The sequence below is a fragment of the Pseudomonas kielensis genome (genome assembly GCF_030505375.1).
GTDB classification, from domain to species: Bacteria; Pseudomonadota; Gammaproteobacteria; order Pseudomonadales; family Pseudomonadaceae; genus Aquipseudomonas; species Aquipseudomonas kielensis.
The window spans coordinates 2932053-3044160 of the sequence record NZ_CP130043.1 but is presented as its reverse complement, the minus strand read 5'-3'; the positions used below and the strand labels follow the sequence as shown (position 1 = coordinate 3044160).

Annotated in this window: 107 protein-coding genes and 3 pseudogenes (2 of these 110 only partly in view); 48 read left to right on the top strand and 62 right to left on the bottom strand. The window is 61.8% G+C overall.

The genetic code is table 11. The features are described 5' to 3' along the window. From clpB to rluD, 3 genes are all read right to left on the bottom strand, one after another. Positions 1 to 943, bottom strand: the 5' end (the start) of a protein-coding gene (gene clpB, locus Q1W70_RS14190) for an ATP-dependent chaperone ClpB (protein ID WP_166593097.1). Its footprint begins 1622 nt before the window's first position; the window shows 943 of its 2565 coding nt (coding positions 1–943); it begins with the start codon at positions 941 to 943; its stop codon lies off the left edge, out of view. A 130-nt stretch (positions 944 to 1073) separates the two neighbouring features. After that, on the bottom strand, positions 1074 to 1799 hold the full coding sequence (gene pgeF / locus Q1W70_RS14185; protein ID WP_166593096.1) for a peptidoglycan editing factor PgeF: 726 nt from the start codon (positions 1797 to 1799) through the stop codon (positions 1074 to 1076). After that, positions 1796 to 2758: a 23S rRNA pseudouridine(1911/1915/1917) synthase RluD gene (rluD, locus tag Q1W70_RS14180; RefSeq protein WP_095166517.1), complete on the bottom strand. Its 963-nt coding sequence runs from the start codon at positions 2756 to 2758 to the stop codon at positions 1796 to 1798. The genes pgeF and rluD overlap by 4 nt, the downstream gene beginning before the upstream one ends. A 151-nt stretch (positions 2759 to 2909) precedes the next feature. On the opposite strand from rluD, the gene Q1W70_RS14175 reads away from it, so the two are divergent. The 3 genes and pseudogenes from Q1W70_RS14175 to Q1W70_RS14165 all read left to right on the top strand — a co-directional run. After that, a complete protein-coding gene (locus Q1W70_RS14175) occupies positions 2910 to 3926 on the top strand; it encodes an outer membrane protein assembly factor BamD (RefSeq protein ID WP_095166515.1) in 1017 nt (338 codons plus the stop codon). A gap of 124 nt (positions 3927 to 4050) precedes the next feature. Next, the gene (locus Q1W70_RS14170; protein ID WP_182342385.1) at positions 4051 to 4287 is read left to right on the top strand and encodes a PP0621 family protein; all 237 of its coding nucleotides are present in this window, start codon (positions 4051 to 4053) and stop codon (positions 4285 to 4287) included. A gap of 103 nt (positions 4288 to 4390) precedes the next feature. After that, positions 4391 to 5332: pseudogene (locus Q1W70_RS14165) on the top strand (sigma-54 interaction domain-containing protein); the annotation flags it as partial. 9 nt (positions 5333 to 5341) lie between these two features. Here the strand turns inward: Q1W70_RS14165 and thiO are convergent. The 5 genes and pseudogenes from thiO to pilV all read right to left on the bottom strand — a co-directional run bounded on the left by thiO (position 5342) and on the right by pilV (position 8678). Next, on the bottom strand, positions 5342 to 6442 hold the full coding sequence (thiO, locus tag Q1W70_RS14160) for a glycine oxidase ThiO (protein ID WP_302097459.1): 1101 nt from the start codon (positions 6440 to 6442) through the stop codon (positions 5342 to 5344). Positions 6443 to 6498: 56 nt separating this feature from the next. Beyond that, positions 6499 to 6900 (bottom strand): type IV pilin protein, encoded by a 402-nt coding sequence (locus tag Q1W70_RS14155; protein WP_182342388.1) that lies wholly within the window; start codon positions 6898 to 6900, stop codon positions 6499 to 6501. 153 nt (positions 6901 to 7053) lie between these two features. Further along, a pseudogene (locus Q1W70_RS14150) lies at positions 7054 to 7524 on the bottom strand (pilus assembly PilX family protein); the annotation flags it as partial. A 9-nt stretch (positions 7525 to 7533) separates the two neighbouring features. Next, complete coding sequence (locus Q1W70_RS14145; protein ID WP_265536802.1) at positions 7534 to 8238, bottom strand: prepilin-type N-terminal cleavage/methylation domain-containing protein; 705 nt, start codon at positions 8236 to 8238, stop codon at positions 7534 to 7536. After that, on the bottom strand, positions 8235 to 8678 hold the full coding sequence (gene pilV / locus Q1W70_RS14140) for a type IV pilus modification protein PilV (protein ID WP_265538333.1): 444 nt from the start codon (positions 8676 to 8678) through the stop codon (positions 8235 to 8237). The genes Q1W70_RS14145 and pilV overlap by 4 nt, the downstream gene beginning before the upstream one ends. Positions 8679 to 8895: 217 nt before the next feature. Between pilV and Q1W70_RS14135 the strand changes: the two genes are divergently transcribed. Continuing rightward, a complete protein-coding gene (locus tag Q1W70_RS14135; protein WP_166591496.1) occupies positions 8896 to 9435 on the top strand; it encodes a GspH/FimT family pseudopilin in 540 nt (179 codons plus the stop codon). On the opposite strand, the gene ispH is transcribed toward Q1W70_RS14135, so the two are convergent. From ispH to murJ, 6 genes are all read right to left on the bottom strand, one after another. Continuing rightward, positions 9412 to 10359 carry a 4-hydroxy-3-methylbut-2-enyl diphosphate reductase gene (ispH, locus tag Q1W70_RS14130; protein ID WP_166591497.1) on the bottom strand — a complete coding sequence of 316 codons (948 nt, stop codon included), beginning with the start codon at positions 10357 to 10359 and terminating at the stop codon, positions 9412 to 9414. The two genes, Q1W70_RS14135 and ispH, sit on opposite strands and share 24 nt — an antisense overlap. Before the next feature lie 144 nt (positions 10360 to 10503). Beyond that, complete coding sequence (fkpB, locus tag Q1W70_RS14125) at positions 10504 to 10941, bottom strand: FKBP-type peptidyl-prolyl cis-trans isomerase (RefSeq protein ID WP_178117410.1); 438 nt, start codon at positions 10939 to 10941, stop codon at positions 10504 to 10506. Positions 10942 to 10948: 7 nt separating this feature from the next. Further along, positions 10949 to 11461, bottom strand: coding sequence for a signal peptidase II (lspA, locus tag Q1W70_RS14120; RefSeq protein WP_095166502.1), 513 nt, complete (start codon positions 11459 to 11461; stop codon positions 10949 to 10951). Continuing rightward, positions 11454 to 14285: an isoleucine--tRNA ligase gene (ileS, locus tag Q1W70_RS14115; RefSeq protein ID WP_182342398.1), complete on the bottom strand. Its 2832-nt coding sequence runs from the start codon at positions 14283 to 14285 to the stop codon at positions 11454 to 11456. The genes lspA and ileS overlap by 8 nt, the downstream gene beginning before the upstream one ends. Before the next feature lie 13 nt (positions 14286 to 14298). Next, positions 14299 to 15237, bottom strand: coding sequence for a bifunctional riboflavin kinase/FAD synthetase (gene ribF, locus Q1W70_RS14110; protein ID WP_166591500.1), 939 nt, complete (start codon positions 15235 to 15237; stop codon positions 14299 to 14301). A 129-nt stretch (positions 15238 to 15366) separates the two neighbouring features. Continuing rightward, on the bottom strand, positions 15367 to 16905 hold the full coding sequence (gene murJ, locus Q1W70_RS14105) for a murein biosynthesis integral membrane protein MurJ (protein WP_166591501.1): 1539 nt from the start codon (positions 16903 to 16905) through the stop codon (positions 15367 to 15369). Positions 16906 to 17157: 252 nt separating this feature from the next. Here murJ and rpsT point away from each other — a divergent pair, with 252 nt between their 5' ends. Then, positions 17158 to 17436, top strand: coding sequence for a 30S ribosomal protein S20 (rpsT, locus tag Q1W70_RS14100; protein ID WP_003185593.1), 279 nt, complete (start codon positions 17158 to 17160; stop codon positions 17434 to 17436). Positions 17437 to 17552: 116 nt separating this feature from the next. On the opposite strand, the gene Q1W70_RS14095 is transcribed toward rpsT, so the two are convergent. The 5 genes from Q1W70_RS14095 to rplU all read right to left on the bottom strand — a co-directional run bounded on the left by Q1W70_RS14095 (position 17553) and on the right by rplU (position 21314). Further along, positions 17553 to 18014: a CreA family protein gene (locus Q1W70_RS14095; RefSeq protein ID WP_166591502.1), complete on the bottom strand. Its 462-nt coding sequence runs from the start codon at positions 18012 to 18014 to the stop codon at positions 17553 to 17555. A 15-nt stretch (positions 18015 to 18029) separates the two neighbouring features. Next, positions 18030 to 19148: a glutamate 5-kinase gene (gene proB / locus Q1W70_RS14090; RefSeq protein WP_166591503.1), complete on the bottom strand. Its 1119-nt coding sequence runs from the start codon at positions 19146 to 19148 to the stop codon at positions 18030 to 18032. 123 nt (positions 19149 to 19271) lie between these two features. Continuing rightward, positions 19272 to 20495 (bottom strand): Obg family GTPase CgtA, encoded by a 1224-nt coding sequence (gene cgtA / locus Q1W70_RS14085; RefSeq protein ID WP_166591504.1) that lies wholly within the window; start codon positions 20493 to 20495, stop codon positions 19272 to 19274. 193 nt (positions 20496 to 20688) lie between these two features. Continuing rightward, positions 20689 to 20964 carry a 50S ribosomal protein L27 gene (gene rpmA, locus Q1W70_RS14080; RefSeq protein WP_093419745.1) on the bottom strand — a complete coding sequence of 92 codons (276 nt, stop codon included), beginning with the start codon at positions 20962 to 20964 and terminating at the stop codon, positions 20689 to 20691. 35 nt (positions 20965 to 20999) lie between these two features. Next, positions 21000 to 21314: a 50S ribosomal protein L21 gene (rplU, locus tag Q1W70_RS14075; protein WP_003176051.1), complete on the bottom strand. Its 315-nt coding sequence runs from the start codon at positions 21312 to 21314 to the stop codon at positions 21000 to 21002. 240 nt (positions 21315 to 21554) lie between these two features. Here rplU and Q1W70_RS14070 point away from each other — a divergent pair, with 240 nt between their 5' ends. The 3 genes from Q1W70_RS14070 (at position 21555) to Q1W70_RS14060 (ending at position 23438) form a co-directional block, all read left to right on the top strand. Further along, positions 21555 to 22523 carry a polyprenyl synthetase family protein gene (locus Q1W70_RS14070; protein WP_166591505.1) on the top strand — a complete coding sequence of 323 codons (969 nt, stop codon included), beginning with the start codon at positions 21555 to 21557 and terminating at the stop codon, positions 22521 to 22523. Positions 22524 to 22634: 111 nt separating this feature from the next. Further along, positions 22635 to 22976 (top strand): zinc ribbon domain-containing protein YjdM, encoded by a 342-nt coding sequence (locus tag Q1W70_RS14065; protein ID WP_166591506.1) that lies wholly within the window; start codon positions 22635 to 22637, stop codon positions 22974 to 22976. A gap of 204 nt (positions 22977 to 23180) precedes the next feature. Then, entirely contained in the window at positions 23181 to 23438 is a 258-nt protein-coding gene (locus Q1W70_RS14060; RefSeq protein ID WP_166591507.1) for a PA4570 family protein, read from the top strand. Positions 23439 to 23550: 112 nt separating this feature from the next. Here the strand turns inward: Q1W70_RS14060 and bamJ are convergent, their stop codons facing one another. The 3 genes from bamJ to Q1W70_RS14045 all read right to left on the bottom strand — a co-directional run bounded on the left by bamJ (position 23551) and on the right by Q1W70_RS14045 (position 25199). After that, on the bottom strand, positions 23551 to 24168 hold the full coding sequence (gene bamJ, locus Q1W70_RS14055) for a BamJ family beta-barrel-assembly machinery protein (protein WP_166591508.1): 618 nt from the start codon (positions 24166 to 24168) through the stop codon (positions 23551 to 23553). Positions 24169 to 24297: 129 nt separating this feature from the next. Then, on the bottom strand, positions 24298 to 24600 hold the full coding sequence (locus tag Q1W70_RS14050; RefSeq protein WP_166591509.1) for a DUF6482 family protein: 303 nt from the start codon (positions 24598 to 24600) through the stop codon (positions 24298 to 24300). Between the two features lie 110 nt (positions 24601 to 24710). Beyond that, positions 24711 to 25199: a TIGR00645 family protein gene (locus tag Q1W70_RS14045; protein WP_020296439.1), complete on the bottom strand. Its 489-nt coding sequence runs from the start codon at positions 25197 to 25199 to the stop codon at positions 24711 to 24713. A 157-nt stretch (positions 25200 to 25356) separates the two neighbouring features. Between Q1W70_RS14045 and Q1W70_RS14040 the strand changes: the two genes are divergently transcribed. After that, a complete protein-coding gene (locus Q1W70_RS14040) occupies positions 25357 to 27186 on the top strand; it encodes a hypothetical protein (RefSeq protein WP_166591510.1) in 1830 nt (609 codons plus the stop codon). Between the two features lie 2 nt (positions 27187 to 27188). Here the strand turns inward: Q1W70_RS14040 and Q1W70_RS14035 are convergent, their stop codons facing one another. Beyond that, positions 27189 to 27530: a PA4575 family protein gene (locus Q1W70_RS14035; protein ID WP_166591511.1), complete on the bottom strand. Its 342-nt coding sequence runs from the start codon at positions 27528 to 27530 to the stop codon at positions 27189 to 27191. A 237-nt stretch (positions 27531 to 27767) separates the two neighbouring features. Beyond that, positions 27768 to 30206, bottom strand: a complete 2439-nt coding sequence (locus tag Q1W70_RS14030) for a Lon protease family protein (RefSeq protein ID WP_166591512.1) — start codon at positions 30204 to 30206, stop codon at positions 27768 to 27770. 277 nt (positions 30207 to 30483) lie between these two features. On the opposite strand from Q1W70_RS14030, the gene Q1W70_RS14025 reads away from it, so the two are divergent. The 5 genes from Q1W70_RS14025 (at position 30484) to Q1W70_RS14005 (ending at position 34276) form a co-directional block, all read left to right on the top strand. Continuing rightward, the gene (locus Q1W70_RS14025; RefSeq protein ID WP_166591513.1) at positions 30484 to 30972 is read left to right on the top strand and encodes a DUF3015 domain-containing protein; all 489 of its coding nucleotides are present in this window, start codon (positions 30484 to 30486) and stop codon (positions 30970 to 30972) included. A 92-nt stretch (positions 30973 to 31064) separates the two neighbouring features. After that, positions 31065 to 32918 (top strand): Lnb N-terminal periplasmic domain-containing protein, encoded by a 1854-nt coding sequence (locus Q1W70_RS14020; RefSeq protein ID WP_166591514.1) that lies wholly within the window; start codon positions 31065 to 31067, stop codon positions 32916 to 32918. A 59-nt stretch (positions 32919 to 32977) separates the two neighbouring features. Further along, positions 32978 to 33283 (top strand): chorismate mutase, encoded by a 306-nt coding sequence (locus tag Q1W70_RS14015; protein WP_166591515.1) that lies wholly within the window; start codon positions 32978 to 32980, stop codon positions 33281 to 33283. 82 nt (positions 33284 to 33365) lie between these two features. Then, positions 33366 to 33710, top strand: a complete 345-nt coding sequence (locus Q1W70_RS14010) for a hypothetical protein (protein WP_166591516.1) — start codon at positions 33366 to 33368, stop codon at positions 33708 to 33710. A gap of 71 nt (positions 33711 to 33781) precedes the next feature. Then, entirely contained in the window at positions 33782 to 34276 is a 495-nt protein-coding gene (locus tag Q1W70_RS14005; protein ID WP_166591517.1) for a GreA/GreB family elongation factor, read from the top strand. Here the strand turns inward: Q1W70_RS14005 and gdhA are convergent. Together gdhA and ettA are read right to left on the bottom strand one after the other, a co-directional pair. Continuing rightward, positions 34273 to 35610, bottom strand: a complete 1338-nt coding sequence (gene gdhA / locus Q1W70_RS14000) for an NADP-specific glutamate dehydrogenase (RefSeq protein WP_166591518.1) — start codon at positions 35608 to 35610, stop codon at positions 34273 to 34275. The genes Q1W70_RS14005 and gdhA overlap by 4 nt on opposite strands. A gap of 264 nt (positions 35611 to 35874) precedes the next feature. Continuing rightward, positions 35875 to 37539, bottom strand: a complete 1665-nt coding sequence (ettA, locus tag Q1W70_RS13995) for an energy-dependent translational throttle protein EttA (RefSeq protein WP_182342416.1) — start codon at positions 37537 to 37539, stop codon at positions 35875 to 35877. Between the two features lie 284 nt (positions 37540 to 37823). Here ettA and Q1W70_RS13990 point away from each other — a divergent pair, with 284 nt between their 5' ends. Together Q1W70_RS13990 and glyA are read left to right on the top strand one after the other, a co-directional pair. After that, a complete protein-coding gene (locus tag Q1W70_RS13990; protein WP_182342419.1) occupies positions 37824 to 41669 on the top strand; it encodes a sensor domain-containing protein in 3846 nt (1281 codons plus the stop codon). A 250-nt stretch (positions 41670 to 41919) separates the two neighbouring features. Continuing rightward, positions 41920 to 43173 carry a serine hydroxymethyltransferase gene (glyA, locus tag Q1W70_RS13985; protein WP_095166449.1) on the top strand — a complete coding sequence of 418 codons (1254 nt, stop codon included), beginning with the start codon at positions 41920 to 41922 and terminating at the stop codon, positions 43171 to 43173. Positions 43174 to 43382: 209 nt separating this feature from the next. Here the strand turns inward: glyA and yjiA are convergent, their stop codons facing one another. The 3 genes from yjiA to Q1W70_RS13970 all read right to left on the bottom strand — a co-directional run bounded on the left by yjiA (position 43383) and on the right by Q1W70_RS13970 (position 46758). Further along, positions 43383 to 44354 carry a GTPase gene (yjiA, locus tag Q1W70_RS13980; protein WP_182342421.1) on the bottom strand — a complete coding sequence of 324 codons (972 nt, stop codon included), beginning with the start codon at positions 44352 to 44354 and terminating at the stop codon, positions 43383 to 43385. A gap of 124 nt (positions 44355 to 44478) precedes the next feature. Continuing rightward, on the bottom strand, positions 44479 to 44676 hold the full coding sequence (locus Q1W70_RS13975) for a YbdD/YjiX family protein (protein ID WP_028620750.1): 198 nt from the start codon (positions 44674 to 44676) through the stop codon (positions 44479 to 44481). A gap of 15 nt (positions 44677 to 44691) precedes the next feature. Beyond that, positions 44692 to 46758, bottom strand: a complete 2067-nt coding sequence (locus Q1W70_RS13970) for a carbon starvation CstA family protein (RefSeq protein WP_166591522.1) — start codon at positions 46756 to 46758, stop codon at positions 44692 to 44694. 159 nt (positions 46759 to 46917) lie between these two features. Between Q1W70_RS13970 and Q1W70_RS13965 the strand changes: the two genes are divergently transcribed. Beyond that, complete coding sequence (locus Q1W70_RS13965; RefSeq protein ID WP_166591523.1) at positions 46918 to 47286, top strand: PilZ domain-containing protein; 369 nt, start codon at positions 46918 to 46920, stop codon at positions 47284 to 47286. Between the two features lie 9 nt (positions 47287 to 47295). Here the strand turns inward: Q1W70_RS13965 and radA are convergent, their stop codons facing one another. After that, positions 47296 to 48663: a DNA repair protein RadA gene (radA, locus tag Q1W70_RS13960; RefSeq protein ID WP_095166434.1), complete on the bottom strand. Its 1368-nt coding sequence runs from the start codon at positions 48661 to 48663 to the stop codon at positions 47296 to 47298. Between the two features lie 632 nt (positions 48664 to 49295). On the opposite strand from radA, the gene mscL reads away from it, so the two are divergent. Continuing rightward, a complete protein-coding gene (mscL, locus tag Q1W70_RS13955) occupies positions 49296 to 49709 on the top strand; it encodes a large-conductance mechanosensitive channel protein MscL (RefSeq protein WP_166591524.1) in 414 nt (137 codons plus the stop codon). A gap of 45 nt (positions 49710 to 49754) precedes the next feature. On the opposite strand, the gene Q1W70_RS13950 is transcribed toward mscL, so the two are convergent. Continuing rightward, on the bottom strand, positions 49755 to 50531 hold the full coding sequence (locus tag Q1W70_RS13950; protein WP_166591525.1) for a ferredoxin--NADP reductase: 777 nt from the start codon (positions 50529 to 50531) through the stop codon (positions 49755 to 49757). Positions 50532 to 50903: 372 nt separating this feature from the next. Between Q1W70_RS13950 and Q1W70_RS13945 the strand changes: the two genes are divergently transcribed. Then, the gene (locus tag Q1W70_RS13945) at positions 50904 to 51620 is read left to right on the top strand and encodes a helix-turn-helix transcriptional regulator (protein WP_166591526.1); all 717 of its coding nucleotides are present in this window, start codon (positions 50904 to 50906) and stop codon (positions 51618 to 51620) included. Between the two features lie 201 nt (positions 51621 to 51821). Further along, complete coding sequence (locus Q1W70_RS13940) at positions 51822 to 52946, top strand: methyltransferase (RefSeq protein WP_182342425.1); 1125 nt, start codon at positions 51822 to 51824, stop codon at positions 52944 to 52946. Between the two features lie 73 nt (positions 52947 to 53019). On the opposite strand, the gene Q1W70_RS13935 is transcribed toward Q1W70_RS13940, so the two are convergent. From Q1W70_RS13935 to Q1W70_RS13925, 3 genes are read right to left on the bottom strand one after another with little or no spacing between them, the layout of a single operon-like run. Then, a complete protein-coding gene (locus tag Q1W70_RS13935; protein ID WP_166591528.1) occupies positions 53020 to 53187 on the bottom strand; it encodes a DUF2474 domain-containing protein in 168 nt (55 codons plus the stop codon). A 52-nt stretch (positions 53188 to 53239) separates the two neighbouring features. Continuing rightward, complete coding sequence (gene cydB / locus Q1W70_RS13930; RefSeq protein ID WP_166591529.1) at positions 53240 to 54247, bottom strand: cytochrome d ubiquinol oxidase subunit II; 1008 nt, start codon at positions 54245 to 54247, stop codon at positions 53240 to 53242. A gap of 3 nt (positions 54248 to 54250) precedes the next feature. After that, positions 54251 to 55690: a cytochrome ubiquinol oxidase subunit I gene (locus Q1W70_RS13925; protein WP_166591530.1), complete on the bottom strand. Its 1440-nt coding sequence runs from the start codon at positions 55688 to 55690 to the stop codon at positions 54251 to 54253. Between the two features lie 337 nt (positions 55691 to 56027). Here Q1W70_RS13925 and Q1W70_RS13920 point away from each other — a divergent pair, with 337 nt between their 5' ends. Continuing rightward, a complete protein-coding gene (locus Q1W70_RS13920) occupies positions 56028 to 57311 on the top strand; it encodes an MFS transporter (protein WP_166591531.1) in 1284 nt (427 codons plus the stop codon). Here Q1W70_RS13920 and Q1W70_RS13915 read toward each other — a convergent pair. Together Q1W70_RS13915 and Q1W70_RS13910 are read right to left on the bottom strand one after the other, a co-directional pair. Then, complete coding sequence (locus Q1W70_RS13915; protein ID WP_166591532.1) at positions 57277 to 57828, bottom strand: DJ-1 family glyoxalase III; 552 nt, start codon at positions 57826 to 57828, stop codon at positions 57277 to 57279. The two genes, Q1W70_RS13920 and Q1W70_RS13915, sit on opposite strands and share 35 nt — an antisense overlap. Positions 57829 to 57909: 81 nt before the next feature. Further along, positions 57910 to 58368, bottom strand: coding sequence for a DUF4879 domain-containing protein (locus Q1W70_RS13910; protein WP_166591533.1), 459 nt, complete (start codon positions 58366 to 58368; stop codon positions 57910 to 57912). A gap of 204 nt (positions 58369 to 58572) precedes the next feature. Here Q1W70_RS13910 and Q1W70_RS13905 point away from each other — a divergent pair, with 204 nt between their 5' ends. Both Q1W70_RS13905 and trmA read left to right on the top strand, forming a co-directional pair. Then, a complete protein-coding gene (locus Q1W70_RS13905; RefSeq protein WP_166591534.1) occupies positions 58573 to 59868 on the top strand; it encodes an NCS2 family permease in 1296 nt (431 codons plus the stop codon). Continuing rightward, complete coding sequence (trmA, locus tag Q1W70_RS13900) at positions 59865 to 60944, top strand: tRNA (uridine(54)-C5)-methyltransferase TrmA (protein WP_166591535.1); 1080 nt, start codon at positions 59865 to 59867, stop codon at positions 60942 to 60944. Before Q1W70_RS13905 ends, trmA begins: the two co-directional genes overlap by 4 nt. A 79-nt stretch (positions 60945 to 61023) precedes the next feature. Here the strand turns inward: trmA and Q1W70_RS13895 are convergent, their stop codons facing one another. After that, entirely contained in the window at positions 61024 to 61701 is a 678-nt protein-coding gene (locus Q1W70_RS13895) for a TetR/AcrR family transcriptional regulator (RefSeq protein ID WP_166591536.1), read from the bottom strand. Between the two features lie 233 nt (positions 61702 to 61934). On the opposite strand from Q1W70_RS13895, the gene ypfJ (Q1W70_RS13890) reads away from it, so the two are divergent. Next, a complete protein-coding gene (ypfJ, locus tag Q1W70_RS13890; protein WP_302097458.1) occupies positions 61935 to 62786 on the top strand; it encodes a KPN_02809 family neutral zinc metallopeptidase in 852 nt (283 codons plus the stop codon). A gap of 121 nt (positions 62787 to 62907) precedes the next feature. Further along, on the top strand, positions 62908 to 63795 hold the full coding sequence (gene ypfJ, locus Q1W70_RS13885) for a KPN_02809 family neutral zinc metallopeptidase (RefSeq protein ID WP_166593161.1): 888 nt from the start codon (positions 62908 to 62910) through the stop codon (positions 63793 to 63795). 84 nt (positions 63796 to 63879) lie between these two features. On the opposite strand, the gene Q1W70_RS13880 is transcribed toward ypfJ (Q1W70_RS13885), so the two are convergent. The 3 genes from Q1W70_RS13880 to Q1W70_RS13870 form a co-directional block, all read right to left on the bottom strand. Continuing rightward, positions 63880 to 64482 (bottom strand): HAD family hydrolase, encoded by a 603-nt coding sequence (locus Q1W70_RS13880; RefSeq protein ID WP_166593160.1) that lies wholly within the window; start codon positions 64480 to 64482, stop codon positions 63880 to 63882. Continuing rightward, on the bottom strand, positions 64479 to 65348 hold the full coding sequence (gene tesB / locus Q1W70_RS13875) for an acyl-CoA thioesterase II (protein ID WP_166593159.1): 870 nt from the start codon (positions 65346 to 65348) through the stop codon (positions 64479 to 64481). The genes Q1W70_RS13880 and tesB overlap by 4 nt, the downstream gene beginning before the upstream one ends. Before the next feature lie 106 nt (positions 65349 to 65454). Further along, on the bottom strand, positions 65455 to 66024 hold the full coding sequence (locus Q1W70_RS13870; protein ID WP_166593158.1) for a GNAT family N-acetyltransferase: 570 nt from the start codon (positions 66022 to 66024) through the stop codon (positions 65455 to 65457). Between the two features lie 86 nt (positions 66025 to 66110). On the opposite strand from Q1W70_RS13870, the gene Q1W70_RS13865 reads away from it, so the two are divergent. Next, positions 66111 to 67031, top strand: coding sequence for a histone deacetylase family protein (locus tag Q1W70_RS13865; protein ID WP_166593157.1), 921 nt, complete (start codon positions 66111 to 66113; stop codon positions 67029 to 67031). Positions 67032 to 67262: 231 nt separating this feature from the next. Next, complete coding sequence (locus Q1W70_RS13860; protein ID WP_302097457.1) at positions 67263 to 68501, top strand: TIGR03862 family flavoprotein; 1239 nt, start codon at positions 67263 to 67265, stop codon at positions 68499 to 68501. A gap of 36 nt (positions 68502 to 68537) precedes the next feature. Here Q1W70_RS13860 and rhlE1 read toward each other — a convergent pair whose 3' ends face one another. Together rhlE1 and yedA are read right to left on the bottom strand one after the other, a co-directional pair. After that, complete coding sequence (gene rhlE1 / locus Q1W70_RS13855) at positions 68538 to 69866, bottom strand: RNA helicase RhlE1 (RefSeq protein ID WP_166590408.1); 1329 nt, start codon at positions 69864 to 69866, stop codon at positions 68538 to 68540. 58 nt (positions 69867 to 69924) lie between these two features. Continuing rightward, entirely contained in the window at positions 69925 to 70815 is an 891-nt protein-coding gene (gene yedA, locus Q1W70_RS13850) for a drug/metabolite exporter YedA (protein ID WP_166590409.1), read from the bottom strand. A 160-nt stretch (positions 70816 to 70975) separates the two neighbouring features. On the opposite strand from yedA, the gene Q1W70_RS13845 reads away from it, so the two are divergent. Further along, on the top strand, positions 70976 to 71437 hold the full coding sequence (locus Q1W70_RS13845) for an Lrp/AsnC family transcriptional regulator (RefSeq protein WP_166590410.1): 462 nt from the start codon (positions 70976 to 70978) through the stop codon (positions 71435 to 71437). 30 nt (positions 71438 to 71467) lie between these two features. Here the strand turns inward: Q1W70_RS13845 and Q1W70_RS13840 are convergent, their stop codons facing one another. The 3 genes from Q1W70_RS13840 to Q1W70_RS13830 form a co-directional block, all read right to left on the bottom strand. Then, positions 71468 to 72079 (bottom strand): 3'-5' exonuclease, encoded by a 612-nt coding sequence (locus Q1W70_RS13840; protein ID WP_166590411.1) that lies wholly within the window; start codon positions 72077 to 72079, stop codon positions 71468 to 71470. 22 nt (positions 72080 to 72101) lie between these two features. Beyond that, a complete protein-coding gene (locus tag Q1W70_RS13835) occupies positions 72102 to 72581 on the bottom strand; it encodes a LabA-like NYN domain-containing protein (RefSeq protein WP_166590412.1) in 480 nt (159 codons plus the stop codon). Between the two features lie 138 nt (positions 72582 to 72719). Further along, the gene (locus Q1W70_RS13830) at positions 72720 to 73484 is read right to left on the bottom strand and encodes a DUF2076 domain-containing protein (RefSeq protein ID WP_166590413.1); all 765 of its coding nucleotides are present in this window, start codon (positions 73482 to 73484) and stop codon (positions 72720 to 72722) included. A gap of 178 nt (positions 73485 to 73662) precedes the next feature. Between Q1W70_RS13830 and Q1W70_RS13825 the strand changes: the two genes are divergently transcribed. Then, positions 73663 to 74337: a YciC family protein gene (locus Q1W70_RS13825; RefSeq protein WP_166590414.1), complete on the top strand. Its 675-nt coding sequence runs from the start codon at positions 73663 to 73665 to the stop codon at positions 74335 to 74337. Between the two features lie 74 nt (positions 74338 to 74411). Further along, positions 74412 to 75491, top strand: coding sequence for an endonuclease/exonuclease/phosphatase family protein (locus tag Q1W70_RS13820; protein ID WP_166590415.1), 1080 nt, complete (start codon positions 74412 to 74414; stop codon positions 75489 to 75491). 168 nt (positions 75492 to 75659) lie between these two features. Here the strand turns inward: Q1W70_RS13820 and hrpB are convergent, their stop codons facing one another. Then, complete coding sequence (gene hrpB / locus Q1W70_RS13815; protein WP_166590416.1) at positions 75660 to 78194, bottom strand: ATP-dependent helicase HrpB; 2535 nt, start codon at positions 78192 to 78194, stop codon at positions 75660 to 75662. A 109-nt stretch (positions 78195 to 78303) separates the two neighbouring features. Between hrpB and pmcY the strand changes: the two genes are divergently transcribed. Both pmcY and Q1W70_RS13805 read left to right on the top strand, forming a co-directional pair. After that, complete coding sequence (gene pmcY, locus Q1W70_RS13810; RefSeq protein ID WP_095166375.1) at positions 78304 to 78723, top strand: periplasmic Zn2+ metallochaperone PmcY; 420 nt, start codon at positions 78304 to 78306, stop codon at positions 78721 to 78723. 28 nt (positions 78724 to 78751) lie between these two features. Beyond that, positions 78752 to 79648, top strand: coding sequence for a cation diffusion facilitator family transporter (locus Q1W70_RS13805; RefSeq protein ID WP_166590417.1), 897 nt, complete (start codon positions 78752 to 78754; stop codon positions 79646 to 79648). Here the strand turns inward: Q1W70_RS13805 and Q1W70_RS13800 are convergent. Then, the gene (locus Q1W70_RS13800) at positions 79642 to 80454 is read right to left on the bottom strand and encodes a DUF6515 family protein (RefSeq protein WP_182342438.1); all 813 of its coding nucleotides are present in this window, start codon (positions 80452 to 80454) and stop codon (positions 79642 to 79644) included. The two genes, Q1W70_RS13805 and Q1W70_RS13800, sit on opposite strands and share 7 nt — an antisense overlap. A gap of 415 nt (positions 80455 to 80869) precedes the next feature. Here Q1W70_RS13800 and Q1W70_RS13795 point away from each other — a divergent pair, with 415 nt between their 5' ends. Together Q1W70_RS13795 and Q1W70_RS13790 are read left to right on the top strand one after the other, a co-directional pair. Next, the gene (locus Q1W70_RS13795) at positions 80870 to 81349 is read left to right on the top strand and encodes an Lrp/AsnC family transcriptional regulator (protein WP_095166364.1); all 480 of its coding nucleotides are present in this window, start codon (positions 80870 to 80872) and stop codon (positions 81347 to 81349) included. A 151-nt stretch (positions 81350 to 81500) separates the two neighbouring features. Continuing rightward, positions 81501 to 81710, top strand: coding sequence for a DUF2788 domain-containing protein (locus Q1W70_RS13790; RefSeq protein WP_166590419.1), 210 nt, complete (start codon positions 81501 to 81503; stop codon positions 81708 to 81710). Here Q1W70_RS13790 and Q1W70_RS13785 read toward each other — a convergent pair. From Q1W70_RS13785 to Q1W70_RS13770, 4 genes and pseudogenes are all read right to left on the bottom strand, one after another. Then, a complete protein-coding gene (locus Q1W70_RS13785) occupies positions 81705 to 82271 on the bottom strand; it encodes a pseudouridine synthase (protein ID WP_182344815.1) in 567 nt (188 codons plus the stop codon). The genes Q1W70_RS13790 and Q1W70_RS13785 overlap by 6 nt on opposite strands. A gap of 131 nt (positions 82272 to 82402) precedes the next feature. After that, positions 82403 to 83903 (bottom strand): annotated as a pseudogene (amn, locus tag Q1W70_RS13780) (AMP nucleosidase). A 51-nt stretch (positions 83904 to 83954) separates the two neighbouring features. Beyond that, the gene (locus tag Q1W70_RS13775) at positions 83955 to 85604 is read right to left on the bottom strand and encodes an acyl-CoA dehydrogenase family protein (protein WP_302097456.1); all 1650 of its coding nucleotides are present in this window, start codon (positions 85602 to 85604) and stop codon (positions 83955 to 83957) included. Between the two features lie 73 nt (positions 85605 to 85677). Beyond that, positions 85678 to 88059: a hybrid sensor histidine kinase/response regulator gene (locus Q1W70_RS13770; protein WP_166590423.1), complete on the bottom strand. Its 2382-nt coding sequence runs from the start codon at positions 88057 to 88059 to the stop codon at positions 85678 to 85680. A gap of 324 nt (positions 88060 to 88383) precedes the next feature. Here Q1W70_RS13770 and Q1W70_RS13765 point away from each other — a divergent pair, with 324 nt between their 5' ends. The 4 genes from Q1W70_RS13765 (at position 88384) to Q1W70_RS13750 (ending at position 91904) form a co-directional block, all read left to right on the top strand. After that, a complete protein-coding gene (locus Q1W70_RS13765) occupies positions 88384 to 89181 on the top strand; it encodes a hydroxymethylpyrimidine/phosphomethylpyrimidine kinase (RefSeq protein WP_182342442.1) in 798 nt (265 codons plus the stop codon). Positions 89182 to 89199: 18 nt separating this feature from the next. Further along, a complete protein-coding gene (thiE, locus tag Q1W70_RS13760; protein WP_182342444.1) occupies positions 89200 to 89823 on the top strand; it encodes a thiamine phosphate synthase in 624 nt (207 codons plus the stop codon). Positions 89824 to 89841: 18 nt separating this feature from the next. Next, the gene (hemL, locus tag Q1W70_RS13755; protein WP_166590426.1) at positions 89842 to 91125 is read left to right on the top strand and encodes a glutamate-1-semialdehyde 2,1-aminomutase; all 1284 of its coding nucleotides are present in this window, start codon (positions 89842 to 89844) and stop codon (positions 91123 to 91125) included. Positions 91126 to 91349: 224 nt separating this feature from the next. Then, positions 91350 to 91904, top strand: a complete 555-nt coding sequence (locus Q1W70_RS13750) for a tetratricopeptide repeat protein (protein WP_166590427.1) — start codon at positions 91350 to 91352, stop codon at positions 91902 to 91904. A 66-nt stretch (positions 91905 to 91970) separates the two neighbouring features. On the opposite strand, the gene Q1W70_RS13745 is transcribed toward Q1W70_RS13750, so the two are convergent. Continuing rightward, complete coding sequence (locus tag Q1W70_RS13745; RefSeq protein ID WP_003185742.1) at positions 91971 to 92300, bottom strand: DUF1820 family protein; 330 nt, start codon at positions 92298 to 92300, stop codon at positions 91971 to 91973. A gap of 135 nt (positions 92301 to 92435) precedes the next feature. Between Q1W70_RS13745 and miaB the strand changes: the two genes are divergently transcribed. From miaB to lnt, 5 genes are all read left to right on the top strand, one after another. Further along, positions 92436 to 93764 carry a tRNA (N6-isopentenyl adenosine(37)-C2)-methylthiotransferase MiaB gene (gene miaB / locus Q1W70_RS13740; protein WP_166590428.1) on the top strand — a complete coding sequence of 443 codons (1329 nt, stop codon included), beginning with the start codon at positions 92436 to 92438 and terminating at the stop codon, positions 93762 to 93764. Positions 93765 to 93969: 205 nt separating this feature from the next. Next, complete coding sequence (locus tag Q1W70_RS13735) at positions 93970 to 94974, top strand: PhoH family protein (RefSeq protein WP_166590429.1); 1005 nt, start codon at positions 93970 to 93972, stop codon at positions 94972 to 94974. Continuing rightward, positions 94967 to 95461, top strand: coding sequence for an rRNA maturation RNase YbeY (gene ybeY / locus Q1W70_RS13730; protein ID WP_166590430.1), 495 nt, complete (start codon positions 94967 to 94969; stop codon positions 95459 to 95461). The genes Q1W70_RS13735 and ybeY overlap by 8 nt, the downstream gene beginning before the upstream one ends. 5 nt (positions 95462 to 95466) lie before the next feature. Then, complete coding sequence (locus Q1W70_RS13725) at positions 95467 to 96306, top strand: CorC family transporter (RefSeq protein WP_016773041.1); 840 nt, start codon at positions 95467 to 95469, stop codon at positions 96304 to 96306. A gap of 15 nt (positions 96307 to 96321) precedes the next feature. Then, positions 96322 to 97845: an apolipoprotein N-acyltransferase gene (lnt, locus tag Q1W70_RS13720; protein ID WP_166590431.1), complete on the top strand. Its 1524-nt coding sequence runs from the start codon at positions 96322 to 96324 to the stop codon at positions 97843 to 97845. A 55-nt stretch (positions 97846 to 97900) separates the two neighbouring features. Here the strand turns inward: lnt and Q1W70_RS13715 are convergent, their stop codons facing one another. Both Q1W70_RS13715 and Q1W70_RS13710 read right to left on the bottom strand, forming a co-directional pair. Then, complete coding sequence (locus tag Q1W70_RS13715) at positions 97901 to 98668, bottom strand: YdcF family protein (RefSeq protein WP_166590432.1); 768 nt, start codon at positions 98666 to 98668, stop codon at positions 97901 to 97903. A 137-nt stretch (positions 98669 to 98805) separates the two neighbouring features. Then, positions 98806 to 99126, bottom strand: a complete 321-nt coding sequence (locus tag Q1W70_RS13710; RefSeq protein WP_166590433.1) for a hypothetical protein — start codon at positions 99124 to 99126, stop codon at positions 98806 to 98808. Positions 99127 to 99397: 271 nt separating this feature from the next. On the opposite strand from Q1W70_RS13710, the gene leuS reads away from it, so the two are divergent. The 5 genes from leuS to Q1W70_RS13685 all read left to right on the top strand — a co-directional run bounded on the left by leuS (position 99398) and on the right by Q1W70_RS13685 (position 105427). Next, complete coding sequence (leuS, locus tag Q1W70_RS13705) at positions 99398 to 102004, top strand: leucine--tRNA ligase (protein WP_166590434.1); 2607 nt, start codon at positions 99398 to 99400, stop codon at positions 102002 to 102004. 87 nt (positions 102005 to 102091) lie between these two features. Beyond that, a complete protein-coding gene (locus Q1W70_RS13700) occupies positions 102092 to 102697 on the top strand; it encodes an LPS-assembly lipoprotein LptE (RefSeq protein WP_166590435.1) in 606 nt (201 codons plus the stop codon). Positions 102698 to 102736: 39 nt separating this feature from the next. Further along, positions 102737 to 103774 (top strand): DNA polymerase III subunit delta, encoded by a 1038-nt coding sequence (gene holA, locus Q1W70_RS13695; protein WP_166590436.1) that lies wholly within the window; start codon positions 102737 to 102739, stop codon positions 103772 to 103774. Between the two features lie 113 nt (positions 103775 to 103887). Beyond that, a complete protein-coding gene (gene arfA / locus Q1W70_RS13690) occupies positions 103888 to 104043 on the top strand; it encodes an alternative ribosome rescue factor ArfA (RefSeq protein ID WP_095166318.1) in 156 nt (51 codons plus the stop codon). Positions 104044 to 104104: 61 nt separating this feature from the next. Next, a complete protein-coding gene (locus Q1W70_RS13685; RefSeq protein WP_166590437.1) occupies positions 104105 to 105427 on the top strand; it encodes a lytic murein transglycosylase in 1323 nt (440 codons plus the stop codon). Positions 105428 to 105520: 93 nt separating this feature from the next. On the opposite strand, the gene Q1W70_RS13680 is transcribed toward Q1W70_RS13685, so the two are convergent. The 8 genes from Q1W70_RS13680 to rodA form a co-directional block, all read right to left on the bottom strand. Continuing rightward, positions 105521 to 106471 carry a S66 peptidase family protein gene (locus Q1W70_RS13680; RefSeq protein ID WP_166590438.1) on the bottom strand — a complete coding sequence of 317 codons (951 nt, stop codon included), beginning with the start codon at positions 106469 to 106471 and terminating at the stop codon, positions 105521 to 105523. Positions 106472 to 106552: 81 nt separating this feature from the next. After that, positions 106553 to 107575 (bottom strand): lipoyl synthase, encoded by a 1023-nt coding sequence (gene lipA, locus Q1W70_RS13675; protein ID WP_371927842.1) that lies wholly within the window; start codon positions 107573 to 107575, stop codon positions 106553 to 106555. Between the two features lies 1 nt (position 107576). After that, on the bottom strand, positions 107577 to 108224 hold the full coding sequence (lipB, locus tag Q1W70_RS13670) for a lipoyl(octanoyl) transferase LipB (protein ID WP_166590439.1): 648 nt from the start codon (positions 108222 to 108224) through the stop codon (positions 107577 to 107579). Further along, complete coding sequence (locus tag Q1W70_RS13665) at positions 108224 to 108499, bottom strand: DUF493 domain-containing protein (protein ID WP_008152827.1); 276 nt, start codon at positions 108497 to 108499, stop codon at positions 108224 to 108226. Before Q1W70_RS13665 ends, lipB begins: the two co-directional genes overlap by 1 nt. 80 nt (positions 108500 to 108579) lie before the next feature. Beyond that, positions 108580 to 109737, bottom strand: coding sequence for a D-alanyl-D-alanine carboxypeptidase family protein (locus tag Q1W70_RS13660; RefSeq protein WP_166590440.1), 1158 nt, complete (start codon positions 109735 to 109737; stop codon positions 108580 to 108582). Positions 109738 to 109932: 195 nt separating this feature from the next. Further along, positions 109933 to 110889, bottom strand: a complete 957-nt coding sequence (locus tag Q1W70_RS13655; protein WP_371927845.1) for a septal ring lytic transglycosylase RlpA family protein — start codon at positions 110887 to 110889, stop codon at positions 109933 to 109935. Positions 110890 to 110945: 56 nt separating this feature from the next. Continuing rightward, positions 110946 to 111956 (bottom strand): lytic murein transglycosylase B, encoded by a 1011-nt coding sequence (gene mltB / locus Q1W70_RS13650; protein ID WP_302097455.1) that lies wholly within the window; start codon positions 111954 to 111956, stop codon positions 110946 to 110948. Between the two features lie 17 nt (positions 111957 to 111973). Then, on the bottom strand, positions 111974 to 112108 hold the end of the coding sequence (gene rodA / locus Q1W70_RS13645; protein ID WP_166590487.1) for a rod shape-determining protein RodA. Its footprint extends 969 nt past the window's final position; only the last 135 of its 1104 coding nucleotides appear in the window; its start codon lies off the right edge, out of view — the gene reads right to left on this strand; its stop codon occupies positions 111974 to 111976.

Below are 112108 nucleotides of genomic sequence, written 5' to 3'. Positions count from 1 at the left end.
TGGTCGCGCCGACGCAGTGCAACTCACCCCGAGCCAGGGCCGGCTTGAGCATGTTACCGGCATCCATCGAGCCTTCGCCTTTACCGGCACCGACCATGGTGTGCAGTTCGTCGATGAACAGAATGATCTGCCCTTCCTGCTTCGACAGTTCGTTGAGCAGGCCTTTGAGGCGCTCTTCAAACTCGCCACGGTACTTGGCACCGGCAATCAGCGCGCCCATATCCAGGGACAGCAGGCGCTTGCCACGCAGGCCGTCCGGCACTTCACCATTGATGATGCGCTGGGCCAGGCCTTCGGCGATCGCGGTTTTACCCACACCTGGCTCACCGATCAGCACCGGGTTGTTTTTGGTCCGGCGCTGCAGGACCTGGATGGTCCGGCGAATTTCGTCGTCACGGCCGATCACCGGGTCGAGCTTGCCTTCTTCGGCGCGCTTGGTCAGGTCGACCGTGTACTTATCCAGCGCCTGGCGCGACTCCTCGGCATTCGGGTCGTTCACCGCTTCACCGCCACGCAGGTTGGTGATCGCGTTCTCCAGGGCTTTCTTGCTCACGCCCTGGCCGAGCAGCAACTTGCCGAGCTTGCTGTTCTCGTCCATGGCGGCGAGCAGCACAAGCTCGCTGGAGATGAACTGGTCACCTTTCTGCTGGGCCAGGCGATCGGCCTGGTTGAGCAGGCGTGCGAGGTCCTGCGACATGTTCACGTCGCCCGTCGGATTCTGGATTTTTGGCAATTGGTCGAGCTCTTTGCTCAACGCGCTGCGCAGGCTGTTGACGTCGAAGCCCACTTGCATCAGCAGCGGCTTGATTGAGCCACCTTGCTGTTCAAGCAGTGCTTGCATCAGGTGCGCAGGCTCGATGCCCGGATGATCGAGGCCAACGGCCAGGGATTGGGCATCGGATAAGGCTAACTGCAATTTGCTGGTTAAACGGTCTATACGCATTGGTCACCTTCCTTTTGAGCAGGCCGGAGCGATGGACACACCTAAATAGAGAAACCTGCCAGATACCCCACTAGATGCGGTCGATTCTGGAAGATTCAAGCGTCGTGCAGTTGATGCAGATCAGGAAAGTCTAGCGCTCGAGCCAGATCAGGGAGGCAAACCGGCCGGTGCGTGGCGCACGGCGGTAGGAAAAGAAGCGTGGATCGGTCACGGTACACCAGCCGCCACCGTACACGGCGCTGACGCCGCGGGCTTTGAGGCGCAAGCGCGCGAGCAGGTAGATGTCGGCCAGGTACTTGCCGGCATTGTGGCTGGGCACAAACGCCTGATGTGTTTCTGCAAGTTGCGCGATGAATACGTCGCGAACTTCCGGGCCGACTTCAAAGGCTTTGGGGCCAATGGCCGGGCCGAGCCAGACCAGCACTTGCGCCGGATCCACGGCCAGGCTGTCGAGCGTCGCCTCCAGCACGCCCGCGGCCAACCCGCGCCAACCGGCGTGAGCCGCCGCAACCCGGCTCCCGGCACGGTCGCAGAACAACACAGGCAGGCAATCGGCCGTCATCACCGTGCAGGCAATACCGGGCGTGGCTGTCCAACTGGCGTCCGCGGTCGCGACCTGGGCCGGGTCAGCGTGAGCCACGGCAACGCCGTGCACCTGCTGTAACCAGGCTGGCTGTATCGCAAAGTGATCCGTCAGGCGCCGGCGATTCTCGGCCACCGCCATAGGGCTATCATCGACATGATCGCCCAGGTTGAGGCTGTCGAACGGCGCCAGGCTGACGCCGCCCGCACGGGTGGTGACGCAGGCTTTGACTCCGGCCGGCGCGGGCCAGTCGGGAATCAGCCAGTCACTCATCCGATGAACGCCTCACGGTCCTGCTTGAGCAGCGTCAGCAACCAGACGAAATCTTCCGGAAGAGGCGACTCCCAGCTCATGCGCTTGCCGGTGGTCGGGTGATCCAGTTCCAGGAAACGCGCATGCAGCGCCTGACGCGGGAAGTGTTTCAGCGACTCGACCATGGTCACACTGGCTGCCGGCGGGATACGGAAGCGACCGCCGTAGGCAGGGTCTCCGACCAACGGGAAGTTGATGTGGGCCATGTGCACGCGAATCTGGTGGGTTCGACCGGTTTCCAGCTTGACCCGCACGTGGGTGTGGGAGCGGAAACGCTCGAGCACGCGGTAGTGGCTGACCGCCTGCTTGCCGCCCTCCATCACCGCCATGCGCTGGCGCTGCTGGCCGTGACGACCGATCGGCGCGTTGATCTTGCCGCCGGCGGTGACCACACCAATAACGATGCACTCGTAGATCCGGCTGACACTGCGGCTCTGCAACTGTGTAACCAGTTGCGTCTGCGCTTGAATGGTCTTGGCCACCACCATCAAACCGGTGGTGTCCTTGTCCAGACGGTGCACGATACCGGCGCGCGGAACATTGATGATGTCCGGCACGTGGTGCAGCAAGGCGTTGAGCAATGTACCGTCGGCGTGACCGGCGGCAGGATGCACCACCAGCCCGGCAGGTTTGTTGATCACCAGGATGTCGTCATCTTCATAGACGATGTCCAGGGCGATGTCTTGAGCGATCCATTCGCCCTGAGCTTCCTGCTCGGCGGTCAACTCAAGGATGGCGCCACCATGGACAATGTCTCGCGGGCGGATAACCGCCCCATCCACAGTCAGGCGGCCGTCTTTGATCCAGGCGGAAAGGCGCGAGCGCGAGTGCTCAGCGAATAATTGTGCGGCGACTTGATCGAGGCGTTGGCCGCCCAATTCGGACGGCACCTCTGCGCGAAGTTCAATTTTATCGGACATGCTCAGACTAGGCGTCGGCACAGCCTTTGGTTTCGGCTGCGCGCTTGTGGTTAAATACGGCGTCTTTTGCCCCGAGGCTTTTCAACGGGGCACTCATCATAACAGGACGGCCCCGCCCAAGACAGCGGCCGTCATAGGGACGCAAGCCGCCATGCAAGTGAAACACCTGCTGCTGATCGCCATCCTCGCATTGACCGCTGCTTGCTCGTCGAAGGAAGTCGTAGACGAAAACCTCAGCGAAGTCGAGCTGTACCAGCAGGCTCAGACCGATCTGGACAACAACAGCTACACCGCGGCCACAGCCAAGCTGAAGGCCCTGGAGTCGCGTTATCCGTTCGGTCGCTATGCGGACCAGGCTCAACTCGAACTGATTTATGCGAACTACAAGAACGCCGAGCCCGAGGCTGCCAAGTCGGCTGCCGAGCGCTTCATCCGCCTGCATCCTCAGCACCCGAACGTCGACTACGCCTATTACCTCAAGGGCCTGACCTCGTTTGACCAGGACGTTGGACTGCTGGCGCGCTTCCTGCCGCTGGACATGACCAAGCGTGACCCAGGTGCAGCCCGCGACTCCTACAACGAATTCGCCCAGCTCACCAGCCGCTACCCCAACAGCCGCTACGCGCCGGACGCCAAGCAGCGCATGATCTACCTGCGCAACCTGCTGGCCTCCTACGAAATCCACGTTGCCGACTACTACCTGACCCGTCAGGCCTATGTCGCAGCGGCCAACCGTGGTCGTTACGTGGTGGAAAACTTCCAGGAAACACCGTCGGTCGGTGATGGCCTGGCCGTGATGGTCGAAGCCTACCAGCGCCTGCACCTGGACGAGTTGGCCAACACCAGCCTGGAAACCCTGAAACTGAACTACCCGAATCACTCAAGCCTGGTGGACGGTCAGTTCGTGCCACGGGTTGCCGAAGCCGACAACCGTTCGTGGGCCAGCAAAGCCACCCTGGGCCTGATCGAGTCCCGTCCGCCGCTGCCGCCGGGTGAAACCCGCGCCAACCAGGACATCATGAAGCAGTACCAGGATGCCAAGGACTCCATCCCGGCCGAGCTCAAGCCACAAGACGGCGATGCTGTTGAAGAAGAGCAGCACGAAGCGGAAGGCAGCAACGACGACCGCTCCTGGTTCAGCTACATGACCTTCGGCGTGTTCGACTGATACCCGCCAGGTACACAAAAGGAGACTTTCGAGTCTCCTTTTTTATTTCCGGGTTTTATAGCGCTGTGCGCTGGATGAGACCTTGGCTAAACTGCCCAATCATCCTCCCAAAAAGCCACTGACCATGCTTCGTTTACTGTTCTGGATTGCCCTGATTGCTGCTGCGGTATGGTTCTGGCGCAAATTCAAGCGTCCCGCCGACGCCTCCCGCCCTACCCCCAGCGAGCAAAATGCCCCACCCATGGTCCGTTGCGCCCACTGCGGTGTCCACCTGCCCCGCGACCGCGCCCTGAGCCTGCAGCAACAGTGGTATTGCAGCCAGGGCCACCTTGAGCAAGGCCCAGGCTCGCAGGATCGTTAAAGCTTTACCTGCCGCTACTCGAGTAGCGGCAGCAAACGTTAGCCCACGGACGGACACGACGTTGAAGACTTTCCAGCACAATTCGGCTCCCCCCTGCCGACTCCGGCGCCTGCTGGGTGATTCGCTGCCCATCCGTAGCCTGCGCCAGCAGATCGACAAACTGGCCCACAGCCAGGCTGCGGTGTACATCAGCGGCGAATCCGGCAGTGGCAAAGAGCTGGTTGCTCGACTGATTCACGATCAAGGCCCACGCGCCCGCCAGCCTTTCGTGCCCGTCAATTGCGGGGCCATCCCGACGGATCTGATGGAAAGCGAATTTTTCGGTCACCGCAAAGGCAGTTTCAGCGGCGCCATCGAAGACAAGCCCGGGTTGTTCCAGGCAGCGAATGCAGGGACCCTGTTCCTGGATGAAGTCGCCGACCTCCCCCTGAGCATGCAGGTCAAACTGCTCAGGGCCATTCAGGAAAAGGCCGTGCGCGGCATCGGTCAGTTGCACGAAAGCCGGATTGATACGCGAATACTCTGTGCCACGCACAAGAACCTGGACGCGGAAGTGAGCGCCGGACGTTTTCGTCAGGATCTGTACTATCGACTGAACGTGATCGAGCTGCGCGTGCCGCCATTACGCGAGTGCCGCGATGACATAGAGCTGCTGGCCACCCAGATGCTCAAACGCCTTGCCGCCGACACTGGCGCCCCCGTCGCACGCCTGCTGCCACAAGCCCTGGAGGCCCTCAAGGTCTATCGTTTCCCGGGTAACGTCCGCGAACTGGAAAACATGCTTGAGCGCGCCCATACGCTGTGCGAGAACCAGCAGATAGGCACCAGCGACCTGCGGTTGACCCAAGCCAACAGTAATGAGGACTCCCCTCTTTCCGATCTGAAGCAGGTCGACAACCTCCAGCATTACCTGGAGGAAATCGAGCGCCGGGTAATTCTCAAGGCCCTGGAGCAAACCCGCTGGAATCGCACGGCAGCCGCCCAGCGCTTGAGCCTGTCGTTTCGCTCACTGCGTTACCGGTTGAAAAAGCTCGGCCTGGAGTGAGGCGCCGCCTCAGATCCGGCCAGCCGGCGCATAGGGGGCCGGATCGATCACCGGCTCGCGTCCCAGCAATACATCGGCAAACAACTGGCAGGAAGCAGGTGCGAGTACCAGGCCATTGCGGTAATGCCCACAGTTGAGCCACAACCCGCCTACCCCCGGCACCGCGCCAATGTAGGGAATGCCTTCCGGCGAACCGGGACGCAGGCCCGCCCAATGCCCGACCACTTCGGCGTCCGCGAGCGCCGGAATCAACTCCACTGCCGAGGCCTTGAGACTTTCCAGCGCATTCTCGGTCGGTGTCTTGTCGAACCCTTCGTGCTCCAGGGTGCTGCCGATCAGGATGTGGCCGTCGCGACGCGGGATGGCGTAACGGCCCTTGGCCAGAACCATGCTCGAGAGAAAGTCCGCTTCACACTTGTAGAGAATCATCTGGCCTTTCACTGGCTCCACCGGCAACGTCAGGCCCAGGGTATTGAGCAGATCGCCACTCCAGGCACCTGCGGTCAGCACCACCTGATCACCCAGGATCGGGCCACTGGCACTCTCGACCCCCAGCACCCGCTCACCCTGCCGAATGAAGCCACTGACCTCGCACTGCTCGTGAATCGTCACGTTGGGCAGCGCCAGCAATGCCGCCTTGAGGGATTTGACCAGGCGCGGATTACGCACGTTGGCCACATCAGCCATGTAGATCGCACGAGAAAAACCCGGCCCCAACACCGGCACGTGGTCATGGGCGGCCGAGATATCCACAGCACTGAGCGGGCGGTTTTCCCGCTGAGCCCAGGCCAGCGCCTCGGCTTCGTCCTCCAGGTCCAGCCAGTACAAGCCCGTGGTGTGGACTTCAGGGTCGACGCCAGTGGCGGCGAACAGGCGCTCGGCCAACTGTGGATAAAAGTCCTGGGACCAGTGAGCCAAGGCCGTGACTGCCGGACTGTAGCGCCATGGGTAGAGCGGCGAAACGATACCGCCGCCCGCCCAGGAAGACTCCTGGCCAAGGCTGGAACGATCCAGCAGGATCACCCGCTCGACATGGGGCGCCAGATTAAACGCCGTCAGCAGGCCGATCACCCCACCGCCGACAATCAACACTTGCTCTTGCTTGGCCATCATCTGATCCAACAGTAAAAAGACAGGGGGTGCACGACGCACCCCGAAAAAGCGACTCAACGCCCCCAGCAATCTTTGCTGGTCATCTCGGCTGCCGCATTGTTCATGCCCATCACACCGGTGTTGCTCAGCGTGAGATCACCACATTTGTCGCCGGCCATGCTGGCGTCGGATTTACGCACGGCTGTCAGCAGGAAGCTCTGATCCGCCAGGGTCGGAACGATGCTGTAGTACTCATTACCGGCACTCAGGCCCGTGGCATTGCTGTAGACCTTGTTTTGGGAATGGAACCGCTCAAGCAGTTGCGCCTGTTCGGACAGCAGCCCGGCGATCTCGCTACGGTGGGTCTTTTTCACGTACTCGGTGAGCAGCGGAGCGGATATGGTCACCACAATGCCGATGATCGCGATCACAATCATGATTTCGATCAGGGTAAAGCCTTGGTTGAATCTACGCATTGCCTCAAGTCTCACTTACTGTATTTGTCGCCACATGATTCGACGGCTGCCGCCATCGCTATTTTCATCCGCGCAGGACCTGCCGTCGCCGAGAGCCTCCCCAGCCAAGCAGGTGCCGAGCATCTTACCGCCGATCGCAGCGGCTTCGCTCTCGAACTTGGCATAAATACTCTCCAGCACCGTGCGTGAAAGGCCATCCAGTCCAACTGCGCTGACCCGATACAACGTTACCCTGGTACCCGCCGGGACCTGCACCGCCCCGGAAACACCGCCCAGGTTCTGCACCCCATAAACACCATTGGCGGCGGCGATCCAGGTCACCCCGGATGTGGCGTTGAACCCCGCGTTGGTGACCACCGAGGATTCGGCCGGCGGCCCACAGCGAATGCCTGCGGCGCACTCCGGCAATGTGTAGTGGCTGCGCTGCACGGCACTCTCGCCAATGCGCAAGACGGCCTCTGCCCCCTGGAATGACTGATTGCGTGCGGCCAGGCTTGCCGCGAGTTTTTCCTGGAGTGTGGCGTTCTGCATCGCAGCAACCCCGATCAACGACAGCAGCGACAGGAATACCAGGCTCAGCAACAGCGCCATGCCCGACTGGGCACTTGCCTTGAAAGACCTCATCAGCGCCTCCTAAGGCAAACGGTTACGCAAGCTGGCCACAACATTGAAGGTTTGATCGCGCACGCGCCGGTTGGGGTCTGCCAGGGTCAGGCTCAAACGCACACTGCGGATCCGCGCCGGGTCGCCGGGGTTGGAGCTGTAACTGGAAACCGCAGTACCGCTGGCACTGTCGGCCAGGCCGAAACTCACGGCAAAGGCCTTGACGTTGCTGACCAGGGCCGCCGTTCTGCCACCTGCCGTCAGCAGGATCTGGTCATCACGCAGGCGGTAATCCAGGCGGCGAATCGGTATGGCGAGCTCACCCGCTGCCGGGCTGTGACGCTGGCTGTAGGCCGTGGCCCGGGCGCGACAGTCCGACACCACCGTCCAGGTCGGCACGCCACCGTTGCCGCCGACGTCCGTGGTGACCAGGCTGAGTTTCTTCAAGGCGTTGTCCCATTTGATCGGTGCGTTCCGAGCGGCCCTGAAGTCCCCGCTGGCACTGGCATCGGTGATGTCTTGCAGGCAGCCGAACACACCGACCATGCGAATCTCCTGAAGCAGCTTGCTCAAGACAAAACGCGCATCTTCCTGCATGCCAGCTGACGCACTCTGCGCGCGGTAGGTGCTGTTCGCCGCCATGAAGATCTGCGTCACGCCCAGCACCAACGCCAGGCTGATGGCTAACGCCAGTAGCAGCTCGATCAGGCTGAACCCCCGGCACCTGCCGTTCATGGCGTCCCCTGCGGTTCGACCGCGACACGGCTGCTCAAGACCAGGCTGCGCTGGGCATCTGCAGTACCGGCGGCCCGCGCGTCATCCCAGGTAATGGTGATGCTGTACAGCCCCTGGGCGTGGCTGATACTGCCGCGGGCACTGGGGCCACCGAACTGGCGGATATGGTCGTTGAAATCAGCCAGGTCCTGATTGCGCGCTGAGACTTGAAGGCCCGAGGTCGGCGCAGAAAGACTGTAATCAGCCGCCACGTTCGCGCGAATCCGGTCCAGCATGTCGTAGGCAATAAAACTGGCCTGGCTGCTCATCAGCGAGCTGTCGGTGTATTTCAAGGCATTGAGCTGAACCGCCGCCGCCCCTAGCAGCCCCGCGGTCAGAATCAGCAAGGCCACCAGCACTTCAATCAGGGTCATACCGCCCTGTGCACCCGCAACCGTCATCCGCACGGTTTTTACCTCCCTGTGATCGATCCTGATCAGCCGAAAGGTTAGCGCTGGTGTCGCCTGGCTGCTCGCCGCCGGAACAAGGCGCAATACATTCGCGACTGCACCAGTGCGCCCCTACGCCGCGAAACCTTTTGCACAATGATTGGCCGCCGCCCTGTGCCGCCAACAGCTACACCTAGGGATACGTCGCAACGCCAGGGAAGGAGCCGTCATGGATCAAAAAGGCCTGGGCCTGATCGAGTTGCTGGTGGGCCTGGCCATTGCCGCCATTGCGCTGCACCTCACCGTGCCGGCGCTCAGCGGATACGCGCAGTCAGTGCGCCGGGAAAGCGCGGCCCTGAGCCTTGCCAGCGGCCTGCGCAATGCACGCAGCGAGGCCCTGCTGCGCAATCAGGCGGTGGTGGTGCATGGTTTGAACGATGACTGGAGCCAGGGCTGGCGAGTCATCCTGGACCTCAGTGGCCGCGGTCAGGAAGACAGCAGTAACCCGCTGCTGCGCCAGCACCAGACGGGCGCACCGCTGCTGATCGTCGGCAATCAGTCGGTCAGGCGATATGTAAGATTCAGCAGCCTGGGCGAGCCGTTGTTGCCCACAGGCGCTTTTCAGGCAGGGACGTTGCACATCTGCGCGAGCCGCCAGTCGATCAGTCACCATCAGGTGGTGCTGTCCAGAAGCGGCCGCGTCAGCCTGCGCCACGACAAGGCCGAGCAGGCCTTGTGCGCAGGATCAAAGCAGGGAGCGAACCCGTAGTTCTTTGGGCATGGAGAAGGTGATGTTCTCCTCGCGACCAGCCAGTTCATCGGCACCGGTGGCACCCCAGGCGTGCAGTTGCTGGATCACGCCCCGTACCAGCACTTCCGGTGCCGAAGCTCCGGCGGTGATGCCGATCCGCTCGACGCCATCGAACCAACTGCGCTGCAGGTCTTCGGCGCCGTCGATCAGGTAGGCCGGAGTAGCCATGCGCTCGGCCAGTTCACGCAGGCGGTTGGAGTTGGAGCTGTTGGGGCTGCCCACCACCAACACCACGTCGCATTCGTCGGCCAGTTGCTTGACCGCATCCTGACGGTTTTGCGTGGCGTAGCAGATGTCGTCCTTGCGTGGACCGCCAATGGCCGGGAAGCGCGTGCGCAAGGCGTCGATCACCCGACTGGTGTCATCCATCGACAAGGTGGTCTGGGTGACGAAGGCGAGCTTGTCCGGGTTATGCACCTGCAAGGCGGCAACATCTTTTTCGTCTTCGACGAGGTAGATCGCGCCACCGTTGCTGCCATCGTACTGGCCCATGGTGCCTTCGACTTCCGGGTGTCCGGCATGCCCAATCAGGATGCACTCACGCCCGTCGCGGCTATAGCGTGCCACTTCGATATGCACCTTGGTCACCAGCGGGCAGGTCGCGTCGAATACCTTCAGGCCGCGGCCGGCGGCTTCGCTGCGAACGGCCTGGGAAACCCCGTGGGCACTGAAAATCACGATGACGTCATCCGGCACCTGATCCAGCTCCTCGACGAAAATCGCCCCGCGTGCACGCAGGTCTTCAACCACGAACTTGTTATGGACCACTTCGTGGCGCACATAGATCGGCGGCCCGAAGACTTCCAGGGCGCGGTTGACGATTTCGATCGCCCGGTCCACACCGGCGCAGAAGCCACGGGGATTGGCGAGTTTGATTTGCATGCTGTGCCTCGTGTCTTGCGCGCAAGAAATAGCGAAAACATAAAAAACGTACCATGGGAGCGAGCCTGCTCGCGATGGCGGCGTGCCAGACAACATCTACGTGGATGTCAGGCACTCATCGCGAGCAGGCTCGCTCCCACAATATCAAAGCGCTTTGACGGAAAAAATTTCCACGTCAAAGGTCAAGGTCTTGCCCGCCAGCGGGTGGTTGAAGTCGATGGTCACTTGCGCGTCATCGAACTCCTTGACCACACCCGGCAGCTCAGTGTTCGCCGCATCGTTGAAGATCACCAGCAAACCCGGGGACAACTCCATGTCCTGGAACTGCGAGCGCGGGATGATCTGTACGTTCTGCGGGTTGGGCTGGCCAAACGCACGCTCTGGCTCGATGCTCAGCGTGCGCTTGTCACCCGCCTTGAAGCCGAACAAGGCGGCTTCGAAACCTGGCAGCAGGTTGCCATCGCCGACCTTGAAGGTCGCAGGGGCTTTGTCGAAAGTGCTGTCGACGGTGTCGCCGTTCTCCAGGCGCAATGCGAAATGCAAAGTGACTTCCGTGTTCTGACCGATGCGTTGCTCAGCCAATACCTGTTCAGTCATGAACGGTTTCTCCGGTTTTCTTGCTTTTGAACATATCCAGCGCAAGCATCACGGCGCCGACACTGATGGCGCTATCGGCAAAATTGAACGCTGGGAAATACCAGCGGTTCTGCCAATGCACCAGAATGAAGTCGATCACATGGCCCAGGGCGATGCGATCGTACAGGTTGCCCAACGCCCCACCCAGCACCAGCGCCAGGGCGACGGCCAGCCAGGTGTCGTTGCGGCCCAGGCGCTTGAGCCAGACCACCAGCACGCCACTGACCACGATAGCGATCAAGGCGAACAGCCAGCGCTGCCAGCCACCGCCGTCAGCCAGAAAGCTGAAAGCGGCGCCAGTGTTGTAGGCCAGGGTCCAGCTGAAGTAATCGGGGATGACCACGATCTGCTGGTACATCGTCAGCGAACCTTCGAAGTAGAACTTGCTGGCCTGGTCGATGACCAGGACCAGCAGGCTCAACCACAGCCAGCTCAACCGTCCGAAACGGCTAGCAGCATCAGGCATAGTGACGAACCTCGCCTGCGCCGCTGATGTTGTCGACGCAACGACCGCAGATTTCCGGATGCTCCGGATTCACTCCGACGTCCTCGCGGCAGTGCCAGCAACGGGCGCACTTGGCGAAGCCCGACTTGACCACCTTGAGTTTCAGGCCGCTGACTTCGGTCGCGACTGCGTCGGCCGGTGCCTGCACGAATGGGGCAATGCTCGCGGTCGAGGTGATCAGGACGAAGCGCAGTTCGTTGCTCAGCTTGGCCAGGTCGGCGCTCAGCGCCTCTTCGGCGAACAGCGTCACTTCGGCTTGCAGGTTGCCACCCACCGCCTTGGCTGCGCGCTGGATTTCCATTTCCTTGTTGACCGCCACCTTGACCGCCATGATCCGCTCCCAATAGGCGCGGTCCAGTTCGAAGCCTTCCGGCAGTTCGCTGAGGCCTTCGTACCAGGTGTTGAGCATCACCGATTCGTTACGCTCGCCCGGCAGGTACTGCCACAGCTCGTCGGCGGTGAAGGCCAGGATCGGCGCGATCCAGCGCACCAGCGCTTCGCTGATGTGGTACAGCGCGGTTTGCGCCGAACGGCGGGCCTTGCTGTTGGCGCCGGTGGTGTACTGGCGATCCTTGATGATGTCCAGGTAGAAACCGCCCAGCTCCTGCACGCAGAAGTTGTGGATCTTGGAGTAGACGTTCCAGAAGCGGTATTCACCGTAGTGCTCTTGCAACTCGCGTTGCAGCAGCAGGGTGCGGTCCACGGCCCAACGGTCCAGGGCAAGCATTTCGTCGGCCGGCAGGATGTCGGTGGCCGGGTTGAAACCGCTCAGGTTGGAAAGCAGGAAGCGCGCGGTGTTACGGATCCGCCGGTAGGCGTCCGCACTGCGTTGCAGGATCTGCTCGGAAACCGCCATTTCACCCGAATAATCGGTGGAAGCCACCCACAGACGCATGATGTCGGCGCCCAGGGTGTCGTTGACCTTTTGCGGCGCAATCACGTTGCCCAGGGACTTGGACATCTTGCGGCCGGACTCATCGACAGTGAAGCCGTGGGTCAACAGCTCGCGATACGGCGCGTGGTTGTCGATGGCGCAACCGGTCAACAGGGACGAATGGAACCAGCCACGGTGCTGGTCCGAACCTTCCAGGTACAGGTCGGCACGCGGGCCGCTTTCGTGGCCCATCGGGTGCGAACCGCGCAGGACGTGCCAGTGCGTGGTACCCGAGTCGAACCAGACGTCGAGGGTGTCGCTGATCTTGTCGTACTGTGGCGCTTCATCGCCCAGCAACTCGGCAGCGTCCATCTTGAACCAGGCTTCGATGCCTTCGACTTCGACGCGCTGGGCCACGAGCTCCATCAGCTCAACGGTACGCGGGTGCAGTTCGCCGCTTTCCTTGTTCAGGAAGAACGGGATCGGCACACCCCAGTTGCGCTGGCGGGAGATGCACCAGTCAGGACGGTTGGCGATCATCGAGTGCAGGCGCGCCTGGCCCCAGGCCGGAACGAACTTGGTCTCTTCGATGGCTTTGATTGCACGCTGGCGCAGGGTGTCGCCAGTTGCCGGCTCTTTGTCCATGCCGATGAACCACTGCGCGGTGGCGCGGTAGATCAACGGGGTCTTGTGACGCCAGCAGTGCATGTAGCTGTGTTCGATGATGGTGGTGTGCAGCAGCGCACCCACTTCAGTCAGCTTGTCGACGATGGCCGGATTGGCCTTCCAGATGAACTGGCCGCCGAAGAACTCCAGCGAAGTCGCATACACGCCGTTGCTTTGCACGGGGTTGAGGATGTCATCGTTGACCATGCCGTACTTCTTGCAGGTCACGAAGTCGTCCACGCCGTAGGCCGGGGCGGAGTGAACCACACCGGTGCCAGCGCCCAGTTCGACGTAGTCCGCCAGGTAAACCGGCGACAGGCGATCGTAGAACGGGTGACGGAAGTTGATCAGCTCCAGCTCTTTACCGGTGGTGGTCGCAATGACCGAGCCTTCCAGGCTGTAGCGGGCCAGGCACGACTCCACCAGCTCTTCGGCCAGCACCAGCAGTTGGTCGCCGACGTCGACCAGGGCGTAGTTGAATTCCGGGTGAACGTTGAGTGCCTGGTTGGCCGGGATGGTCCACGGGGTGGTGGTCCAGATCACGATCGAAGCCGGTTTGCTCAGCGAAGCCAGGCCGAAAGCGCCTGCCAGTCTGGCTTCATCGGCGATCGGGAAGGCAACGTCGATGGTCGAGGACTTCTTGTTCTCGTACTCGACTTCCGCTTCGGCCAGGGCCGAACCGCAATCGAAGCACCAGTTCACGGGCTTGAGGCCCTTGAACACGAAACCACCCTTGACGATTTCAGCCAGGGCGCGGATTTCGCCGGCCTCGTTCTTGAAATCCATGGTCTTGTACGGGTTGGCGAAGTCGCCCAGTACGCCCAGGCGAATGAACTCGGACTTCTGCCCTTCGATCTGCTCGGTGGCGTAGGCACGGCACAGTTCGCGGGTCTTGTCCGCGCCCAGGTTCTTGCCGTGGGTCACTTCGACTTTGTGCTCGATCGGCAGGCCGTGGCAGTCCCAGCCCGGAACATAAGGCGCGTCGAAGCCCGACAGGGTCTTCGAACGAATGATCATGTCCTTGAGAATCTTGTTGAGCGCGTGACCGATATGAATGGTGCCGTTGGCGTACGGAGGACCGTCGTGCAGCACGAACTTCGGACGATCCTTACCAATCTCACGCAACTTCTGGTACAGGCCAATGCTGTCCCAGCGCTGCAGAATCTGCGGTTCGCGCTGAGGCAGGCCGGCCTTCATTGGGAAGGCGGTGTCCGGAAGGTTTAGCGTGGCTTTATAGTCGGTCATTTAAGGCTCTTCATTAGCGATTGGCGCTAGGTGCGGCATAGGCACGGGCGGCGGCGACATCCGCATTGATCGCCGTCTTAAGCGCCTCCAGAGAGGCGAAACGCTGCTCATCACGCAGCTTGTGGTGGAAAACCACCGTCAAACGCCGGTCATACAGATCGCCGGCAAAATCGAGAACATGGACTTCAAGGTGGGCTTTGCCGTCACCTGCGACCGTTGGCCGGACACCGATATTGGCGACGCCTGGCCAGGTCTTGCCGTCGAGGTCGACACTCACCAGGTACACCCCGGTCAGCGGCACGCGACGGCGCTTGAGTTGTACGTTGGCCGTTGGCGTGCCCAACTGGCGCGCCAGCTTTTGCCCATGCAGGACGCGCCCGGCAATCCGGAACGGCCGCCCGAGCAAACGCTCAGCCAACTCGAAATCAGCGGCGGCCAGGGCGTTTCGCACCTGGGTGCTGCTGACCCGCAGACCGTCCAGCTCGACCGTCTGCGCCGCTTCCACGGTAAACCCCTGGACAATACCCGCCTGCTGCAGGAAATCGAAATCCCCTACCCGGTCACAGCCGAAGCGGAAATCGTCACCGACCTCCAGATGCTGGACGCCCAGGCCATCGACCAGGATGGTGTCGACGAATTCGGCGGCACTGAGCTTGCTCAGGCGCTGGTTGAACGCCAGGCACAACACCCGGTCAACGCCCGCCTCGGCCAGCAGTTGCAGCTTGTCACGCAGGCGCGCAAGACGCGCTGGCGCGGTGTCGGGTGCAAAAAACTCACGGGGCTGCGGCTCGAAAATCACCACGCAGCTGGGTACGCCCAACTCAAGCGCACGTTCACGCAGCCGACCCAGGATAGCCTGGTGACCACGGTGAACACCGTCAAAGTTGCCAATAGTGGCGACGCAGCCCCGATGCTGGGGGCGCAGATTGTGGAGGCCTCGAACCAGCTGCATAACGCGCTTCTTGCTCATAAAGTGGTCGATTATAACCACACCCGGCGGCCGACGACAGGCAACACCGTAACCCAAAGTGATCGAACCGACAAAACCGACGCCTGGCTCGCGATTATTCCAGCATTCCCGTCAGCTCAACGCCTTGCGATTGAAGTCCCGCAGACGGAAGCCCAGCAGTGCCAGCATGCCGAAATACGTGACCACCCCAGCACCGACCAGCATGCCCAGGCGCAGGAAACGCTCCAGCATATGACCGTCACTCCAGGCCGGCATGAAATGCATGATCCCCAGCAGCACCGCGGACATCACCGCCACCGCCAGCAACAGCTTGAGGGCAAACGTGCCCCAGCCCGGCTGCGGTTGATACATCTTCTGCTTGCGCAGTTGATAGAACAACAGACCGGCGTTCAGGCAAGCGCCACCGCTGATGGCCAGCGCCAGGCCCGCGTGCTTCAGCGGGCCGATCAAGGCCAGGTTGAACAGCTGGGTGACGACCAGGGTGAAAATTGCGATTTTTACCGGGGTGCGAATGTTCTGTTGCGCATAAAAGCCTGGAGCCAGCACCTTGATCACGATAATCCCCAGCAACCCGACCGAATACGCCACCAGCGCTCGCTGGGTCATCGACGCATCAAAGGCACTGAACTGACCGTACTGGAACAGTGACACCGTCAACGGCTCCGCGAGGATCCCCAGGGCCAGCGCACAGGGCAGCACCAGCACGAAGCACAGGCGCAGGCCCCAGTCGAGGATGCGCGAGTATTCGTGGCGGTCCTGGCTGGCATAGGTCTTGGCCAGTGTCGGCAGGAGAATGGTGCCCAGGGCCACACCCAGCACCCCTGATGGCAACTCCATCAGTCGATCGGCGTAGTACATCCAGGACACGGAGCCGGCCACCAGGAAGGAGGCAAAAATGGTGTTGATAATCAGCGAAATCTGACTGACCGAGACCCCGAGGATAGCCGGCAGCATTTGCTTCATCACGCGCCAGACCCCGTTATCACGCAGGTTCAGGCGTGGCAGCACCAGCATGCCGATTTTCTTCAGGTGCGGCAGTTGATAGAGCAACTGCGCCAGGCCACCGGCCAAAACCGCCCAGCCCAGCGCCATCACCGGCGGATCGAAGTAGGGGGTGAGGAACAGCGCGAAGATGATCATGCTGACGTTGAGCAGTGTCGGCACGAACGCCGGCACCGAGAACCGGTTGTAGGTATTGAGAATCGCCCCGGCCAGCGACGACAGCGAGATCAGCAATATATAAGGGAACGTGACCCGCAGCAGGCTTGCGGTCAGCTCGAACTTTTCCGGCGTATCGGTAAAGCCCGGGGCCGTGGCCCAGATCACCCAGGGCGCAAAAATCATCCCCAGGATCGTCACCAGCGCCAGCACCAGCGTCAGCAAACCCGAAACATAAGCCACGAAGGTGCGGGTCGCCTCCTCGCCCTGCTGACTTTTGTATTCCGCCAGGATCGGTACGAATGCCTGGGAAAACGCACCTTCGGCAAAGATCCGCCGCAACAGGTTGGGCAGCTTGAAAGCGATGAAGAAGGCGTCCGTGGCCATGCCGGCGCCAAATATACGGGCGACGAGGGTGTCACGCACGAACCCCAGAACCCGGGAGATCATCGTGATAGAGCTGACGGCGGCCAAGGATTTAAGCAGGTTCATGGAAGAGTTTTTTGCCTGTCGATAAACAGCAGGCGAACAATGCGCCCACTTATGCGATACTCCGCGCCGCAACAGCACAGAGCCAAAGCTCGCGAGTTTACAGGTCGTACGCCGGAATGAAATATCCCGGTGCTTTATACCTACCACTTAGCGGAACGTCTCAACCGCCCTTGACAAGACTTCAACTCATCGGCATGATTCGCGGCCTATTTTGTTTGCTATTTCCCAAAAAGTCTTTCGAGGAGCTCGACGGTGGCCAACACACCTTCCGCCAAAAAACGTGCAAAACAGGCTGAGAAGCGTCGCAGCCACAACGCCAGCCTGCGTTCCATGGTTCGTACCTACATCAAGAATGTAGTTAAAGCCATCGACGCAAAAGACGCTGAAAAAGCGCAAGCTGCTTACGTTCTGGCCGTGCCAGTTATCGACCGTATGGCCGATAAAGGCATCATCCACAAGAACAAAGCTGCTCGCCATAAGAGCCGCCTGAATGGCCACGTAAAGGCTCTGAACGTTGCCGCTGCTGCCTAAGCGACACGCTCATTAAAAAACCGACCTCAGGGTCGGTTTTTTATTGCCTGCGATTTGATCAAGCCCACACCAAAACCTGCAGGGACGGGTGCCGCCCCCACAGGACTCGAATCAAATCAATGCTGAGCCCACGGCAAGATCGGAATCGCCGTCACCGCATTCTGCGGACTGCCTTCGATCAGACGGTCGCTGTAGACCAGGTACACCAGGGTATTGCGCTTCTTATCGAGGAATCGCACCACCTGCATAGTCTTGAACACCAGGGACGTACGCTCCTTGAACACCTCATCGCCATCCTTGAGCTCGCCCCTGAAGCTGATCGGCCCGACCTGACGACAGGCGATGGACGCCTCGGCGCGATCCTCGGCCAACCCCAGGCCACCTTTCACGCCACCGGTCTTGGCGCGCGACAGGTAGCAGGTCACTCCCTCAACCTTGGGATCATCAAAGGCCTCGACCACAATGCGATCATTGGGCCCGACAAACTTGAACACGGTCGATACCTGACCAATCTCTTCGGCCGAAGCCAAAAGCGGCATCGCCAGCAACAACCCCAACAAGCCCTTTGCCATGCGCATGCGTGTTTCCTTCACTTAAACCAGAATCAGGTTATCGCGGTGAACCAGTTCCGGCTCCGCCATGTAACCCAGCAAACCGACAATCGCCTCGGACGATTGACCGATGATTTTTTGCGCCTCCAAGGCACTGTAGTTGGCCAGGCCACGGGCAATCTCGCGACCGTCCGGCGCCACGCACACCACCATTTCACCACGACGGAAACTGCCCTGGACCAGCTTGACGCCAACCGGCAGCAAACTCTTGTTGCCCTGGGACAAGGCCGAGACCGCGCCCGCATCCAGCACCAGCGTGCCGCGCGTCTGCAAGTGCCCAGCCAGCCACTGCTTGCGCGCCGCCAGCAGGCCACGCTCAGGCGACAGCAAGGTGCCGATACGCTCGCCCGCCTTCAGGCGATCCAGCACCCGCTCCAGGCGCCCACCCACGATGATCGTGTGCGCCCCGGAACGCGCGGCCAGCCGCGCAGCCCGCAACTTGGTCTGCATGCCACCACGCCCCAGCGCGCCGCCCGTACCGCCAGCCACCGCGTCCAGCGCAGGGTCATCGGCACGCGCTTCGTAAATCAACTGGGCATCGGGATTGTTCCGCGGATCAGCATCGAACATGCCGTCACGGTCCGTGAGAATCACCAACAGGTCAGCCTCGACCAGGTTGGCCACCAGCGCCGCCAGCGTATCGTTGTCGCCGAAGCGAATTTCGTCGGTGACCACCGTATCGTTCTCGTTGATCACCGGGATGACCTTGAGCTCGACCAGCGCGCGCAGAGTGCTGCGGGCATTGAGGTAACGCTTGCGATCGGACAAGTCATCGTGAGTCAGCAGGATCTGCGCAGTGTGCCGGCCATGCTCGGCAAAGCTCGACTCCCAAGCCTGCACCAGGCCCATCTGACCAATGGCCGCCGCTGCCTGCAACTCATGCATTGCACTGGGTCGTGCAGTCCAGCCCAGGCGACTCATGCCCGCCGCCACCGCGCCCGAGGACACCAGCACCAACTCGACACCCGCCTCGTGCAGCGCCACCATCTGCTCAACCCAGACGCCCATTGCCGCGCGATCCAGACCCTTGCCGTCAGCCGTCAGCAAAGCGCTGCCGATCTTCACGACCCAACGCTGCGCACCTGTCACCTTGCTCCGCATGATCTTCAACCTTAGCTTGAGGACAGCACGACCCAGCGCTGCCCATAACGTTATTCGTGACTACCGATTTCCAGATACTAAAACGCCGCTCCAGGGAGCGGCGCTTAAGTTTATCGCAACGAATCAGTCACGCACGTAAATGATTTCCGGACCATCTTCATCATCCACATCTTCTTCGTCCCAGTCATCGTCACCGATGTCATGGACCGACTTCACGCCGCTGCGGCGCAGGGCACGCTGGTCATCCAGGGCCTGCAGCTGGGCACGCGCTTCATCCTCGATGCGCTGATCAAGATCGGCCAGCTCTTCGCGGTACGCCGGATCATTGGCCAGGCGATCAGCACGATCCTCCAGGTAACGCATGATGTCGCGAGTCAGGCGCTCGGTGCCTTCTTTGGCGATGGCCGAGATGACATAGACCGGACCAGTCCATTCCAGGCGATCAACGATCTCCTTGACGCGCTCTTCGTGCTCCTCCTCAAGGATCTGGTCGCACTTGTTCAGCACCAGCCAACGATCACGCTCAGCCAGGGACGGGCTGAACTTGGTCAGTTCGCTGACGATCACTTCGGCGGCATCGGCCGCACTGGTTTCATCCAGTGGCGCCATGTCGACGAGGTGCAACAGCAGGCGGGTACGCGACAAGTGCTTGAGGAAACGAATCCCCAGGCCAGCGCCATCCGAAGCACCCTCGATCAGACCCGGAATGTCGGCAATGACGAAGCTTTTCCAGCGATCGACACTGACCACACCCAGGTTTGGCACCAGGGTGGTGAACGGGTAATCGGCAACTTTCGGCTTGGCAGCCGACACCGAACGGATAAAGGTACTCTTACCGGCGTTGGGCAAGCCCAGCAGACCGACGTCCGCCAACACCTTCATTTCCAGCTTGAGGTCACGCTGCTCGCCCGGCTTGCCCGGCGTAGTCTGGCGTGGCGCCCGGTTGGTACTGGATTTGAAACGGGTGTTACCCAGACCGTGCCAGCCACCATGCGCCACCAACAGCCGCTGACCGGCCTTGGTCAGGTCGCCAATGACTTCCTGGGTAGCCGAATCGATCACCGTGGTGCCGACCGGAACCCGCAATACCAGCTCTTCGCCCTTCTTGCCGGTGCAGTCGGTGCTGCCGCCGTTGGCGCCACGCTCGGCATCGAAGTGCCGGGTGTAACGGTAGTCCACCAGGGTGTTGAGGTTCTCATCGGCGACCATGTAGACCGAGCCGCCATCACCCCCATCACCACCGTTCGGACCACCGTTTTCGATGAATTTTTCCCGACGGAAGCTCATGCAGCCATTGCCGCCATCGCCAGCTTTTACTCGAATCGATACTTCATCAACAAACTTCATAACAAAACGCCTCTCGCCATACGGACGAGCCGAAAAAACCAAGACATAAGACTCTTGCAAAAATGAGCGCAGCGACCTCAAGCAACGACCGCAAATCCACTGCTTTCGCCCATTACAAACAGCTTTGCAAGAGACTCACCCCACAAACGAAAAAGCCCCGTCGCAAGACAGGGCTTTTCCAGCAACTACGTAATTATGCCGCGACGACTGGAGTCTTCGGGACAATGCTCACGTAACGGCGGTTGAAAGCGCCTTTTACTTCGAACTTGATCACGCCGTCGATTTTAGCGAACAGAGTGTGATCTTTGCCCATGCCAACGCCGTAGCCAGCGTGGAATTGGGTGCCGCGCTGACGCACGATGATGTTGCCCGGAATGATAACCTGGCCGCCATACATCTTCACGCCAAGGCGTTTGGCTTCTGAGTCGCGACCGTTACGGGTACTACCACCAGCTTTTTTGTGTGCCATGAGTTCAATTCTCCTAGTGAGGAATTAGGCTGAAATTAAGCCTGAATACCGGTGATTTTGATCTCGGTGTACCACTGGCGGTGGCCCATACGCTTCATGTGGTGCTTACGGCGACGGAACTTGATGATGCGGACTTTATCGTGACGACCTTGGGAGATCACTTCAGCCACAACGGTAGCGCCAGCAACAACTGGAGCGCCGATATTCACGTCGTCGCCATTGGCAACCAACAGAACGCGATCAAAAGTAACGGATTCGCCGGTAGCGATTTCCAGTTTTTCGATCTTCAGGTATTCACCTGGAGCAACTTTGTACTGCTTGCCACCAGTAACGATTACTGCATAAGACATGGTATTTCTCCGATAATCCTGCTCACCCAGCTCTTTATAAGAAGAGGTATTGGCTGGCATGGCTGCATAAGGCTGGAAGGCCGGTTTGCAATTGCGTAAGGCAGGTGCTGCCCAGGAAGTTCAGGGTGCGCGATTGTACGCAAGCCACGAGCGCGTTGCAAGGGGCCGTCCATCGCGCCTTGACACCCGCAGGCGTGGGTCCTAGCATGCCGCGCAACCCTTATGGAGCACCTGTCGCTGATGCAACCCCAAGCTTTCTACCGCGCGGTGGCGGACGATTTTAGCGCCGTCGACGGCATCATCAAGAAGCAGCTGACTTCCCGAGTGCCGCTGGTATCGAAAATCGGCGACTACATCACCTCGGCTGGCGGCAAACGCCTGCGTCCTTTATTAGTGTTGCTGTGTGGCAAGGCCCTGGGTCGCGAAGGCGACGACATGCGCCTGCTGGCGGCCACTATCGAGTTCCTGCACACCGCCACCCTGCTGCACGACGACGTGGTCGACATGTCCGGCATGCGCCGTGGTCGCTCGACTGCCAACGCCATGTGGGGCAATGCCCCGAGCGTGCTGGTCGGCGACTTCCTGTACTCGCGTTCGTTCGAGATGATGGTTGAACTGGGCTCCATGCCAGTGATGAAAATCCTCTCCCAGGCCACGCGGATCATCGCCGAGGGCGAAGTCCTGCAGCTGTCCAAGGTGCGCGACGCCAGCACCACCGAAGAAACCTACATGGAAGTCATCCGCGGCAAGACCGCGATGCTCTTCGAAGCCTCGACCCACAGCGCTGCTGCCCTGGCGGGTGCAACCCCGGAACAGAGCGAAGCCCTGCGCACCTTTGGTGATCACTTGGGCGTGGCGTTCCAACTGGTCGACGACCTGCTCGACTACCGCGGCGACGCAGAAACCCTGGGCAAGAACGTCGGCGACGACCTGGCCGAAGGCAAGCCGACCCTGCCACTGATCTACACCATGCGCGAAGGCACGCCAGAACAGGCCGCCCTGGTGCGCAAGGCGATCCAGAAAGGTGGCATCGAAGACCTGGAGAGCATCCGGGCCGCCGTGGAAGCCTCTGGTTCCCTGGAATACACCGCACAACTGGCGCGTGACTACGTAGCCCGCGCGATCCAGTGCCTGGAAACGCTGCCGGCCAGCGAGTACCGCGATGCACTGGTTGAACTGAGCGAGTTTGCGGTCGCCCGCACGCACTGACGTGCCACTCCTGCTGGAGCGAGCAAGCTCGCTCCAGCAGGAGATACCCCCCCTGCGATAAAACCCTATATAATGTGCGCTTTTTAGCCATCCTGAACTCAAGGAGCTTTAGTGAGCACGTTGCCACCCTGCCCGAAATGCAATAGCGAATACACCTACGAAGATGGCGCCCAACTGATTTGCCCGGAGTGCGCCCACGAGTGGTCCGCCACTGGCGAAGCCGAGGCGACGTCCGATGAAACCGTGAAAAAGGATTCGGTCGGCAACGTCCTGCAAGATGGCGACACCATCACCGTGATCAAGGACCTCAAGGTCAAGGGCACCTCGCTGGTGGTCAAGGTCGGCACCAAGGTCAAGAACATCCGCCTGTGCGATGGCGACCACGACATCGACTGCAAGATCGACGGCATCGGCCCGATGAAACTCAAATCCGAGTTCGTCAGAAAGGTCTGAGCCTGCTGCAAGCCATCGCGCGTCCGCGCGGGATGGCTGCTCCCTCCCCCTCGCAAGCCCTCCTCCAGCCCCAATAGCAAAACGCCAGCCGTTTTGATCCCGGGCAATCCACCCGCACAAAATCCACAGAAACCGCCAATAGGCACTTGCTATTAATTGAATAAGAATTATTCTCATCAAACCAACAGAAAGGAGATGAGCATCATGACTTACTTGATCGATGCATGGCTGGACCGTCCACACCCCTACCTCAGGATCCTGCATCGGGAAACCGGGGAAGTCTGTGCCGTATTGGAAGAAGAAGCCTTGAGCGAACTGCAGGACCAGGGAGACCTCGACCTCAACGGTCTGAACTCCAGCGAACCGGTGGTGCTCAAGGAGCTGGTGCGCAACCTGTTTCTGTTCTGCTATGCCCGAGCGTTGCGCCCGGTGAGTGATTTGCACCACAAGATCGAACTATGAGAAACAAAAAACCCTGTAGGCGCAAAGCTTGCTCGCGAAGCAATCGACTCGATTCCGAGTAGAAACCGAGGTGATGCATTCGCGAACAAGCCCGCTCCTAGAGGGTCAAGTCTTACAGAACGTCCAGCAGCTCGACGTCAAATACCAGAACGCTGTGCGGCGGGATGCTGCCAACGCCTTGAGCGCCGTAAGCCAGTTCGCTCGGCACGTACAGACGCCATTTGCTGCCTGCGTTCATCAGTTGCAGGGCTTCGGTCCAGCCAGCGATCACGCCGCCTACCGGGAATTCTGCAGGCTGACCACGATCGTAGGAGCTGTCGAACACAGTGCCGTCGATCAGGGTGCCGTGGTAATGAGTACGCACGGTGTCTTCGCGGGATGGCTTGGCGCCTTCACCGGCAGTCAGGACTTCAAATTGCAGACCGGAAGCCAGGGTGGTGATGCCGTCACGCTTGGCGTTTTCAGCCAGGAATGCCAGGCCTTCACCGGCCGCTGCTTCAGCCTTGGCGGCCGCTTCGGCTTGCATGATTTCACGGATGACCTTGAAGCTGGCCGACATGGCTTCCTGGCCAACGCGGCTTTCCTTACCGGTGAAAGCGTCGGTCAGGCCTGCCAGGATTGCGTCCAGGCTTACACCCGGTGGCGGGTTGTCACGCAGCTGGTCGCCCAGCTGACGGCCGATGCCGTAGCTGACGCGGGTTTCGTCGGTGGACAGATTTACTTCGGACATGACACTGCTCCGCTGTGCGGACGGCCCGAGACATTGCCGTGCGTACACAGCGCATCCCGGAGCGCCCGGAACCAAAAGGGCGAGCAGACTAGCACAGTTGCCCGTGCCGTGATCAGGGGGCCAGCGCCCTCAGTCCGAACGGAAGGCGATCGGCACCTTCAGGCTGTCCTCGCTACTGGCGCCCAGGCCGCACATCTCGTCGTGGACCGAGGTATGGACCAGATTGAACGGTAGCTTGGGAAAGGCGTGGAGCATTTCTCGCGCATGCTCCACCGAACGCAGGTGCATCATCCGACCCTGGGTGTCGCTCAGCGGGTAGGCCGCGCCGTGCATCCGTGCCTCAAGCAGGTAAATCCCGCCTTCCATGGAGATCAGGTTCAGCTCATCGACCTTGCCGGCAACGGCATAGGCGTTCAACTCTTGCAGGTTCATGTGCACACCCCGTGCATTGGCGAGCCAGGACCCTTACAGGGATAGGCCTCGACGCACCAAAGCACAAGCCACCAACGCTGCCGCCTGTCCGGTTACCACCTGCGGGGTTATCAGTGCTTGGTCAGTTTGTCCAGGTAGCCCATGGCGAACGCCGAAATCACGAACGTCATATGGATGATCACATACCACTTCAGGTGCTCGGGATCGACGTTCTTGGCGTCCATGAAAATACGCAGCAAGTGGATCGAGGAAATCGCCACGATCGAGGCCGCGACTTTCATCTTCAGCGACGACGAATCCATGGTGCCCAGCCAGTTGAGCTTTTCCTTGGATTCGTCGATGTCCAGCTGGGACACGAAGTTTTCGTAGCCGGAGATCATCACCATCACCAGCAGACCGCCCACCAGGGCCATGTCGATCAGCGACAGCAGGACCAGGATCAGGTCCGACTCGGCCATCGAGAAGACGTTGGGAATAACGTGGAAGACTTCCTGAAAGAACTTCAGGGCCAGGGCCAGCAGACCCAGGGACAGGCCGAAGTAGATGGGGGCCAGCAACCAGCGCGAAGCGTACATTGCGTTTTCGATAAAGCGTTCCATTGAATCTCACACCAGGGCTGGAAATGGCGGCGAGTATATCAGCCGCTCAAACCCCCATAAACCGCTGGTAAATCCATCACCTACAAGTCTGACCGAGGGTTTTCTGCTAGTGTCCAAAGCGTTCGCACCCACGTGCGTCGTACGGGAATACTGGAAAATGGATGTGCGCTTGCCCTTAACGACGATCGGCCTCTGCCTGATGGCGCTGCTTGGCGGCTGCTCGCCCGCGGACGAAAAGCCTGCGCAAAGCCTTGAAGACAAGACTGCCCAGTTCGAAAAGTCACTGGACGCCATCACCGATCCCAAGCTCAAGGACGCCGTATCCAGTCTCGGCGGCTCCCTACTGCTGCTCGAACGCGCCCAACAGAAGCTGGCGGGCAAGCCGGTCGAAACCGAGTACGGTGACGACGCCATGGCGTTGCTGCGGCACTACGCAAGCCCGCAGGCGCTGGTCGACACCTACATCAATGGCCTGTTTGTCCTGCGCAAGGATGCCAGCTCCGACTACCTGACCGACCTGCAGCCGGTGTTCCCGTTCAACTTCAACATGCCCTCGGAGTTTCCCTTCCCCCACGGCCTGGAATGGCAATCGGTCACCCTGAGCAACAAACAGGTCATCCCCTTCCAGGCCGAATGGTCGGAAACCGACCCCGGCATCCAGTTGAGCCCCTCAAGCTCCAGCCTGACGGCCCCGGATGACCTGACCCTCGCCTACCCCTTTGTCGAAGGGCTGGAGGTCGCCAAGAGCAGCCAGCCGCAGCCCCTGACCCTGCAAGGCAAGGTCGAAGTGATCGCGCCGCACCAGGTCGTGACCTTCAACCTGACAAAAAAGGACATCGGGCAAACCCGGACCGAGGCCAACGTCAGCGTCACCCTGCACAGCCTCGAGAACAACTACGCCGAAGTCACCGTCGACAACCGCGCAGTGCTGGCCCCCGAGGTCGGCGATACCCCACTCAATCCGCTGATCGTCCAGGCCCGGGACCAGACCGGGCAGTTCCTCGCACGCGCCGGCTCAATCAACGAAGACGCCGCCCAGATAGCCTTCTATCAAAAGCAGCTGGCCGAAATGCAACAACAGACCGCCTGGAGCGAGGCTCTGGAAAAGCAGCTGAATGACGAACTGCAAGCCTTCGAGCGCCAGCAAAGCCATCATTACACCAAGGTGTATTTCGATGGCCCCATCGACAGCCTGGAAGTCAACGTGCTGGATTTTTCCGCCGTCACCGTGACCCGCAAGGAACTGAATCTGCCCATCAGGCGTTTTGACCGCAACACCACCGACAAAACCATTCAAAGCCTCACCCCGCCCGTGGTGGTCTATGACGACCAGGCTGGCAACTGGCTCAAAGGCGCAAGCCTGGACGCGCAACAACTGAAAAACAGCATCCGCATCACCCAGTCGGTGGAGGACGCCAGTGCTGCGCGCATCGAGTTCGACCACCCCAGCAGCTTCAACGATGAACTCCTCGGCAGCTCATTCGACCCCGGCTCGACTCCGTTGACCTTCTTCACCCAGGATGACAATGGCCAGCGTGGCACTCCCATCGAGTTGCCAGCCGAGGCCTTCGAAATCGATCCATTGCGCGCCACCATCACCTACGACCTGACCCTGTTCCCCGAGACCCCGGCTTACGCCGTGGGCTCCATGCCGCTGTTTCTCGCCCATATCGAAAAGCACGGCATCGATGCCAGCCAGTTGCCCAAGGGCCTCGAACTCAGGGGTAACGCCCTGCTGGTGGACCAGAAGGTTTTCCCCGCGCAGGACTGGCGCTTCTTCGCCAAGGACGCGAGCGGCAACTACCTGAAGGAGATTCTGCTGGTTAGCCATGACGCCAGCACAGAGGGACCCGCAGTGCTGGACGTGCACTACTTCTATGGTCAGCCGACCCAGTTGGAAAGCTACCAGCGCACTGACCTTGAAACCATCGAGTATGGCTTTGAGGTCAAGCTCGACAAGGTGCCGAACCTCACCCCTGCCCAGTGACGTTAATGCCTTGGCGTCGTATCGAAGCCATCCAGGTTGCGGCACCGGCCACCGTTGATTTCCCGTAGCTGGGCTTGCAGGTGCAAGCACCAGATCTGCGGGTCGTCGGCCAGTTGATAACCGTGCAGGGTCAGGCTCTCAACGATGGTGTCGAGAATGGATTCAGCCACAAAAGGGCCGTGAAACGGGCCTTGGGCCTTGATGGCCGAGGGCTGTTCGCCTGCCATGCCGGCGGCAAACAGTAAGGTCCACATGCCGGTATCGCCGGCAAGCGGGCGCACACTGCATTCGATCCGGGTCACGAGGCCCAGGCATTGGCGGGTAAGGCAGAGGTTGCGCGACATGGCGGCGACCCTCGATAGATCCGGTATTCAGCCTCCACGCGAAGGCTGTCTCGATCCAGTGATAACTGTCGATATCCTAGACCTGAGCATAGAAGAAAAGTGGAATCAGCAAGTTGCCGAGGGTGATCAGGCGCCGAATGGTCGTTGCTGGTTTTTTGACGCCACCTGTTCGGCAAAAAAAAACCTGTAGAAGCTGCCGCCGGCGGCTCCTACAGGTCGTGGGTGTAGAGGTCTAGATCAAGCCGGCTTGGCTTCGGCCAACGCCTCCAGCGCCAGCTCTTTCTCCGCCTCCTTCAAGTCCTCTTCGCTGATCATTTCCGCGATCACGCGCAAACGCTCGACCACCCGTGCGTTGACGCTACCCTCAGGGAACTGGCCCTCCTCGTCCGGTTCACCGGCCGGCTCGCCGACCAGCAGGCTCAAAGCCTCGTCGGCCTGGCGCACCGCATAGACATGGAACTGCCCGGCCCGCACCGCCGCCAGGACCTTCTCATCGAGCATCAGCGTGGCCACGTTGGCCTGCGGGATGATCGCGCCCTGCTCACCGGTCAGGCCGCGAGCTTCGCAGAGCCGGAAGAAGCCTTCGATTTTCTCGTTGACCCCACCCACTGCCTGCACTTCGCCGAACTGGTTGATCGAGCCGGTGATGGCGAAGCACTGCTTGAGCGGCGTCTTCGACAAGGCCGAGATCAGCGTACAGGCCTCGCCCAGTGACGCACTGTCGCCATCGACATAACCGTAGGACTGCTCCAGGGCAATACTCGCCGAGATCGCCAACGGGAATTCCTGGGCATAACGACTGCCCAGGTAACCGGTGAGGATCATCACGCCCTTGGAGTGAATCGGTTGCCCGAGGTTGACCTCCCGCTCGATGTCGACGATGCCACTGCCGCCCGGATAGACCGTGGCGGAAATCCGCGCCGGCACGCCGAACGCCGAGTCACCGACTTCCAGCACCGTCAGCCCGTTGCACTTGCCCACGGCCGCACCGGCGGTGTCGATCAGAATGATCCCCGCCAGCATGTCATCGAGAATCCGTGCCGAGACGCGCCCGGTCCGGGTGGCCTTGGCCTTGAGCGCACGTTCGATATGCCCGGCGTCGGTCATTTCGTCGCCGGCCAGGTGCCGGATGAAGTCCGCCTCGCTGACCAGCTGGAACAGGTCGCCGATGCGCGCCGACAAGCGCCCCTGGTGCTCGGCCAACCGCGCACTGTAAGTCGCCAGGCGCGCCACCGCATCGGCGGTCAGCGGCGCCATGCCCTCTTCCGAAGTGCGGGTCTTGAGCAACTGGGCGAACTGCTCCAGGCTCTCGTCGACCATTGGAATGTCTTCGTCGAAATCCACCAGCACCCGGAACATCTCCTGGAAGTCCGGATCCAGGTCCTGCAGCGTGTAGTACAACTGGCGGGCGCCAATGATGACCACCTTGACCTGCAACGGAATGTGTTGCGGGGTCAGCGTCACCGTGGCCAGGCGGCCCATTTCCCCGAGTGGCGATTCCATTTTCAGCTTGCGCGATTGCAGGGCACGCTTGAGCGCGTCCCACACGAACGGCTCGCTGAGCATTTTTTCCGCTTCCAGGATCAGGAAGCCGCCATTGGCCCGGTGCAAGGCACCGGGTCGTAGTTGGCGATAGGTGGTGTAGAGCGCGCCTTGATCGGTGCTGTACTCGATGCGCCCGAACAGGTTCTCGTAGGTCGGGTGCGGTTCAAATACCACCGGCGCACCACCACTGAACGAATGCCCCACCACCAGGCTCGGCGCGTACTGCTCCTCCAGCAGCTTGCGGGCGACAGCGTCGGTCTTGCTGTCGTCGACCAATTGCTCGACCACGGTCTTGAGCAAGTACACCTGCATCGCCTGCAGATAACCGCACACCGCGGCATTTTCCGCGTACTTTTCCGACAGCGGCGCAAGCAATGGCTGTAAGGCCAGGGTGATGGTTTCTTCGTTCAGATGACGCATCTGGTTGCTGGATTCACGCTTCCACTGCGGCAGGCTGGCGAGCTCTTCGTTGAGTCGTTCTTCCAGTCCGGAAATGTCCTCATGGAACTGCTCGCGCACCGCTTCCGGCAGTTGGGCGAACTCAGCCTCGTCCAGCGCCTTGCCCTCACTCATCGGCGTGAAGGCAATATTGGTGCTGTCGCGGTACAGCGCGACTTCCTTCTCCAGTGCCAGACGTTCGATCACGTCCAGGGCACGGTCGTAGCGCTGATTGAACGCGCGGTCGATGGCGCTTTTCTTTTGCTGGTAGGACGGGTGCTCGAAGACCGCAGGAAAGGTCGCCAGCAAGTTGTCGATCAGGCCATTGATGTCGGTGATGAATGCACCGGCCGTACCCGATGGCAACTCCAGTGCGCGAGGCTCGCGCGGCTCGTCGAAGTTATTGACGTAGACCCAGTCCGCCGGGGTCTGCAGGCGCTTGCCTTCGGCCTTGAGGTAACGTTTGACGAACGAGAACCGGCCAGTGCCCGGCTCCCCCATGACAAACACGTTGTAACCGGGGCGTGGCATGGCCACACCGAACTGCAAGGCTTCGACCGCGCGTTCCTGGCCGAGCACACCGCGAAAAGGCTCCAGATCATTGGTGGTAGAGAAGCTGAACTGTTCAGCGGAAAACGGACGGGTCAGCGCTTCGGGCGCTAGACGCAAGCTGGCAGCAACAGGATCAGGCATCGGGCTTCCTTACATCAGGCGGGGCAGTTGAAGGCATTCTGGCGCTGCCCGCACCTGACTGGCAAGGCGCGCCTTGGGTAAAAGCATAGTCAAACGCCGAACCCAGCCCAGGTGTCGACTAAATCACTGGTTTGAGGAATATTTTGCAAAAAACCACGGAACCCACGGAACCTGCCTAAACTCCAAACTGCGCGGCTGGACTAATAACCGGCCCACTGATGCCAGTTTGGCCTCAGAACTCCTGTCCATTGGTACGCACATAAAAGAGAACAAAGCTATGAAACGGATTCTTCTTGGTACTCTCTTCACCGCTGTATCCCTCAACGCCATGGCGCAGGCGCCAGGCGGTCCGGATTGCGGTTGGGGCAACATGCTGTTCGAAGGTCAGCGTGGCACCCCGGCTCACTTCCTGGCTTCCACCACCAACGGCACCTCGGGCAACGCTACGTTCGGCATGACCTCCGGCACCAACGGCTGCGCGACCAACGCTGCGCTGACCTATGGTGGCAAGTCCTGGTTCGCCATGAACGGCATGATGAACGAACTGTCCGAAGACATGGCCAAGGGTCAGGGCGAAGCACTGACCACCTACGCTGTGGTCCTGGGCGTCGCACCGGAAGACCGTGCGCACTTCGCCGCCGTTACCCACGAGCATTTCCAGCAGATCTTCAGCAAGGCTGACGTGACCGCTGAAGATGTGCATACCAATACCCTGGCCGTACTCAAGGGTGATACTCGCCTGGCCAAATACGCCACCCCAGCTTAAGCTCGACCACACCCGCCCTCTTCACGGGGCGGGTTTTGTTTTTTTGACCTGACTGCATTTGGTCTTTATTTTTTCGACTTAAGTTGCCCACCATGCTCAAACGCCTTGCCTGTCTGGCGCTGTTTGTCTGCGCCCCGCTGTCCGCCGCGCCTCATCTTGACAACCAACGCCTGCAGCAACTGGCCAACGACCCGTTCTGGATTTCCCTGGGGCACTACGAAACCGCCAAGCTCGGCGGCTGGCGCAGCTACATCAGCGACCACAAATTCTTCCTTGCCAGCGACGGCGCCGAACACCCGGATGCCGAACTGGCCGCCACCGTGCAGGCGCTGTACGCCCCGGCCAGCCTCGGCCAGCAACATGCACAATGCGTTTACCCGGCACGTACCCGCTGGCTGCAGGCCCAACTGCAGCTCAACGACCTGCCCGCGGTGGACTGCAGCGAATTCAAGCAATGGTTCAAGGATGTCTCGCCCCACAGTGCGGTGATGATTTTCCCGGCGGCCTACCTCAACAGCCCGTCTTCGATGTTTGGCCACACCCTGCTGCGGATCGACCAGGCCGGCGTGCAAAGCGACAATACCGCCCTGCTCAGCTATGCGATCAACTTCGGTGCCTATATCGAAGGCTCGGACAACAGCATCCTGTATGCCTGGAAGGGCTTGATGGGCGGCTACCCGGGTTTGTTCGCCCTGGTCCCCTACCAGGAAAAACTCTCGGAATACCGCAGCCTGGAAAACCGCGACCTGTGGGAGTACCGGCTGAACCTGACCCAGCTCGAAACCGAGCGCATGGTCGAGCACGTCTGGGAACTGAAACAGATCCAGTTCGACTATTTCTTCTTCGATGAAAACTGCTCTTATCGCCTGCTGGAGCTGCTGCAGGTGGCGCGACCGGGGCTCAAGCTGACCGAACAATTCCCCCTGACGGCCATTCCCACCGATACCGTCAAGGCGGTGAAAGACGCCGGGCTGGTGGAAAAAATCGACTACCGGCCGTCCCGCGAGCGCGAGCTGCTTAGCCGCGCCGAGCCGCTGTCCGACGACGAGCAACAGTGGGTACTGAAGGTCAGCGCCGACCCGCAACAGTTGCAGACACCCGCCTGCAAGGCGCTGCCACGGGACCGCCAGGCACTGATCATCGATGCCGCCTACCGCCTGGAGCGCTACCGCGCCAATGGCCAGGAACGCGATCCGGCGCGGGCACAACGCAGTTTCGAATTGCTGCGGGCAATCAACCAGAATCCGCCACCCGAGCTGGACATCGAGCGCCCGGGGCTACCGGAAGACGGCCACCAATCACGCACCTGGCAGGCGGGCATCGGCACCCGCGGCGACCAGGCGTTCGGTGAATACGGTCTGCGCATGGCCTACCACGACCTCAATGACAACGCCGAGAGCTTCCCACTGGGCGCACAGATCGAAATCCTGCAGATGAAGCTGCGTCAGTACGAAGGCAATCAGTGGCAGCTGCAACAGCTGGACCTGGCCACCATCCGCTCCCTGACCCCACGCAACGAACTGCTGCAACCCTGGTCCTGGCAAGTTACCGGCGGCCTGGAACGGGTGCCGGGCAAGCACGATGACGAGACCCTGGTCAGCCATGTCAACGGCGGGGCCGGCGGTACCTGGCAGTTGGGTGAGGATGTGCTGGGGTTTGCCCTCGGCACGGTGCGGGTCGAACACAACAATGACTTCGCCGAGTTCATCTCGCCGGCGGCCGGCTTCAACAGTGGCCTGCTGTGGCGCAACCCGCTGGGCAACCTGAGCCTGGAAACCCGCGGCGACTTCTTCACCAACGGCGAGGTGCGCCGTAGCCTGAGCCTGAACCAGCAGTGGGAACTGTCGCGCAACCTCGGCCTGCGCCTGAGCGCCCAGCGCGAATTCAGCCACCTTGCCTCGGCGGAGAATGAGGTGATGCTGGAGTTGAAGTGGTATCACTATTGAGCGATCTTCAGGGGCATGCCTTCACGGGCAAGCCCCCAACAAACAGGAACTGAAAAAACATGGACGTCCACTGCCACACCCTCGAAGAAGTGCGCACCCAGATCGATCGCCTGGACCGGCAGATCGTCACGCTGCTGGCCGAACGGGGCGCCTATGTGGCGCAGGCGGCCCGCTTCAAGAAAGACGTTGATGCGGTCAAGGCGCCGCAACGGGTGGAACAGGTCATCGCCAAGGTGCGCGCTTTATCCGAACAAGTCGGCGCCCACCCCGGGGTGACCGAACAGGTGTACCGGGCCATGATCGCCGCGTTCATCGACCAGGAACTGACCGAGCACCGTCGCTTGGCGGGCGGTCCAACGGAATAATCACAGGCTTTTCACAGATCCCTGACTGCGCCGGATACAGACTCTGCCGATCTACCGTTAAACACGGGCGCGGGAGTCTGGAATGTGGCGTGGTGCAGTGGTGCTTGGGTTGCTGTGGATGGTCGCGGGCTGTCAGTCGACTCACCAGGAGTTGCTCGCCAGAGGTTATCCGCCAGCCTACGCCGATGGCTTCGATGACGGTTGCAGCAGCGGTCGGCAGGCAGCCGGGGCGATCAGCGGGGAGTTTCGCAAAGATGTGCCGCGCTACCTAAAACAGCCACCCTACGCCGAAGGCTGGAGTGATGGCTTTCGCCAATGCCAGGCCATGCGCGAAAGCCAGGAGCGTGACAGCCACCAGAACGAACGGGATCGGGCCTGGCAGCAAGTGAAAGATCGCGACACGGCGCGGGCTTATCGCTCGCCGTAGGTCGCTTTTGAACAACCCGGGAAACTAAAAGCCTGCGAGCATGGCCTAAACCCCATACAGGGAGAACCGCCATGAGCCGCGCTTTCGTCAATGAAGATAACGCCGCCGCCCAAGCCGACCAGCCCGTCGAGCGCCAGGTCAGCAGCCAGCCCAACTACGTCACCCCCGATGGCCTGAGCCAGTTGCAGGACAAGGTCGGCGAACTGCAGGCCCAGCACAGCGCGCAGTCGGCCCTCGGTGAGCAAGCCGACCCGCAACGCCTGGCGGATCTGCAGCGCGACCTGCGTTACTACCTCCAGCGCCTGCAAAGCGCCCAGGTCGTGCCCCCGGCCACCTCGACCCACAAGGTGCAGATCGGCAGCTGGGTGACCTACGCCGATGAGCAAGGCACCGAGCGCCGGGTGCAACTGGTCGGTGAAGACCAGGCCGTTGCCGCCCAGGGCCTGATCAACTGGAGCTCACCACTGGGCCGGGCACTGTTGGGCGCTCAACTCAATGATGAAGTGCTCTGGCAACGACCTGCCGGTGATCAACTGATCGAAGTGATCCGCATCGAAGCCGCTTAAACCACGCCTTGGGCCAGCATCGCGTCGGCCACTTTGACGAAGCCGGCGATGTTCGCGCCCTTGACGTAGTTGATCCGCCCATTCTCCTCGCCGTAGTGCACGCACGCGTGGTGGATCGACTGCATGATGTTGTGCAACTTGCTGTCGACTTCACCGGCGGTCCACAACAGGCGCATGGCGTTCTGCGACATTTCCAGGCCGCTGACCGCGACACCGCCAGCATTCGACGCCTTGCCCGGGGCGAACAGGATCCCGGCCTCGATGAAGATATCCACAGCCGCCAGGGTCGTTGGCATGTTCGCCCCTTCGGCGACACAGATGCAGCCATTGCGCAGCAACGTGCCGGCAGCCTCGGCGTCTAGTTCGTTCTGCGTGGCACACGGCAGCGCGATGTCGCACGGCAGGTCCCACGGACTTTGTCCGGCACGAAACTCCAGGGCGAACCGGGTGGCCAGTTCGCTGATGCGGCCGCGCTTGACGTTCTTCAGCTCCAGCAGCGCCGACCACTGCTCCTCGCTCAGCCCGCCCTCGCAGTACAACGTGCCTTCGGAATCGGAGAGGGAAATCACCTGGCCGCCCAGGTCCATGACCTTGCGCGCCGCGTACTGCGCGACGTTGCCGGAGCCGGAGATTGCCACGCGCTTGCCTTGCACCTTTTCACCGCGGCGCTTGAGCATTTCCTCGGCGAAGTACACGCAGCCAAAGCCGGTGGCCTCCGGGCGAATCAGGCTGCCGCCATAGCTCATGCCCTTGCCGGTCAGCACGCTGGTGAACTGGTTGCTCAGGCGCTTGTATTGGCCGAACAGGAAGCCGATCTCCCGCGCGCCCACGCCGATGTCGCCGGCCGGAACGTCAACGTCCGAGCCGATATGGCGATACAGCTCGCTCATGAAGGCCTGGCAGAAGCGCATCACTTCGGCGTCGCTCTTGCCTTTGGGATCGAAGTCCGACCCACCCTTGCCACCGCCCATCGGCAGTGACGTCAGGGAGTTTTTGAACGTTTGCTCGAAGGCCAGGAACTTCAGCACGCCCATGTTCACCGACGGATGGAAACGCAAGCCGCCCTTGTACGGGCCGATGGCGCTGTTCATCTGGATCCGGAAACCGCGATTGACCTGCACCGCCCCCTGATCGTCGACCCAGGAAACCCGGAACACCACCGCCCGCTCCGGCTCACAGATGCGCTCCAGGATGCCGGAGGTCAGGTAGTGGGGATTGGCTTCGAGAAAGGGCCACAGGCTGCGCAGGACTTCTTCGACGGCCTGATGGAATTCAGGCTGGTCAGGGTCACGTTTTTTCAGGCGCGCAAGAAAGGATTCGACGGATTCGATCATGGAAAAGTCTCGGCAAATTTATTGTCGTTGGAAGAGATTGAGCCGGACTGTAACAAACGAACGGAGCACCGGAACAGCGCAAAATGTCGCAGTTATGAAATTAAATGGTGCAATGGATATAACTTAATCCAATTTTTGCGCCGTTTGTGCACAGAAACAGGGAGCCAAGATCAGCGTTTCGCACCATCACTGACAGCCGCCCTGACAAACCGGACGCAAAAAAAACGGAACCCGCAGGCTCCGTTATTTCATGCCACCAGCCAATCAGGCCAGTTTTTTGTGGCGTACCCGGTGTGGCTGGGCAGCCGCTTCGCCAAGACGCTTTTTGCGGTCGGCTTCGTACTCGGTGTAGTTACCTTCGAAGAAGATCGCTTGCGAGTCGTCTTCGTACGCCAGGATGTGTGTCGCCACGCGGTCAAGGAACCACCGATCGTGAGAGATCACAATGGCGGCGCCCGGGAAGTCCAGCAGGGCTTCTTCCAGGGAACGCAGGGTTTCAACGTCGAGGTCGTTGGACGGTTCGTCGAGCAGCAGCACGTTGCCGCCCTCTTTCAGGGTCAGGGCCAGGTGCAAGCGACCCCGCTCACCACCGGACAGGTCCTTGACGAACTTCTGCTGATCGCCGCCCTTGAAGTTGAAGCGACCGACGTAAGTGCGCGACGGGATCTCGTAGTTGCCGATGCGGATCTGGTCGGAACCGTCGGAGATCTGCTGGAACACGGTCTTGCTGCCGTCCAGGTCTTCGCGGCTCTGATCGACACAGGCCAACTGCACGGTTTCACCGACTTCGATGCTGCCCGAATCCGGTTGTTCCTTGCCCATCAGCATGCGGAACAGCGTGGATTTACCCGCACCGTTACCGCCGATCACGCCAACGATGGCGCCTTTAGGCATGGAGAACGACAGGTTGTCGATCAGGACGCGATCGCCATAACCCTTGGTGACGTTCTTGAACTCGATGACCTTGTCACCCAGGCGCGGACCGGCCGGGATGTAGATCTCGTTGGTTTCGCTGCGCTTCTGGAATTCCTGCGACTGCATTTCTTCGAAGCGTTGCAGACGAGCCTTGGATTTCGACTGACGGGCCTTGGCGCCTTTGCGCACCCACTCCAGTTCTTCCTTCATGGCTTTTTCGTGAGCCGACTGCTGCTTGGATTCAGCCGCCAGACGATCGGACTTGGCTTCCAGCCAACCCGAATAGTTGCCTTCATAAGGAATGCCCGCACCGCGGTCGAGTTCCAGAATCCAGCCGGCAACGTTGTCCAGGAAGTACCGGTCGTGCGTGATCGCAACCACGGTGCCCGGGAAGTCGTGCAGGAAGTGCTCCAGCCAGGCCACGGAGTCGGCGTCCAGGTGGTTGGTGGGTTCGTCGAGCAGCAGCATGTCCGGCGCGGACAGCAGCAGGCGGCACAGGGCCACACGACGTTTCTCACCACCGGAGAGGAATTCGACCTTGGCATCCCAGGCCGGCAGGCGCAGCGCGTCGGCGGCGACTTCCAACTGGCGCTCAAGGTTGTGGCCGTCGCCCGCTTGCAGGATGGCTTCAAGCTTCGCCTGTTCGGCTGCCAGCTTGTCGAAGTCGGCATCCGGTTCGGCGTAGGCCGCGTAGACCTCGTCCAGGCGCGCTTGCGCGTCCTTGATCACGCTGACCGCTTCCTCGACCACTTCACGCACGGTCTTGGTCGGATCCAGGATAGGTTCCTGCGGCAGGTAGCCGATGTTCAGGTCTGGCATCGGACGGGCTTCGCCGTCGAACTCGGTGTCGACGCCGGCCATGATTTTCAGCAGCGTGGACTTACCCGAGCCGTTGAGGCCGAGAACGCCGATCTTCGCGCCAGGGAAGAACGACAGCGAAATATTTTTCAGGATTTCCCGCTTCGGCGGAACAACTTTGCCCAGCCGATGCATGGTGAAGACGTATTGAGCCATGGAGAACCTAGCGTCAGTAACGGTGGAATAAAGCGGGCCAAGCCCGTGTCAGGCCATGCGCGGCGCGGGCATGGACCGGAGGGTCGATGCCTGCTTGCGTAAAAAAGCCTGAATGTCTGGGGCTGGAACGCCCTGCGTAACCGGCAAAGCTACCTCAATGTGACATACCCGTCCAGCCGGAGGGGACTGGCACTTTGCCACAACTCAAGGCATGCTAGCCGCCCTTCGGGCGTCAGGCTTATAGTGCACGTCGCGCCAGTCCAGCCCCACCGCAGGATTACAGATTGTCCAACGCCACTCCGCCTTCCTCCGCGCGCGCACTGAACCCTGCGCCCGGATCGCCCCTGCGCGGGACACTCAAAGGCACCTTGGCGATGCTGGTCTTGCTGTTGCTCGGACTGTTGTTCTGGCAATTGCTCGATCAGTTGCACGACACCCAGAAAGACCAGCGCCAGCACACCATCGACTACACCGCCGACCTGGCCGCCCAAGTCAGCCTGAACATGGCGCTGAATGCGCAGATCGCGCTCAATCTGCTACCGATCGTCGAACAACCGCAAACCCATGAGCAGCAACAGGCCCTGTTGCGCAAACTGCAGCAGTCCCTGCCGGATCTGCTCAGCGTGGCGCTGCTCAGCCCCTCTGGCAAAGTGCTCCATGACAGCGCCACCACCCCGGATGCCGACTACCTGAGCGAACTGGTCAGGCGCAGTCACGCCCAGGCGCACTACTTCAGCAACGCCAATGACGGCTCGGTGGTGCACCTGCTGCTGCACCAGGCCAGCGGCAGCACGCGCGGCTACTGGGCCTTGCGCCTGCGGCCGAGCTTTTTCGCAGGCCTGGCCAAGCAGAGTGAAGGCACCCTGCGTCCACGGTGGCTGGTGGAAAACCGCATCAATCATCAAATCATCAGCCGTGAAGACCTGCAGCCCTCGACCCAGCCGAACCTACTGACCCCGCAGGACCAGGCCAACACCGTGCTGACCGTGCCGCTGAGCAGCAGCGACTGGCAACTGCGCGGCCTGTTCGACCGCCAGCGGGTGATCGAGGAACTGCTGCCGGCCTTCATCGGTAAATGCCTGCTGGGGCTGGCCCTGTCCCTGTTGCCATTCATTGCCCTGTTGAACATGCGCCGCCGCCAACTCCAGTTGCATGAAGGCCGCAGGCGGTACCAGGACATTTTCGATGGCACCGGTGTTGCGCTGTGCGTGCTGGATCTGTCGGGGCTCCACGATGCCTTCGACAAAACCCAGGTGCACGACAGCCAAGCGCTACGTGCCGCCCTGGGCAATCACGAACAACGCCAGTTACTGCTGCAGGAGCTGCGCATCACCGAAGTCAACCAGGTGGCGCTGCACCTGCTCGGCGTCCAGTCCTGCGCGCAGGCCTGGCAATTATTGATCGAAGGCCGGCCAGCAGACGACAACAGCATTGGCGCCGCGCTGCTGGAAGCTGTGCTCAATCAGCAGCGCCAACTGGAGCTGGAAATCAAGCTCAAGGACGACCAGGGCCAGGATCAGCACCTGTGGCTGGTCCTGCGCCTGCCCCAGGAACAACCGGACTATCGCGCGGTGATCCTGAGCATCAACGACATCACCAGCCGCAAGCTGGTGGAACTGTCGCTGCTGGAGCGCGAAAGCTTCTGGTCCGACGTGGTGCGCACCGTGCCCGATCACCTGTACGTCCAGGATGCACTCAGCCAGCGCATGATCTTCAGCAATCACCACCTGGGGCAGACCCTGGGCTACAACAAGTCCGAACTGCAACAGATGGGCGAGTACTTCTGGGAAATCCTCCTGCACCCGGAAGACGCCGAGCTCTACCACTGCCTGCGCGACGAACAACGCCAGGCCGGTTATCACCCGTTGCGCCAGTGCCCGCTGCGCTTTCGCCACCGCGACGGCCAGTGGCGCTGCTTCGAGGTGCGCGAGCAGGCCCTGGCGCGGGACGCTGACGGCCAGGTCACGCGGATCATCGGCGTGGCCAAGGACATCACCGACCAGATCGAAGCCAGCGAATCCCTGCGCGACAGTGAGCAGCGCTACCGCATGCTCGCCGAGAGCATCAGCGACGTCATCTTCTCCACCAACAACAAACTCGCGTTGAACTACGTCAGCCCGTCGGTGCAGGCCGTGCTCGGCTATGACGCGCAATGGATCTTCCGCAACGGCTGGCAGTCCATCGTCGCCAACCCGCAGCAACTGACCGGCATCTACAGCCTGATGGACCGCGTCAGCCGGGCCTTGAACCAGCCCGAGCAACTGGCGCAACTGCGCAGCCAGGTGAAGACCCAACTGTTCCTGTTCGACTGCCTGCGCGCCGATGGCCGCAAGATCCCCATCGAGTTGCGGCTGGTGTTGGTGTGGGACGAGCACGACGCTTTCGAAGGCGTGCTGGGGGTCGGTCGCGACATCAGCCAGCAACGGCGCGCGGAGAAAGACCTGCGCATGGCCGCCACGGTGTTCGAACACTCGACGTCGGCGATCCTGATCACCGACCCCGCCGGCTACATCGTGCAGGCCAACGACGCGTTCAGCCGGGTCAGTGGTTACGCGGTGTCCCAGGTCCTCGATCAACTGCCGAACATGTTGACCGTCGATGAGCAGCAGGAAGCCCACCTGGGCTATATCCTCAAACAACTGCACCAGCACCGCAGCTGGGAAGGTGAGATCTGGCTCAAGCGCCGCAACGGCGAGCATTACCCGGCCTGGGTCGGGATCACCGCGGTGCTCGATGACGAGGGCGACCTGGCCAGCTACGTATGCTTTTTCAGCGACATCAGCGAGCGCAAGGCCAGCGAGCAGCGGATTCACCGCCTCGCCTACTACGACGCCCTGACCCACCTGCCCAACCGCACCCTGTTCCAGGACCGCCTGCACACGGCCCTGCAAACGGCTCAGCGGCACAAGTCCTGGGTGGTGCTGATGTTCCTCGACCTGGACCGCTTCAAGCCGATCAACGACTCCCTGGGCCACGCCGCCGGCGATCGCATGCTCAAGGACATGGCCACCCGCCTGCTCGGCTGCGTCGACGACGATGACACCGTGGCCCGCATGGGCGGTGATGAATTCACCCTGCTGCTGCAACCGCGCGCCACCCGCGAACTGGCGCTGAACCGAGCGATTCATGTCGCCGAGCAGATTCTCGCCAGCCTGGTGAAGCCCTTCGTCCTCGAAGGCCGTGAGTTTTTTGTGACGGCCAGTATCGGCATCGCCCTGAGCCCGCAGGACGGCAACGAACTGAGCCAGTTGATGAAAAACGCCGACACCGCGATGTACCACGCCAAGGAGCGCGGCAAGAACAACTTCCAGTTCTACCAGGCGGAGATGAACGCCAGCGCCCTGGAACGCCTGGAACTGGAAAGCGACCTGCGTCACGCCCTCGAACAGAATGAATTTGTGCTGTATTACCAACCGCAGTTCAGCGGCGACGGCAAGCGCCTGACCGGGGCCGAAGCCCTGCTGCGCTGGCAGCATCCGCGGCGCGGGCTGGTGCCACCGGGGGACTTCATTCCGGTGCTGGAAGAACTCGGGCTGGTGGTGGACGTCGGTGACTGGGTGATCCGCGAGGCCTGTCAGCAACTCAAGATATGGCACCAGGCGCAGGTGCGCGTACCGAAGGTCTCGGTGAACATTTCCGCGCGACAGTTCTCCGATGGCCAACTCGGCACACGCATCGCCACCATCCTCAAGGACACGGGCCTGGCGCCGGCCTGCCTGGAGCTGGAACTGACCGAAAGCATCCTGATGCGCGAAGTCAGCGAGGCCATGCAGATCCTCGCCAGCCTGAAGAACCTCGGCCTGAGCATCGCGGTCGACGACTTCGGCACGGGCTACTCCTCGCTCAACTACCTGAAACAGTTCCCGATCGATGTGCTGAAAATCGACCGCACCTTCGTCGACGGCCTGCCGTCAGGCGAACAGGATGCGCAGATTGCCCGCGCAATCATTGCCATGGCCCACAGCTTGAACCTGGCCGTGATCGCCGAAGGGGTGGAGACCCATGAGCAGTTGGAGTTCCTGCGTGAGCATGATTGCGACGAGGTGCAGGGTTATCTGTTCGGCCGGCCGATGCCGGCGGCACGCTTTGAAGCGCAGTTCAGCAATGATGCGCTCTTCATGCTCGACTGACGTCCTGCACAGAGGCTGATGGCCTCATCGCGAGCAAGCTCGCTCCCACAGGTTTTTGGGGGCACATAAAATTTGTGGACACCGAAAATCCCCCGTGGGAGCGGCCTTGCTCGCGATGGGGTCAGCATGATCACCGCTGATCCCGTCATGAATGCCACTTGTCTGCGACATGATGTCGTTTCATATGCCAGACAAAAGCCATTGAGTTAGAATGCCCTCCTTTTCTGCCCCCCGATCCTTGAGGACCGCCATGTTCAGCCGTGATTTGACCATTGCCAAGTACGACGCCGACCTTTTTGCCGCCATGGAGCAAGAAGCTCAGCGCCAGGAAGAACACATCGAGCTGATCGCTTCGGAGAACTACACCAGCCCAGCGGTGATGGAAGCTCAAGGCTCGGTACTGACCAACAAGTACGCCGAAGGTTACCCAGGCAAGCGCTACTACGGCGGTTGCGAATTCGTCGACGTCGTTGAGCAACTGGCCATCGACCGTGCAAAAGAACTGTTCGGCGCCGATTACGCCAACGTTCAACCGCACGCCGGTTCCCAGGCCAACAGCGCCGTTTACCTGGCCCTGCTGTCGGCTGGCGACACCATCCTGGGCATGAGCCTGGCCCACGGTGGTCACCTGACCCACGGTGCCAGCGTTTCGTCCTCCGGCAAGCTGTACAACGCCATTCAGTACGGCATCGACGCCAACGGCCTGATCGACTACGACGAAGTCGAGCGCCTGGCAGTCGAGCACAAGCCAAAAATGATCGTGGCCGGTTTCTCTGCCTACTCGCAGATCCTCGACTTCCCACGCTTCCGCGAAATCGCTGACAAAGTGGGCGCCTACCTGTTCGTCGACATGGCCCACGTGGCCGGTCTGGTCGCTGCTGGCGTCTACCCGAACCCAGTGCCATTCGCTGACGTAGTGACCACCACTACCCACAAGACCCTGCGCGGTCCACGTGGCGGCCTGATCCTGGCTCGCGCCAACGCCGACATCGAGAAGAAGCTGAACTCCGCCGTATTCCCGGGCGCCCAGGGTGGCCCGCTGGAGCACGTGATCGCCGCTAAAGCGATCTGCTTCAAGGAAGCATTGCAGCCTGAGTTCAAGACCTACCAGCAGCAAGTGGTGAAAAACGCCCAGGCCATGGCCAGCGTGTTCATCGAGCGCGGTTTCGACGTGGTCTCCGGCGGTACTGAAAACCACCTGTTCCTGCTGTCGCTGATCAAGCAGGAAATCTCCGGTAAAGACGCCGACGCCGCTCTGGGCAAAGCGTTCATCACCGTCAACAAGAACTCGGTACCGAACGATCCACGCTCCCCGTTCGTCACCTCCGGCCTGCGCTTCGGCACTCCGGCTGTGACCACTCGTGGCTTCAAGGAAGCTGAGTGCAAGGAACTGGCCGGCTGGATCTGCGACATCCTGGCAGACCTGAACAACGAAGCGGTGATCGACGCCGTACGTGAGAAGGTCAAGGCTATCTGCAAGAAGCTGCCGGTATACGGCGCGTAACTGCACCGCTAGATCCGCAGCCTAAAAAACCGGCCAAGTGATTGGCCGGTTTTTTTTCGCCGGTCAAACCGCTCAACCCCAGTGGATAGGGCCCTGAACACACTCCCTGGATGTGTAAACCCACCAGGTTGCTCACGGAAGCTATCCGGCTAATCGGCGGTAAATAACTCAAACTGGCATGCGCTCACAGAAAGCGCATGCCTGGTGTTCTATTGGGCCGCCACCCGGGCAAACCCTTCGCGGATCTTGTCTTGCGGCAAATCATCGGCAATGAACACGATCACGCTTTCGCGCGCTTCACCTTCGGCCCATTCAGTGTCCCAGTCGAAGCCATACAGCTTCAGCACGCCCTGAAACACCATGCGCCGCGATTCCCCGGCGATATTCAGCACACCTTTGTAGCGCAGCAGTTGTTTGCCGTGCTCTTCCAGCAGCTCGTTCATGAACTCGCTGAGCCGGTCGATATCCAGCGCCTGATCGCTGCGCAGCACCAGGCTGGTGATGCGGTCGATTGATGGCGCCTTGCTCACCGGGCGCAAGCTGACGCCACCCCCGAGGTCGGCATTGAGATTGAAGCCGCGCACATCCAGCAACTCGGCCAGGTCGATCTTGCCGTGTTCGACCAGACGGATCGGTGCCCGGCGATTGATCCGGGTCAGGCGCTCGCTCAGCGCCGTGAATGTCGGCTCGTCCACCAGGTCGCGTTTGCTGACCAGCAAGCGGTCGGCAAAACCGATCTGCGCCTGGGCAATGGTCTGGGTCAGGTGCACGTCGGCGTGCGCCGCATCCACCAGGGTGATGATGCCGTCGAGGATGTAGCGCTCGCGCAACTCTTCGTCGATGAAGAATGTCTGGGCCACGGGAGCCGGGTCGGCCAGGCCGGTGCACTCGATCACCAGGCGATCAAAGCTGATTTCGCCGCTGTCCAGGCGCTCGAGCAGCAGGTACAGGGCCTTGCTCAGGTCGGTGTGAATCGTGCAGCAGACGCAGCCATTGGACAGCGTCATCACCTGCACCGGTTCGTCGCCCAGCAACTGGGTATCGATACCGGCGTCACTGAATTCGTTTTCGATGACCGCGATCTTCAGGCCATGCTCGGCCTTGAGCAGGTGGCGCAACAGCGTGGTTTTACCCGCGCCGAGAAAGCCGCTGAGGATGGTAACGGGGATAGGGGTTAACAAAACTGGATCTCCCGAACGCAAAAAAAACTGTAGGAGCCTGGCTGACCCGCGATGGCGTCTTCAAGATCGCCATCGCCGGCGAGCCGGCTCCTACAGGGTTGTGTTGCCATTTACATCTCGTGCCTCAACAGCACTTGGGCCCACCCTTGCCGCCGTAACGAGCTTCCTGGCGCTCCCGAAAGAACATCTCGTAGCTCATCACCGGCTTGTCCGGGTGATTGGTTTGCATATGCTCGACGTAATTGTCGTAATCGGGCATGCCGACCATCAGGCGCGCGGCCTGACCGAGGTATTTACCGAGGCGACTCAGGTCATTGAACACAGGTGCAATCCTCTTTTACGCATCCGGCAGGGCCTGGTAGGGCGATTCTTTATCCGTACGCTCCTTGCGACCCCAGGCGGCGATACCGACCTTGAGTGCATAGAACAGGATACTGAAGACCACGAACAGGAACAGCGCGGTGAGCGTTGCGTTGGTGTAGGCGTTGAAGATCACGTGCTCCATCTGCGCGATGTCCTTGGCCGGTGCGAGAACCTGACCGTTGGCCAGGGCATCGCTGTACTTCTTGGCCAGGGACAGGAAGCCGATCGCCGGGTTGGCGTCGAACAGCTTGATGAAGCCTGCGGTGGTGGTGCAGATCAGCAACCATACCGCGGGCAGCATGGTGACCCAGATGTAGCGTTGGCGTTTCATTTTGATCAGTACGACAGTCGCGAGCATCAGCGCGATACCGGCCAACATTTGGTTGGAGATACCGAACAGCGGCCACAAGGTGTTGATCCCGCCCAGCGGATCGACCACGCCCTGATACAGCAACCAACCCCACATCGCCACACAACCGGCTGTCGCGATCAGGTTGGCCGTCCAGGACTCGGTGCGCTTGAGCGCCGGAACGAAAGACCCAAGCAGGTCCTGCAACATGAATCGCCCGGCACGGGTACCGGCGTCCACGGCAGTCAGGATGAACAGCGCCTCGAACAGAATCGCAAAGTGGTACCAGAACGCCATGGTGTTTTCACCCGGCAGGACACTGTGCAGGATCTGCGCGATACCGACCGCCAGGGTCGGTGCACCGCCGGCGCGCGCCAGGATGGTGGTTTCGCCGATGTCATGGGCCACGGCCTGCAGGGCTTCCGGCGTGATCGCGAAACCCCAGCTGCTGACGGTTTGCGCCACGCTGACGACATCACTGCCCACCACGGCTGCCGGGCTGTTCATGGCGAAGTACACGCCTGGCTCGATCACCGAAGCGGCAACCATGGCCATGATGGCCACGAAGGATTCCATCAGCATGCCGCCGTAACCGATGTAGCGGGCGTTGGTTTCGTTATCCAGCAGCTTGGGCGTAGTACCCGAAGAGATCAGCGCATGGAAACCCGAGACCGCACCACAGGCAATGGTAATGAACAGGAACGGGAACAGACCGCCCTTCCACACCGGGCCTGTGCCATCGACGAACTGGGTCAGTGCCGGCATTTTCAGCTCTGGCATGGTCACCAGAATGCCAATGGCCAGGGCAATGATGGTGCCGATCTTGAGGAAGGTCGACAGGTAGTCACGGGGCGCCAGAATCAGCCACACCGGCAACGATGCGGCGACAAAGCCATAGCCCACCAGCATCCAGGTGATCTCGATCCCGGTGAAGGTGAAAGCCTTGGCCCAGACCGGATCCGCGGCAATCTGCCCGCCCAGCCAGATGGAGCCCAGCAGCAGCAACACGCCGATCACCGAGATTTCGCCAATGCGACCCGGGCGGACGTAGCGCATGTAGATGCCCATGAACATCGCGATCGGGATGGTCGCCATCACTGTGAAAATGCCCCATGGGCTTTCAGCCAGGGCTTTGACCACGATCAGCGCCAGCACCGCGAGGATGATGATCATGATCAGGAAGCAGCCAAACAGCGCGATGGTGCCGGGGACGCGGCCCATTTCTTCACGGACGATGTCCCCCAGGGAACGACCGTTGCGGCGGGTGGACATGAACAGGACCATGAAGTCCTGGACGGCACCCGCCAGCACCACGCCGGCAATCAGCCACAGCGTGCCGGGCAAATAGCCCATCTGCGCTGCCAGCACCGGGCCGACCAGCGGGCCTGCACCGGCAATAGCGGCAAAGTGGTGACCGAACAGAATGTGTTTGTTGGTCGGCACATAGTCCAGACCATCATTGTTGAGCACTGCGGGGGTGGCCCGCCGTGGATCGAGTTGCATCACATGGGTTGCGATGAACAGGCTGTAGTAACGATATGCGACCAGATAAATGGCCACTGCCGCGACCACAATCCACAAGGCGTTGATCGCCTCACCCCGTCGCAATGCCACTACACCAAGAGCGCACGCTCCTACGATTGCCAGCAGCAGCCAGGGTAAGTGGCGTAGCAGGCTATTATTATTTTTCATTTTTTTATTCCAGCCAGGTGGACTTGAGAGACAGCCACCCCGAGTTTAGCGCCGATTTAGCCAAAGGCCATACCCCGACATTGGTCTAGAGCCTTGCCTTGAGTGGCAGCACCCTGGGATGGGGGTCTATAGTCAGCCCATTCGCAGAGGAACTATCCAATGAGCACCCACGCTGGCAATCGCCGCCGTTTCCGGCGGATCGCATTCGATGCCCGAACCGAACTGAGCCAGGGCAATCACCGCTGGCCGGTGAAACTGCTCGACCTGTCGCTCAAGGGCTTGCTGGTGCAACGCCCGACCCCCTGGCTGGGCGATCGCAACCAGATCTTTTCGGTGGACATTCACTTGAGTGAAGAAACCGAAATCCGCATGGACGTGCAATTGACCCACGAAGAGCACGACCAACTCGGATTTGTCTGTCGCTACATCAGCCTGGAGTCCGTCAGCAGCTTGCGCCGACTGATCGAACTCAATCTCGGTGACCCACAGGAGTTGGAGCGCGAGCTGGGTGCCCTGATCGAAACCTGAGCGCCGGGGTTACTCGAACAATGCGTCGAGGGCTTGCTCCAGGCGGGTCACGGCAATGATCCGCAAACCTGCCGGCGCTTCCTTGGGCGCATTGCCCTTGGGCACGATCGCGCGCTTGAAGCCGTGCTTGGCGGCTTCCTTCAAGCGCTCCTGGCCACTGGGCACCGGGCGCACTTCCCCGGACAGGCCGACTTCACCAAAGACCAGCAGGTCGTGGGGCAGCGGGCGGTTGCGCAGGCTGGACATCACGGCCGCCATCAACGCCAGGTCCGAAGCGGTTTCCAGCACCTTGACCCCACCCACCACGTTGAGAAATACATCCTGGTCGTGGGTCGGAATGCCACCATGGCGATGCAGGACCGCCAGCAGCATGGCCAACCGGTTCTGATCCAGGCCCAGGGTCACCCGACGCGGATTGGCCAGGTGACTGTCATCCACCAGTGCCTGGACCTCCACCAACATGGGTCGGGTACCTTCCCACGTGGCCATGACCACGCTGCCCGGCACTTCTTCCTGGGCCCGGGTAAGGAAAATCGCCGATGGGTTGGAGACTTCTTTCAGCCCCTTGTCGGTCATGCCAAAAACACCCAGCTCGTTGACCGCGCCAAAACGGTTCTTCACCGCACGCAACAGTCGCAGGCGCCCATCGGACTCGCCTTCGAAATACAGCACGGTGTCGACCATGTGCTCCAGGACCCTGGGCCCCGCCAGCGCGCCTTCCTTGGTCACGTGCCCCACCAGGAAAATCGCCGTGCCACTCTGTTTCGCATAACGCACCAACAGCGCCGCACTTTCGCGCACCTGGGACACGCCGCCAGGTGCCGACTGCAGCTGTTCAGTGAAAATCGTCTGGATCGAGTCGATCACCATGACCTTGGGTTTTTCCACCCGCGCCGTGGCGATGATGGTTTCGATACAGGTTTCGGTCATGACCCGCAGTTGATCCTGGGGCAAGCCCAGGCGTCGGGCACGCATGGCCACTTGCTGCTGTGACTCCTCACCCGTGACATAGAGGGCCGGCATGCGGGTGGCGAGGTTGCAGAGGGTTTGCAGGAGAATGGTTGACTTGCCGATCCCCGGATCACCGCCAATCAGCACCACGGAACCGTCGACCAGGCCGCCGCCCAGCACTCGGTCCAGTTCGCCGGAGGCGGTGGAGAAACGCGGAATTTCCTCAACGCTGACTTCAGCCAGGGTCTTGATCTGCGCCTGCTGCCCGGCCCAGCCGGTACGCCCGCTGGGGGCAGCGGCACCGCCACTCTCCACCATCGTTTCGGTCAGGGTGTTCCAGGCACCGCACTCACCGCATTGGCCTGCCCATTTGGGGAAGGTCGATCCGCACTCGGTGCAGCCGTACATGCGCTTTGCCTTGGCCATCTGAACTCCCGGGAAAAACCGCGATGATAACTCAGCTGGCGAGGACAGCCGTGGTTTCGTATACACTTTTGCGCCAAGGCCATACTTATACGCACTTGAAAGTTGTGCGCTGCCCCTCGCTTATGCACCCGACTATACGACACGCATCAACGCAGTAGAGCATTTACACTACCGCAAGATAACTAAACAGTTACCTGCCAACTTATAGCCAATATCTATCAAACACTCTTGCAGAAGTTATACAAAATCTGAAAACTATAAACACCTTGTGCAGCCCAATCGCCAAATAACTGCCGCGCACCACTTGGGTCGCCCGCTCTATGCATCAAACAACCCGCGCTAATCGATTGACACCGAACAACTAGACGTAAACGTGACGTCAACAACAGTGCATCCAAACCCAACTAACCGTCCCCCCGATCACTCACAGATCGAAGCAAGCCTAGCGCTGCTCACCGGCCGCTCGATCGATGGCTGCGGACACCCCCGACCGGTGATTGATGGCGTTTTGTAAACTTTTTGCCACCTCTTGGGTCGATAGTGACGTGCGACCTGAGCACGTGTGTCGAGCAAGACACGTTTTGGTGAATTACACTGCGTTTACCAACCTCATCTGTAACAAGGAATAACCTATGGGCGTGATAAGTGAGTTCAAGGCCTTCGCGGTCAAAGGGAATGTGGTCGACATGGCCGTGGGCATCATCATCGGCGCAGCGTTCGGCAAAATCGTAACGTCGTTCGTCGGTGACATGATCATGCCGCCCATCGGCCTGCTGATCGGCGGGGTGGACTTCGGGGACCTGGCAATCACCCTCAAAGCGGCACAGGGCGACGCCCCGGCCGTGGTGTTGGCCTACGGTAAATTCATCCAGAGCATCATCGACTTCGTGATCGTCGCGTTCGCGATCTTCATGGGCGTGAAAGCCATCAACCGCCTGAAACGCGAAGAGGCCGTGGCACCTAGCCTGCCACCGGTTCCGACCAAGGAAGAAGAGCTGCTGGGGGAGATCCGCGACCTGCTCAAGGTACAGAACAGCAAGCCCTGAGGGCTGTGAAGCAATCAAGAACGGCGCCCGATGGCGCCGTTTTTTTTACCAGTAATTTTCCACCGCGACCTGACCCGGTCGCCGACTCAGGCTCAACTGCAGGTCACGCTGCTTCAACAGGTTGCGCGTGTCGTCGATCATTTGCGGGTTGCCACATAACATCACGCGTGAGTGCTCCGGGGTAATCTGCACACCCGCGGCCCGCTCCAACTCCCCGTTCTCAAGCAACTGCGTGATCCGCCCCTGCAGCGCCCCCGGGTGCTGCTCGCGGGTCACTGTGGCAATAAATTGCAGCTTGTGAGCGTGTTCGGCCAAGTACTCGCGCTCTGCCAGGCCGGCGATCAACGCCTGATAGGCCAGCTCCCGGGCCTCACGCACGCTGTACACCAGAATGATCCGCTGGAATTTTTCCCAGACCTCAAAGTCCTGCAGGATCGACAGGAAAGGGGCGATCCCGGTGCCGGTGGACAACAACCACAGATCGCGCCCATCGATAAACCGATCCAGGGTCAGAAACCCAAAGGCTTGGCGGTCGACCAGCAACGTATCGCCCACGCTCAGGCGGCTGAGCTCACTGGTGAATTCGCCTCCCGGCACGACAATCGAAAAGAATTCGAGAAACTCGTCATGGGGCGAAGACACCATGGAATAGGCGCGCCACACCGTGCTGCCGTCGGCCTTGGTCACGCCCAGGCGTGCAAACTGCCCCGCCCGGAACCTGAAGCCTGCGTCACGGGTCGTGCGCAGGGTAAACAGGCTGGGGGTCAAGGGCTGTACATCGAGCAAGGTCTGACGGGTGAATTTCTCTTCGCTGGCGCTCATGAGGGGCTCCGTAGGTCTGATGGCCCCAGTGTCCCGCAAAGCCAGGGGAAGAAAAACCGTTGATTTGTAGTGTTATTCACGGCCACACACCACAACACTCACTAAATAGTTAATAAACTAAACACTTACACCCATCATTTAATCAGCCATCCTTTAAATACAGCCACTTAACACATAAACACTATCAATTAACACTTCGTGAAAGCCGGCAACAATACAACCATGTAACTCATAACCAATTAGTTGTTTTATCCCCTCTCGCAAGAGCAAAAAAATCACAGACTAGTGGCAGGACATATCCTACACTCAGGCTGTGCTGTTATTTGGACGCAGCCAGCATTATTGTGACGCCGACGATCAGGAGAGGTTTGAATGGAGATCTGGAAGGAAACCCAGCTAAGGAAATTGGCGGTTGAATCGAATGTAGAAACCGCCTACAGAATCGCTCTGAACTTCTTCAATAGTATGGGTTATGAATATTGTGCATTCTCGACGACTGCTCATTTGGCGGGCCAACGTTTCGACAGCGTTAACCTTAACAACTACCCCCACGACTGGAACACCGAGTATGAGAAAAACCACTACAGTTCGATCGATCCAATAGTTGCTCATTGCCACCACTCGATTCTGCCCATCGTCTGGGACAGCAAGACGTTTGCCAAGGCCCCCGCCCTCTGGCACGCACTGGAGGAGCAAGGCTTGCAGCATGGCTGGTCACAGCCGGCGCGCGACCCCAACGGCCAGAGCGTCAGCATGCTGAGCATGGCCCGCAGTCATTGCCAGATCAGCGCTTTCGAGCTTTACGAGCACCTCGGCTATGCGGTGTTTATCAGTCACGCGCTGCATTCCCTGGCCATGCAAAGGCTCTGCAACCAGCACCCGCAGTGCGTGAATGTGACCCACCTGTCCCCGCGCGAAATCGAAGTCTTGAGATGGTCGGCAGATGGCAAGACCGCCTCGGACATTGCCACCATTCTGAACCTCAGTGAGCGTACGGTGAATTTCCACGTCAGCAGTTCGATCAGGAAGCTGGGGGTGAGCAACAAGATATCGGCCGTGGTGAAGGCCGCCAGATCACGCATGATCTGAACGTTGACCGGACCGCGCCGTGAATGATCCTTGCGCGGCGAGGAAAACCGACAAGTATTCGCGCCGAAAAAAACGTACCATTTGCTCCATTCTGAGTGGTGGCGCCCAAATCCACGCGCCGCAGTCCACTCAGGCGGTCCCGCCAGCCTCACCCCATGCAGACCCGCGGGACATTCGTTGATTATCCAGAGTCCCCGCCCCATGCCCCTGCTCGAAAGCCCCTTCGCTCAACTCGACCTGATTCGCCAACCGGAACAGCCCAACGAACCGCTGCAGGCCTTCGATGCCGCGGATGAGTACCTGCTCAATCATCTGGCCGAACAGCAGCCCGCCGCGAGCACGCGAGTGCTGGTGCTCAACGACAGCTTTGGCGCCCTGGCGGCAAGCCTGGTGGGCAAGGTGGCGCTCACCAGCAGCACCGACTCGTTTCTCGCCGCCCTGGCTCTGGAAAAGAACCTGGCCCGCAATGGCCTGCCGTTTGACGCGGTCACGGTGATCCCCGCCAGCGCCCCCCTGCTCGGCCCGTTCGATCGGGTGCTGATTCGTGTACCCAAGACCCTGGCCTTGCTGGAAGAGCAGTTGATCCGCTTGCAGGGGAAACTGGCGCCCGGCGCTCAAGTGGTTGCCGCCGCCATGATCAAACATCTACCGCGGGCCGCGGGCGAACTGCTGGAACGGTATGTCGGCCCGATGCAGGCCTCGCTGGCGGTCAAGAAGGCCCGATTGCTGATCGCGACCCCGGATGGCCGGCCTGCGGTGGCATCGCCCTACCCGACCCGCTATCGCCTCGATCAACCGGCGATCGAACTGCTCAACCATGCCAACGTCTTCTGCCGCGAGGGCCTGGACATCGGCACCCGGGCCTTCCTCCCTCATCTGCCCAGCAACCTCGGCCAGGCGCGGGTCGCCGACCTGGGCTGCGGCAACGGCGTACTGGCCATCGCCAGCGCCCTGAACAATCCTGAAGCTCACTACACCCTGGTCGACGAGTCGTTCATGGCCGTGCAGTCGGCCGCGCAGAACTGGCAGGCCGCGCTGGCTCAGCGCGAAGTGACCGTGCGCGCCAGCGATGGCCTGGCCGGGCAGGAGCCGCAGTCGCTGGACGTGGTGCTGTGCAATCCACCGTTCCACCAGCAACAGGTGGTGGGCGACTTCCTGGCCTGGCGCATGTTCCAGCAGGCACGCGAAGCCCTGGTCGTGGGCGGTGCCCTGTACATCGTCGGCAACCGGCACCTGGGCTATCACAGCAAACTGGCGCGCCTGTTCCGTGGCGTCGAGCAAGTGGCGGCCACGCCAAAGTTCGTGATCCTCAAAGCACGCAAGTAACCGGCCAAAAAAAACCCTCCAGCGGAGGGTTATAAATCCGTGCCGCAAGGCAACGGGATGGGAAGTTCAGTGCTCAGTGGGTACTCAAGCCTGCGGCGTTCATGAACAGGCGCATCAGGCTGGCGACCACGAACAGCGCCAGCACGCTGCCGACCCAGATCCCGGCCAGCCAGCCAAGCCGATGCCATAGCGGCTTCTTTTCAGCCTCTTCGATTTCCTGCAAAGAATGTTTATCTGCCATGGCTCAGGTCCTCGGTTGGGGAGAGGGCGCCGGTCAGGGCGCCGTCGTACACCTAGTGGTAGCCGTCTTCGTGGGTCACCTTGCCGCGGAACACGTAGTAGCTCCAGAAGGTGTAGCCCAGGATGAACGGAATGATGAACAGCGTGCCGACCAGCATGAAACCCTGGCTTTGCGGCGGTGCGGCCGCGTCCCAGATGGTGATCGACGGTGGCACGATGTACGGCCACAGGCTGATGCCCAGCCCGCTGTAGCCCAGGAAGATCAGCACCAGGGTCAGCAGGAACGGGGTGTAGTGGGCATTGCGGGCTACCGCGCGCAGTAATCCGTACATGGTCACCAGCACCAGGATCGGCACCGGCAGGAACCAGAACAGGTTAGGCAGGGTGAACCAGCGCGCAGCGATCTCGGTATGGGCCAGCGGCGTCCAGAGACTGACGATACCGATCACCGCCAACAGCACGAACGCCAGCGGCCGCGCCAGGTTGTGCATTTGCTCCTGCAGCTTGCCTTCGGTCTTCATGATCAACCAGGTGCACCCCAGCAGCGCATACGCCACCACCAGCGCTACACCGCAGAACAGGGTGAACGGCGTCAGCCAGTCCAGGGAGCCGCCGGCGAACTGCCGGTCGACCACCTTGAAGCCATCGATAAACGCACCGAGGGCCACGCCCTGGAAGAAGGTCGCGGTGATCGAGCCACCGATAAACGCCTTGTCCCAGACGTGCACCTTGTCGTCCTTGGCCTTGAAGCGGAACTCAAAGGCCACGCCGCGAAAGATCAGGCCGATCAGCATCAGGATCAACGGCAGGTACAAGGCCGACAGAACCACCGAATAGGCCAGCGGGAAGGCCCCGAACAACGCGGCGCCCCCCAGTACCAGCCAGGTTTCGTTACCGTCCCAGACCGGGGCGACGGTGTTCATCATCACGTCACGGTCGCTTTTGCCCTTGATGAACGGGAAAAGAATCCCGATCCCCAGGTCGAAGCCGTCCATGACCACGTACATCATGATGCCGAAGATGATGATCACGGCCCAGATCAGTGGAAGATCAATACCCATGACTCAATTCCCCTTGTTCAGGCTGTCGCTGTGGTCACCTTCGGTGCCGTCATCGGCAGCGGAAAGCGGACGGGCCGGCGTGCGTTGCTGACCAGGACCACCGTGGCTCGGTTCGGCCCCTTCGTTGAGCTTTGGCCCCTTGCGCACCAGACGCATCATGTAGCCAAGGCCCACACCGAACAGCGAGAAATACACCACCACAAACAGCGCCAGGGTAATGCTCATCTGCACCACGCTGTGCCCGGAGGACGCATCGGCGGTGCGCATCACCCCGTAGATCACCCACGGTTGGCGCCCGATTTCCGTCGTGAACCAGCCCGCAAGAATCGCGATCAGGCCGGAAGGCCCCATCCACAGGGTCAGGTACAGGAACGCGCGGTTCGAATACAGCCGGTCACGCTTGCGCAGCCACAGGCTCCACAGGCCGGTGAAGATCATCAGCATGCCCAGGCCCACCATGATCCGGAACGACCAGAACACGATGGTCGAGTTCGCCCGATCTTCCGGCGGGAACTCCTTGAGCGCGGGCACCTGCTTGTCCAGGGAGTGCGTGAGGATCAGGCTGCCCAGGTACGGAATTTCCACCGCGTACTTGGTCCGCTCCTCCTTCATGTCCGGCCAGCCAAACAGGATCAGCGGCGTTGGTTCGTCGCCATGGTTTTCCCAGTGACCTTCGATCGCAGCGATTTTCGCCGGTTGGTGCTTAAGGGTGTTGAGCCCGTGGAAGTCACCGATCACGGCCTGGATCGGCGCAACGATCAACGCCATCCACATGGCCATCGACAACATGGTGCGGATGGCCGGGTTGTCGCGACCGCGCAGCAGGTGCCAGGCCGCCGACGAACCGACAAAGAACGCGGTCGCGACAAAGGCGGCGGTGGCCATGTGCATCAGGCGATAGGGGAACGAGGGGTTGAAAATCACCGCGAACCAGTCCACCGGGATGACCTGGCCGTTGATGATTTCGTAACCCTGGGGGGTCTGCATCCAGCTGTTGGAAGCGAGGATCCAGAACGTCGAGATCAGCGTACCGATCGCCACCATGACCGTGGCGAAGAAGTGCAGCTTGCGCCCCACCTTGTTCCAGCCAAACAGCATGACGCCGAGGAAACCCGCTTCGAGGAAGAATGCCGTGAGCACTTCATAGGTCAGCAACGGCCCGGTGATGGAGCCGGCGAAGTCCGAAAAGCGACTCCAGTTGGTGCCGAACTGGTAGGCCATGACCAGGCCAGAGACCACCCCCATGCCGAAGTTGACGGCAAAGATCTTCGACCAGAAATGGTAGAGGTCACGGTAGGTGTTGTTGTTGGTTTTCAGCCACAGACCTTCGAGTACTGCCAGGTAACTCGCCAGGCCGATGGTGATCGCCGGGAACAGAATGTGGAATGAGATGGTGAACGCGAACTGAATTCGGGCGAGATCAAGTGCCTCCAAACCGAACATAAGTCTTCCTCTGTCAGGTAATACGGCTACAGGCTTGTGGCCTGCACCCACCGCCCCTACGGGTATGGAGTGTGGCGAATTCGAATTCGTTCTTTTTTTACAAACATCACAACGCAGGGAGTCTGGCCTTCTGGCCGTCAGAACAAATCCCCCAGGGGCTTTGATCTGGATCAAGCAACGATCAAAGAGTAGTCGCATTTTCACCGGCAGAGCGTGTGGTCTATTGCCGCGTGACAGGTTGCCTCAGGCCCCTGGTGCGCCGATCGAGGCGATCACTGCAACCTCCGGTTACAACTTGATGATAGGCTCAGCTTTTTCCCACCAGACCTGTCCGCCGATGCCCAGCCCAGAGCCCCTGCTGTTACGTCATCACCGCCCTTTCCTTGCGTTCTGGCTGGCACGGGTTTTCACCGCCAGCGGCTTTCAGATGCTCACCGTGGCCATTGGCTGGAACCTCTACCAACTCACCGGCAACGTGCTGGACCTGGGCCTGGTCGGGCTGGTGGAATTCGCTCCGCGGGTGCTGTTCATGCTGCACACCGGGCATGTGGCCGACCGCTATGACCGGCGCAAGGTCGCGGCCCTCTGCCAGTCCTTGCAGGCGCTGATTGCCCTGGCCCTGGCCATCGGCAGCGCCACCGACCAGGTGACGCGCGAGCTGATCTTCATCCTCGCGTTCCTGCTGGGCGCCGCGCGCTCGTTCGAGTTACCCACCACCCAGGCCCTGCTGCCCAGCATCGTGCCCACGGCCCTGTTCCCACGTGCGGTGGCGGCGGCACAGTCGGCGCAACAGTCGGCCACCATCATCGCCCCGGCCCTTGGCGGCCTGCTCTATGCCTTTGGCAGCGTCTGGGTCTACGGGCCGACGGTGCTCTTGTACGCCATCGCCTGCACCCTGATGCTCAACCTGCCAGCGCGGCAAACCCCGCTGAACAAAGGCAAGGCCACCCTGGATTCCCTGCTGGCCGGCGTTCGCTTCATCCGCAGTCGCCCGGACATTCTCGGGGCGATCTCCCTGGACCTGTTCGCGGTGCTGCTGGGGGGCGCCACCGCGCTGTTGCCGGTGTTCGCCAAGGACATCCTGCTGACCGGCCCCTGGGGCCTGGGGCTGCTGCGCTCGGCACCGGCCGTGGGCGCCCTGCTGATGTCACTCTGGCTGGCGCGGTTTGCCGTGGAACGCAAAGTGGGCCGGGTGATGTTTACCGCCGTCGGCGTGTTCGGCGTGGCGACCATAGCCTTTGGCCTGTCGACCTCATTCTGGTTCTCGTTGGCGGTGCTGGTGGTGCTGGGGGCGGCGGACATGATCAGCATGGTGATCCGCGCATCTTTCGTGCAACTGGAAACCCCGGATGAAATGCGCGGCCGGGTCAGCGCCGTAAACGGCTTGTTCATCGGCGCCTCGAATCAGTTGGGTGAGTTCGAGTCCGGCCTGACGGCACACTGGTTCGGCACAGTGCCGGCGGTGGTCATGGGTGGCGTCGGCACGCTGCTGGTCACCGGGACCTGGATCAAGCTGTTCCCTACCCTGGCCCAGCGTGATCGCATGCATATACCGGTGGATGCCCCCAAGGACTCGCAGACCGCCGCTAAGCCAGCAGTTCCCGCGCCACCGCAACCTTGACCGCCCTGCCGCACAGTTGCTCCACCAATTGCAGGGCAAATGCCAGGGCCGCTGCCGAACCCTGGGCCGTGATGCAGTTGCCGTCGACCACCACGGGCTGATCGACGAAGGTGCAGCCCAGCAGTTGCTGGCTGACGGCAGGCAGGCAGGTCATGCGTCGCTGGCGCAACACGCCGAAGGCCTGCAAGGCGAGCGCCGGCGACTCGGCGATGGCGGCGAACAGCCGGCCGGCGGCGGCCTGGTCCTTGAGCAACTGCTGCAACGGCTGATGGGCCGCCAGGTGCTTGCCGCCCACGGCGCCGCCGGGCAGGACAATCAGGTCGAAGGGTTGCGCCAGCACGTCCACCAGCATCGCATCGGCGGTCAGGCGTGTGCCCCGGGCGCACGTCAGCATGCGCCGCGCCTCGATGCTGGCCACCACCACTTCGACATTCGCCCGACGCAGCACGTCGATCAGGGTGACGCTTTGCAGGTCGTCGATGCCCTCGGCAAGGGTAATCAGGGCTCTAAAGGTCATGGTCGGTGTCCACAGGGTGATCCTTAAAGCGTAGTCACCTTTATTGACCGACGTTCAACTCCCCCTACGCGCCTGTGCCGACTACTTGATGTAGATTTGGGTCGACAGGCTGTTGCCCGGCGCGTTGATCGAGGTATTGCGCAAGGTGAAGGTGCCACGCTGCTTGCCGGCCATATCGAAGATATAGAGGTAGCCGACGATCTTGCTGACCATGCCGGAGCATTCCGTCAGGTCGCCGTTATCAAAGGCACACACCCGGGTGCGCACGCCGTCGATGTCCGCGCCATCCAGTCCGGCCTGGGGCGAACGGCCATAACCGACCTCCAGCACGTAGATCTTGATGTTCGGCCCTTCATGATCACAGTGGGTTTGCGCCTGCCCGGGACTGATGTCCTCCATGCCGCAGGACGGCGACTGGACCTTGAGCACCTTGATTTCACTCAACGGCGGTGCGGAAGCCGCCTGGGCCACCTGCATGCCGGACAACAAGGCGCCACACACGCCCACCACCAGACTCAACCTGCGCTTTTTAGAAGACATGACCACTCCCGGAACCAGCGCGCAGTATGCCCCAGCCGCCTCAAAGGCAAAACATCGCCGACGATCGCAGCCATAGCCCCAAGCTGCTGGTATGATGCGCGGCTTTTTCCGACCGACAGAAAAATCCCGGGCGCCTGCTGTGGTCTGTGCTTTGCTGTTCAAGTCGATACATTCACGGCGCAAGATGCGCCACGGGGAGCAGACATGCTGGAAAGGCTGTTTCAACTCAAGGCACACAACACCAACGTGCGCACCGAGATTCTTGCGGGCGTCACGACCTTCCTGGCCATGGCCTACATTCTGTTCGTCAACCCGAGCATCCTCGGCGAGACTGGCATGGACAAGGGCGCGGTGTTTGTCGCGACCTGCCTGGCGGCCGCCATCGGCTCCACCGTGATGGGCCTGATTGCCAACTACCCGATCGCACTGGCACCGGGCATGGGCCTGAACGCCTTCTTCACCTACACCGTGGTCCTGCACATGGGCCACACCTGGCAAGTGGCGCTGGGCGCGGTGTTCATTTCGGCGGTGCTGTTCTTCCTGCTGTCGATCTTCCGCATCCGCGAATGGATCATCAACAGCATCCCGCTGCCGCTGCGTTCGGCGATTGCCGCCGGTATCGGCCTGTTCCTGGCCCTGATTGCCCTGCACAACGCTGGCATCGTGGTCAGCAACCCGGCGACCATGGTCGGCCTCGGTGACCTGAAGCAACCGGCACCGATCCTCGCGACCCTGGGCTTTGCCATGATCGTGGCCCTCGAAGCCCTGAAAGTGCGCGGTGCGGTACTGATCGGCATCCTGACCGTGACCATCGCCTCCATCGCCCTGGGCTTCACCCCGTTCGGCGGCGTAGTGTCGATGCCGCCCTCCCTGGCGCCGACCTTCCTGCAACTGGACATCATGGGCGCCCTGGACATCGGTCTGGTCAGCGTGATCTTCGCCTTCCTGTTCGTCGACCTGTTCGACAACTCCGGCACCCTGATCGGCGTCGCCAAGCGCGCCGGCCTGATGGGCAAGGACGGCCACATGCCGAAAATGGGCCGGGCGCTGATCGCCGACAGTACGGCGGCCATGGCCGGCTCCCTGCTGGGCACGTCGACCACCACCAGCTACATCGAATCGGCAGCAGGCGTCAGCGCCGGTGGCCGGACCGGCCTCACCGCCGTGGTGGTGGCCATCCTGTTCCTGCTGGCGCTGTTCTTCTCGCCACTGGCCGCCAGCGTTCCGGCCTTCGCCACCGCGCCGGCCCTGCTGTTCGTCGCCGTGCTGATGACTTCCGGCCTCGCGGAAATAGACTGGGATGACATCACCGTGGCTGCGCCGGTGGTGATCACTGCCCTGGCGATGCCTTTCACGTACTCCATCGCCAACGGCATTGCCTTCGGTTTCATCGCCTGGACCGCCATCAAACTGCTGTCCGGTCGTGGCCGTGAGCTGAACCCGGCGCTGGTGATTCTCTCCATTCTGTTCGTGATCAAGTTGGGTTGGTTCAACGCATGACATTCGATTCCCAGGCTTACGCCGCTCAGCTCGAAGACAAGGTCACGCGCCTGCGTGACCTGCTGGCACCGTTCGATGCCCCGCAACCTGCGGTGTTCGACTCGCCGCTGGCCAACTTCCGCCTGCGCGCCGAATTCCGCCTGTGGCGCGAAGCCGGCGAGCGGCACTACGCAATGTTTTCCCAGGAAGACAAGCGCACGCCAATCCTGATCGAAGAGTTCCCGATCGCCAGCCTGCGCATCAACCAGTTGATGCCGCAGCTCAAGGCCGCCTGGCAGGCCAGCGCAGCCTTGAGCCACAAGCTGTTCCAGGTGGAGTTCCTGACCACCCTGGCAGGCGACGCGATGATCACCCTGTGCTACCACCGCCCGCTCGATGAGCACTGGCATGCGGCGGCCCGCCAGTTGGCGGCCGACTTGAACGTCAGCGTGATCGGGCGCTCCAAGGGCAAACGCGAAGTGATCGGCCAGGATTATGTGGTCGAGAAACTCGAAGTCGGCGGGCGCACCTTCAGCTATCGCCAGCCCGAAGGGGCCTTCACCCAGCCCAACGGCACGGTGAACCAGAAGATGCTCAACTGGGCGTATGACGCCTTGGGCGAGCGTCCGGACGATCTGCTGGAGCTGTACTGCGGCAACGGCAACTTCACCCTGCCCCTGGCGACCCGCGTACGCAAAGTACTGGCCACGGAAATCAGCAAGACTTCAGTCAATGCCGCGCTGAGCAACCTCAGCGAAAACGCGGTGGATAACGTCACCCTGGTGCGCCTGTCCGCCGAAGAGTTGACCGAAGCCTTGAACGAAGTGCGCCCGTTCCGTCGCCTGCACGGTATCGACTTGAAGAGCTACGCGTTCGGCAGCGTGTTCGTCGATCCACCGCGCGCCGGCATGGACCCGGACACCTGCGAGCTGACCCGACGCTTCGACAACATCCTGTACATCTCGTGCAACCCAGAGACCCTGGCAGCCAACATCGCCCAGTTGCACGACACCCATCGCATCACCCGTTGTGCGCTGTTCGATCAGTTCCCGTGGACCCACCACATGGAATCCGGGGTCTTGCTGACCCGTCGTTGATCGCTGACGCGGTCCACAAAAAAGCCGTCCCGAGGACGGCTTTTTTGTGGGTGCCGGGGCCACGGCCCCTCATCTCGGTTCAGGCCTGCAGGTAGCGCAGCACCGACTCGCCGATCATCTGCCGATGACGCTGTTTGATCGCCACATCGGGCAGGTCGATCTGGAAGATCTCACCGAAGGTGTGGCGGTTCGACACTCGGTAGAAGCAGAACGAGGTGATCAGCAGGTGCACGTCCAGCGGGTTGAGTCCTTCACGGAACACCCCTTGCGCGACTCCACGTCGCAGTATCTCCCCCAGTGCATCAAGGATGGTGTTGTTCATCGCCTTGATCGACTCGGAGTGCTTCACGTACTCGGCGTTATGAATATTCTCGATGCTGACAATGCGCACAAAATCGACGTTCCGATCATGGTGATCGAAGGTGAACTCCACCAGCCGCTGGATGGCTTCGCGCGGTGCGAGTTCGGCGAGCTGCAAGCGATTCTCGGTATTACGGATATTCCCGTAGAGCTTCTCCAGCACCTCGACATAGAGCTGCTCCTTACTCCCGAAGTAGTAATAGATCATGCGCTTGGAGGTATGGATTCGTTCGGCGATGGCATCCACTCGCGCCCCGGACAACCCCTGCTGGACGAACTCGACAATGGCTTCTTGAAGGATGTTCTCGCGGGTCTTTTCCGGGTTGTTCTTACGACTCTTGCGTGGCTCGAGCGCTGCCGCTTCGGGCGCTACGGTAAGGTCTGTGGTCATTCTCATTCCGGGCTCGTGGCCGACGCTGCAGAGGCCGACGATTATGGGCCGCTCGCTGTAGCGAAGGAAGTATCGCTACCTCGTATAAGCCCCCTGCTTACGATTTCAATACAACTTGCCCCGGCACACGGCGGCGCTGTCGCTCACCTGCGTTTACACATTGACCGTCACTTTTCGCGCCGTAGCTGGTATGCAGACACCAGGCAATGAATGCCGCTCAACTCACAAGGAATGTCGACATGCTATGGAACAAAGCCCGTCCCAGCGATAACGTCACCGATACCCGCCAATCCCCCTCCAACCGCCTCCCCCCGAGCAAAAAACTCGTGATCGCCCTCGGTGCTGCCGCCCTCTCGGGAGCCGTGGCGCTGGGCAGCCTGACCGCCCCCCAGGAGGCTGACCCGGCATCGCCGCCCGTGAGCGAAGTCACGCCGGAAAACACCGAGGACCTCGACCTGGCGTTCGTGCGTGCCGTGCTCGGGGATACCGAGGACACCTGGAGAGCCCTGTTTCAATCCCTGGACCAGCCCTACCCTGAACCCACCCTGACCCTCTTCGAACAGGGCGTGACTTCCGGCTGCGGTTACGCTTCGTCGGCGGTCGGGCCGTTCTATTGCCCGGACAATCAGGCGCTGTACCTGGACCTGGGATTTTTCCGCAAGATGGCCCAACGGATGAGCGACTTCGGCGCGTTTGCCCAGGCCTATGTGATCGCCCACGAAGTCGGACATCACGTGCAGACCCGCCTGGGATTGTCCCGGCCCTTCGACGAAGCCCTGGGTGCCGGCCACCCCACTGCCGGTGACAACGGCCTGGAAGTGCGCGCAGAGTTGCAGGCCGATTGCCTGGCGGGCATCTGGGCACACCACGCCCAGCAGCGCCTGAACTGGCTGGAGCCAGGCGATCTGCAGGCCGCGCTGGAAGCGGCCGCGGTGTTCGGTGACGATTACCGGCGCGGGAACCAAACGACCGGCCCGATGCCTGAGACCTTCACTCATGGCACTTCCGCGCAGCGTGTGCGCTGGTTCGAGCGCGGTTTCGAGCAAGGTCGCATCGAGCAGTGCGATACCTTCTCGGCCAACCCGCTGTAGCCCGACAGCGCCGCACACCGAATGCCATACTGCCTTTCGTCCGACATCGTCTGACGACTGGACTGGCGACTATCCCACTCACCAGCAACACTCACACCACGCAAAATCAGAGGATTCCCACATGTTATGGAAAAAAGGCCGCCGCAGTGACAACGTGGTGGATGCCCGAGGTGAGGGGGGTGGTGGCGGTGGTATGCGTTTCGGCGGGGGCAAGGGGCTGAGCCTGACGGCCATCGTGCTGATCGTCGGGATCGGCTGGATCACCGGACAGGACCCGATGCAGATTCTCGGGCAACTGGCCGGGCAAATGGACCAGCAATCAGCCCCCGCCACCACCCAAACCCGCAAGGCGCCGCCGGCCAATGACGAGCAGGCGGAATTTGTCGCGCGGATCCTCGGTGACACCGAAGACACCTGGGGCCAGATCTTCCAACAGGCCGGGCGCCAGTACGCGGCGCCCAAGCTGATGCTGTTCAGCGGTCGGGTCAACTCAGCCTGCGGCGGTGCTTCGGCGGCGACCGGGCCGTTCTACTGCCCGGCGGATCAACGGGTGTACCTGGACATGAGCTTCTTCCAGGAAATGTCCCAGCGTTTTGGCGCCGCCGGCGACTTCGCCCAGGCCTACGTCATCGCTCACGAGGTCGGCCACCACGTGCAGACCCTGCTCGGGGTCTCCGCCAAGATCCAGGCTGCGCGCCAGCAAGGGCAACGCATGGAAGGTGATGGTGGGCTGCTGGTGCGCCAGGAGTTGCAAGCCGACTGCCTGGCTGGCGTCTGGGCCAACCATGCGCAGAAGCGTTTGAACTGGCTTGAACCGGGTGATGTTGAAGAAGCGATGAACGCCGCCAACGCCATCGGCGATGATCGCTTGCAGCAACAGGGTCAAGGTCGCGTGGTCCCGGACTCCTTCACCCATGGCACCTCGGCGCAACGCGTGCGCTGGTTCAAGACCGGCTTCGCCCAAGGCCAGATCGGTCAATGCGACACCTTTGCCGCGAAGAGCCTCTGAATGGCAAAACCCTGGCTGGCGGCTGATCCTCAGCCCCGGCCACCAGGGCCAGCAAGCGCTGTTTCACGGCTCAGCACGGGGCTCTCAGGCGTCTGGGGCCGACAGCAGATTGCGCAGTGCCACGCAGTCGGCGGCGTGCCAGTCGGTCAATTCCGGCCACGGGTTGTCCGGTAGATTCACCAGCACCGTGCGCGTGCCCGCCGCGCGACCGCAATCAAGGTCAAACCGGTAGTCACCGACCATCACCATATTGCCGGGAGCCACCTCCCAGGCCTGGGCCAGTTTCAGCAATCCACCGGGATGGGGCTTGGGCGGCGCATCATCGCGCCCCAGGACATCCTCGACCGCGAAGCAATCTGCCAGGCCAATCGCCTGCAGCGTGATGTGGGCCAGTTCCCGGGCATTGCGGGTAAGGATGCCCAAACGATAACCACGCCCGGCCAACTCACGCACCAACTCGACGGCGCCAGGGGCCGGCTGCGAACCCAGCGCCAGGTCCCGCTCGTGCTCCAGCAGCCAGGCATGCTTGGCCGCGGCTTCGGCGGCCGGCAGCGCGGCGAGATGGGTCAGGATGTCGTGCTCAGGGGGAATCGCCAGGGCCTGGCGGATCGCCGCAAAGTCATGCACGGCAACCGTCAGAGTGCCGTCCATGTCGAATACCCAATGGCGTACCTGCGCCAGGCTCATGCCCAATCCTTGCGATGGCGAATCAGGCCTTCCTGGGTCACCGAGGCCACCAGTTTGCCGGCGCGGTTGAACACGCTGCCGCGCGAAAAGCCTCGGGAGTTGCCGGCCCATGGGCTGTCCATGGCGTACAGCAACCAGTCATCGGCACGCACGTCGGCGTGGAACCACAAGGCGTGGTCGAGGCTGGCCACCTGCATGTCTTTTTGCCAGACCGATTTGCCGTGGGGCAGCAACGAAGTGACCAGCAGGCCGAAATCGGAGGCATAGGCCAGCAGATACTTGTGCAGCGCCGGCGAGTCCGCCAGCGCGCCGTCGGCGCGGAACCAGACGTACTTGACCGGGTCGGCCGGCTGCGGATTGTAGGGGTCGCTGTCGGTCACCGGGCGGAACTCGATCGGCTTGGGGCACAGCAGTTTTTCGCGCATGTGTTCGGGGATCAGGTGCGCCCGCTGTTGGATCAACTCCAGCTCCGAGGGCAGGTTTTCCGGGCCAACCACCTGGGGCATTGCGCTCTGGTGGTCGAAGCCTTCTTCGTCGTACTGGAACGAAGCGCTGCAGGTGAAGATCGGCTGGCCCTTCTGGATCGCCGTCACCCGGCGGGTGCTGAAGCTGCCACCGTCGCGTACCCGATCCACCTGGTAGACCACCGGTAACCCGGCGTCGCCGGGACGCAGGAAATAACCGTGCATCGAATGCACGTGACGCGCTTCCTCTACGGTCTGGCTGGCCGCCGACAGGGACTGGCCCAGCACCTGGCCGCCGAACAACTGACGAAAGCCCAGGTCCTGGCTACGGCCGCGAAACAGGTTTTCTTCGATCGGTTCCAGGGTCAGCAGGTCGACCAGATCTTCCAGCACTTGGCTCATTCAGACTCTCCTCACACAGAGCGATGCCGCGCAGTCTTGGCTGCGGCGGTCAATTCAGATTTTGGCCCGGGCCAACATTGCGCACATTGTAAACATCCCGGCCAGCTTATCCATGCAAGGTTTCCAACCATTGCTCACGGGTGATGCGGTACAGCACGTGGCTGCGCAGCGGATGACCGGCCTGCACATTGGGGTGCTGGAAATCGCCCGCCGGGTCAGGGTGCATGCCAATGGCTTGCATGACTTTCTGTGACGGCAGGTTGGCCTCGGTGGTAAAGGCCACCACCTGATCCAGCTGCAAACGGTCAAAGCCGCAGCGCAGAGCGGTCCAGGCCGCTTCGCTGGCGTACCCAAGGCCCCAGTGCTCGCGGGCCAGGCGCCACCCGATCTCGGTGGCCGGCGTGAACGGGGCCTCGAACCCGACTACCCCCAAGCCGGTAAAGCCGATGAATGCACCGTTGTCCTTGCGCTCCAGCGCCCATCCACCAAAACCATGCTCAGCAAAATGCCCCCTGATTCGCCCGATCAATGCAGCGCTTTCCAGGCGACTCAAGGGTGCCGGGAAGTAGCGCATGACCTGCGGGTCGGCGCACATCGCGGCAAATGCCGGCAAATCCTCATCCCGCCACTGGCGCATCAGCAGCCGCGCACTCTCAAGTTCCAGTATCGGCTCCATCGCTCCCCTCCGTTTCCCTGCAAACAAGTCTAGATCGCTGGTAGGATCCTTCACTTCGTCACTCCACGCCACGCCACGAACCCACCATGCCCCTGCCGCTGATTTATCACGAAGACTACAGCCCCGAGTTCCCCGCGGAACATCGCTTTCCCATGGACAAGTTCCGGCTGCTGCGCGATCACCTGGTGGACAGTGGCCTGACCGAGGACCAGCACCTGCTGCGTCCACAGATCTGCCCGGCGGACATTCTGGCCCTGGCCCACGACCCCGGCTATATCGAACGCTACATGAGCGGCGAGTTGTCCCGCGAAGACCAGCGGCGCCTCGGCCTGCCCTGGAACGAAGCCCTGGCCCGGCGCACCGTGCGGGCAGTCGGCGGCTCCCTGCTGGCCGCCGAACAGGCGCTGGAGCATGGCATGGCCTGCCATCTCGCCGGTGGCACCCACCACGCCCACTACGATCACCCCGCCGGTTTCTGCATCTTCAACGACCTGGCGGTCATCAGCCATTACCTGTTGGGAAGCGGGCGGGTTTCACGGGTGTTGATCTTCGACTGTGACGTGCATCAGGGCGACGGCACGGCGCGGATTCTGCAACATACCCCGGACGCAGTGACGGTTTCCCTGCATTGCGAAAAGAATTTTCCCGCACGCAAGGCCGACAGCGACTGGGACATCCCGCTGCCCATGGGCATGGGCGATGCCGAGTACCTCAAGGTGGTCGATGACGCGCTCAACTACCTGCTGCCGCTCTACCAGCCGGACCTGGTGCTGTATGACGCCGGGGTCGATGTGCACAAGGACGACGCCCTGGGCTATCTGAAGCTGACCGACGCCGGTGTTGCCGCCCGCGATGAAGCCGTACTGCGCCACTGCCTGGGCCGCGACATCGCGGTGATGGGCGTGATCGGCGGGGGCTACAGCAAGGACCGCCAGGCCCTGGCCCGACGCCACGGCATCCTCCATCACAGCGCGCAACGGGTCTGGCAGTCATCAGGCTGTCATTGAGTTATGGATGCTTTACCCACAATGCCTGTGGAACGGCCTGTGGATAACCTGAGTGAAAGGACCTAGAAGCCCTGCCCCCTATGCCTTGCAAGGCGCTGATCATTTTTCAACCAGCTCCATCGCCCCATGACTCCCCCTGTAGCCGCTGCCGAGCTTGCGAGGCAGCTGCTACAGGGGGCCTGCGGTGCTGCTAGAATACGCGGCCTTTCGAACCGAATCGCAGTGCACGCCATGAGCCAACCCGCCCCTCTCCCTCCCCAGCACGTCGCCATCATCGGCGGTGGCCCTGCCGGCCTGATGGCCGCCGAGGTGTTGAGCCAGGCCGGGATCAGGGTTGACCTCTACGACGCCATGCCGTCGGTGGGCCGCAAATTCCTGCTGGCCGGTGTCGGCGGCATGAACATCACCCACTCCGAAGCCTACCCGGCATTCCTCGCACGCTACGCCGCGCGCGCCCCGCACATCGCGCCACTGTTGCGCGGCTTCGATGCACCCGCGCTGTGTGCCTGGATTCACGGCCTGGGGATAGAAACCTTCGTCGGCAGTTCCGGCCGCGTTTTCCCCACCGACATGAAAGCCGCCCCGCTGCTGCGTGCCTGGCTCAAGCGCCTGCGCGATGGCGGAGTGGTTATCCACACCCGCCACCGCTGGCTGGGCTGGAACCCGGACGGCAGCCTGCGCATTGCCAATCCCGACGGCGAACAGGCGATCAATCCCGACGCCCTGTTGCTGGCACTCGGTGGCGGCAGTTGGGCGCGCCTGGGCTCCGACGGCGCCTGGATGCGGCTCCTGGAACAACGCGGGATCGCCCTGGCGCCCCTGAGACCGAGCAACTGCGGGTTCGAGGTGGCGGCCTGGAGTGAACTGATGCGCAGCAAATTTGCCGGAGCGCCGCTGAAAAACATCGCCATCGGTTTGAATGACGATGTCCCGCGCCTGGGGGAATGCGTGATGACCGCCACTGGGGTTGAGGGCAGCCTGATCTATGCCCTGTCTGCGCCGATCCGCGATGCCATCGAGCAGCAGGGTTCGGCCACTGTGCACCTGGATCTGCTGCCCGGGCGCCCTGTGGATAAAATCCACGCGGCGCTGAGCAAGCCCCGCGGCTCCCGCTCCATGGCCAAGCACCTGCACAGCCAGTTGGGCCTGGATGGCGTCAAGGCCGCGCTGCTGCGCGAACTGGCGCCGAACGAGTCCTTCGCCGATCCGTTGGCGCTGGCTCACGCCATCAAGGCCCTGCCCCTGACACTGGTCAAGACCCGGCCGCTGGACGAAGCCATCAGCAGCGCCGGCGGCGTGACCTTCGAAGCCATGGATGAACAGTTGATGCTCAAGGCATTGCCCGGCGTATTCTGCGCGGGCGAAATGCTCGATTGGGAAGCGCCGACCGGCGGCTATCTGCTGACCGCCTGTTTCGCCAGTGGGCGTGCGGCGGGGATGGGGATGGTGCAGTGGCTGAGGAGCCGCTAAAAGCCGCACGCTTCAAGCTTGCGGCTTACAGGCGCCTCACTTCTTCTTGCGCGGCCCGGTGTTGAATACCGGTACCTTGCGCACCGGCTTGACCGGCACATCGGCCACGGTCTCGCCGCTGTCCACCCATTTGCCCAGGTTACGCTTGCCACCACCGGAAGCCTTGGGCTTCTTCGGTTTTTTCGGCTTCTTGATCACCAGGCCGCTGGCGTCGGTGTCCGGCACCCGGTGCTCCGGCTCGAAGTCCTGCTCCATATGGCGAGTCAGGCCCTGACGGGTCAGCATCTCGATCGCCGACAACAGGTTCACTTCATCGGCGCACACCAGCGAAATCGCCTCACCGGTGGCCCCGGCACGACCGGTACGGCCGATCCGGTGGATGTAGTCCTCGGCCACGATCGGCAGATCAAAGTTGACCACCAGCGGCAGGTCTTCGATGTCCAGGCCACGGGCCGCGACGTCAGTGGCCACCAGGATCTGGATTTCGCTGGCCTTGAAACGGTCCAGCGCCCGCTGGCGGGTTGCCTGGGGTTTGTCGCCATGAATGCCGTCGGCATTGACGCCCAGGCCCTGGAGTTTATCCACCAGCGCGTCCACGCCGTTACGGGTCTTGGCGAACACCAGCACCTGCTTCCACTTGTGCTTGCGCAGCAAATGCACGAACAGCTCTGGCTTGCGCTTCTTGTCGACGGTGTAGAGCCATTGCTTGACCGTGTTGGCGGCAACGTTGCGCGGGCTGACTTCGATGCTCAGCGGGTCGTTGAGCATTTGCCCGGCCAACAGGCGGATCTGATCCGAGAACGTCGCGGAGAACAGCAGGGTCTGGCGCTTTTTCGGCAGCACCCGGTAGATGTTCGACAGCTCTTCGGAGAAGCCCAGGTCGAGCATGCGGTCCGCTTCGTCGAGCACCAGGGTCTGCAGCTGATTGAATTTCAGCGCGTTCTGGCGGAACAGGTCCAGCAGGCGACCGGGAGTGGCCACCAGCAGGTCGACGCCTTTGCGCAGCTTCATCATCTGCGGGTTGATGCTGACGCCGCCGTACACGGCGTAAGTGCTCAACGGCAGATGCTCGGCGTACTGGCGCACGCTTTCATGCACCTGTTCGGCCAGCTCGCGGGTTGGCACCAGGATCAGCGCGCGCACCGAGTTACTGGTGACTTTCGGCCCTTCCATGGCCAGCAACTGCAACAGCGGCACGGCAAAGCCGGCGGTCTTGCCGGTGCCGGTCTGGGCCGCGGCCATCAGGTCGCGACCAGCCAGTACCGCCGGAATGGCTTGCGCCTGGACCGGGGTTGGGGTCTGGTAACCGAGCGTCTCAAGGGCGCGCAGCAAGGGTTCGATCAGGCCAAGAGTGGCGAAAGTCATTGGGATACCGTAGGAAAAAATCAGCGCACGTGGGCAATGCGCGGCAGTTTACCTTAAATCACTGCGGTTTCTGCTTACGCCACTGCGGCAAGCCGATCAGCACCACGGCACTGATGATCACCGTCATGGCCAGGGCCTCTTCCAGGCCTATGGTTTCGCCGGCAAAAACGATCCCCAGCAACACCGCCACGGCCGGGTTGACGTAGGCATAGCTGGTGGCCGCTGCCGGGCGCACGTGCTTGAGCAAGTACATGTAGGCGTTGAACGCGACGATCGAACCGAGCAGCACCAGGTACATCAGCGCGGCCCAGCCTTCGATCGGCGGCAGGCTGTGCAGGCGCTCGCCGGACAGGGCGCTGGCGATCATCAGCACCACGCCCCCCACCAGCATCTCGGCGGCACTGGCCATCGCCCCCTGGGGCAACGGCAAATGTTTACTCCACACCGAACCAAAGGCCCAGGCCGCCGCGGCAAAGATCAGCAACGCCGCGCCCAGGGGGCTGGACTGCAGGTTGGAACCGAGGTTGAGCATGGCGATCCCGATCAGGCCCAGCACGATCCCCGCCCACTCCAGGCGGGTATTGCGCGCGCCCCAGAAATAACCGCAAAGCAGAGTGAACAGCGGCACCGTGGCCACCGCCAAGGCCGCCACCCCCGAGGCCACGCCCGCGTGCTCGGCCACCGTCACCGCGCCGTTACCACAACTGAGCAACAGCACCCCGATCGCCGCAGCCGCCTTCCACTGCTGCCACGTGGGGGCCGGCACCCCGCGCCAGCGCAAAAAGGCATACAGCAGGGTCCCGGCAATGATGAAACGCACGCCCCCCAGCATCAGCGGTGGCCAGTACTCGACGCCGATGCGGATCACCAGGTAGGTCGACCCCCAGATCACATACAGCGCAAAAAAGGCTCCAATCAGCGGTAACGGGAATCGGCGAAGACCAGGCATGGGACGCTCTAAGGCAGGACAAGTGGAGCGTTATTCTAGAAAGCCGACAGACGGAACTTAAGTTACAAAACCTGTTTATAAGGCCCGTACACTTTTCAAAACACGGAGATAACGGCTATAAGCCGTACTTTCGAAAGCCAGCTGTTCAGGGAGCCTGTTTATGGATAAATACGACCGGATGCTGCTCAGCGCCCTCATGGAAAACGGGCGAGCGTCCTACGCCGAATTGGCGCGCAAAGTGAACCTGTCAGCCCCCGCCGTCGCCGAGCGCGTGGCCAAGCTTGAGTCCAGCGGCGTGATCACCGGCTACCAGGCCAACGTCGACCTGGCCAAGGTCGGCCTGCCGATCCAGTGCCTGATCGAGCTGCGCCTGACCCAGCACGGCAACCAGAAAGCCTATGACGAAATGATCAGGATCCCCCAGCTCACCGAGTGCCATCGCGTCACCGGCGACTCCTGCGTGATCATGCGCGGCGCGGTGGCCTCGATGATCGAATTGGAAGACTTGATCAATCGTGTCGCCCAGTTCGGCTCCAGCAAGACCTCGATCGTGCTTTCCAGCGCCTTCGAAAAACGCATCCCCCTGGGGCAACTGGAAGGCAACGGCAAAAACGGCGCATGAGGTCCCGGGCTGCTCGGGCGGCCTGGAAAGTCAGAACCCGCGATGGCGCTTGAGATGTTCGTTGATCTTGGCCGCCGGGACTTTCTGCAGGCTGCGCAGCAGGTCATGGGACAGCTCGCGCACGCCGTGCGTGTGCCGCAGCTCCTGCGCCAGGTGCGCGGTGAGGTTGGCCGCCATCTCGGCGTCGGCCATGGCCCGGTGAGCCTGGCCGGTGTGGGGCAACCCGGCGAATCGGGTGAGGGTACCCAGCTTGTGGTTGGGCGCCGCTGGCATCAGGCGCCGGGCCAGCAACAGCGAGCAGGCAAAGTGCTGCAAGCGTGTGCGCTTGATCTGACCCAGCTCGAAGTCCCAGAACTTCTGGTCGAAGGCTGCGTTGTGCGCCAGCAATGGCGTGGTCCCGACAAACTCGTTGACCTCGTTCATCACCTGCTGGGCACTGGGCGCGGTGCGCAGCATGGCGTTGCTGATGCCAGTCAGTTGTTCGATAAACGCCGGCACGCGCACGCCGGCATTCATCAGGCTCTGGTAACGCTCGACGATGCGCCCCTGTTCTAGAATCACCACGGCGATTTCCGTGGCCCGGCAGCTGCTGCTGGGGGAGATTCCGGTGGTTTCAAAGTCGATGACGGCTATGCGTTCCAAACCTGTTCCTTGCGTTCAATAATCAGTTTTTGAGCAGCAACGCGCCTTCGATCGGCACGTAGCGTGTGGCCGCGCGAATCAGCGAATTGGCGGTGAGACCCGGCACACCGTAGGCCACGGCGGCCACCCCGTGCTTGTTGATGATGCGCTCGAGCAGCATGTCGAAATCGCCGTCACCGGAGGCCAGCACCACTTCGTCGACGTGGTCGGCGGCGTCCATGATATCCAGGGTGATGCCCACGTCCCAGTCGCCCTTGGCCGAGCCGTCGCTACGCTGGATGTAGGGCTTGAGCTTCACGGTGAAACCGAGGTTGCGCAGGATCTGCTGGAACTGCTGCTGCTTGCTGTCGCCGCGATCGATGGCGTAGGCATAGGCCTCGACGATCTGCCCGTGCTGGCTGATGTCAGCCCACAAGGCGGCATAGTTGAAATGACAGCCGTAGGCCTGGCGCACGGTGTAATAGAGGTTCTGGACATCGGCGAACACTGCGATCTTCTTCACCGCACATCCTCTTGGCGCGCACAGGCGCTGGCGATTGTTCGGACCCAGGGCCCGAAAAGTCGCCCAGTATGCCAGCCGCAAGGAAGGTTGGGCGAATCATCAGTCCGGGGCAGCACAATGCCCCGGACGAATGGCGGATCAGACGAAGCTGTCGTCGTCGCCGAACAACGACGAGCCGTCATCGCTGTAGTCGGCGTCGGCAAACCCGCCCTGGTCGTTGCCGTAGCTGTCGTTACCGGCCATGCGCGGTTCGTCACCCCAACCGGTACCGCTGTCATTGACCGGCGCGGGTTCTTCCTTGATCACTTCGACGACTTCCTGTGGTGCCTGGTTGCTGTGGAACAGACTGCTGATGCCCTGCGCCAGCATCACCCCGCCCGCCACCCCGGCAGCGGTCTTCAGGGCGCCACCGAGGAAGCTGCCGCCAGCCGCTGGCGCCTGTTGCACCGGGGCGGCGGCGTTCTGGGCCGGCGCGCTGAAGTTTTGCGCGCCGAGCTGCGCAGTGGGTGCCGAGCGTCCGGGCTCACGCCAGCCATTGCCGCCGGACGCCGACGGAGCCCGGGAGGCGCCAGGCAGTGGATCACGGGGCCCGCCAAACAGGCTGGACAGGAACCCGCCACCGCCGCTTGGCGCCGCGGCCGGGGTCTGCGCCCGGGCCTGCAACAACTGGTTCTGCAATTGCTCGACCTGTTGCGCGAGCGCCCGGTTTTGCTCGTCGAGGCGCTTGAGCGCCGCTTCTTGCACCAGGATCGCCTGGGTCATGAAATAACCGGCGTCGGGCTGGCGGCCCAGGTGCTCGTTGATCCGCGCCTGCGCCAGGGCGTCGCGCGGTTCGGCCTGGGTTTGTGCCTGTTGCAGTCGTGCAAACAGGTCATCGATCAGGGTTTGCTCTTGGTTGTTCATGGCGACCTCATAGATTGCCGGAGAAATCTGTGCCCTTATCCCGTCTGGATAAGGTGCCCGGCAGTAATGGGGCCGATGCCAACTGTTTCAATGCGCTTTACCTAACGTTTACCTTTGTTCAGGTACGCCCCCCATCGGTTACAGTGTCGCCATACTCTGCAACCTGCGAAAGCGACCGATGAATCCGTTAGACGTACTCCGCGACTCCTTGTATTTCTTCAAGCGCAACCTGAGCGGCATCGTTGCGCTGTGCCTGCCGCTGGTGGTGATCGAGGCCCTGCTGCAACAACTGGTCGATCACACCCAGGGACCCGAGGCGTTTCCCGGCTACAGCGTGATTGTCGGGTTGCTGGTCTATCCGCTGTACACCGCCGCGCTGATCCTGTTTCTCGATGCCCGCAGCCGGGGCGAGTCGCCGCGCACCCGTGACCTGCTGGCAGCCTCGGCCAGCCTGTGGCCGCGCTTCGCCTTGCTGACGGCCGTCAACACGCTGATGATTCTGGTGGGCTTGTCGCTGTACTTCCTGCCGGGCATCTGGCTGATGGTGATGCTGGCGTTCGCCGAGTACCTGCTGGTGCTGCGCAATCTGGCGCCACTGGCCGCGATCCGCGAAAGCATGCGCCTGGCCCGGGGTAATTTCCTGCGCATCCTGGTGTGCATTCTCTGTGTGATGGGGCCACTGTGGCTGCTCAAGGGCGTGACTTTCTCGCTCTATCCGTCACCCCAGAACCCGGTGCTGTCGGTGCTTATCGAAAGCGCTCACAGCTTTCTGCAACTGTTCACCAGCGTGGTGCTGTTTCGCCTGTTCATGCTGATCAGCGAAGCGCCTGACAAAACCCAGGGCAACGCCTGACGGCAGCCCCCTTGGGCTGGCCCCTGCTCTCGGTTATGCTCGGGACCAACTTTGTAACGCCATAAGCCGAGCCCATGACCCGCCTACTGCGCTACACCCTGTTGGGCCTGCTGATCCTTGCCGGCCTGTTGCTGGCCTCGACCTACAGCCTGACCTGGCGTCCCGAGGCCAAGGAATCCCTGACCGTGCAGTGCAGCGGCCCCGCCCCGTCGCTGGTGCCTGGCCAGGCGCTGAAGGTCATGACCTGGAACGTGCAGTACCTGGCGGGCAAGCGTTATGTGTTCTGGAACGACCTAGCCCAGGGCAGCGACGAATCCCCGACCCCGGAAGACATGGCCTTCAGCCTGGATGAAGTGGCGCGGGTGATCCGCGATGAACAGCCGGATGTCGTGCTGTTGCAGGAGCTGGATGACGGCGCCAAGGCCAGCGACTATCAGGACCAGCTCAAACTGCTGCGCGAACGTCTGGCGGATCTCTATCCCTGCAGTACCTGGGCGTTCGACTGGAAAGCTGACTTCGTGCCGGACCTGCATATTTTCGGCAGTGTTGGCCGGCAACTGGCCACCTTGAGCCGCTACCAGATCGAACACGCCGAACGCCAGCAATTGCCCGAGCCGCCGCTGAATTTCATCAGTCGCCAGTTCCAACCGAAAAACGCCTTGCTGGTGAGCTACCTGCCCCTCAGAGACGGCGGCCAGGTGACGCTGCTCAATACTCACCTGGACTGGGTACGCCAGCCGGACGACAGCCTGCAGAACAAGGTCGCGGCCATCGCCAAGGTGGTGGACAAATTCGAAGCGCGCGGCACCCCGTGGCTGATCGGGGGTGATTTCAACCTGCTGCCCCTGGGCCAGTTCCAGCGCCTGCCCCCTGAACAGCGCACGCCCTACACCGCCGACAGCCCCCTGCACGCGTTGTGGGACAAGTACCCGATGATCCCGACCAACAACGAAGCCAGCGGCATCGACCGCGCCCGCTGGCTGACCCACTACCCCAACGACCCCGGACTCAACGGCCCGGACCGAACGGTCGACTACCTGTTCTACAGCCCACGGATCAAGCGGGTAGAAGCCGAGGTCCGGCAGGACGATACGCTGCGCATCTCCGATCACTTGCCGGTGATTGCACGGTTCCTGTTACCGGCAGCACCGTAACCCTGGGCTTTTTGTAGCGGCCTCTGGGCTGACCGGGGTGTTGGATATGTACTCGGTTTAATCCAACATCCCGGTCGGCCCAGAGGTGCAACGTCGCACCACTGTTGTGTAGATACCGAGACCACCGAGGGCAAGCGGAGCGCCAAGCCGCCCGCTCCCACCCAACCTTCAGGACTTGCGCGGCTTGGCCCGTGCCGTGGCCTCTGCCACCAGGGGGTCATCGGGCCAGTAGTGCTTGGGGTATCGCCCCTTCAAGTCCTTCTTCACTTCGGCGTAGGTACTGCGCCAGAAGTTCGCCAGGTCCTGGGTCACTTGCACCGGGCGGCGGGCCGGTGACAGCAGGTGCAGCTTGACCACCTGCCGGCCACCGGCAATGCGCGGGGTCTCGGCCAGGCCAAACAATTCCTGCAGGCGCACCGCGAGAATCGGTGGCTGTTCGCTGTAGTCCAGGCGGATCGACGACCCCGAAGGCACGCTCAGGTGATGGGGCGCCTGTTCATCCAGGCGTTGGGGCAACGGCCAGGGCAGCAAGTTATGCACAATGCTCGACAGGTCCAGGTTGGCAAAGTGGCTGAGCCGCGAAACCCGCCCCAGATAAGGCATCAGCCAGTGTTCCAGGCCCTTGAGCAGCGCGCCGTCGCTGACATCCGGCCAACCGCTGTCGCCCTGCTGATCGAGGTCGAGCTGGCGCAAGAGCGCCACACGGGCCTGCCATTGCCGCAGCTCCGGGGTCCAGGGCAACAGCTCCAGGCCCTTGCGCCGCACCAGGTTGACCAGCGCCTGACTGCGCGCCGCTTCATCCAGGCCGGTCAACGGCTCACGACTCAATACCAGCTCACCGACCTTGCGCTGGCGCTCGGCCCGCAGCACGCCTTCGCGCTCGTCCCAATCCAGTTGATCGACGCAACGCACTTGCTCGGCCAAGACCGAGTCGAACAGTGCCGGGTCAAACTCCGCCGCCAGGTAGATCCGCTCTTCCCGTTGCCCCTGGCGACTGCCCAGGTCGGCGATGACCAGCCAGCCCTGCTTCATCAGGCTGTCGGCTTCGGCAAACAACGCCGCCCGCCCGTTGGCCAAGCGATACTCCGCACCGCCCGGGCGGCGCTGCTGGGCCACGCGGTCCGGGTAGGCCAGGGCCAGCAACGCGCCGAGCCAGCGCGGATGTTGCGGGTCCGGCACCGGTTGCTCGGCTTTGCCACGCAGATAACCGCGATACTGCCGCGCCAGTTGCCGAGCCCGCTGCACACCTCCCTGGGCGCCCCGGGCCGCACGCTCCTCACCGGACAGCAGCACCAGGCGACTGTGCAGGTCGGCACCGGCACCGCGCAGAATATCCCGTTCGCCGAGCAACGCCGCAACATCGCAGGCCATGTTCGCCAGGCCCAGCGCCTGGCCGCGCAGCAACAAATGGGCAATACGGGGGTGGGCCGGCAGTTCGGCCATGGCCTGGCCATGGCGGGTCAGTTGCCAGTCTTGTGGCGAGGAGCCTTGCAGGGCCCCCAAGCGTTCGAGCAGGTCCTGGGCCTGGGCATATGCCGCCGCCGGCGGCACATCGAGCCACACCAGTTGCCCCGGGGTCACGCCCCAGCGCCCCAATTGCAACGCCAGGCCGGCGAGGTCCGCCGAGAGAATTTCGGCGCTGGCGTAGGCGGCCAGTTGTTCATGCTGGTCCTGGGACCACAGCCGATAACACACCCCCGGCTCCAGACGTCCGGCCCGACCGGCGCGCTGGGTGGCGCTGGCGCGGGAGATTCGCTGGGTATCGAGGCGCGTCATGCCGCTGCCAGGATCGAAACGCGGCACCCGCGCCAGCCCGGCATCGATCACTACCCGCACGCCGTCGATGGTCAGGCTGGTCTCGGCAATGTTGGTGGCCAGCACCACCTTGCGTTGCCCCGCTGGCGCCGGATCGATGGCCGCCCGCTGCGCGGCCAGGTCGAGTTCGCCGTGCAACGGGCACAACAGCACCGTGGAACGCTCGCCCAGGGCATCGGCCAATTGCTGGTGCACCCGCCGGATTTCCGCCTGCCCGGGCAGAAACACCAACAGGCTGCCGGTCTCGTCATTCAAGGCTTCGAGCACCGTCTGCACCAACCGTGGCTCGATGAATTCGCCCGGCTGGAACGGCCGACCCCAGCGCATCGCCACCGGGTACATGCGGCCTTCGCTGCGCAGGATCGGCGCGTCACCCAGCAGGCCCGCCAGGCGTTCGCCTTCAAGGGTGGCCGACATCAGCAGAATCTTCAGTGGCTGCTCGTCGCGAAACAGCTCCCGGCCATTGAGGCTCAGGGCCAGCGCCAGGTCGGCATCCAGACTACGCTCGTGGTACTCGTCGAAAATCAGCAGGCCCACGCCTTCCAGCGCCGGGTCTTCCTGCAAGCGCCGGGTGAGGATGCCTTCGGTGACCACTTCGATGCGGGTGGTGGGACCGACCTTGCTGTCCAGGCGGATCCGGTAGCCGACGGTTTCCCCGACTTTTTCCCCCAGCTCACTGGCCAGGCGCTCGGCCGCTGCGCGCGCGGCCAGCCGGCGCGGTTCCAGCATGAGGATGGTTTGCCCGGCCAGCCACGGCTCATTGAGCAGCGCCAACGGCACCCGGGTGGTCTTACCGGCGCCGGGCGGTGCTTCGAGCACGGCTTCATGGCGTGTCGCCAGGGCTTCACGCAGCGCGGGTAAAACTTCATCAATCGGCAAAGAAATCATGCTGGCTCCAAAACAGAGCGGCGAGTATAACGGCGAACTGCTTTGCGTTCGTCACGGTCCTAATTCACAGCGACGACGTTTCGTTTCAAGTTTGCCCAGGAGAATTCTTATGCGTGTTCCGTTTCGTCTGATTGGCGGTGTGCTGGTAGCAACCCTGCTGACCCAACTGACCGCGTGCGGGTCGATTTTCTACCCCGATCGCCGTGGCCAGATCGACGGCAAGATCGACCCGGCGATTGCCGTGCTCGATGCCGTGGGCCTGCTGTTTTATGTGATCCCCGGACTGATCGCATTTGCCGTGGACTTCACCACCGGGGCGATTTATTTCGAGCCAGGCAAGACCGCCCAGGTGGCCCCGGAAAAACTCCAGCAGGCCATCGGCGCCGACGGCCAGGTCGACAACGCCAAGCTGCAGACCATCCTGCAAACCGAGCTGGGCCGCAGCTTCCCGCTGGACGACCCACGCCTGATCCAGCACAAGGGCAGTGCCCAGCAACTGGCATCGCTAGGGCTGCAACCCGCCGCTTGATGGCGCGCACTGAAGGAACGATGCCCCTATGACCAGCAGCCCGGAACACGCTCGCCTGTTACGCCTGGCCACCCGCGCGTCGGTGGCGGTGGCCAGTATCCTGATTGTCGCCAAGGCCATTGCCTGGTGGTTGAGCGGGTCGGTGAGCATGCTCGCCGGCTTGACGGATTCGGCACTCGACGGCGTGACCTCGCTGCTCAACCTGTTGGCGGTGCACTACGCCCTGCGCCCGGCGGACGATGATCACCGCTATGGGCATGGCAAGGCCGAGTCCCTGGCGGGCATGGCCCAGGCGCTGTTCATCGGTGGCAGTGCGTTACTGATCGCCTTCCAGGCCTTCGACCGGCTCAAGCATCCAGAGCCGATCGGTGCCCCCTGGATCAGTATCGGGGTGATTGTGTTTTCCCTCGGCATGACGGCGGCATTGCTGATGCTGCAGCACCGGGTCATCCGCGAAACCGGGTCCAATGCGGTGCGCGCCGATTCACTGCACTACCGCTCCGACCTGCTGCTCAATGGCAGCATCCTGCTTGCCCTGGTGCTGGCCGGGTTTGGCTGGCATCAACTGGACGCCTGGTTCGGCCTGGCCATTGCGGCCTACATTCTGTGGAGTGCGATTCAGATCGCCCGGGAAAGCTTTACCGTGCTGATGGACGAGGAGCTGCCGCCCGAGGTCAGCCAGCACATGCTCGAGCTGGCCTGTGGCGTTCCCGGCGTGCTGGGTGCCCACGACTTGCGTACCCGGGTCTCGGGCAGCCACTGGTTTGTGCAACTGCATCTGGAGTTGCCGGGGGAGCTGACCCTATCCGTCGCCCACGACATCAGCGACCAGGCGGCCGATGCCATTCACGCTGCCTACCCGCGAGCCGAAGTGCTGGTGCACGCTGATCCGCAGGAAGTGGTCAACCCCGTTCGCCATCAGTAACTCACCTGATAACCCCGCGAGCCCAGGCAATTGCCCTGGGCCTGGCGGTAGGCTTGAATCACCTGTGGCGCAGGCTGATAGGTCATGGTCCGTGGATCGAACCCAGTCTGCTGCACAGCCCAGCGAGAACAATCCTCCCCATCCTGATTGACCTGCTGCGGTGACTGGCCGTTGGCTGGATAGGCCAACACGTCGTAGCCATTGCTCACAGGGGGCGGCTGGGGCTCGGGCCCCGCCATCGGCGGCTGCACCACCACATACTGCTGGGTACTGGCGTCGTAGCGGTAGTAGGTGTCCGCGGCGAAAAACAATAGCGCCCCAGCGCTCCACACCTGCCGCGCGTAGTCCGGCAGGTAGTTGACTCCAATTCCATAGGGCGGCCGCACCACCACATACCTCGGCCCCTGAGGGCGATACCAGTAGCCGGCGGAGTAGAAATAGTCCGCGCCCCGGTAAGGCACATGGTCATTGTGCTCGGGAAAACGCTCGGTCACATCGCCCGGGCGGTATTGCGGGCCAGGGCCCCAACCATTGCCATGCCCGTCGGGACGTCCAGGCCAATGCGGGTCGTAGCCTGGGCGCGGCCCCTGGTATCCGTGCGGGTTATCGTGGCGCCGTGGCACGTCCTGGTAGTAGCCAGGTCGTGGCTCCTGAGTCTGGCGCACGCTGTCGGGACGGCTTTGGATCGGCAGTTCAGCGGCGGTGGAAGGGTTTTGCGGATACTCCTGGTTCCCGGCCTGCGTCGGCACGCTGACACTTGCCCACACCAGACCAACACCTGCTACACGCCAGATGCGCGACTTCATGCTATTCCTCACTGCCTAGGGTGACCTGTACACACGATTGGAACTGCACCGGCCGGTGCTGCGAGAGGTTATCAGTGCCTGGCCTTATTTCGCAGGCAATAAAAAAGGGAGGCCCGTCGGCCTCCCCTTGAGAACTTAGTCCGTGCTCGACGCTTTTGACGCCGGCTCACCTCACTCCGTCTTCTGGACAGTGTATAGCCCGGGGGCCAACTCGCCTCCTGTTGGAGGGGTGGCCGCGGCTGGCCTGATTCGGCGGGCCGCTGTGGACTGTTTGTCCGGGCAGTGATTCTGGTAATAAGAATAGGCCTGAGGCCACGACAGAGGATTGCGAAGATTGCTCAAATAAACATGACTTGCGCAATTTTTCACCACTGATAGATAATCCACCGCAATTGTTATGACAAAGGCCTGTTTCATGAGCAAACTCGACCGATACGACTTGAGCATTTTGGCGGAATTGCAGCGCGACGCACGCATCTCCAATCAGGAGTTGGCCGAGCGCATTGGCCTGTCGCCCTCGCCTTGCTCGCGGCGGGTCAAGCAGTTGGAGGACGATGGCTACATCAGTCGCCAGGTCGCCTTGCTCGACCGCAAGCTGCTCGGCCTGAGCCTGACGGCTTACGTGTTGATCGGCATGGACCGCCACACCCCCGAGCGCTTCGAGAACTTCGAGGCCGCTATTCGCACCCTGCCCCAGGTACTGGAGTGCAGCCTCGTCACCGGGATGGACGCCGACTACCAGCTCAAGGTGGTGGTGCCGGACATGGACCATTACCAGAAACTGCTGCTCGGCCACCTGACCCGAATTGAAGGGGTGACCAGTGTGCGCTCCAGCTTCGTGCTCAACCAGGTATTGAACAGCACCGAGTTGCCGTTGACCCATTTGCGCGGCTGAGTGCGCATCGCGGGCACGCCTTGCTCCTACGGGGCGCGCTCGTGGCGGCGACGAACAGCTGCGGCACACCGACGCAGGTCAATGCCCCGCCGCGCACCCTTGGCGTATACTCCCCCGGCCTTTTTTGCCCTGCGTACGCTGGAGATGTTCGATGGATCCTGCACTGTTTGAAGAGTGGATGATGACCGGCCTGGTCAGCATCCTGATCATTTTCATGGGTTTCATCGTCTGGGACCTGGCAAAGAAATCCAAGGCCGGACGTTTCGGCTCGTTCATCCTGTTCTTTGTGCTGGGCCTGGGTGTGGCGGCATTCATCATCAAGAGCGTGGTGATTGGCCTGATCGAATCCGGCACTTTATAAGCGCGCAGGCACTTCCTTCCACTGGCCCTGGTCGAGCCCTTCGATCGTCCAGTCACCGATTCGCACGCGCACCAGGCGCAAGGTCGGCAAGCCCACGGCCGCGGTCATGCGCCGCACCTGCCGATTGCGCCCCTCACGAATCACCAATTCCAGCCAATGGGTCGGCACGCTTTTACGAAAGCGTACCGGCGGGTTGCGTGGCCACAGCTCGGGTTCTTCCAACTGGCGGGCCTCGGCGGGCAAGGTCATGCCGTCATTGAGCTCGACACCGTCACGCAAGCGCTGCAACTGCGCGGCCGTCGGCTCGCCTTCGACCTGGACCCAATAGGTCTTGGCCAGCTTGTGCTTGGGGTCGGCAATCCGCGCCTGCAACTGGCCATCATTGGTCAGCAACAGCAGCCCTTCGCTGTCCCGGTCCAGGCGTCCGGCCGGGTAGATCCCCGGAATCTCGATGTAATCCTTGAGCGTCGCCCGCCCTTCGCCATCACTGAACTGCGTCAGCACATCGAAGGGTTTGTTGAACAGAATCAGTTTCGGTTCAGCCGGGGGCGCTTTGGCCACGCGGCGCGGGCCGGCGGCTGCAGCACCTGGACGACGGGAAAGAGGACGAGGACGGGACATGGCAAACACAACATCTAACGGTCAGGGCTGCCCATGCTAGTGCCCCGACCGTCAAATGACCACGATAACAATCAGCGGAACGGCGGCTCGTCGAAGCTGCGCAGTTTGCGCGAGTGCAACGAGTTGAGTCTCGGTGCGCAGCAGATCCACCGCGGCGATGCCGATTTTCAGGTGCTGGCTGACCGCACGCTCATAAAAGGCGTTGGCCGAACCCGGCAGCTTGATTTCACTGTGCAGCGGCTTGTCCGAGACACACAACAACGTGCCATACGGCACCCGCAGACGATAACCCTGGGCAGCGATGGTGCCGCTTTCCATGTCCACCGCCACGGCCCGCGACAGGTTGATCAACGGCCGCTCCTGGGCCCAGCGCAGTTCCCAGTTACGGTCGTCGTAGGTCAGCACGGTACCGGTGCGCAGGCGTTTTTTCAGGTCATCACCCTTCTCGCCAGTGACGTTGGCCGCTGCCTGTTGCAGCGCCATTTGAACTTCGGCCAACGCCGGGATCGGAATGTTCGGCGGCACCACCCGGTCGAGAATCCCGTCACGCCGCATGTAGGCGTGAGCCAGCACGTAGTCGCCTATCGTCTGGGATTGGCGCAGGCCGCCGCAGTGCCCGATCATCAGCCAGCAGTGCGGACGCAGCACCGCCAGGTGGTCGGTAATGTTTTTCGCGTTGGACGGGCCGACACCAATGTTGACCAGGGTCACGCCATGGCCGTCGGACGCCAGCAAGTGGTAGGCCGGCATCTGGTAGCGGTGCCAGACCACACCGGCGGCAATGGCCGAGGCTTCGCCGTGATCCATGCTCTTTTCGATGATCACGTTGCCCGGCAGCACCATGCGCACAAACCGCGGGTCATTACGCAGTTGCTCCAGGCCATGGACGATGAACTGGTCGACATAGCGGTGGTAGTTGGTCAGCAGGATCCACGGCTGCACGTGCCGCCAGTCGCTGCCGGTGTAGTGCACCAGGCGGCGCAGGGAAAAATCGACGCGCGCGGCGTCGAACAAGGCCAGTGGCAGCGGATCGGTGTTCTCCCAATCGTACAGGCCATCGGCGATGCCATCGGTGGCCGCCGACAGGTCGGTGCTCGGGAACACCCGCGCCAGCACCGCGGCGGTGACGCCGGAGCCGGCCAGTTCATCGCCCTGCTCGACCACGTAGGGGTAAGGGATATTCTGCTGGCTGACACCCACTTCCACCGTCACGGTGAAGTCGTGCATCAGGGGCACCAGTTGCTCCAGCAAGTACTTACGAAACGCCGCCGGATGGGTGACGGTGACGCTGTAGGTCCCAGGCAACTGCACCTTGGCGTAAGCCCGGGTGGTCTGTGGGACTTCGCCCTGGCACAGGTAGGTCAGGCGCAATTCCGGGTAGCGGAACATCGCACGCTGTTCGGCATCGGGTTCGATGCGGTCCTTGAGATAACGCTTGAGCGCCTGGTTCAACGCCGTAGTGGCTCGCTCGTGCAGCGCGGCGAGCCGGTCCACGGCTTGTTCAGCGGTTTGAACGACAATAAAGTCTTCGGTCACGATCAGCTTCCTGTGTTCTGGCTTGCAGGCCTTCATCTTGCCTGCAACACCGCGTCACGGGAACACCGGAGTGGGGGTGTCGCGCAATCAGAAACCCTGCGGGGTCGAGCGCGCCACAATCGCCTCGACATCCAGGCCGCGCGGCAAGGTGCCATACACCCGCCCAGCCGTTCCCAACCGACTGGCGATAAAGCCATCGCTGACACTGCAATTGCCCGCTTCGAGCAACAACTTGGCCTGCAGGCCCAGGGCAATGTCTTCGGTCAACTGGCGGGCGCGGTACTGGATGTCGCTGGTGTCCTTGAACGCCGCCTGCAACTGCTGGATGTGTGCGGCCAGGCGCTTGTCGCCATGCCCGTCGCCCAGTTCGCAGAACAACGCATCGAGCACTCCGGGCTCTTTGGACAGGGCGCGCAGCACGTCCAGGCACTGTACGTTGCCGGAACCTTCCCACGTCGAGTTCACCGGCGCCTCACGGTACAGGCGCGGCAGGATGCTTTCCTCGACATAACCGGCGCCGCCCATGCATTCGGCCGCCTCGTTGATCATGGCCGGGGCGCGCTTGCAGATCCAATACTTGCCCACCGCCGTCACCAGCCGGGCGAATTTGGCTTCCTGGGAGTCATCCCGCTGATCCAGCGCCTGGCCCATGCGCAGGCTCAAGGCCAGGGCGGCCTCGCTTTCCAGTGCCAGGTCGGCCAGCACGTTCTGCATCAGCGACTGTTCGTTGAGTAACTTGCCACCCACCTGGCGGTGGGCACAGTGATGGCTGGCCTGGGTCAGCGCCTGGCGCATCAAGGCACTGGAACCGACCATGCAATCAAAACGGGTCATGGCGACCATTTCGATAATGGTCGGTACCCCACGTCCCTCTTCACCGATCATCCACGCCAGCGCCCCACGGAACTCGACTTCACTGGAGGCATTGGAGCAATTGCCCAGTTTGTTTTTCAGACGCTGGATGTAGAACTGGTTACGCGTGTCATCCGGACGATGACGCGGCAGCAGGAAGCAGGTCAGGCCCTTGTCGGTCTGGGCCAGGGTCAGGAAGGCGTCGCACATCGGTGCCGAGCAAAACCATTTGTGGCCCACCAGTTCATAGGCCTGGCCCGGACCGGCAGCACCGACCGGGTACGCCTTGGTGGTATTGGCCCGCACGTCGGTACCGCCCTGCTTCTCGGTCATCGCCATGCCGATGGTGACGCCGGCCTTGTGGGCCATGCCGACATTGCGTGGGTCATACTCGCGGGCGAGGATTTTCGGCAGCCATTGCCGGGCGATGTCCGGCTGCAGATGCAAGGCAGGCACGCTGGCGAAGGTCATGGTCAGCGGGCAGCCACTGCCGGCTTCGGCCTGGCTGTGCAGGTACGACATCGAGGCCCGGGCAACATGGGCGCCGGCCTGCGGGTCGGTCCAGGGCAAGGACGTCAGCCCGTGCTCGACCGCCGTCCGCATCAGTTCATGGTAGGCCGGGTGAAACTCCACCAGATCGATGCGGTGGCCATAGCGATCATGGCTGGAGAACAGCGGTTTGTTCTGGTTGGCCAGGAACCCCGCCGCCATCAGCGGCCCCCCCGCCAAAGCACCATAGGCGTCGATTCGCGACTCGGCCCAGCCCGCCCCGAAACGTCGCGACCATTCTTGTAACGGCAGGTCGATCCGGTACAGGTTGACCCCGTCCAGGGAGGGTGGCTGATTGGTGACTTCGTGGGTTTCGGCGAACTGGTGCAGGTTCATGGCGGGCCTTCTAGGGTCAGCGAAGACCCTCAGTTAAGCACCCTGCCCCCCCCTAAAAAAGTGGCATATGCGCCTAAATACCGGCGCTTTCACCTTGCTGCTGGCAGAGCAACCGGCGATGGAGCACCGCCTGCAACTCTTCGAATTTCACCGGCTTGCTCAGGTAATCGGTCAGCCCGGACTCGAAGTCCAGGCGGGTGGCGGCCACTGCAGCCAGCACTGCCACATTGGCGTAGCCCGGCAGCGCGCGAACCTGTTCGCACATCGACTGCCCGCCCAGCGCAGGCATGGGACTGTCCAGCAACACCGCATCAAATTGTTCACGGCGCAGGCACTCCAGCGCGGCCGGGGCGCTGTCGACACTGCGCACCCGATAGCCGAGCTTGAGCAGCATGCCGCGCACCACCAGTTGATTGATGCTGTCGTCGTCGACCAACAACACCCTGCAATCCTGAGGGGCGCGCACGCTCGCCAGGTCTTGGCCGTGGCGCACAGGGGCCACGCTCGGCTGCACCGTCACTATCTCGAACTCGACATCCAGCTGGAACCGGCTGCCACGCCCGGGTTCGGAACGGTGGGTCAGGCGCCCGCCGATCAACTCGACCAATTGCCGACAGATCGCCAGCCCCACGCCCAGGCCGCCGTACTCGCGCGTCATGGAGCCGTCGAGCTGGAAAAAACGCTGATACATGGTCGCTTCGCCCAGGTCAGTGAAGCCGATGCCGGTGTCGATCACCGCAAAGGACAACGCCTGGCGCCCGGCTTCAGCCGGCTTGCCGCTGACCCGCAACGCCAGCCCGCCGACGTGGGTGAACTTGATCGAGTTGTCCAGCAGGCACTCCAGGCACTGCACCAGCTTGGCGCTGTCACCGTGCAGGCGATCGGGCAGGCCCTGGGCCAGCTCAACCTTGAAATCCAGGGCCTTGCTCGCGGCATTGGCGGCGAACTGCTGGTGCAGGCCATCGACCACCGAACGCAGGCTGAACGACTCCGGGTAGACCTTGAGGCGCCCGGCCTGCAACTCGGTCAGGGTCAGGATGCCGTTGACCATGCGCATCATGTCCCGCGCCGAACCGGCGGCGGTCTGCTGATACTGCTCCAGCTCCGGATCCAGCTCGACGGTCTGCATCAACTCCAGCGAACCGATCACCCCGTTCATCGGCGTGCGCAGTTCGTGGGTCAGGGTCGCCAGGAACTCGTCCTTGAGCTGGTTACTGTGGGCCAGTTGCTGGTTCAACACTTCCAGCTTCTGCCCGGCGTCGAGCAATGTCTGCGCCTGCTGCTCGCGCATGGTGTTGATGCGATCGGCCAGGGCCAGGGACAGCAACGCGACTTCAATTGCCGAACCGATCTGGCTGGCGTACATGGTCAGGAACACGTTAGGCAGGTAGCCCAGCACCATCAGCGTATTGACGATGCCGCCGAGCAGGAACGCCGACCAGGCGATGATGAAATAGCGTGCCACCCGCAGGCCGCGCCACCAGGCGAAAATCCCCGCCGAGAAAATCACCACGGTAAAGATCAGCGCCAGTGCCGTGGCCAGACGCAGGGCCAGGGCATAGCTGGTCATCAACGACAGGCCGACCACCACCGCGCTGCAGGCCACCAATGCCAATAGCAGACGATCAAGCCAGCGACTGTGGCTGGAGGTCTGCAGGAAGCTGCGGGCGAACTGACTGCCGAACAGTGCCGCGCAGCCGATGAAAAACGGAGTCGCGGCGTTGGCCCACCACGGGTTGTCCGGCCAGAAGTACTCCACTGCCGCCCCGTTTACCGAGAGCTGGTACAGGCCGAACGAGGCGATATAGAAGATGTAATAGAGGTAGCTGGTGTCGCGCACGCTGAGGTAGATGAACAGGTTGTAGACCAGCATCCCCAACAGGACCCCGTAAATCAGCCCGAGGATATACAGGCGCACCGGCTGGTCTTCCAGGTAGGCGGTACTCGACCACAGCGTCAACGGCGCCTGGATCGAACCCTGGCTTTGCAGGCGCAGATAAACGGTCTTCTGTTCATTGGCCACGAAGGGCAGGTCAAACAGGTAGTTGTTCTGGCGAATTTCCCGGGTGGCGAACGGCAAGGCGTCGCCGGTGCGCTGCTTGAGCTGATAATTCCCAGCGCCATCGGCCAGGTACAGGTCGACGTGATCCAGAGGCGGATACGCCAGCTCCAGCAACCAGGTGCGCAAGACGTCGGGATTGTTCGGGCGGTAATGCAGGTCGATCTTCAGCCAGAACACCGAACGGGAGTAACCGGCGTTCAGGGTGGCTTTGTGATGGGGTTGGAAATGGCCGGCCGCCGCTTGTGCCTGGACGTCTTTGATGCTCGCAGTGCCGGCGACATCCTCGTACACCTGCATGATCCGACCCAAGGGGAGTTTTTGGGTGGACTCATCAAAATCCGCTGCGCTCGCCAACATGGGCAAGCTCAACAGCAACATCAGCAAATAGCGCATAAAGCCCCAGCATGGCCTGTCCGGTGCGTCAGGAAGCCCCCCATTTCCTTTTGAGCAGACGTCGAGCCGGTACAACCTGTTATTGGTTTGGATCCACTCTAGCATAGCCGTTGGTGGCGATTGAACACCATTGAAATTTTTAGTTTAAAGGCTCTAGCACGGGCTTTTCAGGGGCCCACGACAGTCAAGATCTGAAGATCTGGTCAGATTATGAGGATCATTCATAACCAACCGCCGCGGCCACGAGACCACGCGGCTGGCAGCAAGTCCTGGCGTGCTGCCAGGCGCACCGAAAAAACTTGTTTGGTGGTAAGCTCGCGCACCATGAATATCTACAGCTCTCGCCCCGTTGTCCTCTGTCTCTCCGGCCACGACCCAAGTGGTGGCGCCGGCTTGCAGGCAGATATCGAAGCCCTGCTGGCTCAGGGTTGTCATGCGGCCCCGGCCGTCACTGCCCTGACCGTGCAAGACACCGTCAATGTCAGTGATTTCCGCGTCCTCGATCGTGAGTGGGTACTGGCCCAGGCCAATGCCGTCCTCAACGACTCGCAGGTTGCGGCGGTCAAGTTGGGCATGCTCGGCTCACTGGAAATGGTCGACACGGTGGTCGAACTGCTCCAGGCGCATCCGCACCTGCCCGTGGTCTGCGACCCGGTGCTGCGCGCTGGCGGTGGCGGACGCCTGGGCAAGGACGAAGTCGGCTACGCCATGCGCGAGCGCCTGCTGCCACTGGCGATTATCGCCACCCCCAACCTTCCTGAAGCCCGGATCCTGGCTGAACTGCCAGACGGCAGCGCCGACCAGTGCGCAGAAAAACTCCTCCCTTTCGTCAAACACTTGCTGATTACCGGCGGGCATGGCGACGAACATCAAGTACACAATCGCCTCTACAGCCGCGACGGTCACCGCGAAACCTTTACCTGCCAGCGCCTGCCCGGCAGCTACCACGGATCCGGATGCACCCTGGCCAGTGCGCTGGCCGGTCGCCTGGCCCAGGGTGAACACCTCGCCAGCGCGGTGAAGTCAGCACTGGACTACACCTGGCGCACCCTGCGTGACGCCGAACAACTGGGCAAAGGCCAGTTTGTTCCGCGTCGCCTGCCGCTGGATTTTTGCTCGTAACGCCATGAGGCTTGCCCGATGAAATTACGTGGTCTGTACGCCATTACCGACAGTCAGTTACTGGCCGGCAAGTTCCTGCCCTATGTGCAAGCAGCACTGGAGGGTGGCGTGACCTTGCTGCAGTACCGCGATAAAAGCAGCGACGAGGCGCGCCGCTTGCGCGAAGCCCAAGCCCTGCGCGACCTGTGCGAGCGCTACAAGACCCAGTTGATCATCAACGACGACGCCGAACTGGCCGCGCGCCTGGGCGTCGGCGTTCACCTGGGGCAAACCGATGGCCCACTGACCCCGGCCCGAGCACTGCTGGGCCGCCAGTCGATCATTGGCTCGACCTGTCACGCGCAGATCGAGCTGGCTGAACAAGCGGCCAAGGAAGGCGCCAACTATGTCGCCTTCGGCCGCTTCTTCAACTCCAACACCAAACCCGGCGCACCGACCTGCAGCCTCGAGCTGCTCGACCAGGCCCGCGCCCGGTTGCACCTGCCGATCTGTGCGATCGGTGGTATTACCCTGGACAACGCCGCCCCGCTGGTGGCCCATGGGGTCGACTTGCTGGCCGTGGTCCATGGCCTGTTCGGCGCCGACAGCACGAGCGAAGTGACCCGCCGCGCGCGCGCCTTCAACGCATTGTTCACTTCCTGAATTTTTGAGAGCCCTACCATGTCTCGTTCCGAAACCCTGTTTGCCAATGCCCAGAAACACATTCCCGGCGGCGTGAACTCCCCCGTACGTGCATTCAAGAGCGTGGGCGGCACTCCGCTGTTCTTCAAGCACGCCGAAGGCGCCTACGTGACGGACGAAGACGACAAGCGTTATGTCGACTACGTGGGCTCCTGGGGCCCGATGATTCTCGGCCACAGCCACCCCGACGTGCTGGACGCGGTGCGCAAGCAGCTGGAGCACGGCCTGTCCTACGGCGCCCCGACGGCGATGGAAACCGAAATGGCCGACCTGGTCTGCTCGATCGTGCCGTCCATGGAAATGGTGCGCATGGTCAGCTCCGGCACTGAAGCGACCATGAGCGCGATTCGCCTGGCCCGTGGTTTCACCGGCCGTGACAGCATCATCAAGTTCGAAGGCTGCTACCACGGCCACTCCGACAGCCTGCTGGTCAAGGCCGGCTCGGGCCTGCTGACCCAAGGTGTGCCGAGCTCCGCCGGGGTGCCCGCCGACTTTGCCAAGCACACCCTGACACTGCCGTTCAACGACATCGATGCCGTGGCCAAGATGCTCGGCGAAGTCGGTCAGGAAGTGGCGTGCATCATCGTCGAGCCGGTTGCGGGCAACATGAACTGCGTACCGCCGGCGCCCGGCTTCCTCGAAGGCCTGCGCAGCCTGTGCGACCAGCACGGCGTGGTGCTGATTTTCGACGAAGTGATGACCGGTTTTCGCGTGGCATTGGGCGGCGCCCAGGCGTACTACGGCGTGACTCCAGACCTCAGCACTTTCGGCAAGATCATCGGCGGCGGCATGCCGGTGGGTTGCTTCGGCGGCAAGCGCGAAATCATGTCGCACATTGCCCCGCTGGGCCCGGTCTACCAGGCTGGCACCCTGTCGGGTAACCCGCTGGCTATGGCGGCCGGCCTGACCACCCTGCGCCTGATCAGCCGCCCAGGCTTCCACGCCGAACTCAGTGACTACACCAGCCGCCTGCTCGATGGCCTGCAACAGCGTGCCGATGCGGCGGGCATTCCGTTCGTCACGACCCAGGCAGGTGGCATGTTCGGCCTGTACTTCAGTGGCGCCGACGACATCGTGACCTTTGACGACGTCATGGCCAGCGATGCCAACCTGTTCAAGCGTTTCTTCCACCTGATGCTCGAAGGCGGCGTGTACCTGGCGCCAAGCGCCTTCGAAGCCGGCTTCACCTCGATCGCCCACGGCGACGCCGAGTTGCAGCTGACCCTGGACGCAGCCGAGCGTGCATTTGCCGCGCTGAAGTAAGCCAAAACCGCTGACGTCGGCCTGGGTCGACGTCAGCTTTATCCTACATTGCTGTCTTTTTGCTGCTACGACTATCCAAGTTCCCGCTAAAAGCGGTAGATATAGTTCCCGCGCGGCAGAAAAACGAGTAAAGACTTTGTAAGGATGGTCCTGCTTATTTCATAATGCGCGCTTATTGGATCCCTCGATGGGTCCGCGCGCCCTTCAGAGGTAAGTCGATTCCCATGAACCGCACCGGCCGCACCCTTGCATTGGGCTGCCTGTTGCTCCTTCAGCCGCTGCTCGCGCACGCACAAGCAGGCGGCAACTCGTTGTTGATCCCGGCAATGGGTCGTTGCACCCTCAATACCCAGCCTGAAGACCTGAAGGAGGCCCTTGAAGCCTGCCAGAAAGCGTCGGACGCCGGGGATGCGGAAGCGCAATACGAGTTGGGCGAGTTCTACTACGACGGTAAAAATGCACCGCGCGACCTCAATCAAGCCCTGAGCTACTTCGAAAAGGCCTCCCTGCAAGGCCACGCCCAGGCGCAATTCAAGCTCGGCACCATGTTCTTCCACGGCGAAGGCGTGCCCGCCAACAACGTCCAGGCGTACATCGTGCTGAAAATGGCTGCGGTCAACGGCGCCGAAGATGCGCTGGACACTGCCGACGAAGTCGCCGAGCACATGCAACGCGATGAACTGGAAGTCGCCACCCAGGTGCTGGGGCAGATTTTCCGCAAGTACCTGATGGAACTGCAAAACGCCGATGGGCGTACGCCGTTTTCGCCACTGCCGTAAGCCTTCACAGACCTGCCTGGCCCCATCGCGAGCAGGCTCGCGATGAAGACGACGCGGTATTAAGGCTTACTTCTCAGGCATTGGCATCGGAAACGGCATGACATTGCCGACCGCGCCACGGGCTTCGCTGATTTTTGGCGTGCCCAGGCGCTCGACCTCGTCGATGCGCACAATCGAATGCATCGGCACAAAACTGCGCACCACGCCTTCGAACTGCGCCTTGAGCTTCTCTTCGCTCGGATCGACGACCACTTGCGTGCGCTCGCCAAAGACGAACTCTTCCACTTCCAGGAAGCCCCACAGATCACTTTGATAGATCTGCTTGGCGTACATTTCGAACACCTGGCCCTGGTTGAGGAAAATCACCTTGTAGATTGGAGCTTCACGTTTGGTCATGGTGGGCGGGTAACACATCGAGGGATAAAAATGAGGGCGCGAACTATAGCATAGCCGCTGGACGCACGACGGTAGGAACCTGAGGACTTGTTCCCTATAATGCGCGGTTCTTTGAATCACGTGATGAACCCGTCCATGGCCAAGAAGCTTTACATCGAAACCCACGGTTGCCAGATGAACGAGTACGACAGCTCGCGCATGGTTGATCTGCTGGGTGAACACCAGGCCCTGGAAGTGACCGCCCGCGCCGAAGACGCAGACGTGATTCTGCTCAACACCTGCTCGATCCGCGAACGTGCCCAGGACCGGGTGTACTCCCAGTTGGGCCGCTGGCGTGAGCTGAAGCTGGCCAACCCGGAGATGGTGATCGCCGTCGGCGGCTGCGTGGCCAGCCAGGAAGGCGCCGCCATCCGCGACCGCGCCCCCTATGTCGACGTGGTTTTCGGCCCGCAGACCCTGCACCGCCTACCGGAAATGATCGACGCCGCGCGGATCACCAAACTGCCGCAGGTCGACGTCTCGTTCCCGGAAATCGAAAAATTCGATCACCTGCCCGAACCGCGCATCGACGGCCCGAGCGCCTATGTCTCGGTGATGGAAGGCTGCAGCAAGTACTGCACCTTCTGCGTGGTGCCCTACACCCGTGGCGAAGAAGTCAGCCGGCCGTTCGATGACGTGATCGCCGAGATCATTCACCTGGCCGAGAATGGCGTGCGTGAAGTGACCCTGCTGGGGCAGAACGTCAACGGTTACCGCGGCACCACCCACGACGGGCGCCTGGCTGACCTGGCCGAGCTGATCCGGGTGGTGGCGGCGGTCGACGGCATCGACCGTATCCGCTACACCACGTCCCACCCGCTGGAGTTTTCCGATAGCCTGATCCAGGCCCACGCCGACGTGCCGGAGCTGGTCAAGCACCTGCACTTGCCGGTGCAATCGGGTTCGGACCGAATCCTCTCGGCCATGAAGCGCAACCACACCGCACTTGAGTACAAGTCCAAGCTGCGCAAATTGCGCGCCGCCGTGCCGGGCATCTGCATCAGCTCGGACTTCATCGTCGGCTTCCCGGGTGAAACCGAGAAAGACTTCGAACAGACCATGAAGCTGATCGAAGACGTTGGCTTCGACTTCTCCTACTCGTTCGTCTACAGCCAGCGCCCGGGCACCCCGGCCGCCGACCTCGCCGACGACACGCCGGAAGAACTGAAAAAACAGCGCCTGAACGCCCTGCAGCATCGCCTCAATCAGCAAGGCTTCGAAATCAGCCGACAAATGGTCGGCTCGATCCAGCGGATCCTGGTCACCGACTACTCGAAAAAAGACCCTGGCGAACTGCAGGGGCGCACCGAGAACAACCGCATCGTCAACTTCCGCTGCGACACACCGACCCTCATCGGCCAGTTCGCCGACGTGCACATCGACGCCGCACAGCCACACTCGCTGCGGGGTTCGCTGATCCAATAACACCGCCGATCACTGTAGGAGCCGAGCTTGCTCGCGATTGCGATCTGACATTCAGCAAATGTGTCGTCTGTCACGCCGCCATCGCGAGCAAGCTCGCTCCCACAGGGACTGCGTACGACGTTGGTTATTTAAGAGCTTTCGCACCCAGGCCACTGGCGTTATCCTTGATTTCATCTTAATTGCCCAAGGGCGGCTGAAAACAACCTTGAACGCACCCATAGAACCGCATCGTTTTATCCTCGAGCCCTTTGAGGCTCACCGCTTCGCCAATCTGTGCGGGCAATTCGACGAGCATTTGCGCTTGATCGAACAGCGCCTGGCGATCGTGATCCGCAACCGCGGCAATCAGTTCGAACTGATCGGCGAGCTCAAGCACACCACCTGGGCGGAAAACCTGCTGCGCCGTCTCTACCGCGAAACCAAGGGTAGCGAGCTGTCGCCGGACATGGTTCACCTGTTCCTGCAGGAATCGGCCGTCGAAGAGCTGGACAACCACGCCCCCGCCGAACCCGCCGTAGCCTTGCGCACCAAAAAAGGCATGATTCGCCCTCGCGGCTTGAATCAGCAGCGCTACGTGAAGGAAATCCTCGCTAACGACATCAACTTCGGGATCGGCCCGGCCGGTACCGGCAAGACCTACCTGGCTGTCGCCTGCGCGGTAGATGCCCTGGAGCGCGAGCAGATTCGCCGCATCCTGCTGGTGCGCCCGGCGGTCGAAGCGGGCGAGAAACTCGGCTTCCTGCCGGGCGACCTGTCGCAGAAGATCGACCCTTACCTGCGCCCCCTGTACGACGCCCTGTATGAAATGCTCGGTTTCGAATACGTGGCCAAGCTGATCGAACGCCAGGTAATCGAGGTTGCGCCGCTGGCCTACATGCGCGGACGTACGCTGAACAACAGCTTCATCATCCTCGACGAAAGCCAGAACACCACCGTGGAACAGATGAAAATGTTCCTGACCCGGATCGGCTTTGGCTCCACGGCGGTCATCACCGGCGACATCACCCAGGTCGATCTGCCCAAGGGCACCAAGTCCGGACTCAACCACGTGATTGAAGTGCTCGAGGACGTACCGGGTATCAGCTTTACTCACTTCAAGCCCAAAGACGTGGTGCGCCACCCGCTGGTGCAGCGCATAGTCGAAGCCTACGAGCGCTTCGAAAATCGCGCTGTACCCGACGCCCCGAAGGACAACCGCCGCGATGCTTGAGCTTGACCTGCAGCTTGCCAGCCAGGGCAATGCCCCCAGCGAAGCCCAATTCCGTCAATGGTGCGAGCTGGCCCTGCGCCAGCGCACGGCCGACTCGGAAATGACCATTCGCCTGGTCGACGAAGCCGAAGGCCGTGAGCTCAATCACACCTGGCGTCAGAAAGATTACGCAACCAACGTCCTGTCGTTCCCGGCCGACGTGCCCGACGAGTTTCTCGACATCCCACTGCTGGGCGATCTGGTGATCTGCGTGGCCGTGGTCGAGCGTGAAGCCGCCGAGCAAGGCAAGGCGCTGGACGCCCACTGGGCCCACCTGGTGATTCACGGCTGCTTGCATCTGCTTGGTTACGACCATATAGATGACGAGGAAGCCGAGGAAATGGAAGCACTGGAACGAACGTTGCTTGCTGAACTGGGTCATCCGGACCCTTATGCAGACGACGAAAACGAACTATCCCCTACTGTTACAACAAAGGATTCAGAGTAATCGCTATGAGCGAAGATCGATCGAGCAACGGGCAGAAGTCATGGCTGGGTAAGCTCACCCAGGCTTTTGCCCACGAGCCGAAGAACCGTCAGGAGCTCCTGGAGCTGCTGCGCGATGCCCATCAGAACAAGTTGCTGGACAGCGAAGCGCTGGCCATCGTCGAAGGCGCCATCCAGGTGGCTGACCTGCAAGTACGCGACATCATGGTGCCGCGCTCGCAGATGGTCAGCATCAAGGCGACCCAGACTCCCCGTGAGTTCCTGCCAGCCGTGGTCGACTCGGCTCACTCGCGCTATCCGGTAATCGGCGAAAGCCACGATGACGTGATGGGCGTGTTGCTGGCCAAGGACTTGCTGCCGTTGATCCTCAAGGAAAATGGCGACAGCTTCAACATCAAGGACCTGCTGCGCCCGGCCACCTTCGTACCGGAGTCCAAGCGCCTGAACGTGTTGCTGCGCGAGTTTCGCGCCAACCATAACCACATGGCCATCGTCATCGACGAGTACGGCGGAGTGGCAGGCCTGGTGACCATCGAAGACGTGCTGGAACAGATCGTCGGCGACATCGAAGACGAGCACGATGTCGAAGAAGACAGCTACATCAAGCCTCTGCCCAGCGGCGACTTCCTGATCAAAGCCCTGACGCCGATCGAGAACTTCAACGAGTTCTTCGACAGCGAATTCTCCGACGACGAATTCGACACCGTGGGCGGCCTGGTGATGAGCGCGTTCGGGCATCTGCCAAAACGTAACGAAATCACGGAAATCGGCGCCTATCGCTTCCGCATCCTCAATGCCGATAGCCGTCGTATCCACTTGCTGCGCCTGACACCTATCGCCCGGTAACCCCTAAGGATCGAAATGCGCTGGATAACCCGCCCCGGCTGGCCCGGTAACCTGCTGGCCGTGGCGGCCGGTGCAATCACCACCCTGGCGCTGGCGCCGTTCGATATCTGGCCGCTGGCGCTGCTGGCGGCCGGGTTGTTCTACGCCGGCCTGCGCCAACTTAGCCCGCGCCAGGCACTGGGACGCGGCTGGTGCTTCGGTTTCGGCCTGTTCGGCGCCGGTACCAGCTGGATCTACTACAGCATTCACCACTTCGGCGGCGCGTCGATGCTGCTTGCCGGGTTCCTGATGCTGCTGTTCACCGCAGCGATCGCCTGGTTCTTCGCCCTGCCCGCCTGGGTCTGGGCGCGCTGGCTGCGCCGTAACGAAGCGCCGCTGGCCGATGCCCTGGCCTTTGCCGCCTTGTGGGTTGCCCAGGAAGCCTTCCGTGGCTGGTTCCTGACCGGCTTCCCCTGGCTCTATTCCGGCTACAGCCAGCTCGACGGCCCGCTCTCGGGCCTGGCGCCAGTGGGTGGGATGTGGCTGGTGTCGTTCGCCATCGCCCTGACCGCGGCACTGCTGTGCAACGCGCCTCGCCTGCTGCGCAACCGCCGCCCAGCCTTCATCGCCGCCGGCGTGGTGCTGCTGGTCGGCCCATGGGCAGCAGGTATCGCGCTCAAGGGCCACGCCTGGACCAGCCCGTCCGGCGAGCCGCTGAGCGTGGCGGCCATTCAGGGCAACGTCGAACAAAGCATGAAGTGGGACCCGGCGCAGCTCAACTCGCAGCTGGCGCTGTACCGCGACATGAGCCTGAGCTCCAAGCGCGTCGACCTGCTGATCTGGCCGGAAACCGCGGTGCCGGTACTCAAGGAGTCCGCCGAGGGCTACCTGAACATGATGGGTACCTTCGCTGCCGAGCGGGATTCGGCGCTGATTACCGGCGTACCGATCCGCCAGGTGGTGCACCAGGAAAAACGCTTCTACAACGGCATTACCGTGGTCGGCGAAGGCGACGGCACCTACCTCAAGCAAAAGCTGGTGCCGTTTGGTGAATATGTGCCCTTGCAGGACGTGCTGCGCGGCCTGATCGCCTTCTTCGACCTGCCGATGTCGGACTTCGCCCGTGGCCCGTCCGACCAGCCGATGCTTCAGGCCAAGGGCTATCAGATCGCCCCGTTCATCTGCTACGAAGTGGTCTACCCGGAGTTTGCCGCGAGCCTGTCAGCGCGCAGTGACCTGCTGCTGACGATCAGCAACGACACCTGGTTCGGCACCTCCATCGGCCCGCTGCAACACCTGCAGATGGCGCAGATGCGCGCACTGGAAGCCGGGCGCTGGATGATTCGGGCAACCAACAATGGCGTCACCGGGCTGATCGACCCATTCGGCAAGATCACCGTGCAGATCCCGCAGTTCGAACGCGGCATCCTCTACGGCGAAGTGGTGCCGATGCACAACCTGACACCGTACCTGCAATGGCGCTCGTGGCCGCTGATCGTTCTCTGCCTGCTGCTGTTTGGCTGGGCACTGCTGGCCAGCCGGATGGCCAAGACCGTCTAGAACACCCCACCCCCTGCAGGCGCAGGCTGGTCAGCGCCTGCAGGGGTGCATCGGGCTATCGGTAGAACAGCGTATACCCCGCCTGCCCCACCGCCTCATTCAACAACTGCCCGGAGCGCCAGATCGACTTGAAGGTCGGCAGCCAGCCGCCCAATGGCTCGGCGTTGGCGGTAGCGGTGCCCAAAAAGCCTACCGGGGCCGGTACCACGCTCAATCCCGCGGCCTCAAAACTCCAGACACTGCGCGGCATGTGCCACGCCTGGGTCACCAGCACCACGCGTTTCAAACCCAATGGCTGCAGCAGTTCGGCGGTGAACTGGGCGTTCTCCCAGGTCGTGCGGCTGCGCCCTTCCTGCCAGCGCACCGTGACCCCAAAATCCTCCTGCAGCGAATCCGCCATCAGCTTGGCTTCAGTCGGTGGCGTACCGTAATGCAGGCCGCCACTGGTCAGCACTGGCAAGCCCGAGGCCTTGGCCAGGCGAGCCGCATAGCGCTCACGCTCCAGTGCCACGCCCGTCGGCTGGTCAGAACCCCAGGCTGGATCGCCCCGCTCACGGCCCGCCCCCAGCACCACGATCACGTCCGCGCGCTCGGCCAGGCTCGCCCACTCACCGCGCGCCAGCGCCGGTTCCCGCTCAAGGGCCGTGGCGCCCCATTGCACCACCACCGGCAGGCTCATCAGCCAGAAACCACCGGCACCCAGGACAAAACAAAAGGTTGCCAGGCGCGGCCGGGAACGGCGAAACCACCAGGCAAGAACCAGCAACAGCAAAAGAAGGCCGGGGGGCATGAGCAGTTGTTTGACGAAGTAACGAAAGGGCATCGAGCATCTCCGAAAGATGCCCGAAGCCTAAGTGGGTTGAAGTAAAGCGACAACCAAGGTGACGGACCTTTTCATCAAAAAACCATCACCGGCGACTTCCTGTGCCCGCTCGGGGCGATAAACATGTACCTGATCACTTACTTGACCTGCAGGGACCGGACCTTTACCGCGTCGCTGCCAGGTGCCTTGTCTTTCAACCAGATGACTTTGGCCGAACGAGGGGCATCGTTGTGCATCACTGCTGCTGACAAGATTCCATGCGCCTCGCGTTCACTACGGTCCAGATAAGCCTTGATCAGATCGAACTCTGCGGGGCTCAACCCGCGAAGTTCCAGTTCCAGCGGACGCTCATCACGCAACCGCCCGGCGGTCTTTACTGCGTCCAGGGCCACCCCCAGACGATCTATCAGTTTTTCGTACAACTCGGGTTGCGTAACTTTTGTTTGCGACTCAACCATCCCTCACCTCATTGAAGATAAGACCTACTCCCCAACTAGAGCTTAGCTTCGTCGCACAAACCGGCGGTGCGCCGCGACCAACGGCCCCGACTGTGGGTAACGCTGCGCAATCAGGGTTTCCCTAGGCCGAGTACGGTCATGTATGCTACGGCGCTTCCTGTAACTCCACTTCCAGCTCGGCTGGGCATCGAAAACGCCTCATTTGGCGCAATCCGGGTCCAGCGTTGCATTGAAGAGGATTAGGCCACCCCTATTCAGTTCAAAAGTAGCCATGCACGAACAATATCAGCCCCGTGAAATAGAAGCCGCCGCCCAATCATTCTGGGACGAGCAAAAGTCCTTTGAAGTCAGTGAACAGCCAGGCAAGGAGACTTTCTATTGCCTATCGATGTTCCCTTACCCCAGCGGCAAGCTACACATGGGGCACGTGCGCAACTACACCATCGGCGACGTGATCTCCCGCTACCAGCGCATGCTCGGCAAAAACGTCCTGCAACCCATGGGTTGGGACGCCTTCGGCATGCCGGCGGAAAACGCCGCGATGAAGAACAACGTGGCGCCCGCCAAGTGGACCTACGAAAACATCGCCTACATGAAGACCCAGCTGCGCAGCCTGGGCCTGGCGGTGGACTGGTCCCGCGAAGTGACCACCTGCAAGCCCGATTACTACCGCTGGGAACAATGGCTGTTCACTCGCCTGTTCGAAAAAGGCGTGATCTACCGCAAGAACGGCACCGTGAACTGGGACCCGATCGACCAGACCGTCCTGGCCAACGAACAGGTGATCGACGGTCGCGGCTGGCGTTCCGGCGCGCTGATCGAAAAGCGCGAAATCCCGATGTACTACTTCAAGATCACCGCCTACGCGGATGAGCTGCTGGAGAGCCTCGACGAACTGACTGGCTGGCCGGAACAGGTCAAGACCATGCAGCGCAACTGGATCGGCAAATCCCGCGGCATGGAAGTGCAGTTCCCGTACAACGTCGATTCGATCGGCGAAGAAGGCACCCTTAAAGTCTTCACCACCCGTCCGGACACTTTGATGGGAGCGACTTACGTCGCCGTGGCCGCCGAGCACCACCTGGCTTCGCTGGCTGCAAAAAACAATCCTGAGCTGCAAGCGTTCATCGCTGAATGCAAGGGCGGCAGCGTCGCTGAAGCCGACGTCGCCACTCAAGAGAAAAAAGGCCTGCCGACCGGCCTGTTCGTCGAGCACCCACTGACCGGTGAAAAACTGCCGGTGTGGGTCGCCAACTATGTGCTGATGCACTACGGCGATGGCGCTGTAATGGCCGTGCCGGCCCACGACGAACGCGATTTCGAATTCGCCCACAAGTACAACCTGCCAGTGAAATCGGTGGTGCGTACCAGCTCCGGTGACACCAACCCGGCCCCATGGCAAGACGCCTACGGCGAGCACGGCACGCTGATCAACTCCGGCGAATTTGACGGTCTCGACTTCGTCGGCGCCTTCGACGCCATGGAAGTGGCCCTGATCAAGAAAGAGCTGGGCGCCTCGCGCACCCAGTTCCGCCTGCGCGACTGGGGCATCAGCCGCCAGCGCTACTGGGGCTGCCCGATCCCGATCATCCACTGTGAAACCTGCGGTGACGTGCCCGTGCCGGAAGATCAACTGCCGGTCGTACTGCCCGAAGACGTGGTGCCGGACGGCGCCGGTTCGCCATTGGCGCGCATGCCTGAGTTCTACGAGTGCAGTTGCCCGAAATGCGGCGCACCGGCCAAGCGCGAAACCGACACCATGGACACCTTCGTCGAGTCGTCGTGGTACTACGCCCGCTACGCCTCGCCGCACTTTGAAGGTGGCCTGGTAGAAAAATCCGCGGCCGACCACTGGTTGCCTGTCGACCAGTACATCGGCGGTATCGAACACGCCATTCTGCACCTGCTGTATGCGCGCTTCTTCCACAAGCTGATGCGCGACGAAGGCCTGGTGAGCTCCAACGAGCCGTTCAAGAACCTGCTGACCCAGGGCATGGTGATTGCCGAGACCTACTACCGTCGCGAAGCCAACGGCGCCTACACCTGGTTCAACCCGGCGGACGTCGAGCTGGAGCGCGACAGCAAGGCCAAAGTGATCAGCGCCAAGCTGATCGCCGACGGCCTGCCGGTGGAAATCGGCGGCACCGAGAAGATGGCCAAGTCGAAGAACAACGGCGTTGACCCACAGTCGATGATTGACCAGTTCGGCGCAGACACCTGCCGCCTGTTCATGATGTTCGCCTCGCCACCTGACATGAGCGCGGAATGGTCCGACTCCGGCGTCGAAGGCTCGCACCGCTTCCTCAAGCGCGTCTGGCGCCTGGCGCAAGCGCACATCACCCAGGGCCTGCCGGGCAAGGTGGACGTCGCCGGTCTGAACGACGAACAGAAAGCCATTCGCCGCTCGATCCACCTGGCCATCAAGCAGGCCAGCCACGACGTCGGCCAGAACCACAAATTCAACACCGCCATCGCCCAGGTGATGACGCTGATGAACGTGCTGGAAAAAGCCCCGCAAGGCACCGCACAAGATCGCGCCCTGGTTCAAGAAGGCCTGGAAACCGTGACCTTGCTGCTGGCTCCGATCACCCCGCACATCAGCCACGAGCTGTGGCATCAACTGGGCCACGCTGACGCAGTGATCGACGCCAGCTGGCCAGTGCAGGATGACAGTGCCCTGGTCCAGGACAGCCTAACCCTGGTTATCCAGGTCAACGGCAAACTGCGCGGCCAGATCGAAATGCCCGCCAGCGCCACCCGCGAAGAGGTCGAAGCGGCGGCGCGCGCCAACGAAAACGTACTGCGTTTCGTCGACGGCCTGACCATTCGTAAAGTGATCGTGGTACCCGGGAAACTGGTCAACATCGTCGCCAGCTAATTGGAGCAGGTGCCAGGCCCGGCCTGGCACCGAACAAAACCTTTCGGGCGCCATAGCGGCCCACATGGTTTCAAGGGGAGCAACAAGATGATCAAACGCAATCTGCTGGTGATGGGCCTCGCGGTCCTGCTGAGCGCCTGCGGTTTCCAGCTGCGCGGTACCGGTACGACCGAACTGGCAATCAAGGAGCTCGACCTGAGCGCACGTAACGCCTATGGCGAAACCGTGGTCATGATGCGTCAGGTATTGCAAAGCAGCGGCGTCAACGTAGTGGCCGGCGCACCGTACAAACTGGTGTTCACCGACGAACAGACCACCCAGCGCAGCCTGAGCTACTCCGGTGCCGGGCGGACCGCCGAGAACGAGCTGACCACGGTGCTGAACTACCAGATCGTTGGCCAGAACAACCTGTCGCTGATCAGCGACAGGCTGCAGGTGCAGAAGGTTGTCATGCACGATGGCAGCAACATCACCGGCTCCGTTCAGGAAGAAGACGAAGCGCGTAAGGAAATCCGTCGCGACCTGGTGCAGCGCATGATGCTGCGCCTGCAACAACTGACCCCAGCCCAGCTGGATCAACTGCAGCAAACCGCTGACGCCCGCGCCAAGGCCGAAGCCGATGCGCTGGAAGCGGCACAGAAGGCTGAAGCGAACACCCCGCGTCAGTCGCCGCTGCAAGTCCCTGCCGAGTAAGTCTTACGGGGCGCCTGTGCGCCCCGTTTGCCCCGCCCTATGAAACTTGCCCCCGCCCAACTCGCCAAACACCTGCAAGGCACCCTCGCGCCGGTCTACATCATCAGCGGCGATGACCCGTTGCTCTGCCAGGAAGCCGCCGACGCGATTCGCGCTGCTGCCCGCCAGCAAGGTTTTGATGAGCGCCAGGTCTTCAGCGCCGATGCCAGCTTTGACTGGGGCACGTTGCTGCAAGCCGGGGCCAGCATGTCGTTGTTTGCCGAAAAACGCCTGCTGGAACTGCGTTTGCCGTCCGGCAAGCCGGGGGACAAGGGTGCCGCGGCCCTGATGGAGTACTGCGCTCGTCCGGCCGAAGATACCTTGCTGCTGATCAGCCTGCCCAAGCTCGACGGCAGTGCGCAGAAAACCAAATGGGGCAAGGCCCTGGTCGAAGGCCCGCAGACTCAGTTCGTGCAGATCTGGCCGGTGGACGCCAACCAGTTACCGCAGTGGATTCGCCAACGCCTGTCCCAGGCCGGGCTCAGCGCCAGCCAGGATGCCGTGGAGCTGATTGCTGCTCGCGTCGAAGGCAACCTGCTGGCGGCCGCCCAGGAGATCGAAAAGCTCAAGTTGATGGCTGAGGGCGGGCAGATCACGGTCGAGACAGTGCAAGCGGCCGTGGCCGATAGCGCGCGCTTCGATGTGTTCGGGCTCACCGACGCGATTCTCAACGGTGAAGCCGCCCACGCCCTGCGAATGCTCGAAGGCTTGCGTGGCGAGGGCGTGGAGCCGCCGGTGATTCTCTGGGCCCTGGCCCGTGAACTGCGTTTGCTGGCCAACCTGTCGCTGCAATACAGCCAGGGCGTGCCGCTGGACAAAGCCTTCAGCCAGGCCCGACCACCGGTCTGGGACAAGCGCAAACCGCTGATGAGCAAGGCCCTGCAACGCTACTCGGCACCGCGCTGGGCGCAACTGCTGCTCGAAGCGCAACGCATCGACGCGCAGATCAAGGGCCAGGCCGCCGGCTCACCGTGGATGAGCCTCAGCCGCCTGTCGTTGCTGATGGCCGGCCAGCGCCTGAACTTGCCTGCCGAGTAAGGCCCTGCTTGCAATCACGCGCGAAAGGTCCTACATATTGTAGGGACTAGACAGATCCCTCACTTCAGCCGATGATTCGCCTCGTCCCCCCCCACCCTTGGAGTCAATCGCCCATGAGCAGAAAACAGCGGCCCAACAAGGCCAAATCCATCGTCGCCCAGCCATTGTTCCGCAGCCGCCAGGAACAACCGGCCAAGGGCAAAGGCAGCTACCGCCGCGAAGCCTTCCAGTCTAAAAGCTGGGAGGCTTCTTACTTTCTGGCCGCGTGAAGCGCAGCACCCCCTCGACATGTTAAGGTCGGCACCTGATTCGTATTCTCTGGACCTGTGCATGCCCTTTAGTATTTCCCGTCGTTGGCACCTGCGCCAACTGATCGCTGCCACAAGCCTCGTTCTGCTTGTCGCCTGCGCGGAAAAACCAACCGCCGCCGACGCCCAACCGCTTCAGACCGTTCCTGTCCCGACCGCACCGGCCGTTGTCGCGCCCGTGGTGCCGACCGGCGACAACCTCGAGATCCAGCCGACCCAGACATTCGAGCAATGGCAGGCCAGCTTCCGCAAGGACGCGCTCGCCGCCGGTGTCAGCCCGAGCCTGTTCGACCGCGCCTTTGCCGGTGTCACGCCGGACATGAGCGTGATCCGCGCCGACCGCAGCCAGCCAGAGTTTTCCCGCCCGGTGTGGGAATACCTCGACGGCGCGCTGTCAGCCCTGCGCGTGCGCCGCGGCCAGGCGCTGCTGGAGCAATACGCCGACACTCTGGGCGCGATCGAACAGCGCTACGGCGTCGACCGCCAGGCACTGGTTTCCGTCTGGGGCATGGAAAGCAACTTCGGCAGCTTCCAGGGCGACAAGTCGGTGATCCGTTCGCTCGCGACCCTGGCCTACGAAGGCCGGCGCCCGGGTTTTGCCCACGCGCAATTGCTGGCCGCGCTGCAGATTCTGCAACAGGGTGATATCGCTCCCGAGAAGATGCTCGGCTCCTGGGCTGGAGCCATGGGCCAGACTCAGTTCATCCCGACCACCTATAACACCCACGCCGTGGACTTCGATGGTGACGGTCGCCGCGACATCTGGGGCAGCCCGGCCGATGCGCTGGCGTCCACCGCCCACTACCTGCAAAGCTCCGGCTGGCAGAAAGGCCAGCCGTGGGGCTTTGAAGTCGAGGTACCGAGCAGCTTCAACTACTCCCTGGCCGACGGTGCGATTCGCAAAACCGTCGCCGAATGGACACAACTGGGCGTCAAGCTGCCCAACGGCGCCAGCGTGCCAGCCGGCTCCGAACAACTGTCCGCCGCCCTGCTGCTGCCAGCCGGTTACCGTGGCCCGGCGTTCCTGATCCTCGATAACTTCCGCGCAGTGCTCAAGTACAACAACTCGTCGTCCTACGCTCTGGCCGTCAACCTGTTGTCCCAGCGCTTCAGCGGTGGCGGCCGGATCAACGGCCAATGGCCCAAGGATGACCTGCCGCTGAGCCGTTCCGAGCGCATTGAATTGCAGAACCTGCTGAGCACCCACAACTACGACGCAGGCAACCCCGACGGCATCATCGGCGCCAATACCCGCAAGGCCATTCGCGCAGCACAACAGTCATTCGGCTGGCCGGCGGACGGCTACCCGACGCACAAACTGCTGGACGCCCTGCGCAGCCGTTGAACCCATCGCGGGCAAGCTCGCACCCACACAGGTCTGTGTGGGTGCTTGCAACATCTGCAAGCGTCCAGCATCAATTGTGAGCCTGGTCGGTCTCTAGCGCCTGAGCACCACATCCTGCTCCAGCACCAGGCTCTTGCCCCCCGCATCCAGCGTCACCAATGCGCCCATCGGCAAGCTCAGGTTCGGGTCGCAATGGCCACTGCGCCAACCGGCCAGCACCGGGATGGCGAACGGCGCGAAGGTCTGCTTGAGCAGGCGCGCCAGGGCATCGCGCTCAACCCCCGCCACATCCCCCACCAGCACCCCGCGCAAACGGCTGAGTTTGCCGGCAAGACGCAGGTGCGTCAGCAAGCGATCGATGCGATACAGCGGCTCGTTGATGTCTTCGATGAACAGAATGATCCCGTCGGCGTCGATTTCGAACGGCGTGCCCATGGTGGCCGCAATCATCGAAAGGTTACCGCCCAGCAGTCGCCCCTGGGCGATGCCTGGTTCGAGGGTGGTCAATGGGTAGGCCACCGGGTGCGCCAGCCGACTGCCGGCCGTCAGCTGCCCTCTGAGCAGGCTGAACAACGACGCCTCGGTCGGCGCCTGCTTGCCCCCCAGCAGGTCGGCATTGAGCATCGGCCCGTGAAAGGTGACAAACCCCGCATAGCGGCTGATCGCCAGGTGCAAGGCGGTGATGTCGCTGTAGCCGACAAACGGCTTGGCATGCCGGCGCAGCAGCTCATAGTCGATCCGGTCGAGCAGGCGTGGGCTGCCATAACCGCCGCGCAGGCACAGGATGGCGTCGATCGTCGGGTCGCTGAACGCCTGGTGCAGGTCATTGAGGCGCACCTCATCGCTGCCGGCCAGGTAGCCGTCCTTCTCCAGGACCCCGGGATAGATCTTTAGCGAGTAACCGCGCGTGCGCATCCAGAGCAGCGCCTGTTCGGTATCCAGTGCCGCCGGACCTGCTGGCGCAATGACTGCAATGCGACCGGCGGCAGGCAATGCCGGGACGGCGGTATGTGGCACAACGATGGCGGTAGAGCGAGTGGTCATCCGTGATTCCTCCCAATGACCCGATTAAAAAAAAGCCCGCAAAGCGCTAACCTTGCGGGCCCTTGGTGTTTCACACAGCGGTCAGGACGACATCAGCTCGGCCTTGACCAGCTTGGCCTGCTCGTCCGCGTGGTACGAGGAACGCACCAGCGGGCCGGAAGCAACGTTCTTGAAGCCCATTTTGTAACCTTCCTCGGCGAACCAGGCGAAGGTGTCCGGGTGCACAAAACGCTGCACCGGCAAGTGGCTGCGCGACGGCTGCAGGTATTGGCCCAGGGTCAGCATGTCGATGTCGTGTTCGCGCATGCGCTTCATGACTTCGATGACTTCTTCGTCGGTTTCGCCCAGGCCCAGCATCAAGCCGGACTTGGTCGGAATGTGCGGCATCATCTGCTTGAATTTCTGCAGCAGGGTCAGCGACCACTGGTAGTCCGAACCCGGGCGTGCGGCCTTGTACAGGCGTGGCACGGTTTCCAGGTTGTGGTTGAACACATCCGGTGGCTCGGCCGCGGTGATGGCCAGCGCCACGTCCATGCGCCCACGGTAGTCGGGGACCAGGGTTTCGAGCTGGACGTTCGGCGACAGCTTGCGGATCTCGCGGATGCAGTCGGCAAAGTGCTGGGCACCGCCGTCACGCAGGTCGTCGCGGTCGACCGAAGTGATCACCACGTACTTGAGTTTCAGGTCGGCGATGGCAATGGCCAGGCTTTCTGGCTCGTTGACGTCCAGTGGTTTCGGACGGCCGTGGCCGACGTCGCAGAACGGGCAACGACGGGTGCAGATGTCGCCCATGATCATGAAGGTCGCGGTGCCGCCAGAGAAGCACTCGCCCAGGTTCGGGCAGGAAGCCTCTTCACAGACGCTGTGCAGCTTGTGTTTGCGCAGCAGGGCCTTGATGCGGTCGACTTCCGGGGAAACCGGGATGCGCACGCGAATCCAGTCCGGCTTCTTCGGCAGTTCGGTGGTCGGAATGATCTTTACCGGGATGCGTGCAACCTTCTCGGCGCCGCGCAGCTTAACGCCGGCTTCAACCTTGGCACGCGGGGCCGCACGCTCGGTGACATCCAGCGTCGGGATCATGGTTTGCACTGCATCAGTAGTCATATCAGTCGATTCCGCCCGTTAGGGTCGTCTGCTCAGCATAGTCGAGGTGTTTGACGAGCTGCGCGCGCAGCCGGGCACTTACCTCGGCAAATTCTATCGGCCCTGTATGGTCACGCAGCTGAGTCATTGCCAGCCCGGCGTAGCCACAGGGGTTAATCCGTCGGAACGGTTCAAGGTCCATATCCACGTTCAGGGCCAAGCCATGAAAGGAGCAACCGTGGCGGATCCGCAGCCCCAGAGAGGCGATTTTTGCACCATTGACGTAGACCCCCGGTGCATCCGGCTTGGCCACGGCGGTAACACCATAGCTGGCCAGCAACTCGATCAGGCAGCGTTCCATCCGGCTGACCAGGTCCCGCACGCCGAACCCCAGCTTGCGCACATCCAGCAGCAGGTACGCGACCAACTGCCCCGGACCGTGGTAGGTCACTTGGCCGCCGCGGTCGACCTGCACCACCGGAATGTCCCCCGGCAGCAGCAGGTGTTCGGCCTTGCCGGCCTGACCCTGGGTGAACACCGCCGGGTGCTGGACCAGCCAGATCTCGTCGGCACGCTCGCTGCCACGTTCATTGGTGAAGCGCTGCATGGCCTGCCAGACCGGCTCGTAAGCCAGCTGGCCGAGTTCACGAAAGCCCAGCGGTGCCGTCATCACAGCACCATGTGCACGAAACCGGTAGCGCGCAACTCGCTGTTGATGTCGTAGAGCTGTTCCTGACCGGTGGCGATGATGTGCAGCTGGATGGTCGTGTACTTGCCATTGGTACTCTGGCGTTCGGCCAGGGTCTTGTGGTCTACGGTGGCGTGCTTTTCCAGGATCGCAATGATCTTGTCCTTGAAGCCCACACCGGTGTCGCCGATCACCTTAATCGGGTAATCCGCGCAAGGGAATTCGATCTTTGGCGCCTTTACTTCTGTATCTGTCATGGCGTAACGGCCTCGTAAGCCGTGGCAACGGACATGGCCCCGCTCCAGGTCGGAACGGGGCCATGCAGGTCCACACTAAATCAGTTGAACAAGCCGAAGAAGAATAGACGGATGCTATCCCACATGCGGCGCAAGATACCACCCTCCTCGACGGCGTCCAGCGCGATCAGGTCGGCGCTATGCACCACCTTGTCGTCCAGCTTGACTTCGACTTTACCGATCACGTCGCCCTTGGCGATTGGCGCGATCAGTTGCGGGTTCATGGTCATGCTGGCAGCGAGCTTCTTCAGCTGGCCTTTTGGCAGAGTCATGGTCAGGTCTTGAGCCAGGCCAGCCTTGACCTGGTTGGTGGTGCCCTTCCAGACAGGAGCCTGGGCCAGCTCGGCGCCCTTCTGGTAGAAGGTCTGGGTTTCGAAGAAGCGGAAGCCGTAGGTCAGCAGCTTCTGGGTTTCAGCTGCACGCGCGGTGTCGCTGTTGGTGCCGAACACCACGGAGACCAGGCGCATGCCATCACGTACCGCCGAGGACACCAGGCAGTAGCCGGCTTCGTCGGTGTGACCGGTTTTCAGACCGTCGACGGTCTTGTCGCGCCACAGCAGCAGGTTGCGGTTAGGTTGCTTGATGCCGTTCCAGAAGAACTCTTTCTGCGAGTAGATCGCGTAGTGAGCCGGGTCTTCGTGGATGATCGCGCGCGCCAGGATCGCCATGTCGTGAGCCGAGGAGTAGTGCTCAGGGTTTGGCAGGCCGGTCGGGTTCATGAAGTGGGTGTTGGTCATGCCCAGGTCAGCGGCAGTCTTGTTCATCATGTCGGCGAACGCGTCTTCGCTGCCGGCGATGTGCTCGGCGAGCGCAACACTGGCGTCGTTGCCCGACTGGATGATGATGCCGTGCAGCAGGTCGCTGACCGACACTTGGGAGCCGACCTTGATGAACATCCGCGAACCGCCGGTACGCCAGGCGTTTTCGCTGACGGTCACCGGATCGTTTTCACCGATCTGGCCACGACGGATTTCCAGGGTCGCGATGTACGCGGTCATCAGCTTGGTCAGGCTGGCTGGCGGCAGACGCTGGTCACCGTTGTTCTCGACCAGCACGTTGCCGCTGCTGGCGTCCATGAGCACGTAGGCCTTGGCGGCCAGTTGTGGTGACGACGGCATCATCTCGGCCGCGAAAGCGGACGGCGAGAGGAGCAGCGGGACTAGCAGGCACAGGCGTTTGGCAAAGGTGGTGATGTTCATCCGTCTCTCGAAATCGCTAATGGAAACTGCCCTCGCGGGCAAAACTAATCTGACAACCCTCACGGCACAAGGCCTTGAGGGTGTCGCGTGTTCAGTTGTTCACTCACTGACCCTTGCCGGGCTTTTGTTGTACTACGAGCCAACAACTCAGGTTCACCCCCCAATACTGCAAGCGAACCTTGAATCAGGTGTTACTTACTCGGCCGTCACCAGGCTCGGCGAACCGAGATTGGCCAGGCGCACGCTGTTTTGCACTTGCGTAATCTCACCCGGCGAACCGATAGGCCCCAGGCGAACCCGGTGCAGGGTCTGCTGATTGCGCACGATCGAACTGATGAACACCGGAGCGCTCACCATCCCGCTGAGCTTCGATCTCAGGAGCTCTGCAGCGTCCGGGTTGGCGAACGCGCCCACCTGTAGATACTGGCCAGAGGCTGGTACAGAAGCGTTTTTTTTAGCGTTGATCTGCATCGGCACGACGGCTGCCGCGTGCTGCTGTGGCGGCGGGGTCCATTGTTCGACCTTGCCGGTCGACGTGGTGATGACCGGCCCGCTGTTTTGCGCGATCTGCGGCTCGTTGAGCATCAACGGTGCCGGCCGGCCCTTGGCCGCCCACCACTCTTGCGGGTCGATGCCTTCGACCTTGACTCGCGCTGTACCGGTTTCGGCATAACCGAGTTTCTTCGCCGCGGCGTAGGACAGGTCGATGATGCGGTCGGAATAGAACGGCCCACGGTCGTTGACCCGCAGGACCACCGTGCGTTTGTTGTCCAGGTTGGTCACCCGCACATAGGCAGGCAACGGCAGGGTCTTGTGCGCGGCACTCATGCCGTACAGGTCATAGACCTCGCCATTGGCGGTGTTCTGGCCATGGAACTTGGTGCCATACCAGGACGCCGTCCCCGTCTCGACATAACGCTTGGACTCGGGCATCGGGTAGTAGGTCTTGCCCAGCACGGTGTAGGGGTTGGCCTTGTAGGACCCGGTGTGCAGGGTGGGCGTGGCGTCGGGAATGCGCGACACATCAACATCCCACCACGGCGCGCCGTCCTTGTGGGCTCGGTTGATGTCCAGCCCCGGTGTGGCGCGGACAGCGGTCGGGGCTTTCTGCGGCTGCGGTGCGCGGCTGGTCGAGCAACTGACCATGAGCATCGACAACGCGGTGAAAGCCACCAGCTTCAGGGGTTTGCGGATTGGCAATGCCGGCATTACTTGACGCCCCGTGCTTGGACCAGCTGTTCAGACAACTGATGTACGGCCATGGCGTACATCACGCTGCGGTTATAACGCGTAATCGCGTAAAAATTCTTCAGGCCCATCCAGTATTCAGGGCCATTGTCGCCTTCCAGACGAAACGCGGTGACCGGCATATCGTCGCGCAGCGCATCATGACTCGACCAGCCCAGCGCTCGCAACTCCCCGACGGTTTTCGTCGGCTCGATCCCGGTGGTCAGGCCGTCGTCGACCTGATCGCCCCGCACCTCGGCGAGACTGACCACCGGTTGCCCGGCTTCCCAGCCGTGACGCTTGAAATAGCTGGCGACGCTGCCAATGGCATCATCGGCGTTGGTCCAGATATTAATGTGGCCGTCGCCGTCGAAGTCCACCGCATACGCCCGAAAACTGCTGGGCATGAATTGCGGCAGGCCCATGGCGCCGGCGTAGGAGCCTTTGAGCGTCAGCGGGTCAACCTGCTCTTCGCGCGCCAGCAACAGGAACTCGCGCAATTCCTTGCGGAAGAATTCGGCACGTGGAGGGTAGTCGAAACCCAGGGTCGACAACGCATCGATTACCCGATAATTGCCGGTATTGCGGCCGAAAAACGTCTCGACCCCAATGATCGAGACAATCACCTGGGCCGGCACGCCGTATTCCTGCTCGGCACGGGCCAGCACTGCCTCATGCTGGCGCCAGAAGTCCACGCCGCGGGCAATGCGGGCATCGGTGAGGAACATCGGGCGATATTCCTTCCATTGCTTGACCCGCTCGGCAGGCCGCGAGATGGCGTCGAGAATCGCCTGCTTGCGCTGGGCTTCACGGAACACGCCCATCAGCTGTTCGCCGGCAAAACCGTAGTCGCGGGTCATTTCACCGACAAATTCGGCCACTTGGGGCGAGCCTTCATATTCGCCGGCCAGCGCCATGGGCGCCGTACCAAGGATGCTTACCAGGCCGACCCACGGAGCGTATCGAGTCGCCCAGCCACGCATTACTTGCATTGAACTCTTCACCTTATTCAAACCTGCGCGATCCACTTACGATGGGTATGGATCGACATCAAAACCCCAAACGCTGACAGCAGCGTCACCAGCGAAGTTCCGCCGTAGCTAATGAACGGCAACGGCACCCCTACTACCGGCAACAGGCCACT

What these genes read in the sequence shown, in the direction of transcription:
- pgeF (WP_166593096.1), bottom strand. Translation starts at nt 1,799, where the DNA reads ATGAGTGACTGGCTGATTCCCGACTGGCCCGCGCCGGCCGGAGTCAAA.
- rluD (WP_095166517.1), bottom strand. Translation starts at nt 2,758, where the DNA reads ATGTCCGATAAAATTGAACTTCGCGCAGAGGTGCCGTCCGAATTGGGC.
- Q1W70_RS14175 (WP_095166515.1), top strand. Translation starts at nt 2,910, where the DNA reads ATGCAAGTGAAACACCTGCTGCTGATCGCCATCCTCGCATTGACCGCT.
- Q1W70_RS14170 (WP_182342385.1), top strand. Translation starts at nt 4,051, where the DNA reads ATGCTTCGTTTACTGTTCTGGATTGCCCTGATTGCTGCTGCGGTATGG.
- thiO (WP_302097459.1), bottom strand. Translation starts at nt 6,442, where the DNA reads ATGGCCAAGCAAGAGCAAGTGTTGATTGTCGGCGGTGGGGTGATCGGC.
- Q1W70_RS14155 (WP_182342388.1), bottom strand. Translation starts at nt 6,900, where the DNA reads ATGCGTAGATTCAACCAAGGCTTTACCCTGATCGAAATCATGATTGTG.
- Q1W70_RS14145 (WP_265536802.1), bottom strand. Translation starts at nt 8,238, where the DNA reads ATGAACGGCAGGTGCCGGGGGTTCAGCCTGATCGAGCTGCTACTGGCG.
- pilV (WP_265538333.1), bottom strand. Translation starts at nt 8,678, where the DNA reads ATGACGGTTGCGGGTGCACAGGGCGGTATGACCCTGATTGAAGTGCTG.
- Q1W70_RS14135 (WP_166591496.1), top strand. Translation starts at nt 8,896, where the DNA reads ATGGATCAAAAAGGCCTGGGCCTGATCGAGTTGCTGGTGGGCCTGGCC.
- ispH (WP_166591497.1), bottom strand. Translation starts at nt 10,359, where the DNA reads ATGCAAATCAAACTCGCCAATCCCCGTGGCTTCTGCGCCGGTGTGGAC.
- lspA (WP_095166502.1), bottom strand. Translation starts at nt 11,461, where the DNA reads ATGCCTGATGCTGCTAGCCGTTTCGGACGGTTGAGCTGGCTGTGGTTG.
- ileS (WP_182342398.1), bottom strand. Translation starts at nt 14,285, where the DNA reads ATGACCGACTATAAAGCCACGCTAAACCTTCCGGACACCGCCTTCCCA.
- ribF (WP_166591500.1), bottom strand. Translation starts at nt 15,237, where the DNA reads ATGCAGCTGGTTCGAGGCCTCCACAATCTGCGCCCCCAGCATCGGGGC.
- murJ (WP_166591501.1), bottom strand. Translation starts at nt 16,905, where the DNA reads ATGAACCTGCTTAAATCCTTGGCCGCCGTCAGCTCTATCACGATGATC.
- Q1W70_RS14095 (WP_166591502.1), bottom strand. Translation starts at nt 18,014, where the DNA reads ATGCGCATGGCAAAGGGCTTGTTGGGGTTGTTGCTGGCGATGCCGCTT.
- proB (WP_166591503.1), bottom strand. Translation starts at nt 19,148, where the DNA reads ATGCGGAGCAAGGTGACAGGTGCGCAGCGTTGGGTCGTGAAGATCGGC.
- cgtA (WP_166591504.1), bottom strand. Translation starts at nt 20,495, where the DNA reads ATGAAGTTTGTTGATGAAGTATCGATTCGAGTAAAAGCTGGCGATGGC.
- rpmA (WP_093419745.1), bottom strand. Translation starts at nt 20,964, where the DNA reads ATGGCACACAAAAAAGCTGGTGGTAGTACCCGTAACGGTCGCGACTCA.
- rplU (WP_003176051.1), bottom strand. Translation starts at nt 21,314, where the DNA reads ATGTCTTATGCAGTAATCGTTACTGGTGGCAAGCAGTACAAAGTTGCT.
- Q1W70_RS14070 (WP_166591505.1), top strand. Translation starts at nt 21,555, where the DNA reads ATGCAACCCCAAGCTTTCTACCGCGCGGTGGCGGACGATTTTAGCGCC.
- Q1W70_RS14060 (WP_166591507.1), top strand. Translation starts at nt 23,181, where the DNA reads ATGACTTACTTGATCGATGCATGGCTGGACCGTCCACACCCCTACCTC.
- bamJ (WP_166591508.1), bottom strand. Translation starts at nt 24,168, where the DNA reads ATGTCCGAAGTAAATCTGTCCACCGACGAAACCCGCGTCAGCTACGGC.
- Q1W70_RS14050 (WP_166591509.1), bottom strand. Translation starts at nt 24,600, where the DNA reads ATGAACCTGCAAGAGTTGAACGCCTATGCCGTTGCCGGCAAGGTCGAT.
- Q1W70_RS14045 (WP_020296439.1), bottom strand. Translation starts at nt 25,199, where the DNA reads ATGGAACGCTTTATCGAAAACGCAATGTACGCTTCGCGCTGGTTGCTG.
- Q1W70_RS14040 (WP_166591510.1), top strand. Translation starts at nt 25,357, where the DNA reads ATGGATGTGCGCTTGCCCTTAACGACGATCGGCCTCTGCCTGATGGCG.
- Q1W70_RS14035 (WP_166591511.1), bottom strand. Translation starts at nt 27,530, where the DNA reads ATGTCGCGCAACCTCTGCCTTACCCGCCAATGCCTGGGCCTCGTGACC.
- Q1W70_RS14030 (WP_166591512.1), bottom strand. Translation starts at nt 30,206, where the DNA reads ATGCCTGATCCTGTTGCTGCCAGCTTGCGTCTAGCGCCCGAAGCGCTG.
- Q1W70_RS14025 (WP_166591513.1), top strand. Translation starts at nt 30,484, where the DNA reads ATGAAACGGATTCTTCTTGGTACTCTCTTCACCGCTGTATCCCTCAAC.
- Q1W70_RS14020 (WP_166591514.1), top strand. Translation starts at nt 31,065, where the DNA reads ATGCTCAAACGCCTTGCCTGTCTGGCGCTGTTTGTCTGCGCCCCGCTG.
- Q1W70_RS14015 (WP_166591515.1), top strand. Translation starts at nt 32,978, where the DNA reads ATGGACGTCCACTGCCACACCCTCGAAGAAGTGCGCACCCAGATCGAT.
- Q1W70_RS14010 (WP_166591516.1), top strand. Translation starts at nt 33,366, where the DNA reads ATGTGGCGTGGTGCAGTGGTGCTTGGGTTGCTGTGGATGGTCGCGGGC.
- Q1W70_RS14005 (WP_166591517.1), top strand. Translation starts at nt 33,782, where the DNA reads ATGAGCCGCGCTTTCGTCAATGAAGATAACGCCGCCGCCCAAGCCGAC.
- gdhA (WP_166591518.1), bottom strand. Translation starts at nt 35,610, where the DNA reads ATGATCGAATCCGTCGAATCCTTTCTTGCGCGCCTGAAAAAACGTGAC.
- ettA (WP_182342416.1), bottom strand. Translation starts at nt 37,539, where the DNA reads ATGGCTCAATACGTCTTCACCATGCATCGGCTGGGCAAAGTTGTTCCG.
- glyA (WP_095166449.1), top strand. Translation starts at nt 41,920, where the DNA reads ATGTTCAGCCGTGATTTGACCATTGCCAAGTACGACGCCGACCTTTTT.
- Q1W70_RS13970 (WP_166591522.1), bottom strand. Translation starts at nt 46,758, where the DNA reads ATGAAAAATAATAATAGCCTGCTACGCCACTTACCCTGGCTGCTGCTG.
- Q1W70_RS13965 (WP_166591523.1), top strand. Translation starts at nt 46,918, where the DNA reads ATGAGCACCCACGCTGGCAATCGCCGCCGTTTCCGGCGGATCGCATTC.
- radA (WP_095166434.1), bottom strand. Translation starts at nt 48,663, where the DNA reads ATGGCCAAGGCAAAGCGCATGTACGGCTGCACCGAGTGCGGATCGACC.
- mscL (WP_166591524.1), top strand. Translation starts at nt 49,296, where the DNA reads ATGGGCGTGATAAGTGAGTTCAAGGCCTTCGCGGTCAAAGGGAATGTG.
- Q1W70_RS13950 (WP_166591525.1), bottom strand. Translation starts at nt 50,531, where the DNA reads ATGAGCGCCAGCGAAGAGAAATTCACCCGTCAGACCTTGCTCGATGTA.
- Q1W70_RS13945 (WP_166591526.1), top strand. Translation starts at nt 50,904, where the DNA reads ATGGAGATCTGGAAGGAAACCCAGCTAAGGAAATTGGCGGTTGAATCG.
- Q1W70_RS13940 (WP_182342425.1), top strand. Translation starts at nt 51,822, where the DNA reads ATGCCCCTGCTCGAAAGCCCCTTCGCTCAACTCGACCTGATTCGCCAA.
- Q1W70_RS13935 (WP_166591528.1), bottom strand. Translation starts at nt 53,187, where the DNA reads ATGGCAGATAAACATTCTTTGCAGGAAATCGAAGAGGCTGAAAAGAAG.
- cydB (WP_166591529.1), bottom strand. Translation starts at nt 54,247, where the DNA reads ATGGGTATTGATCTTCCACTGATCTGGGCCGTGATCATCATCTTCGGC.
- Q1W70_RS13925 (WP_166591530.1), bottom strand. Translation starts at nt 55,690, where the DNA reads ATGTTCGGTTTGGAGGCACTTGATCTCGCCCGAATTCAGTTCGCGTTC.
- Q1W70_RS13920 (WP_166591531.1), top strand. Translation starts at nt 56,028, where the DNA reads ATGCCCAGCCCAGAGCCCCTGCTGTTACGTCATCACCGCCCTTTCCTT.
- Q1W70_RS13915 (WP_166591532.1), bottom strand. Translation starts at nt 57,828, where the DNA reads ATGACCTTTAGAGCCCTGATTACCCTTGCCGAGGGCATCGACGACCTG.
- Q1W70_RS13910 (WP_166591533.1), bottom strand. Translation starts at nt 58,368, where the DNA reads ATGTCTTCTAAAAAGCGCAGGTTGAGTCTGGTGGTGGGCGTGTGTGGC.
- Q1W70_RS13905 (WP_166591534.1), top strand. Translation starts at nt 58,573, where the DNA reads ATGCTGGAAAGGCTGTTTCAACTCAAGGCACACAACACCAACGTGCGC.
- trmA (WP_166591535.1), top strand. Translation starts at nt 59,865, where the DNA reads ATGACATTCGATTCCCAGGCTTACGCCGCTCAGCTCGAAGACAAGGTC.
- Q1W70_RS13895 (WP_166591536.1), bottom strand. Translation starts at nt 61,701, where the DNA reads ATGAGAATGACCACAGACCTTACCGTAGCGCCCGAAGCGGCAGCGCTC.
- ypfJ (WP_302097458.1), top strand. Translation starts at nt 61,935, where the DNA reads ATGCTATGGAACAAAGCCCGTCCCAGCGATAACGTCACCGATACCCGC.
- ypfJ (WP_166593161.1), top strand. Translation starts at nt 62,908, where the DNA reads ATGTTATGGAAAAAAGGCCGCCGCAGTGACAACGTGGTGGATGCCCGA.
- Q1W70_RS13880 (WP_166593160.1), bottom strand. Translation starts at nt 64,482, where the DNA reads ATGAGCCTGGCGCAGGTACGCCATTGGGTATTCGACATGGACGGCACT.
- tesB (WP_166593159.1), bottom strand. Translation starts at nt 65,348, where the DNA reads ATGAGCCAAGTGCTGGAAGATCTGGTCGACCTGCTGACCCTGGAACCG.
- Q1W70_RS13870 (WP_166593158.1), bottom strand. Translation starts at nt 66,024, where the DNA reads ATGGAGCCGATACTGGAACTTGAGAGTGCGCGGCTGCTGATGCGCCAG.
- Q1W70_RS13865 (WP_166593157.1), top strand. Translation starts at nt 66,111, where the DNA reads ATGCCCCTGCCGCTGATTTATCACGAAGACTACAGCCCCGAGTTCCCC.
- Q1W70_RS13860 (WP_302097457.1), top strand. Translation starts at nt 67,263, where the DNA reads ATGAGCCAACCCGCCCCTCTCCCTCCCCAGCACGTCGCCATCATCGGC.
- rhlE1 (WP_166590408.1), bottom strand. Translation starts at nt 69,866, where the DNA reads ATGACTTTCGCCACTCTTGGCCTGATCGAACCCTTGCTGCGCGCCCTT.
- yedA (WP_166590409.1), bottom strand. Translation starts at nt 70,815, where the DNA reads ATGCCTGGTCTTCGCCGATTCCCGTTACCGCTGATTGGAGCCTTTTTT.
- Q1W70_RS13845 (WP_166590410.1), top strand. Translation starts at nt 70,976, where the DNA reads ATGGATAAATACGACCGGATGCTGCTCAGCGCCCTCATGGAAAACGGG.
- Q1W70_RS13830 (WP_166590413.1), bottom strand. Translation starts at nt 73,484, where the DNA reads ATGAACAACCAAGAGCAAACCCTGATCGATGACCTGTTTGCACGACTG.
- Q1W70_RS13825 (WP_166590414.1), top strand. Translation starts at nt 73,663, where the DNA reads ATGAATCCGTTAGACGTACTCCGCGACTCCTTGTATTTCTTCAAGCGC.
- Q1W70_RS13820 (WP_166590415.1), top strand. Translation starts at nt 74,412, where the DNA reads ATGACCCGCCTACTGCGCTACACCCTGTTGGGCCTGCTGATCCTTGCC.
- hrpB (WP_166590416.1), bottom strand. Translation starts at nt 78,194, where the DNA reads ATGATTTCTTTGCCGATTGATGAAGTTTTACCCGCGCTGCGTGAAGCC.
- pmcY (WP_095166375.1), top strand. Translation starts at nt 78,304, where the DNA reads ATGCGTGTTCCGTTTCGTCTGATTGGCGGTGTGCTGGTAGCAACCCTG.
- Q1W70_RS13805 (WP_166590417.1), top strand. Translation starts at nt 78,752, where the DNA reads ATGACCAGCAGCCCGGAACACGCTCGCCTGTTACGCCTGGCCACCCGC.
- Q1W70_RS13800 (WP_182342438.1), bottom strand. Translation starts at nt 80,454, where the DNA reads ATGAAGTCGCGCATCTGGCGTGTAGCAGGTGTTGGTCTGGTGTGGGCA.
- Q1W70_RS13795 (WP_095166364.1), top strand. Translation starts at nt 80,870, where the DNA reads ATGAGCAAACTCGACCGATACGACTTGAGCATTTTGGCGGAATTGCAG.
- Q1W70_RS13790 (WP_166590419.1), top strand. Translation starts at nt 81,501, where the DNA reads ATGGATCCTGCACTGTTTGAAGAGTGGATGATGACCGGCCTGGTCAGC.
- Q1W70_RS13775 (WP_302097456.1), bottom strand. Translation starts at nt 85,604, where the DNA reads ATGAACCTGCACCAGTTCGCCGAAACCCACGAAGTCACCAATCAGCCA.
- Q1W70_RS13770 (WP_166590423.1), bottom strand. Translation starts at nt 88,059, where the DNA reads ATGCGCTATTTGCTGATGTTGCTGTTGAGCTTGCCCATGTTGGCGAGC.
- Q1W70_RS13765 (WP_182342442.1), top strand. Translation starts at nt 88,384, where the DNA reads ATGAATATCTACAGCTCTCGCCCCGTTGTCCTCTGTCTCTCCGGCCAC.
- thiE (WP_182342444.1), top strand. Translation starts at nt 89,200, where the DNA reads ATGAAATTACGTGGTCTGTACGCCATTACCGACAGTCAGTTACTGGCC.
- hemL (WP_166590426.1), top strand. Translation starts at nt 89,842, where the DNA reads ATGTCTCGTTCCGAAACCCTGTTTGCCAATGCCCAGAAACACATTCCC.
- Q1W70_RS13750 (WP_166590427.1), top strand. Translation starts at nt 91,350, where the DNA reads ATGAACCGCACCGGCCGCACCCTTGCATTGGGCTGCCTGTTGCTCCTT.
- Q1W70_RS13745 (WP_003185742.1), bottom strand. Translation starts at nt 92,300, where the DNA reads ATGACCAAACGTGAAGCTCCAATCTACAAGGTGATTTTCCTCAACCAG.
- miaB (WP_166590428.1), top strand. Translation starts at nt 92,436, where the DNA reads ATGGCCAAGAAGCTTTACATCGAAACCCACGGTTGCCAGATGAACGAG.
- ybeY (WP_166590430.1), top strand. Translation starts at nt 94,967, where the DNA reads ATGCTTGAGCTTGACCTGCAGCTTGCCAGCCAGGGCAATGCCCCCAGC.
- Q1W70_RS13725 (WP_016773041.1), top strand. Translation starts at nt 95,467, where the DNA reads ATGAGCGAAGATCGATCGAGCAACGGGCAGAAGTCATGGCTGGGTAAG.
- lnt (WP_166590431.1), top strand. Translation starts at nt 96,322, where the DNA reads ATGCGCTGGATAACCCGCCCCGGCTGGCCCGGTAACCTGCTGGCCGTG.
- Q1W70_RS13715 (WP_166590432.1), bottom strand. Translation starts at nt 98,668, where the DNA reads ATGCCCTTTCGTTACTTCGTCAAACAACTGCTCATGCCCCCCGGCCTT.
- Q1W70_RS13710 (WP_166590433.1), bottom strand. Translation starts at nt 99,126, where the DNA reads ATGGTTGAGTCGCAAACAAAAGTTACGCAACCCGAGTTGTACGAAAAA.
- leuS (WP_166590434.1), top strand. Translation starts at nt 99,398, where the DNA reads ATGCACGAACAATATCAGCCCCGTGAAATAGAAGCCGCCGCCCAATCA.
- Q1W70_RS13700 (WP_166590435.1), top strand. Translation starts at nt 102,092, where the DNA reads ATGATCAAACGCAATCTGCTGGTGATGGGCCTCGCGGTCCTGCTGAGC.
- holA (WP_166590436.1), top strand. Translation starts at nt 102,737, where the DNA reads ATGAAACTTGCCCCCGCCCAACTCGCCAAACACCTGCAAGGCACCCTC.
- arfA (WP_095166318.1), top strand. Translation starts at nt 103,888, where the DNA reads ATGAGCAGAAAACAGCGGCCCAACAAGGCCAAATCCATCGTCGCCCAG.
- Q1W70_RS13685 (WP_166590437.1), top strand. Translation starts at nt 104,105, where the DNA reads ATGCCCTTTAGTATTTCCCGTCGTTGGCACCTGCGCCAACTGATCGCT.
- Q1W70_RS13680 (WP_166590438.1), bottom strand. Translation starts at nt 106,471, where the DNA reads ATGACCACTCGCTCTACCGCCATCGTTGTGCCACATACCGCCGTCCCG.
- lipA (WP_371927842.1), bottom strand. Translation starts at nt 107,575, where the DNA reads ATGACTACTGATGCAGTGCAAACCATGATCCCGACGCTGGATGTCACC.
- lipB (WP_166590439.1), bottom strand. Translation starts at nt 108,224, where the DNA reads ATGACGGCACCGCTGGGCTTTCGTGAACTCGGCCAGCTGGCTTACGAG.
- Q1W70_RS13665 (WP_008152827.1), bottom strand. Translation starts at nt 108,499, where the DNA reads ATGACAGATACAGAAGTAAAGGCGCCAAAGATCGAATTCCCTTGCGCG.
- Q1W70_RS13660 (WP_166590440.1), bottom strand. Translation starts at nt 109,737, where the DNA reads ATGAACATCACCACCTTTGCCAAACGCCTGTGCCTGCTAGTCCCGCTG.
- Q1W70_RS13655 (WP_371927845.1), bottom strand. Translation starts at nt 110,889, where the DNA reads ATGCTCATGGTCAGTTGCTCGACCAGCCGCGCACCGCAGCCGCAGAAA.
- mltB (WP_302097455.1), bottom strand. Translation starts at nt 111,956, where the DNA reads ATGCAAGTAATGCGTGGCTGGGCGACTCGATACGCTCCGTGGGTCGGC.